Here is a 112,872-nt window from a genome sequence, read left to right on the forward strand (position 1 = left end):
TCGTAAAGGAAGCGAATCGTTTGTCCGAATTCCTCCAGCGCCGGCCCTCGCTGCAAGATAAGGGCTGAGACCTGCGCTTGGAAGTCCTCCATCGCCTGCCGCTCGCTCGGCATCGAGGGGCCGGGGCCGATGGCATTGACGCGGATGCGTGGCGCCAATGCCTGTGCAAGCGTCTGCGTCGCCGTCCATAGCGCGGATTTGGAGAGGGTATAGGAATAGAAGCTGGGCCTCAGCGCCCAAACCCGCTGGTCGATGATATTGACGATCAGCCCCGATGCCTCAGCGGGGATCTGCTGCGCGAAGGTCGCCGCAAGGATAGAGGGCGCACGCACATGTAGGTCGAAATGCAATGCCCAGGTGGCGGCATTGAAACTACGCGCTGAATCATGCTGGAAGACCGACGCATTGTTGACGAGCAGATCGAGCGGCCCGAGCGCTTCCGACGCCTTCGCGACCAAGGCGTCCGTTTCGCCGAGATCGGTGAGGTCGGCTTGCAGGGCGGTCGCCCGATATCCCTTCCGCCGCAATTCCGCCACCAGCTCTTCAGCCTCACCGATGGAGCCGTTCGCGTGGATCGCAACGGAAAAGCCATTTGCAGCAAGGTCTTCGGCGATTGCCCGGCCTATTCTTTTAGCAGCCCCTGTTATAAGGGCCGAGCGAAGTCTTTTGTGGTTCAAAATCTTGCCTTCTGATCCCGCGAGTCTGTCTGCAGACTATATAGGGGCCGACGGAGATTATATAAATAGGCCGTTGCGGTTGCGTCCGAGAGCCGGATATTCTATGTATTATTTAAGAATGCGATTTCTTAAAATAAGTATTTTCAGTTTAACACTTCAGTAGGGTTAATGAAGTGTATGTTGCGCCAAAGCAACATCGAATTTCAGCCATGCGGCAGCCACAATGATATCACAATTTGGCTCTTTCAAATCCGCATTTGAGTTCCAATTTCAGTCTCGATCCGGAAGGGACATCTGGCAATATCCCGCCAATGCTTCACTGATAGACAGATGACAAGCGGCGCGGGACTGAAAGGAGACTAAGTATGCGTGTACTCATTGCTGGCCTCATGGCCTCCGTTTTTGCAATTGCGGGCGTCTCGGCAGCTCAGGCGGCCGATGCCGTCGACCAGGTTCCGGAAGCACCGGTCGCCCAGGACGCTCCAGTCAAGCCTGCAGGCAACTGGGAAGGCTTTTACCTCGGCGGCGCCGGCACCTACAACATGGGTGACTTCGGTTCCGACCGTCACACCTACGGTTTCGGCGGCCAGGTCTTCACCGGCTACAACTGGCAGCAGGGCCAGATCGTTTACGGCGTTGAATCCGATCTCGGCTACAGCGGCGACGACGTCTCCTCTGGCGGCGTCAAGAACAAGTATGGCTGGAACGGCTCCGTCCGTGGCCGCGTCGGCTACGACATGAACCCCTTCCTGCTCTACGGCACGGCCGGTCTTGCCATCGGCGACGTCAAGGTTTCCGACGACACCTCGGACGAAAGCAAGACGAACTTCGGCTATACGGTCGGCGCCGGCGTCGAAGCCTTCGTGACCAACAACATCACGACGCGCTTGGAATATCGCTACACCGACTACCAGAGCAAGGACTATGACCTCGACTCCGGCAGCTTCTCGCGCGGTTACGACGAGAACAGCGTCAAGCTTGGTATCGGCGTCAAGTTCTAAGCCGGACAATCTGTCCAAGCATGAAAAAGCCGGGCACGTCGCCCGGCTTTTTTCGTTGCCCGCTCGTTGTTACCAGACGCTCACCCCTGGGACTTGAGCTCGCTATGGGCAGGGAATTTCTTGTCGAACTGCCGCAGCCAGTCGGTGAGCGGCGCATGATCGGCTTCCCACTGGTCCTTGAAGCGCAGCTCGAGATAATCGAGCGTCGCCGCCAGCGCGAAATGCCCGCCACTAAGCTTTTTGCCGAGCTTCGGCGGATTGGCGCTGAGGTGAGCGAGCCCGCTCGTCGCCTTTTTCCATTGCCGGTCGATCCACGGCTGGTGAACCTTTTCCTCGTCGCGGAAGCGCCGCTCGTAGACGATCGCCAGCAGGCAATCGCAGATGCCGTCGCAGAGCGCCTCGAGGATTTCCGCATCCGTGCGCTTGCTCTTCTTGGAAGGGTAGAGCCCGCCCTTCGTCAGCCGGTCGAAATAATGCATGATCGCCACGCTATCGTATATCGAGACCTCGTCATCAGTCAGAAGCGTCGGGATCTTGCCGAGCGGATTGTTGTCCACCAAGATCGCCGGTGCGGTATTGGTGTCGACCCGAATGGCGTTCAACTCCAGGCCCAGAAAATGCGCGGCCATCCGCACCTTGTTGGAATAGGGCGAGGCGGGCGAACAAAGGAGCTTCATGGGGGACACCTGATGAGATTGTGGAGCTGCGGCGCGGACTATTCCGCAAGCAGCTTAACTGGTCAATCGTCCTTGACCGCCTTGTTCTCGCCGCGCAGCCAGAAGGCGCGGTGCGAGGCGAAACGGTCCTGCGCCAGATGGTCCTTCAATGCGGGCAGCAATTGGTGCAACTCGTCCTTCAGCGTAAAGGGCGGGTTGACGATGACGAGGCCTGAGCCCGTCAATCCCGTAATGCCGCGGTCGCTGCGAACCGCGAGTTCGGCGCAGAGCATTTTCGGGATGTCGAGCGCCTGCAACGTCTCGTGGAATTCCTTGATCGGCGCGCCCTTCTTCAGCGGATACCACAGGCAATAGGTGCCGCCGGGAAAGCGCCGATAGGCCTTTTCCAGCCCCTCGGCCAGGCGCTGATATTCATCCTCTTCCTCGAAGGGTGGATCGACGAGCACGATGCCGCGCTTCTCTTTCGGCGGCAGATGCGCGCCGAGCGCCAGCCAGCCGTCAAGCTCGGTGATGCGGGCGTGGTGATCGCCCTCGAACAGCCGGTGCAGCCTGACGTAGTCCTCGGGATGCAGTTCCATCGCCGACAGCCGGTCCTGCGGCCGGAACAGCATACGCGCAAGTTTCGGCGATCCGGGATAGAAGCGGATGCCGCCCTCAGGATTGAGTTCGCGGATTGCCGAGAGGTAGGGCTCCAGCAGTTCAGAGACCTGAGGACCGAGGTCTGCCTCCATTAGCTTGCCGATGCCATCGAGCCATTCGCCGGTTTTCTGCGCTTCTTCGGAGGAAAGGTCGTAGAGCCCGATGCCGGCATGCGTGTCGAGCACGCGGAATCCGCCATCCTTTTTCTGCATGTAGCGGATCAGCCGCGTCAGCACGGCATGTTTCAACACATCGGCAAAGTTGCCCGCGTGATAGATGTGGCGGTAGTTCATTTTTGCTGATGTCCGTATGAATTCGCGTCATGGGGAATTTTTGTGGCTTTTGGCCGTGCAAGCCTTGGAATATACAAATGCCATGAACATTGCGACCCCCATCCACGCCAAATCATCGAAGCCGGACAACAGGGTGGGCCACACCGCCTGTCCGCATGACTGTCCCTCCACCTGCGCGCTGGAGGTCGATATATCAGAGGATGGCCGCATCGGCCGTGTGCGCGGCGCCAATGACCATTCCTACACGTCAGGCGTCATTTGTGCCAAGGTCGCCCGTTACGCCGAGCGGCTCTACCATCCCGACCGCCTGATGCATCCTCTACGCCGCGCTGGCGCCAAGGGGGCAGGGCAGTGGCAGCAGATTTCCTGGGACGATGCGCTGGATGAGATCGCCGAAGCCTTTGTGAAGGCCGAGGCAAGGGACGGCAGCGAGGCGATCTGGCCCTATTTCTACGCCGGTACCATGGGCTGGGTGCAGCGCGATTCCATCGATCGCCTGCGTCATGCCAAGCGTTACTCCGGCTTCTTCTCCTCGATCTGCACCAACCCCGCTTGGACCGGCTTCGCCATGGCGACCGGCACGCTGCGCGGTCCCGATCCGCGCGAGATGGGCCGCACCGATTGCGTCGTCATCTGGGGCACCAACGCGGTCTCGACGCAGGTCAACGTGATGACCCACGCCATCAAGTCGCGCAAGGAGCGCGGCGCGAAGATCGTCGTCATCGACATCTACGACAATCCGACGATGAAGCAGGCCGACATGGCGTTGATCGTCAGGCCCGGAACCGACGCCGCACTCGCCTGCGCCGTCATGCACATCGCCTTCCGCGACGGTTACGCCGATCGTGAATATATGATGAGATATGCCGATGATCCCCAGGGTCTCGAGGCGCATCTGAAAACCAAGACGCCGCAATGGGCCGCTGCCATCACCGGCCTTTCGGTCGAAGAGATCGAAGCCTTCGCCAGCCTCGTCGGCACGATGAAGAAAACCTTCTTCCGCCTGGGCTACGGCTTCACTCGCCAGCGCAACGGCGCGGTCGCCATGCATGCGGCCGCCTCGATCGCCACCGTTCTCGGTTCCTGGCAATATGAAGGCGGCGGTGCCTTCCATTCGAACAGCGACATCTTCCGCATGAACAGCGCCGAACTGACCGGCCGGTCGATGAAGGATGTCGATATCCGCATGCTCGACCAGTCGCAGATCGGCCGCGTGCTGACCGGCGATGCCGTGGCGCTGCGCCATCGCGGCCCGGTGACGGCAATGCTGATCCAGAACACCAATCCCGCAAACATCGCCCCCGAGCAGCGTCTCGTCAGACGCGGCTTCGCCCGCAATGACCTTTTTGTCGCCGTCCACGAGCAGTTCATGACGGAAACGGCCGATATTGCCGATATCGTCATTCCCGCGACGATGTTCGTCGAGCACGACGACATCTACCGGGCTGGCGGCCAGAACCATATCCTGTTGGGGCCGAAGCTGGTCGAGCCGCCGCCGAGCGTGCGCACCAATCTCTTCGTCATCGAGGAACTGGCAAAACGCCTCGGTGTCGCCGATCGCCCCGGCTTCGGCTTCACCGCCCGCGAAATGGTCGACCGCATCCTCGAAACGAGTGGCCTGCCGGATTACGACCATTTCCTCGAACACAAATGGTTCGATCGCCAGCCCGCGTTCGAGGAGGCGCATTATCTGAACGGCTTTGCCCATCCGGATGGCAAGTTCCATTTCCGCCCGGACTGGATCAATCAGCCGGCGCCGAACAAGCCGCCGGTTTCTATCGGCGCGCTCGGACCGCATGCCGTGCTTCCTGCCTTCCCCGATCAGGTCGATGTCATCGAAGCCGCCGATCCCGAGCATCCCTTCCGGCTCGCCACGTCGCCGGCGCGCAACTTCCTGAATTCGAGCTTCTCCGAGACCAAAACCTCTCGCCAGAAGGAAGGCCGCCCCGAGGTGATGATCAATCCGGCCGACGCCGAAGCCAACGGCATCGCCCATGGCGATCTTGTCCGCATCGGCAATAGCCGCGGCGATCTGCGCATCCACGCCCGCGTCACCACCGAAGTGAAATCCGGCGTGCTGATCGCCGAAGGCCTCTGGCCGAACAAGGCGCATGTCGACGGCGAGGGCATCAACGTCTTGACCGGCGCCGACCCTGTCGCGCCCTATGGTGGGGCGGCCGTGCACGACAACAAGGTCTGGCTTCGCAGGGACGCAGCATGATGCAGCCGAAATCACGGGTGAAGATCGTCAGCGAGGAAACACTGTCGAATGGCTGGACGCGGCTGAGCAGCTACCTGCTCGACTATATCGACCGCAAGGGCGCAACCCAACGGCTGAAGCGGGAGATCTATCACCGCACGCCCGCCGCCTGCATCCTGCTTTATGATCCCAAGCGCGATCTCGTCGTTCTCGTCCGCCAGTTCCGCCTTGCCGTCCATCTCAACGGCGATCCCGCCTGGATGATCGAGGTACCGGCCGGCCTTCTCGACGATGACCATCCCGAAGCGGCGATCCGTCGCGAGGCGATGGAGGAGACCGGCTATCGCCTGCGCGATGCGCGCCTCCTGTTCAAATCCTATACCTCACCGGGTGCCATCACCGAAGTCGTCCACTTCTTCGCAGCCCTCATCGACACCGCCGACCGCGTGGCGGAAGGCGGCGGCCTGGACGAGGAACACGAGGATATCGAGGTCCTCGAAATCCCGCTCGACGAGGCTGCGGCGATGGTCGAAACCGGCGGGATCTTCGACGCCAAGACGATCATGCTTCTGCAATGGGCGCTGTTGAACAAGGGCAAACTTCGATAGTGGGTAAGGTGTTCGAGACCTGATTCGTCAAGTTGCCTCGGGCGGATCGAGATGATCCGCGACCGTCTTAGTTTTCTCCGCGAACTCGCATCATCTGCCGAAAGGCGCGCCGCTTGAGTGCAGGCATCGCGTTGATGATGCGCATCACGCCGCGCATGACAGCGAGCTGAAGTCTGCCGACAACCGGCCGATGGGCCAGATCGCCGGCATCCATCTGCTTTTTCGATTCTTGGACTGCTTCGGTACTGTAGCGAAGCATCTCGACTTCGTAGGCATGTATGGCTTCGACGAGCGGCTTTCGTCCCTGGTCCGCTTCGACCAGCATGCGTCCAAGCAGAGCGGCATCGCGAAGCGCTGTATTGGCGCCCGCGCCTCGTCCGGGTGTCATCGTATGGACGGCGTCACCGAGCAGAGTGACATTCGAACTCGCCCAAGGCGTCAGCGGGACCGAGGTCCTTACCTTGATATCGCGGATCGTCGACGGTTCCGTCATGCGGATGAGAGCACGCAAATGCGGATGCCAGTCCCGAGCGAGCTCCAGGCCCAGCTCTCTCAATTGTTCGCCGCTCAGGCCGGCCGGATCCCGCGGGCAATTCTGCCGAGCGCCCCATATGCCCCAGCCGATGCTGTCCTCGTCGAATGCCTCGACGAAATCCGGCCAACGATCAGCGACACCAGGGTCACTTCGGCTGTCGGCGAACTCGAGCGAGTGAATGATTGCGCCGAAGCCCATCGGTGCCATAATCAGCGACATGCCTTTGAACATTTTGTCCGACAGCAGAGCTTTCGTCTCGACTGTCATAGGAATTTTGCCCCCGAGCGATACGATTCCCGTGTCTTCCAGTCGCGCTTCCGGCAAGCGTTGCCTGCGTACTGCGGAGCTGGTGCCGTCAGCGCCCACCAGCACATCTCCCGTCGCGAGGCTTCCATCCTGAAAGCTGGCGGTGACCGACCCGTCGGCGTTATTTGAGTAACCTTGAAGCGCCTTCCCGAAGAAGACGTCATCTTCAAGTCCCCTGAGCAGAACCCGCCTCAGCGTCTTTCGAATAACATTCCTTTCATCGTCGAGAGCGTTCGGGCCTGCATCATCGACATCGAAGCTCAGCACCTCGCCCAGCTGTTCAGTGAGCATGTTGAAATAGCGCGGCGACCTGGCGCAGGTGGCGACATAGAGATCGTAGAGTTCGCCGGGGATACAGGCTTTCAGCGCTCGGCTTCCAGCCGGGCTGATGCCGACGCGATAACCACCGCTGTCGGTGTTCGGCGCAAGGTCGCGCTCATAGACCGCCATGCAAACCCCAGCCTGCTTAAGCAGATGTGCGAGTGCTAGACCGCCAGTCCCGGCGCCGATAATCAAAACCTTCATGGTGCTAATCCTGGTCGAGTTTGGGGTCGATGGAGAACTTGGCGGCGATCTGCCTCAGCCACTCCTCTGTCCAGGTGATGCGCTGGGCGCTTAGGTCCCCGACAATGCTGTTGACCCAGGACAATTCGGCTGCGTGAAGCACTCGGAGATATTCCATCTCGAGAAGGAAGAGCCTTGGAACGGCCTGCGCTTCCTGCAGGACTTCGTCGATCCGGCGAAGTTCTGACTCGATGGCTTTTGCTCTGAGCTCAAGCTGGCTCGCCACATCGCTCGGCGTAAGCAGAGGAAGAAATGACATCGCTGCGGGGAATTCCGGATATTCCTGCGTTAAGGTCGACAATATCGCCCGCATCCATTCCAGCGCGATTTCGCGGCCCTTCGCGGTTATCTCGTACACGGTCCGCTCGGGACGCTTGTCATCCCGGACTGTTTTCTGCGGGGTGATCAAACCCTCGCGTTCGAGCCGCTGGATTGTTTGATAAAGGCTCGCCCTCTGCGTGACATTGATCACCTCGTCTTTGCCGCGCTCCTTGATGAGTCGCTGCATTCGGTACGGATGCAGCGGTTCTTCCATGAGCATTGCAAGGACGGCGAGCGCGATTGGAGAGCGTTTGATCATTTTCATAGTCATAGTATTACTAGTTAGTTTATGACTAGTCAATGCGGTGACCAAGCGTTGGCTCCTGGACAGGCGCCGGCTGGATCTATGGCCGTGAATCCGAGGGGCGAGCGCATCCAACCATTTCCAAAGCGCAAGTTTCCGCTTTAAGATGATACGGCGCGAAATTTCATACGACTGTCACGAAGCGGTTCTATCCGCTGCGGTTTGTCAATCATCGGATCCGGTCAGGAGAAAGCCTATGTGGCTCAGCAATTTCACCCTCGTTCTCCCAAACGAGGTGGTGAGTGAAGGTTCCGTGCGTGTTGAGGATGGCGCCATCGCCGAGATCAGGCCGGAGCCGGTGGCCGGTGCTGCCATTGATGGCGGCGGGCGGCTGCTGATGCCCGGATTCGTCGACCTGCACGGCGACATGATCGAGCGCGAGATCGCCCCACGGCCGAACGCGACGATGCCGATCGATTTTGGCATCCACGAACTCGACAAGAAACTTGCCGCCGCCGGTGTCACGACGGCGTTTGCCGCCGTCTCCTTTGCGACCGAGAGCGTCTACGGGCATGTCCGCTCGCTGGAGACGACATCAGCGGTGATCGAGGGCATCAACCGCCTGCGTGACGATCTGCTAATCGACCACCGCGTCCACGCCCGTTACGAAATCACCAATGTCGGGGCAGCTCCCGCGCTCGAGCGCCTGCTGGATGCCGATCAGATCGACATGGTCTCCCTGACCGACCACACGCCGGGCCAGGGCCAATACAACAACCTGCAAAGCTACATCCTCAGCATTTCCGAGCGGCGCGCCATCTCCGAGGAAATGGCGGCGGAGATCGTCGCCAAGCGCATCGCCATGCGCAACAATCCTGACATCGGGGCCAAGCTGAAGGAGATCGTCGCGCTGTCGCTGAAGCACAAGCTGTCGCTTGCCTCACATGACGATGACAGCGTCGAAAAAGTCGCCGAGATGCACGATCTTGGCGTCACCATCAGCGAGTTTCCGGTCACCGCACCTGCGGCCGAGGAGGCGCGCCGCCGCGGTCTCTGGACGCTGATGGGGGCGCCGAACGCGCTGCGCGGCCAGTCGATGTCGGGCAATCTCAGTGCGTTGGATGCCGCAAGGGCCGGCCTGCTGAGCGTCATCGCCGCCGACTATCATCCGGCTGCCTTCGTGCCTGGCATTTTCAAGCTTGCCGACATGGTGGAAGGCGGCCTGCCGGCAGCCGTTGCCATGGCGACCGGCAATGCGGCCCGTTCCGCCGGCTTGTCGGATCGCGGCGAGATCGCCATCGGCCAGCGTGCAGATCTTGTCGTGGTCGAGCCGGGCGATATCAATCGCATCCGCGCCACGTTCCGCGCCGGTCGCTTCGTCTACAGCGACGGCACCCTGCATCCGTTAAGGGCTTTGGCAGCTTAATGCACGTCGCCCAAAAGTGCGCAGCGGTTTTGGGATAACGACACGCATAAATCAAAGACCTAAAGCGCGCCGCATGCTTCCATCCGATGCGCTTTAGGCGCGGTCGCCGATGAGCGAAATCAGCTGAGCTTTGGGTGCTGCGGTCGATGCCTCAGCGCCGACGGCTTTGCCGCCTTCCATCGTAACCCGGCCTTCGGCAAACAGCCGCAAGGCTTGCGGATAGATCTGGTGTTCGATCGTGAGCACGCGCGCGGCAAGGCTTTCGGCGGTGTCGCCGGAAAGAACCGGCACGGCCGCCTGGCCGATCACCGGCCCCTCATCCATGCCTTCGGTGACGAAATGCACCGTGCAGCCGGCGATCCGCATACCGGCGTCGATCGCTCGCTGATGTGTATGCAGGCCCGGAAACAAGGGCAGCAGGGAAGGGTGGATATTGAGCATCCGGCCTTCGTAGCGCTGGATGAATGTCGCCGTCAGCAGCCGCATGTAGCCTGCCAGGCAGAGAATGTCGGGTTTAAGCTCGTCGAGCGCCGAAAAGATCGCCGCCTCATGCGCATCCTTGCTGGCGTAGTCCTTGCGGGGAAAAGCAAAGGTGGAAATGCCCTCGGCTGCCGCTTTGGCAAGCCCGCCGGCATCCGCCTTGTCGGAGATCACCCCGACGATCTCAGCGGGGTAGTCGGCTGCCTTCGCCGCCGCAACCAGCGCCATCATGTTGGAGCCGCTGCCTGATATGAAGACGACGGCGCGTTTGCGCGGTGAGCTCATATGGCAAGCGTACCCTTATACACCGTGCCGGCAGCGCCTTCGTCGCGGGCGATCATGCGGCCGAGCGTGATAACCGTCTCGCCCTCGGCTTCGAGTGCCGCGGAAACCGCCGCGACATTCTCACCGGCGACGACGGCGATCATGCCGACGCCGCAGTTGAAGGTGCGCAGCATTTCCCTGGATTCGACGCCGCCAGTCTTGGCGAGCCACGAAAACACCGGCGGAACCTTGACGGCGTCAAGATCGATCTCGGCCGCCAGGTGCTTCGGCAGGACGCGTGGAATGTTTTCCGGGAAGCCGCCGCCGGTGATGTGCGCCAGCGCCTTGATGGCGCCGGTCTCGCGGATCGCCTTCAGAAGCGGCTTCACATAGATGCGGGTCGGTTCGAGCAGGGCTTCGCCGAGCAGCCGGCCTTCAGCAAAAGGTGCGGCTGCGCTCCAGTCGAGGCCGGACAGTTCCACGATCTTGCGCACCAGCGAAAAGCCGTTGGAATGGACGCCGGAGGAGGCAAGGCCGAGGATCACGTCGCCCTCGGCAATATCGCCTGACGGCAGGAGCTTGCCGCGTTCGGCAGCACCCACGGCAAAGCCGGCGAGGTCGTAGTCGCCCGAGGAATACATGCCCGGCATCTCGGCCGTCTCGCCGCCGATCAGCGCGCAGCCGGCCTCGCGGCAGCCGGCGGCAATGCCGCCGACGATGGCCGCGCCCTGGTCGGGGTCGAGCTTGCCGGTCGCGAAATAATCGAGGAAGAACAGCGGCTCGGCGCCCTGCACCACGAGATCGTTGACGCACATGGCGACCAGGTCGATGCCGACGGTGTCGTGATAGTCGGCATCGATCGCGATCTTCAGCTTGGTGCCGACGCCGTCATTGGCGGCGACGAGAACCGGATCGGTAAAGCCTGCGGCCTTGAGGTCGAAAAGTCCGCCGAAGCCGCCGATCTCGCCGTCGGCGCCGGGACGGCGCGTCGAGCGCACCGCCGGCTTGATCTTCTCGACGAGGAGGTTTCCGGCATCGATGTCGACGCCTGCGTCGCTATATGTCAGGCCGTTTTTCCCAGACTGGCTCATGCTGGTCTCCGATGGCTATTTCAGGCGGCAAACGTGCCGCGTCATCTGCCGGTCGCAATTGCATGACAGGGGCTTTTATGCAAGCGTTGCATGGCAAAAGCCCCCAATTTCCCGCGTCTTCCTCCGGCCTGTCGGGGATTTGGCGCGACAGGGTTGACCATCTTTGCGCCTGCATCCTATGTGCTGAATGGCCGCTCCGGTTCGGATGCGGCGTTTGGCGGCGGCGAGTGATCAGCGGGGAAGCGATGCCACAGCATGTCAGCGGCAACAGTCTCAAGCGTCAGATTTTCTTCTGGCTGGTAGTGCTCGTCTTCTTCATCGTCTTCCTTTATGTCTTCAGCTCGATCCTGCTGCCCTTCATCGCCGGCATGGCGATTGCCTATTTCCTTGATCCGGTGGCTGACCGGCTTGAACGCCTGGGTCTGAGCCGCATGATGGCGACCATCGGCATTCTCGTCGCCTTCGTCATCGTCTTCACGCTGGCGCTGATGATCCTCATTCCGGTGCTCATCAGCCAGTTCAACGATTTCGCTCAGCGTCTGCCTGGTTATATCAGCCAATTACAGCAGTTCATCACGCAGGCGCAGAATTCGCTGCTGCCGGACTGGGTCGAGAACCAGATGGGCACGATCAAGGACAATCTCTCCGGCATCCTGTCGGAGGGCATGGGCTTCCTAACCGGGCTCTTCGCGCAGATCTGGAATTCCGGCAAGGCGATCGTTGACGTCTTATCGCTGCTCGTGGTCACCCCCGTCGTCGCCTTCTATATCCTGCTCGATTGGGACCGTATGGTTGCCAAGGTCGACCAGTGGATCCCGCGCGATTATGTCGGCGATGTCCGCCAGATCGCCAAGGAGATCGACCAGGCGATCGCCGGTTTCATTCGCGGCCAGGGCTCGCTCTGCCTCATCCTCGGCATCTATTATGCCGTCGGCCTTTCTCTTGTCGGGCTGAATTTCGGGCTGCTGATCGGCCTCTTCGCCGGCATGATCAGCTTCATTCCCTATGTCGGCTCGATGGTCGGTCTCGTGCTCGCTATCGGTGTGGCGCTTGTGCAATTCTGGCCCGATTATCCCTGGATCGGCCTGGTGCTCGTCGTCTTCTTCAGCGGTCAGTTCCTGGAAGGCAACATTCTGCAGCCGAAGCTCGTCGGCTCCAGCGTCGGCCTGCATCCGGTCTGGCTGATGTTTGCGCTGTTTGCCTTCGGTGCGCTCTTCGGTTTCGTCGGGCTTCTGGTCGCCGTGCCGGCCGCCGCCGCCGTCGGCGTCCTTGTTCGTTTCGCGCTTTCACGCTACCTTCAGAGTGATCTTTATTTTGGCGGGTCGCTCAGTGGCCGCGCCCGGAAGACGAAATCAGTTCCCAATGAATGACGTGAAAAACGCTGATCCGAAGCGCAAGGCTGGAGAGCAGCTGTCGCTGGTCTTTTCGCACGATGCCGCAAGCGGGCGCGACGACCTCCTGATCTCGGAGCGTCTTGCCGCCGCCGTTTCGATCGTCGATGCCTGGCCGGCATGGCCATCGCCGGTCGTCGTGCTCGCCGGCCCCGTCGGCTCGGGAAAATCGCATCTCGCCCGCATCTGGCGGGAATTGAGCGGCGCCGTCGACATCCATCCCGAGCTTGGCTCGGACGCCGCGGTTGCCGCCGCCGCCGGCCCGGTGCTGTTTGAGGACGCCGATCGCCTCGGCTTCGACGACAATGCGCTCTTCCATGTCATCAACAGCGTGCGCGAAAACGGCACCAGCCTGTTGATCACCAGCCGCCTCTGGCCGATGTCGTGGCCAGTTCTGCTGCCCGATCTGCGCTCGCGCCTGAAAGCGGCAACCGTCGTCGAGATCGGCGAACCCGATGAGGCGCTGTTGTCGCAGGTGATCGTCAAGCTCTTCGCCGACCGGCAGCTTTATATAGATGACAAACTCGTGCTCTATATCGTGAATCGGATGGAGCGGTCGCTGAACGCGGCCCAGACGATCGTCGAAAGGCTTGACCGGCTGGCCCTGTCGCGGGGCACGAAAGTCACCCGGTCTCTTGCTGCCGAAGTATTGAATGAATTGGGAAATTCGGAACCGGCCGATTGACTGTCACAGTTCCGTCGTCAAACTGATATAATTGCCTTTGGCGATTGAAAACGGGGTAAGCGGACCATGGATAGCGCAGTCGCAGAGCATCAGGAACTCACTCCGGAAATCAACGACAACACTCCCCCGCTGGAAGAGCTGCTCAAGAGCCCCGAGCGCTTCATCAACCGAGAATTCTCCTGGCTGCAGTTCAACCGCCGTGTCCTGGAAGAAACGCTGAATACCGAGCATCCGCTGCTCGAGCGTGTCCGCTTCCTGTCGATCTCGGCCGCTAACCTCGACGAATTCTTCATGGTGCGTGTCGCCGGCCTCGAGGGCCAGGTACGCCAGAACATCGCCATCCGCAGTCCCGACGGCAAGACGCCGGCCGAGCAGCTCGATTCGATCCTGCAGGAGATCGACCATTTGCAGATGGAGCAGCAGGCCTCGCTCGCCGTCCTGCAACAATATCTCGCCAAGGAAGACATCCTGATCGTGCGTCCCGGCGCCTTGAGCGATGCCGACCGCCAGTGGCTGGCCGCCGAATTCGAACAGGCGATCTTCCCTGTTTTGACGCCGTTGTCGATCGATCCCGCCCATCCGTTCCCCTTCATTCCGAATCTCGGCTTCTCGATCGGTCTGCAGCTCGTCAGCAAGAATGGCCGCGAGCCGATGACGGCGCTGCTGCGCCTGCCGGTGGCACTCGACCGCTTCGTCCGCCTGCCGGATGATGGAAACACGATCCGCTACATCACGTTGGAAGATGTCGCCAACATCTTCATCCACCGGCTCTACCCGGGTTACGAGGTGCAGGGCTCCGGTACGTTCCGCGTCATCCGCGACAGCGATATCGAAGTCGAGGAAGAGGCCGAGGATCTCGTCCGCTTCTTCGAAACGGCGCTGAAGCGCCGCCGCCGCGGTAAGGTCATCCGCATCGAGACCGACTCGGAAATGCCGGCCTCGCTACGTCAGTTCGTCGTTCAGGCGCTGAATATCCCTGATAATCGCGTCGCCGTTCTGCCGGGCCTTCTGGCGTTGAACACCCTGTCCGAGATTACCAAGGCGCCGCGCGAAGATCTCAGGTTTGCCCCCTACAATGCGCGATTTCCCGAGCGCGTCCGCGAACATGCCGGCGACTGCTTCGCTGCCATCCGCGAAAAGGACATGGTCGTCCATCACCCCTACGAATCTTTCGACGTGGTGGTCCAGTTTCTTCTCCAGGCTGCGCGCGATCCTGACGTCCTGGCGATAAAGCAGACGCTTTACCGCACCTCCAACGACAGCCCGATCGTCCGCGCGCTGATCGACGCCGCCGAAGCCGGCAAGTCGGTGACGGCGCTGGTCGAGCTCAAGGCCCGCTTCGACGAAGAGGCGAACATCCGCTGGGCGCGCGATCTCGAGCGCGCCGGCGTGCAGGTCGTCTTCGGCTTCATCGAACTCAAGACCCACGCCAAGATGTCGATGGTCGTTCGGCGCGAGGAAGGCAAGCTGCGAACCTATTGCCACCTCGGAACCGGCAACTACCACCCGATCACCGCGAAGATCTATACGGACCTGTCCTATTTCACCTGCAATCCCGTTATCGCCCACGACATGGCGAACATCTTCAACTTCATTACCGGCTACGGCGAACCGGAGCAGGGCATGCAGCTCGCGATCTCGCCCTATACGATGCGCCCGCGCATCCTGCGCCACATCGAGGAAGAGATTCAGCATGCCAGGAACGGCTCCCCGGCCGCGATCTGGATGAAGATGAATTCGCTTGTCGACCCCGACATCATCGACGCGCTCTATCGCGCCAGCCATGCCGGCGTCGAGATCGACCTCGTCGTGCGCGGCATCTGCTGCCTGCGTCCGCAGGTGCCCGGCCTTTCGGAAAAGATCCGCGTCAAGTCGATCGTCGGCCGCTTCCTCGAGCACAGCCGCATCTTCTGCTTCGGCAACGGCCACGGTCTGCCGTCCGACAAGGCGCTGGTTTATATCGGCTCGGCCGACATGATGCCGAGAAACCTCGATCGCCGCGTCGAAACCATGGTTCCGCTGACGAATCCGACCGTTCACGAGCAGGTCTTGTCACAGATTATGCTCGGCAACGTGATTGACAATCAACAAAGCTACGAGATATTGCCCGACGGTACGTCGCGACGCATGGAAGTGCGCAGGGGCGAAGAACCGTTCAATGCGCAGCAGTATTTCATGACCAATCCGAGCCTGTCGGGCCGTGGTGAAGCTCTGAAGTCCAGTGCGCCGAAGCTGATCGCCGGCCTGCTCGAAGGCCGCAACAACAAGTAATACTGGACCTAAATGGTTGAATCTGAAGCCCAGGGGCGCCTTCCGGGGATCGCCCCGGTCTCCGTCGTCGATATTGGATCGAATTCGATTCGTCTTGTCGTCTACGAAGGCATGTCCCGTTCGCCAACCGTCCTCTTCAACGAAAAGGTCCTCTGTGGCCTCGGCAAAGGCGTCGCTCTTACCGGCAAGATGGACGAAGAGAGCGTCAGCCGGGCTCTGACGGCGCTGCACCGTTTCAAGGCTTTGTCCGACCAGGCCCGCGCTGCCACCATGTATGTGCTGGCGACGGCAGCCGCGCGCGAGGCGAGCAACGGTCCTGATTTCATCCATCAGGCGGAAACCATCCTTAACCGCAAGGTCCGCGTGCTCTCCGGTGAGGAGGAGGCGAAATTCGCCTCGCTCGGCATCATCAGCGGTTTCTACAATCCTGACGGTATTGCCGGCGACCTCGGCGGCGGCTCGCTGGAACTGATTGATATCAAGGGTAAGGAGTTCGGCAAGGGCATCACGTTGCCGCTCGGCGGTCTGCGCCTGTCGGAATATGCCGGCGGTTCGCTCTCCAAGGCCCAGACTTTTGCCCGCAAGCAGTTGAAGACGGCAAAGCTGCTGTCGAAAGGCGAGGGGCGTACCTTCTACGCCGTCGGCGGCACCTGGCGAAACATCGCCAAGCTGCACATGGAAATCACCCATTATCCGCTGCACATGATGCAGGGTTATGAGGTGTCGTTCGAAGGAATGATGCAGTTCCTCGACCAGGTGGTGACCGCGCGCGACTCGAGGGAGCCGGCACTGCAGGCCGTTTCCAAGCACCGCCGTTCGCTGCTGCCGTTCGGCGCCGTCGCCATGAAGGAAGTGCTGAGTGCGATGAAGCCGTCGCTGATTTCCTTCTCGGCGCAGGGTGTGCGCGAGGGATATCTTTATTCGCTGCTGTCGGAGGCCGAGCGCCGCGCCGATCCGCTGCTTGCCGCCGCCGGAGAACTGGCGATTCTGCGTGCCCGTTCGCCGGAGCATGCCCGCGAGCTGGCGGAATGGACCGGCCGCATGATGCCCCTTTTCGGCATCCAGGAAACCGAAGAGGAAAGCCGCTACCGCCAAGCCGCCTGTCTGCTTGCCGATATCAGCTGGCGCGCCCATCCTGACTATCGCGGCCTGCAGGCGCTGAACGTCATCGCCCACTCTTCCTTCGTCGGCATCAGTCATCCCGGTCGCGCCTTTATCGCGCTTTCCAACTATTACCGTTTCGAAGGCCTGCATGACGATGGCGCCACCGGTCCGCTGGCGCAAATTGCCACGCCACAGCTCATCGAGCGCGCCAAGCTGCTCGGCGGCATGCTGCGCGTCGTCTACCTCTTCTCGGCCTCGATGCCTGGTATCGTCAAGAACCTGACCTTCCGCAAATCCTCGAGCCCGGACCTCGACCTCGAATTCGTCGTGCCGCCCGAGTACCGCGATTTCGCCGGCGAGCGCCTGGACGGCCGCCTGCAGCAGCTGTCAAGGCTCACGAACAAGCGTCTGGCGTTTCGGTTCGAATAGGCCTGTGCCACGGCACGTCGTCAGACACGCAACCTAAGCAGCCAAAAATGCAAAGGGCGGCGCCTTCGCGCCGCCCTTTGCATTTCATACCAGAATTCCGAATTACTTCGCGTTCAGGAACTCGCCGACTTCGAGCAGGCTGAACTCGTTATTGTCGGCCTTGTCGACGGCACGGCCGGCCGAGAAGGGCAGGTTGTTGTCGTTGCCGATGATGATATGTGTGGCGTCGACGCGGTCGACGTTTTCGATCGTCACGAACGGCATGTCGTAGACGCCGTCCTTGCTGCCGGCCTTCTTCTTGTTGTCGGGGTCCTGGATGTTCAAGAGGTCGATATAGCCGATCTTGCGGACCGCCTTGCCGACATTGGCATCGTTGAACTCGATCTTGTAGACGCGCTTCAGCACGGCCGGAGCTTCGAAGCAATCCGGCTTCGGCTGCTTCGGGTCGGCGCAGGCCTTGTCCGTCGTGCCGGCGCCGTTATCGCGCTCGATGACGAGAGCGGTGGTGTCGTCGAGCATGTTGAAATCACCGATCGACACACCCTTGTCCTCGAACGGATAGAGCCAGCTGCGGCCGGTCCACTTCTTGGAAGCGACATCGAACTCGATGACGCGGATGGCGGTGTGGCCATCGACGGTTTCCATCGTGCCGTCATCCTTGTAGATGGCGCCTTCGAGCAGGCCGTAGAGCTTGGCGCCGTCCTTCGACATTGCGAGGCCTTCGAAGCCGCCGGAGCGCTTCAGGTTGAAGACCGGCATCTTGGCGGCCGGGTTGGCCGGAACCGAGAGAAGCGGATTGTCGGGCGAAAGCACCGGCTTGCCGTCGAGCGTCGTCGGAATGACGTCGGTGAGGCGGCCAGCGGTGTCGAACTTCAGGATGTAGGGACCGAATTCGTCGCCGAGCCAGAAGCCGTCTGCAACCGGCTGGATCGATTCGATGTCAAAGTCGGCGCCTGTGAGATAACGCGTGTCGGTGCCTTCAAGCACGATCGGGAACGGGGCGATCTTGTTGGGATCGGAGAGGAAGAGGTTCTTGACGACCTCAGCCTTGTTGCCGGCCCAGTCGAACTTCATCTGGTGCAGGAAAAGCATCGAGTCCGACGAGTTGGACTTCGATCCGAAGCCGTTGTCGGAGAGCGTCCAAAAGGTGCCGTCGGTCATCGTCTTGACGCCCGAGAAACCCTGGATCGGCTGGCCGTCGAAGGGAAGTTTCAGATCGGTGACGCGGGCGCCGTCCTTGCCGGGAACGGTGCCGAGCGCTTCGGTGCGCTTGCGGTCCGGCGTCGTAAACTTGCCGGAATGCTTGAGGAATTCGGGGGTATCGGCCGGTGCCGGAACCATGGTGTTGGCAGGCAGGATCGCCTGGCCGGCGAGCTTGGCCGGGAACTGCTGCTGGTCGGCCGAAGCGGAGGTCGCGGCCAGGATGAAAAGCGATACGGAAGCAAAAAGGACGTTCTTCATAATATCCCCGTGGAACGGATTGCAAAGGCTTTCCGCTTAGCAGGGCTTTAATGTCAGCGAATTGACGGTTGGGTGAAGCTTTGGTGACGTACTTACAGCGCCGCGCGTCTCCTCAGACGCGCAAAGGACGCCGTAACACTTTCAATCCTCGCATTGTGCTTTCCGAAAATCGATTCCGATTTTCGGGCCGATGCGGCAGAGCCCTTGCTCAGCCGTGCAGAATGACCGCCGGCGTCTTTAGTACGGTGACCGCGCGCGAGGAAAGCGCCATGACGCCGAGCGCCTGGCCGCGCCCCTTCACGGCATGGGTGCCGAGATCCTCGCAGGATATGTCGTCGGGAAAGTTCATGCGCCTGGCAAGCTCGGTGGAGATCAGCACCGGTCGGTTCAGGCTGCGGCAGAGCGTTTCCAATCGGGCCGTGGTGTTCACCGTGTCGCCGAAATAGCTGATCTTGTGATGGTCGACGCCGATTTCGGCGGTGATGATCTCGCCGCCGTGAAGGGCGGCGCGCAGCTTCGGCACCTGCCCGTAACTCTTCCGCCAGCCCGCGGCATTGGCTTCGATATCGGCAAGGATATCGAAGATGCAGCGCACGCAACGCGCATCCTTGACACCGCGGGCGAGCGGCCAGGTGATGATCGCCGCATCGCCGACATAGTCGTTGATCATGCCTTTGTGGCGCCTGACGGGCTCGGCAAAGGTCGCAAACAGCGAGCTCAGCAGCTGCTGCGCCCGGAGGTCGCCGTGCTTTTCGGCAAAGGCCGTCGAATCGACGAGATCGATGAACAGGAAGACACGTTCTTCCCTAACCGGATTGCGGTAGCGGCTGACGAGCATGCTAAGGAAAACGTCGCGGCCGAGCAGCTCTCGCACGCGCAAGACGAAGATCATCAACGCGCAGACCGCCAGCGCATAGAGGAAGACCTCGAACGGCATGATGACGAGATCGAGGAGCGACGGCGGCTTCAGCATGCCGACGGACCAAAGCAGCAGGCCGGCGCAGGCAAAGCCGATGCTCATCAAGATCTCGTAGATCACCAGCTCGGTGATGATGAAGGCGAAAGTCGGCAGCTTCTGGATGCGCCGGTAGAGCGTGCGCAGCAGCACTTTGCGCTCGAAGGCCAGGATCGGCATGCCGATGAAGAGCGCGAAGATCGCCCCGATAACGGGCGTCTGATTGGAGTAGAACATCAGATCATAGATGACGCCGCTGGCCGCAAGGACGATCGCGATCAGGATCCAATTCTGCGTCGGAGATATTTCCCGCATGCCGCCTCTTCGTCATGATGTTTCCGCCGGCCATTGTTTCAGGCCGGAAAAAACCGTCAAGCGAATTCGAATCTACAGCGTCCTTGGCGTGTCTTTTCAGATGCGCTCGCACACTGCAGCGCTTTGAATTGCTGCATAATTTTATCCTTAAATCGATGCCGATTTAAGGAATGATGTAGCAGCCTCAGAGGCTGACGGTTTCGACCTTCCGGTCGACGAAGCGCAGGGCGATCTCACCCTGGATCAACTGCAGTGCCGGCTCGCCGAAAAGATCACGCCGCCAACCGTGCAGGGCAGCGACTTCGGCCTTTTCGCCTTCGGCGGCGATCCTGTCGAGATCCTCGCTGTTGGCGATCACCTTCGGCGCCACGCCGTGTTTTTCCGAAATCAGCTTCAGCAGCACCTTCAACAATTCAACGGCAGCAGCGGCCCCTTCGGGCGCCTGCGCTTGGCGTGGCGCATGCGGCATATCGGCCTTCGGAAGAGCGAGCGCCGTGTTGACGGCCTCGATGACTGCTGCGCCGGAAGTCGAGCGCTCCCAACCCTTCGGAATAGTGCGCAGACGGCCGAGCGCCTCGGTATCCTTGGGCTGCTGCTGGGCGATCTCGTAGATCGCATCATCCTTCAGCACCCGCGACCGCGGCACGTTGCGGGCCCGCGCCTCGCGTTCGCGCCAGGCGGCGACATATTTCAGGATCGCCAGCTCCTGCGGCTTGCGCAGACGCATCTTCAGCCGCTGCCAGGCATCGTCGGGATGCATGTCGTAGGTTTCGCGCGACTCGAGAATGTCCATTTCCTCGGAGAGCCAGGAGCTGCGGCCTTCGCGATCGAGTTCCGCCTTCAGCGACAGGTAGACGTCGCGCAGGTGGGTAACGTCAGCCAGCGCATAATCCAGCTGTTTGTCCGAGAGCGGCCGGCGGCTCCAGTCGGTGAAGCGCGACGACTTGTCGATATGGACGTTCTTGATGCGGCTGACCAACTGGTCATAGGAGACGCTGTCGCCGAAGCCGCAGACCATGGCGGCGACCTGCGTGTCGAAGATCGGATGCGGAATGAGATTGCCGCGATTGAAGATGATTTCGATGTCCTGGCGCGCCGCGTGAAAGACCTTCAGCACCTTCGGATCGGCCATCAGCTCGAAGAAGGGGGCGAGATCGATGCCCTTGGCCAGCGGATCGACGAGAACCTCCGTCGTCGGGCTTGCCATCTGGATCAGGCAGAGCTCCGGCCAGAAGGTCGTTTCGCGCAGGAATTCGGTGTCGATGGTGATGAAGTCGGACTTGGCCAGCTCTTTGCAGGCGGCCGCCAAATCGGCGGTGGTTTCGATCATATCATTTCATTCGCAAGGAAAAGGTCGGTTAAACCTTCCTTCTCCTTTCGGTTCGATATGTCAATACAACAGCATACGCTTCGAGCATTGCTGGCGAAGAATCACGTCCAAACTGAGGCAAGGCGCGAACGCAGGCGTGAAGCACAGCCGCAACCGCGGCGAAAGCGCACTGCCTCAGCTTACCCTGAGATAGCTCGTCATCCCCGTCTTCTGATGCTCGATGATATGGCAATGCAGCAGCCAGTCGCCGGGATTGTCGGCGACGAAGGCAAGCTGCACCTTCTCGTCTGGCTGAATGAGATAGGTATCGGAGACCAGCGGTATCACCTCCCGCGTCGAGGAGGAGATCACCGTGAAGCTCATCCCGTGCAGATGGATCGGATGGGCATGCGGCGTGGTATTTTCCAGATTGAAGACATAGCTCTTGCCAAGCTTCAATTCCGCAAGCGGCGCCGTCGGATCGGGCGTATCGCCTGGCCACGGCACCTTGTTGATTGCCCAGAAACTGTAGCCGAGCGTGCCGCAGATACTTTCGACGGCGGCATTCTCGGCGGTGGCGCTCAGTATCAACGGGATCTGCTCGGCGGCGGAAAGATCGGCCTTCGGGACGGGATTCTCGACAAGCGGCCCGAGATCGCCGATATCGCGCTTCAGCGATGATCCGACCGCGCGCAGGCTGGCGATCACCTTCGGCGCCGTGCCGCGGATATCCTCGAGCGTCGCGACCGCACCTTCACCATCCGGCATGCGCACGGCAAGATCGAGCCGTTGACCCGGTCCGATCTGCAGGAGGTCGAGGGAAAAACGCTTCGGCACCGGATTGCCGTCGATCGCAATCACTGTCGCATCGGCGCCTTCCATCTTCAGCGAGAAGATCCGCGTCACGTCGGTGACCGCGATGCGCAGCCGCACCAGCCCGCCGGCCGGCGCGTCATATCGCGGCTCCTGATGCCAGTTGGCGGTGCGCACCGTGCCGTAGGTACCGGTCTTGGCAGCGTCGCGCGGCCGGAAGGGAGTGATGAAGTGCCCGTCGCCGCCGAGCCGCCAGTCACGCAGGTTCAGCACCACCTCGGCATCGAACTCCGGATCGGTCGGGTCTTCGACGACGATGACGCCGGTCATGCCGTGCCCCATCTGCGTCAGCGTGTTGCAATGCGGATGATACCAGAAGGTGCCGGCATCGGGTGGCGTGAAGGCATAGTCGAAGCTGTCGCCGGTATAGATGTAGGGCTGAGTCATGAACGGCACGCCGTCCATGCGATTATCGATGCGAAGCCCGTGCCAGTGGATCGTCGTCGGCTCGTCGAGCTCGTTTTTCAGCCGCGCCGCATAGGGGCGCCCTTTTGTCATCCTGAGAACCGGCGGCATGCCGTCATGGCCCCAGCTCATGATATCCTTGGTCGGTCCCGCCTCGGTCAGCATGGCTTCGGTCTTCACCGCCGCCAGCAACTGCGGCTCGGGAGCCGCTTCGGCAAATCCGAATTTACCGGCAATGCCGATGCCGACACCATAGGCGCCCGCGACAGCGGATGCCTTCAAGAGGTTGCGGCGGGTCAGGAGAGGCATGCGGAGGCTCCACAATGAGAATGTCGATCCTTTTAAAGTTGACCAGCATCTTCAGCAATACGGGAAGCGCGGCCAAACTGCCGCAGCATACCGGTCGCAGCCTCGCCATAAACGCGTGTCAAACGCCCGGCCGCTTGCGCCAAGCCTTGACAAATCGGAGCGTCCATGCGCTTTTCCGCCCGATTTTCTTGTCGGCGCTTGAGGGTCTTGGAACCCTTGCTGCCGTCTTAAGCCACATCCAGGATTTGAGATCATGCATCGCTACCGCAGCCACACATGCGCCGCCCTCCGCAAGACGGATGTCGGCTCGACCGTCCGTATTTCCGGCTGGGTCCATCGTGTCCGAGATCATGGCGGCGTTCTCTTCATCGACCTTCGCGACCATTACGGCATCACCCAGGTGGTCGCCGATCCGGACAGCCCGGCCTTCAAGATGGCTGAGACCGTGCGTGGAGAATGGGTCATCCGTATCGATGGCCTCGTCAAGGCCCGCACTGAAGACACCGTCAACAAGACCATGGCGACCGGCGAGATCGAGCTCTACGCGCAGGAGATCGAAGTTCTCTCCGCCGCCAAGGAATTGCCGCTGCCGATCTTCGGCGAGCCCGACTATCCGGAAGACGTTCGCCTTAAGTACCGCTTCCTCGATCTTCGCCGCGAGACGCTGCACAAGAACATCGTCAAGCGCACGCAGGTGATCTCCGCCATGCGCCGCGAAATGGGCAATGTCGGCTTCACCGAATATACGACGCCAATCCTGACGGCCTCCTCGCCGGAAGGCGCGCGTGACTTCCTCGTGCCGAGCCGCATCCATCCCGGCACTTTCTACGCGCTGCCGCAGGCGCCGCAGCAGTACAAGCAGCTTCTGATGGTTGCCGGTTTCGACCGCTACTTCCAGATCGCCCCGTGCTTTCGCGATGAAGATCCGCGCGCCGATCGCCTGCCGGGCGAATTCTACCAGCTCGACCTCGAAATGAGTTTCGTCGAGCAGGAAGACGTCTGGAACACCATGGGTCCGCTGATGACCTCGATCTTCGAGGAATTCGCCGAAGGCAAGCCGGTTACCAAGGAATGGCCGCGCATTCCGTATGACGAAGCGATCCGCAAATATGGCTCAGACAAGCCCGATCTGCGCAACCCGATCGTCATGCAGGCCGTGACCGAACATTTCGCCGGCTCCGGCTTCAAGGTTTTCGCAGGCATGATCGCCTCTAACCCGAAGGTCGAGATCTGGGCTATTCCGGCCAAGACCGGCGGTTCCAGAGCGTTCTGCGATCGCATGAATGCCTGGGCGCAGTCGACCGGTCAGCCTGGCCTCGGCTACATCTTCTGGCGCAAGGAAGGTGACAAGCTCGAGGGCGCCGGCCCGCTTGCAAAGAACATCGGCGAGGAGCGCACCGACGCGATCCGTACCCAGCTCGGCCTCGATGACGGTGACGCCTGCTTCTTCGTTGCTGGCGATCCGGCCAAGTTCTACAAGTTTGCCGGTGAAGCCCGCACCAAGGCCGGCGAAGAGCTGAATCTTGTCGATCGCGACCGTTTCGAACTCTGCTGGATCGTCGACTTCCCGTTCTTCGAATGGAGCGAGGAAGAAAAGAAGGTCGATTTCGCACACAACCCGTTCTCCATGCCGCAGGGCGGCCTCGACGCGCTTCAGAACCAGGATCCGCTGACCATCAAGGCGTTCCAGTATGACGCCGTCTGCAACGGCTTCGAAATCGCCTCGGGCTCGATCCGTAACCAGTCGCCGGAAACCATGGTCGCCGCCTTCGAGAAGGTCGGCCTCAGCCAGCAGGACGTCGAGGATCGTTTCGGCGGCCTCTACCGTGCCTTCCAGTACGGCGCCCCGCCGCATGGCGGTGCTGCCTTCGGTATCGACCGTATCGTCATGCTGCTCGTCGGCGCGAAGAACCTGCGCGAAATCTCGCTCTTCCCGATGAACCAGCAGGCCCAGGACCTGCTGATGGGCGCGCCGAGCCCGGCAAGCCCGACACAGTTGCGCGAGCTCTCGATCCGGCCGATCCCGCCGGTCAAGAAGGACTGAGATCGTCTGATCCCGAATGCAAAAGCCCGGCAAATCGCCGGGCTTTTCGTTTGGTTCGATCGCTCACAATGCCGCGTAGATCGCCTCGCGAAGATCGACCGTGAACTTGCCCCACATGCCCTCCAGCGTCGTGTTCGTCAGCGCAACGACGGTCAACCCGTTGACCGGGTCGATGAACCAGCTATGGCCGTAGACGCCGCCGCATTTCAGCGTGCCGTTGGGGAAGGGGACGCCTGCCTCAACCGGATTGGTGATAACAGACCAGCCGAAGCCAAAGCCGGAGCCGGGTTCATGCTGCTGGCGGCGCCCGCCGGCCTGGTCCGTCATCATCATCTGTACGGTTTTGCTCGAGAGCAGCGGTGCGCCACCCCTACGGATGGTTTCGAGTACGGCGAGCACGTCGCCCGCCGTTCCCGCCATGCCGGCGCCGCCCGAATGATACGAGGCGGGGTCGAAGATGCGGTTCGGCGCGAAGCGGATGGGACCCATCTCCGACATTACCAGCGCATTCTCGCCCATCAGCGTCGGTTCCGGTGAAGCGTTCATATAGGCCGCTGCCAGCCGGCTGCGGTCGCGAACCGAAAACGCGGTATCGGCAAGGCCAAGCGGTTTCGTCACCAGATCGGCGACTGCCTCGCCCAGCGGCACGCCCGTTTCCGCCTCGATGACGCCGCCGAGAACATCCATGGCGACGGAATATTGCCAGTCGCTGCCCGGCGCGAAATGCAGCGGTACGCTAGCGATCCGTCGCAGGTTCTCGGCCAGTGGCAGTCCCGGTTCGGCAAGGCCGTCGGAAACGCCGGCGCTGATATACGGGCCGCCGTCCTCTTCGGAGAAGCTATAGCCGAGGCCTGATGTATGGGTCAGCAGGTGGCGGATGAGAATGGTTGCTTCGCTGCCATCAGGCAGCCTCGGCCGGAAGTCCGGCAGCCATCTCGTCACCGCGTCGTCGAGCCCGATTTTTGCCTGCTCGACGAGCCGCATCACGGCGATGGTGACGATCGGCTTGGTGATCGAGGCAAGCCTGAAGATCGTGTCCTCGCGCATCGCCAGACCGCTTTCGCGGTCGGCAAGGCCGGCGGCGCGGCGATGCACGATCTCTCCGTCGCGGGCGACGAGCACCACCGTTCCCACAAGCCGCCTTTCGTCGAGCGCGCTTGTGATTGCCGCATCGACCGCCGCGGCAAGGGATGAATTCCTGTCGGCATCTGCCATTTCGAGGGGAAGACTCATCAGATTAAGCCTTCTATAATCACAATGACCGTTCCTGAATATAGAAAGCCGCCTCGAATTTCTAGAGTGATCATTGTGAAAAATAGTACTGACATGAAAAATCCTGCCGCCCGCCGCCGCGGCCGCCCACCGGCTTTCGACCGGGAGACCGTTCTCTCGGCGGCGCGCGAGACCTTCTGGGCGCATGGATATGAGGGCGCCTCGATCGCCGATCTCACTGCCGCCATGGGCATCACGCCGCAAAGCCTCTATGCCGCCTTCAACTCGAAGGCCGATCTCTATCGAGCGGCGCTGGAGCAATACCGAACGCTGGGCTCCGACACGTTTTCCTCTCTCGGCGAGCCGATCGACACCGTGTCCGCCTTCGAGCGCATATTGCGGGGCTCGGCCGCCATTTTCTCGGCTCCGGAGCATCCGAAAGGCTGCATGATCTCGACGGCCGTGCTGAACTGCGCCAGCGAGAACGACGTGATCGCCGACCATGTTGCGGCGATGCGTCGTCGGTCGCTGGACGCTTTCACGGCAAGGATCGAGCGTGGCATCCGCGAGGGTGATATCAAGGCCGGGACGAACCCCCGCGCGCTGGCACGGTTCCTCGGTGCCATCATCCAGGGCATGTCGGTGCAGGCGAGGGACGGCGCATCGCTAGAGGAATTGCTTGATATCGCAGTCCTCGCCATCGCCGAGGTCGCCCGTCATCGCGCCTGAAAACGAAAAGGCCCGGCAGTTCACTACTGCCGGGCCTTTCGTCGCAAGATCGAAGTGATCAGTCGTTGGCAGTGACCTTGACGCCAAGCACTTGCGGCAGCGTGTTCGGAGCGCCCATGGCGGCGCCCACGATCGTCGGGAACGGCACCGGCTTCTCAGGAGCGGCCTTGACGGTCAGGCTCTTCGGATCGTCGAGGAAGGTGTTGACGGCAGCCGAAACGGCGTTCTGCAGTTCCGGGATATTGAGCTGTGCCAGCATGATCGGCGTCATCGCCTTCAGCGAATCCGCCATCTGCTTGCCCGACATGTTCTGCTGCGAGCCGGCATAATCCAGCGCGCGCTTGGTAATCGAGGCATCTTCGAAGCGCACCTGCGCCGCCTCGAAGGACAGCTGCTGCATCAGGCCGAGCATGGCAAGGCCAAGCGCCTGCTGCGATTCTTCCTTGTTCGCACTGGCTTCGGATTGCTTCATCGCATCCTGCAGCGACTTCACGAAGGCCATCGTGTAGCCCGAGATCTTGAAGCCAAGGTTCAGCTTGCCGATGTTGGTGAAGTCGAAGGCGAATTCCGAAATGTCGATCGTGCCGGGGGCAAGTTCCCAGGCGCCCTTCATGGTGATGTCGCCCTGGATGTGCTGCAGGGCCAGCTTCTCGATCGCGTCCTTGCTCTGCGGATCCTCGGCTTTGCTGAGATCGGCCTTCAAGCTTTTGAAGGCGCCGTCGAAATCGAAGCCGGATTCGTCTTCGCGCAGTGTCAGATTGACGTCGCTTTGCAGCAACGAGAACACTTCCGCGCCGTCCTTGACCACCTTCAGCGGGCCGGTATGGGCGGTTTCGTAGAGCATCATGGTATCGAGCGTGTCGCCGCCCGCCGTTGCCGGGATCGAGATACCGCCAAGCGTCAGCTCCTGCGCCGTTACCGTGACGCCGTCTTTCGTGGTGTTGATATCGGGGAAGGCGGCCTCTTCTATGTAATAGCCGCCATCCTCGTCTTCTTCGACGCCGGAAAGGGTGACTTCGCCGACAGCCAGGCTTTCGCCGCCGGCCGATTTGACGCTGACATTCTTCAGCGTCGCGGTCGTGCCGTCGATATCGACGGCGTCAGCCGAAATCGTTCCGCCCTGTACGGCATAGGCGGCATTGAGCTTCTTCAGCAGATCGGCGCCGTCGAGGGCGAAAGCCGAACCGGCGAGCGAGAAAAAGGCGGCGCCCGACAGCATCAGCCGCGTTGTCCGGGAAAAGTTCATGGGGTGTTTCCTCTGGTGGCGTGGTGGCGGTTGGAAATCTGCAGTTACGCTACTACGGATTAGGCCCGCTTTATATTTGCGGATCTCTAAATTTCTGTTGAGAGGAACGGCAAACGAAGTCCAAATTGCGGCGGAACGTTTGTCTCATCCTTTGATGTCAGTCCCAAGACTTCATCCACAGCCGTAATGGCCCGGATTCCTTGCCCGCCGGCCTCTTCTGAGCTAGTCAGGACCTATGGGACAAGAGATTTTGCCGCCTTCAGGCGGAGACGACGATCACATCCAACCGGTCGACCTCAAGGCGGCGCTCGAGCAGCGTTACCTTGCCTATGCGCTGTCGACCATCATGCACCGCGCTCTGCCTGATGTGCGTGACGGGCTGAAGCCTGTCCATCGCCGCATCGTCTATGCGATGAACGAGATGGGGCTGAGGCCGAACTCGGCCTTCAGAAAATGCGCCAAGATCGTTGGCGAGGTGATGGGTAACTACCATCCGCACGGCGACCAGTCGATCTACGACGCGCTTGCCCGTCTCGCCCAGGATTTCTCGCAGCGCTACACGCTGGTCAACGGCCAGGGCAATTTCGGCAATATCGACGGCGACAGCCCCGCCGCCATGCGTTACACCGAATCGAAGATGACGGCGGTCTCCGAACTGCTGCTCGAAGGCATCGATCAGGATGCCGTCGATTTCCGCGACACTTACGACGAATCGAATTCCGAGCCGGTCGTCCTTCCGGGCGCCTTCCCGAACCTGCTCGCCAACGGCTCATCCGGCATCGCCGTCGGCATGGCGACCTCGATCCCGTCGCACAATGCCCACGAGCTTTGCGACGCTGCCCTGCATCTGATCAAGCATCCCGATGCGACCGTCGAAAAGCTGGTCGAATTCATTCCCGGCCCGGATTTCCCCACAGGCGGCATCATCATCGATAGCCGCGACAGCATTATCGAGAGCTACCGCACGGGGCGCGGCGGTTTCCGCGTGCGGGCGAAATGGCAGACGGAAGATCTCGGCCGTGGCGGCTACCAGATCGTCATCACCGAAATTCCCTTCCAGGTGCAGAAATCGCGGCTGATCGAGAAGATCGCCGAACTGCTGATCGCCCGCAAGCTGCCGCTGCTGGAAGATATCCGCGACGAATCGGCCGAGGACATTCGTGTCGTGCTTGTGCCGAAGACCCGAAGCGTCGATCCGACGATCCTGATGGAATCGATGTTCAAGCTGACGGAACTCGAAAGCCGCTTCCCGCTCAACATGAACGTGCTCTCCATGGGCCGCATCCCGCGGGTCATGGCGCTGAACGAGGTCCTGAGGGAGTGGCTGGACCACCGCCGCGAAGTTCTGCAGCGCCGCTCGCGCTTCCGCCTTGCAGCGATCGACAGGCGCCTCGAAATCCTCAGCGGCCTGCTGATCGCCTACCTCAACATCGATGAGGTCATCCGCATCATCCGCGAGGAGGACGAGCCGAAGCCGGTCATGATGGCGCGCTGGGATCTCACCGACAATCAGGTCGAGGCGATCCTCAATATGCGGTTGCGCGCCTTGCGCAAGCTGGAAGAGTTCGAGATCCGCAAGGAATTCGACGAACTCACCAAGGAAAAGGGCGAGATCGAGGCGTTGCTTTCTTCCGACGACAAGCAATGGCAGACGGTCGCCTGGGAAATCGGTGAGGTGAAGAAGAAATTCGCCAAGGCGACCGAGATCGGCCGCCGCCGCACCCAGTTTGCCGACGCACCCGAGACCGACGAAGAAGCAATCCAGCAGGCGATGATCGAGAAGGAACCGATCACGGTCGTCATTTCCGAAAAGGGCTGGATCCGCGCATTGAAGGGCCATATCGCCGATACGGCGACGCTGACCTTCAAGGAAGGCGACGGCTTGAAGATCGCCTTCCCGGCGCAGACGACGGACAAGATCCTGATCGTCACCACCGGCGGCAAGGCGTTCACGCTCGGCGGCGACAAGCTGCCGGGTGGCCGCGGTCACGGCGAGCCGCTGCGCATCATCGTCGATATGGATAACGACCAGGCGGTGCTGACCGCTTTCGTCCATGATCCCTCACGCAAGCAGCTGATCGTCTCGACCGCCGGCAACGGCTTCGTCGTTCCGGAGGCCGAGCTGGTCGCCAATACGCGCAAGGGCAAGCAGATCATGAACGTCGGACTGCCCGAGGAAACGCAGCTGCTCGTGCCCGTCAGCGGCGACCATGTCGCCGTCGTCGGCGAAAACCGCAAGCTGCTGGTCTTCCCGTTGGCGCAGGTGCCGGAAATGTCCCGCGGCAAGGGCGTGCGTCTGCAGCGTTACAAGGATGGCGGTATTTCCGACGTCCGCTGCTTCGCCATATCAGATGGCCTCGTCTGGGAAGACAGCGCCGGCCGCACCTTCACGAAGAACAAGGACGAGCTTGCCGAGTGGCTGGCCGACCGAGCCACCGCCGGCCGCACCGTGCCGAAGGGCTTCCCGCGCAGCGGCAAATTCGCCGGCTAGAACAGGATGATTTTAGGCCTCTTCGGCCTAAAATCTGAATCCTTCTAATATAAATAATAAGAGCATGATGTCGTCCGAAAACCGCTCACACTTTTCGGCATCATGCTCTAAGGGCACGACAGCGCCGCGCGTCTTTTCAGACGTATAAAAGGCGCTGTAACCCGCTGAATGGCTGGATAATTTTATCCTTCAACCGATTCCGCTTGAAGGAATGATTCAGTATATTCCGAGCCCGACTCTTGGCGGGCGCGACAATTCCTCTATCTCAATCCTGTTAGCAAAAATATGAGCAGGCCGGCTCCGGAGGCGGACGGAATGGCCGCAGGCCGCGCACGGGAGGAGTGTGCGCGCCATTACCGGAGGAAAATCGATGCCCGCCAGCACCATCAAACTGCATGTCAGCCAAACCTATAGGGTGCCGCCCGCCGTCGTCTACGACGCCTGGCTCAACCCCGAAATCGCCCGCCGCTTCCTGTTTGCGACCGATGACGGTCACGTCATCCGCGCCGATATCGATCCGCATGTCGGCGGCCGTTTCTTCGTCGTCGACCGCCGCCCGACTGGCGACGCCTTCCACCAGGGCGTCTTCCTGGAATTGAAGCGCCCGCAACGCATGGTCTTCAGTTTCTCCGTCGAGGAGCACGACCACAATTGCGATCGTGTCGAAATAAATATTGAGCCTCTCGGCGGCGGCAGCCGTCTGACGTTGACCCACGAAATGTGCGCCGAATGGGCCGAACACGAGGAAAAGACCCGGCAAGGCTGGGCGCATGTGGTCGAAGGGCTTGGCAGGGAACTGGAGCAGGAGCAGTTCAAGGCTACGGGTTGAGCGGTATGCTGAAATCTCGAAGGAAGCGGGTCGCACCTTCTTCGTCGATCTCACCGGCGGCTACGGCAAGAACGAAAGCGTAGAGATTGGCATCGGTCGTTTCGATCTCGTAGCCATTTTCGAGAAGGAACACACCGGCGGTTACAACCGCGATCCGCTTGTTACCGTCAACGAATGCGTGGTTGCGGGCAAGACCGAAAAGACATGCGGCGGCGAGTTCGATGACGTTGTCGCAGCCGTAATTTGCCTTGTGCATCGGCCGGCCGAGAGCAGATTCCAGCGCGCCTTCGTCACGCAGTCCTGTGAGGCCGCCGAAGCGCTCGATCTGCATTTTCTGCAGGCTCTCCACCAACGGTCTCGTCAGGAATTTGAAGGCCATTATTCGGCCAGCTTTTTCAAGGCGACCTTATACTTGTCCATGAAATATCGCGCCGCCTCGAGCTGACGAGACAAATCTTCATCGGCCGGCTTCAAAGTGATGCCACCGTTTTCCATCTGCAATTCCAGTGAATCGCCGGTCGTCAATCCAAGACGGTCGAGGGTTTCCTTAGGGATGATAATACCCTCGGAATTGCCGATCTTGCGGATCGTGACGTTCATCGCTTCATCCTCTGTGTGGTAACGGAGTTATAACATGAGGCCGAGCAGGCGACAACGTCCTAGCCTGCCATTTGCCTGATGCTTTTCCTCCGCACCATCCAGGCGGAATGCGCCGCGATCGCCGCCACCAGGATGCCGCCGCCGACCAGTGTCATCTTCGTCGGCGTTTCGGCAAAGATCAGCCAGACCCAGATCGGTGCGAGCACGGTTTCGAGCAGGTAGAACATGCCGACTTCAGGCGCCGAGAGGTAACGCGGCCCGGTCGCCAGGCACCAGAAGGCAAGCGGCATCATCACCGCGCCGTTGAAGAGGATCCAGGCGGGATGCTCGATCGAAAAACCGCCTGTCGGTATGACCGAGATCAGGCCGACCGCCGCCGGCAATACCGTCGAAAGCAGCGAGACGAAACCCATCTCCCGGCGGGAGGCGCGGCTGATGGTGATGGCGGCGGCAATGATGAAGGCGGTCAGCAGCGCCATGATATCGCCGAAGAGATGGCCGCCCGAAAGCCCATCCCGCACGATCAGACCGACGCCGAAGATCATCGCCGCCATGGCGATCAGCGTTGCTAGCGCCGGCCGCTCCTTGAGGAAAATCCACGAAAGAAGGGCGGCGAACATCGGATTGAATGCGATGATGAAAACGACATTGGCCGTCGACGTGTTGAAAACGGCAAGAAGGAAGACCACCGTCGTCAACCCGTAGAGCAGGCCGGTTGCGAGGCCCGGCCAGCCCGGCACGAGCACTGGCCATCGCCCGTTGGCGATCCTGAGCACTGTGGCGACCAGAAGCGTCACGCCAAGGGTCGCGATGCTTCTCGCGGCAAGGATCGACCACAGCTCGCCGTCGGCGAGCCGCATGAGGGGGATATCCACGGAAAGCGCCAGCCCGCCGATCGCCGTCAGCAGCAGGCCCTTCCGATGGTCGGAAAGAGCGGTGGGGAACATTCAGTCGTGGGTGCTCTCGGGCATGGACGAGGGATCGAAGCGTTCCCAGCCGCGCGGGGTCAGATGCTCCTGCGGCTGGAAGCGCGTCTTGTAGTCCATTTTCCGCGACCCTTGAACCCAGTAGCCGAGGTAGACATGCGGCAATCCCAGCGCTTTCGTGCGCCTGACATGGTCGAGAATCATGAAAGTGCCGAGCGAACGCCGCTCAAGCGCCGGATTGAAATAGGAATAAACCATCGACAGGCCGTCGCTCATCGTGTCGGTGAGGGCGGCGGCCAGCAACTCGCCTTTCGGACGCTGCTCCAATCCGGAGCCTTCCTCGCGGCGGCGGTATTCGATGATTCTCGTATTCACATGTGTGTCTTCCACCATGATTGCATAGTCGAGCACGGTCATGTCGGACATGCCGCCCTGCTGGTGGCGAAAATCGAGATAGCGTCGGAAGAGCGAATATTGCTCGCTGGAAGGCTGGGCTGCGAATTCGGTGGCGATGACGTCGGAATTGGCGCCAAGCACCCGCTTCATCGATTTGGTCGGCTCGAATTCCTGGGCGAGAATTCTGACAGAAACGCAGGCGCGACAGGATTCGCAGGCCGGACGATAGGCGATGTTTTGTGAGCGGCGGAAACCGCCCTGCGTCAGGATGTCGTTCATCTCGGCGGCGCGCGGGCCGACCAGATGGGTGAACACCTTGCGCTCCATCTCGTGCGGCAAGTACGGACACGCAGCCGGGGCCGTCAGATAAAACTGCGGGGATGGCGTCGTCTGCGTATTCATTTGTCGCGGAAATTTCCCTGTCGAGACCGTGCCGTTTCCTGACAGCATGACCTAAGAATAAAAAACGTCAACAGCGGGGCGCTTTTCGCCCTTCATATCAGTCTTCTAATTCTAGATATGGAGCGCCGGCGCCCTCCGGCAAAGAGAAGGCGGAGACTTTATTTCGTCTCCGCCCCGAGATCGCAGTTAGGGTTTCAGCCAAAGTCTCAGCCAAAGTCTCAGGCGGTGCGCACCGTCGCCGTGCCCACCAGCAGGTCGTGGACGAGACGGCTGCGTTCGATAAACAGGCCGGCAAGCAGGATGAGCGGCGTCAGCACCGAGTTGAGGATCCAGAACAGTGCCAGATGCACGATCGCCGTCATGAAATCCATCGGCCGCCCATCGACGCGCACGATCGCGATTCCCATGGCGCGCATGCCCAGCGAGGCCTGGCTTGGCCCGCCCACAGTCAGGCCGAAGTAAATGCCGGCGACGATGACGAAGAGGGCAGGGTAGAGAAAGAAGCCCAGCCCCAGCGTGACGATCGACAGGAAGAACAGCACGATCGCCGCGGGAATGCAGAGCAGCGCCACGATGACATAGTCGAGAATGAAGGCGAAGACCCGGCGGCTCAACACGCCGCTATAGGCGCGCCAGTCCTCCGGTGCGGCATAAAGCGGATTGGGGTTGTAGCTCATCTCAATCTCCTCAGGAAAAGCGATGCCGCTGATATGGTATCGGCAGGGCAAAATGCAATAATCTGCCCCAGATGCGGATGGTTTTAGGCCGGATCGGCCTAAAACCATCCGCATCTAAATCAAAGAAATGGAGCATGATGTCGTCCGAAAACCGCCGACACTTTTCGGCATCATGCACTACAGCGCCGCGCGTCTTTTGAGACGCGCAAAGGACGCTGTAGCACTTTGAGTTGCTGCATAATTTTATCCTTAAATCGATTCCGATTTAAGGAATTATGCAGTCACCGCTTTGCGAGAATTTTCGCCACTTCGACCGCGAAATAGGTGAGGACACCGTCGCATCCCGCCCGCTTGAACGACAGCAGCGTTTCGAGCATTGCCCGCTCGCCATCGATCCAGCCATTCATCGCCGCCGCCTTGATCTGCGTATATTCGCCGGAAACCTGGTAGGCGAAGGTCGGCAGGCCGAAGGCCTCCTTCATCCGCCAGCAGATGTCGAGATAGGGCAGGCCGGGCTTGACCATCAGCATGTCGGCGCCCTCCTCGACGTCGAGGGCCGCGTCGCGGATTGCCTCGGTGCCGTTGGCTGGGTCGATATAATAGGTCTTCTTGTCGCCTTTCAGCAGCCCGCCTGTCGAGATCGCCTCGCGATAGGGGCCGTAGAAGGCGGAGGCGAATTTCGTCGCATAACTCATGATGCCGACGCTCTGGTGGCCGGCCGCATCGAGCGCCATGCGGATCGCGCCGATGCGCCCGTCCATCATCTCCGAAGGCGCGATGATGTCGGCGCCGGCATCCGCCTGCATGACGGCGGCGCGTGCCACCTGGTCGACGGTCTCGTCGTTGACGATCTCGCCGCCTCTAAGGATGCCGTCATGGCCGTGGCTGGTGAAGGGATCGAGCGCGACGTCGGTAATGACGCCGATATGAGGCACCGCCTTCTTGATCGCCGCCGTCGTCTGATTGATCAGGTTGTTGGCCTCGAGGCTGTTCGAGCCGGTCTCGTCACGCAGTTCCATCTCGATATTCGGAAAGGTGGCAAGGGCCGGAATGCCGAGGCCGGCCGCTTCGCGCGCGGCTTCGACGGCCTTGTCGATGCTCATGCGGTTGACGCCCGGCATGGCCGGGATCGGGTCGATGATGCCGGAACCCGGCACGATGAAGATCGGCCAGATCAGGTCGTCGACCGTCAGCCGGTTCTCCTGCACCAGCCGGCGCGTCCAATCCGCCTTGCGGTTGCGCCGCATGCGGCGATGACCGGTGATGTCGTCGACGAGATGCGTCCTGTCCTGCATGATATCTGTCCTTGGCCCATTCCATTTATCGGAGCGCTCATTATCATGGCACCTGGAAAATCCAAACCGGACGATTGGCCGCGGCGGAAAAACCTCTGGCGCATAACCCGAAAATCGGAATGGATTTTCGGGTTATGCGCCAACTCAATGTTATAGAGCGTCCCTGGCGCGTCTTGTCAGACGCTCGGACGCCCTTGTGAAGATGCAACCCCAAACCGATGTCTGCGCTATGGAAACCGAATCCCCGACGATACCGAAACGCACACTGGCGGATATCCTCTTCATTCTCTTCCTGAGGCTGGTTGCCGTATCCTGCTTCTGGTTCGGCCTGCAATATTGGGCGATGCTCGTCGGCTATTCGCTGGTCGGCGCCGGCCGCTTCGATCTTTTGAGCCTGCCGTGGAAGGTGGCGAGCACCAGCCTCGCCGTGCTCTTCCCCGTCGCCTCCCTTGGCCTCTGGCTCACCGTCTCCTGGGGACCGGTCATCTGGGTGCTGGCCGCCGGCGGGCAGATCCTCATGTATGGCCTGCTGCCGGATATTTTCGGCCCCAACAAGCTGATCATCCTGCTGCATCTCATGGTCGCCGCCGTCTACTGGATTTTCCGCCTGCTGCTATGGCTGGAAAAGCGCCGGCACCGCCGCCAGGTAAGTGTTGATTTACCCTGAGACAACGTGGGGTTACCGGTAAGGCTCCGTTAAGCCTGCGGTTTAAGTCGAATTTTATATGTATTCGATAGGGTCTCACTCAAGGCGGGAAGAAAACACACCGCCAAACAAACAGTGAGGCAGTCAATATGAACACGAAAATTAAGCCGCAGGCGGTATCGACCTTCCGTGACCAGCAGGACCACGACATCCGTGATCTTTACATGGAATCCCTTCATCTCGTTGAACGTCTGCACCGTCGTCTTCTCGACGTCATCAAGGACGAATTCGACCGTCAGGGTCGCAGCGACGTCAACGCCATCCAGGCGCTGCTCCTTTTCAACATCGGCAATTCCGAGCTGACCGCCGGTGAGCTGCGCTCGCGTGGCTACTATCTCGGCTCCAACGTTTCTTACAACGTCAAGAAGCTGGTCGATCTCGGTTTCATCAACCACCAGCGCTCGCGCATCGACCGCCGCTCGGTCCGCATCAGCCTGACCGAAACCGGCCAGGACATCGCCGAAACGGTGGCCAAGCTCTACGAACGCCACATCGCCTCGATCGACAAGGTCGGCGGCATCGGCACCGACGAGTTCACGCAGATGAACAAGCTGCTCCAGCGTCTGGACCGTTTCTGGAACGACCAGATCCTGTACCGCCTCTAAGACCCCTGACCTCCTTCCAGGGTTGCAGAAAATCGGACGTGTTCCCTGCACGTCCGATTTGCCGTTTGATCCGCGTGGCATCTTTGCAACGCATGGCAGGCAAGCGCAAAGCCCGGTATTCAAGCCGTTTTTTAGCCGTTATTAACCGGCACGCTTTACCCCGTCATATGGTTCGTTGTGTCGTGTTTCCGGTAGCCGGCAGTCCTTCTACCCACCCGGCAACACGAATTGGCCATATTGGTGTGGCAGCGGAAGGCTTAACAACCGGCGCTTTCAATGGACCGATCAGGAATGCTCAGGCTGTCACATCGCAATCTTGTGATGGGGCAAGCGGAATTTTTTGATGCGCCGGACAACGAATGGACTGGGATCTGCGTTAAAGCGCAGTGATATCGCAAAGAGCCGCGGCATCTCTTTATCGCCGCAGTCAGTGGTTGGGACTATGTCGAAGAAAAACGGAATTGAAGCTCTCTCGCGCCGCGCTTTCCTTGCGTCCGCGGCAACGGTTGGCGCCAGCGCGATTGCCGCGCCGGCATTCGCGCAATCGGCGCTCGATACGCTGATCAATGCGCCGCGCCGCGGCAACTGGGACGACCAGTTTGACGCCAAGGCGGCTTCGCGCACGGCGACCGCCATGGTTTCCAACACGCCGATCCTCGGCCCGCAGTCGGTTGCGAGCGCGCAGCAGGCGATCATGCAGTATCAGCAGATCGCCGCAGCCGGCGGCTGGCCTGAGGTCAATCCCGGTGACCAGCGCCTGCAGCTCGGCGTCAGCTCTCCCGCCGTCCAGGCGCTGCGCCAGCGTCTTGCGATCACTGGCGATCTGCCGCGCGAGGCCGGCCTGTCCAACGCCTTCGATTCCTATGTCGACGGCGCCGTCAAGCGCTTCCAGGCGCGTCATGGCCTGCCGGCCGATGGCGTTCTCGGCGAATTCACGCTGAAGGCGATGAACATCCCCGCCGATGTCCGCCTGCAGCAGTTGAACACCAATATCGTCCGTCTGCAGACCTTCCCCGAAGACTTGGGCCGCCGTCACCTGATGGTCAATATTCCGGCCGCCTACGTGGAGGCTGTCGAAGATGGCAGTGTCGCGACACGTCACACCGCGGTTGTCGGCCGCTTGAGCCGCCCGACGCATCTCGTCAATTCGAAGATTTACGAGGTCATCCTCAATCCTTACTGGACGGCGCCGCGCTCGATCGTCGAGAAGGACATCATGCCGCTGATGCGCAAGGATCCGACCTATCTCGAAAAGAATGCCATTCGTCTGCTCGACGGCAAGGGCAACGAAGTCGCGCCCGAGACCATCGACTGGAACGGCGAGGCGCCGAACCTGATGTTCCGTCAGGACCCCGGCAAGACCAACGCCATGGCGTCGACGAAGATCAACTTCTACAACAAGAACGGCGAGTACATGCACGACACGCCGCAGCAGGGCCTGTTCAACAAGCTGATGCGCTTTGAATCGTCGGGCTGCGTCCGCGTTCAGAACGTGCGCGACTTGTCGAACTGGCTCTTGCGCGAGACCCCCGGCTGGAACCGCCAGCAGATGGAGCAGGTGATCGCAACCGGCGTCAACACGCCGGTCAAGCTCGCCACGGAAGTTCCGGTCTATTTCGTCTACATCTCTGCCTGGGGCATGCCCGACGGCATCGTCCAGTTCCGCGACGACATCTATCAGATGGACGGCAATGCCGAGCTGGCGCTCGACACCACGGCGGGCATGGAACAGCCGGTCCAGTAAGCGGCGACCTCTGCATCGCAATTTGAAAACCGCGCTTTTTCCGGCGCGGTTTTTTTATGTCGGAGAAGCGGTTCCTGCTGCATAATTCTTTAAATCGGCATCGATTTAAGGACAAAATTATGCAGCACTTCAAAGTGCTACAGCGTCCTTTGCGCGTCTGAAAGACGCGCGGCGCTGTAGTATGGTCGCCAAGGATCGGCGCGGCGCGATCGCAAAAGAGCGTGAGCGCGCGCTTTGCTCAGCAAATGTCGTTCTTCGTATTGCCCTCGCCACAGCGGAAGGCTAATACCTCAGCGCATTCCAGTTGAGGAGCCCGCCCATGACCAATGCTTCCACCGAATCCTTCTTCAATCGCTCGCTTGCGGACGTCGATCCGGATATTTTCAGCGCGATCGGAAAGGAACTCGGTCGCCAACGGCACGAGATCGAACTGATCGCTTCTGAGAACATCGTCTCCCGCGCCGTGCTGGAAGCCCAGGGCTCCATCATGACCAACAAATATGCCGAGGGTTATCCCGGCAAGCGTTATTACGGCGGCTGCCAGTTCGTCGATATCGCCGAGGAACTGGCGATCGAGCGCGCCAAGAAGCTGTTCGGCGTCAATTTCGCCAACGTCCAGCCGAATTCCGGTTCGCAGATGAACCAGGCCGTGTTCCTGGCGCTGCTGCAGCCGGGTGACACCTTCATGGGTCTCGACCTGAATTCGGGCGGCCACCTCACGCATGGTTCGCCGGTCAACATGTCCGGCAAGTGGTTCAACGTCGTCTCCTACGGCGTGCGCGAAGGCGACAACCTGCTCGACATGGATGAAGTCGAGCGCAAGGCCAAGGAAACCAAACCGAAGCTCATCATCGCCGGCGGCACTGCCTATTCCCGCATCTGGGACTGGAAGCGCTTCCGCGAGATCGCCGATTCGGTTGGCGCCTACCTCATGGTCGACATGGCCCATATTGCCGGCCTCGTTGCCGGTGGTGTTCATCCGTCGCCATTCCCGCATTGCCATGTCGCGACGACGACGACCCACAAGTCACTACGCGGGCCGCGCGGCGGCGTCATCCTCACCAATGACGAGGATCTGGCGAAGAAGTTCAATTCGGCTGTCTTCCCCGGTCTGCAGGGTGGCCCGCTGATGCACATCATCGCCGCCAAGGCTGTGGCCTTCGGCGAGGCGCTGCAGCCTGAATTCAAGGATTATGCCGCCCAGGTCGTCAAGAACGCCAAGGCGCTGGCCGAAACGCTGATATCGGGCGGCCTCGATGTCGTCTCCGGCGGCACCGACAACCACCTGATGCTGGTCGACCTTCGCAAGAAGAATGCCACCGGCAAGCGCGCCGAGGCAGCGCTTGGCCGCGCCTATGTTACCTGCAACAAGAACGGCATTCCCTTCGATCCGGAAAAGCCCTTCGTCACCTCGGGCGTGCGCCTCGGCGCACCGGCCGGCACGACCCGCGGCTTCAAGGAAGCCGAATTCCGCGAGATCGGCAATCTCATCGTCGAGGTCCTCGACGGCCTGAAGGTCGCCAATTCCGATGAAGGCAACGCTGCCGTTGAAGCCGCTGTGCGCGGCAAGGTGGTCAACCTCACCGACCGCTTCCCCATGTATGATTACTTGGGATAAGGAGTAGGGATGCGCTGCCCCTATTGCGGTTCGGAAGATACCCAGGTCAAGGATTCGCGCCCGGCGGAGGACAACACGTCCATCCGCCGCCGGCGCATCTGTCCCGATTGCGGCGGCCGCTTCACCACGTTCGAGCGTGTGCAACTGCGCGAGCTGATGGTCATCAAGAAGACCGGCCGCAAAGTGCCCTTCGACCGCGACAAGCTGGTGCGCTCTTTCGAGGTGGCGTTGCGCAAACGGCCCGTCGAGCGCGATCGCATCGAGCGCGCCGTCTCCGGTATCGTCCGCCGGCTTGAAAGCTCCGGCGAGACCGAGATCTCCTCCGAGCAGATCGGCCTGCAGGTGCTGGAAGCCATGAAGAGCCTCGATGATGTCGGCTTCGTGCGCTACGCCTCGGTCTATCGGGATTTCTCGCTTGCCGAGGATTTCGAGAAGGTCATTTCCGAAATCAACGCCAAGATCGCCCGCGACCCGCTGGACAGGTGAGCCATGAGCATCACGCCGCATGACGAACGTTTCATGGCGGCGGCGATCCGTCTGTCGCGCTGGCATCTCGGCCGCACCGCCACCAATCCTTCCGTCGGCTGTCTGATCGTCAAGGACGACGTCATCGTCGGCCGTGCGGTGACGGCGCTCAGTGGCCGCCCGCATGCCGAGACGCAGGCGCTCGCTGAAGCCGGCGCGCTCGCCCGCGGCGCCACTGCCTATGTGACGCTCGAACCCTGCTCGCATCACGGTAAGACGCCGCCCTGCGCCGAGGCGCTGATCGCCTATGGCGTTGCCCGCGTCGTCATCGGCGTCACCGATCCCGATCCGCGGGTCTCCGGCCGCGGCATCGCCATACTGCGCGAAGCTGGTATAGAGGTGGATGCCGGCGTGCTGGAGGCGGAGGGCCGGCAGTCGCTCGCCGCCTATCTCACCCGCCAGACGAAGAACCGGCCCTATGTGACTCTCAAACTTGCCGTTTCCGCCGATGGCATGATCGGCCGCGAGGGGGCAGGGCAGGTGGCGATAACAGGCCCGGAGGCCCGCGCCCAGGTGCAGGCGCTGCGCGCCGAAACCGATGCCATCCTGGTCGGCATCGGTACCGCGATTGCCGATGATCCGCTGCTGACTGTGCGTTCGCCAGGTCTTGAATCGCAATCGCCGATCCGCATCGTCCTCGATCCTTCCCTGGCATTGCCGCTGACCAGCAAGCTCGTCGGGACGGCGCGGGAGGTGCCGGTCATCGTGGTGGCGAGTGAGGAAGGATCATTGTCGCAGATAGAGGGGGATATCGCATCCACAGAGATGGACTCCCGCCGCGAAGCCCTCGAAGCCGCCGGCGTCGAGGCGGTCCATTGCAATCCCTATCATCCGGAAGTCCTGCTGTCGGCACTCGCGACGCGCGGTATTTCCTCGCTTCTGGTCGAGGGCGGTGCAAAGACGGCGCGGCTTTTCCTCGAGGCTGGCCTCGTCGATCGCATCCAGCTTTATCAGGCGCCTGTTGTGATCGGCGAGGGTGGTATTGAATCCCCGCTTGATGCAACCGACATACCATCGGGTTTTGCCCATACGGGCACGCTGATGTTCGGCGGCGATCGCCTGGACGAATACGAAAGAGGGCTTTGATGTTCACCGGAATAGTCACCGATGTCGGCACGGTCGAATCCGTTTCCCCGCTGAAGGAAGGTATCCGGCTGCGGGTCGCGACCGCCTATGATCCCTCAACCATCGATATGGGCGCCTCGATCTCTCACGCCGGCATCTGCCTGACTGTCACCGGACTTCCGACCGAGGGCAGCAACGGCCGCTGGTTCGAGGTCGAGGCCTGGGAAGAGGCGCTGCGACTGACGACGATCGGCACTTGGCAGGAGGGCAGCCGCATCAATCTCGAACGGTCGCTGAAGATCGGCGATGAACTCGGCGGCCACATCGTTTCCGGCCATGTCGACGGCAAGGCGGAAATCCTCTCGGTGACAGCAGAGGGCGACGCCACGCGCTACCGCCTGCGCGCGCCCGAACATCTGGCGAAATTCGTCGCCCCCAAGGGTTCGATTGCACTCGACGGTACTTCGTTGACGGTCAATGCCGTCGACGGCACGGATTTCGACGTCCTGCTCATCCGCCACACGCTCGAGGTCACCACCTGGGGCGACCGCAAGGCCGGCGATTTCGTCAATTTTGAAGTCGACACCATGGCGCGTTACGCCGCCCGGCTGGCCGAATTTCCCAGCGCATAACCCCGAAAATCGGAATCGATTTTCGGAAAGGATTATGCGCAGATCCAAAGTGATAGAGCGTCCTTAGCGCGTCCTGTCGGACGCGCGGCGCTCTACCGCGAAAACTGAATAATCTCGCCGTTGTACTGGGTGCGCGCCGTCTCGCGAAAGCCGAGCTTGGCTGCGACCCGCAGCGAGGCCTGGTTCTCGGGACTGATGATGCAGCTCATCGCTTTTCCCGGGAAATGCGTTTCCGCCCAGCCGATCAGGACGGTCAGCGCCTCGGTGGCATAACCGCGGCCGTGCGCCGAGGGCATCAGCGCCCAGCCGACCTCCATCGTCCCCTCGATCGAGGGTTCCATCTCGCGCCGGGCTTCCAGGAAACCCGCTTCGCCGATGAACCGGCCGCTGTCCTTTTCGACGATCGCCAGAAAGCCGAAGCCCATATGATGCCACATGCCGGCAACGCGTAGCATGCGGCTCCAGCTCTGCTCGCGCGTCGATGGCACGCCGGTGATGAAGCGCACGACATCCTCGTCCGCCCATAGTGCCGCGTGCGCGTCGAAATCGTCGAGGCGGTGAGGGCGAAGCGTCAGCCGCGCCGTTTCGAGGGTTGGAATGTCGGTCACATCGGGTCCTTGTGAAAAAAACACGTCCTCAGGCGCCGGGCTCGCCGTCCCAATAGTCGAGATCGCCTTCCGGCCGTCCGATATGACGGAAGCGCTTGGTTTCTGCATTGTCTCTGTTCGTCTTGGCCCAGTTCGTCTTGGCAAGGAACTTTCCGGAATCGGGATATTCGACGATCTCGGTCTTGGCCATCGTCGACATGCCGAGATAGACGAGTGTGGCCGTGCCGGTATTGATGATCTGGTGCGCCGTTTCAGGCCCGCCGGCCGGCGCACCGAGCACGTCGCCCGCCTTGATCGCATGGCGCGCATCACCGAAGCGGTATTCGCCGGCGCCCGCGATCACATAGAAGAGCTCGTCTTCGACATGGTGGTTGTGGAAAGGGCAGCCCGATTTGCCGGGAGGTACCTCGTTGTAGCTGACGCCGAGGCCGGCCAGGCCAAGAAGCGCACCGAAAGAGGTGTCGGTGCTTTCATAGAGCTCGCCCTGTTTCCAGTGGTCGAGCTTGAGATCGGCGGTATTGATCACCGCCTTCGATTCCGTTGCCATGACGTCCTCCTGTTTCAGCAAGAGAAGCCGTCATCCCAGGAAAATTCAATGCTTATCTCTGATATCCCCAGCATGGGCGGAGAGGAGACCGCCGCCCATGCTTTGAGCGCCGTGCGTCGAATAGGACGCGTTAAGGACGCTCTATCACTTCAACCCACGCATACCCCCCGAAGATCGTTCCGATTTTCGGGGTAACGCGCTGAAGCCGTTAACGAATGTAGAAAGTCACGCTTCCGTCGGCTGCCTGCTCGGCATTGACGACATTGCGAATATTGACACCCTCATTGTTGAGGCGGTGGGCAAGCGACCTGTTGGCGTCGATCGATGCCTGAATGCCGCGGATAGCCTCGCCGGAGCGTTGCGGTGCCGAGTGTGGACCGCTCGTCTCGTCGTCGAAGTTGCGCCAGTTGTAAACCTCCTGGACATTAAAATCATTGCCCTGGAAGTTCCTGAGCGTCTGCTCGATGCCTTGAGGGGTGTTCATCTCAAGGCTGTCGGCCCGGCTGACGCCGGCGAAGGCCATGGAGGAGAGGGCTGCAGCGATAGTGATGGTGACAACGCGGTTCATGATGGTATCCTTTCATCTGCTTTGACGGTCGACTGTCGTTGCAGGGGATCGTCTTCGTCACGACATGGAATTGGCGCTCTCCCTTCCGCGATTCAATGGGTTAAGCCACTGAAAATACGTTAAGAATTGTTCATGAAAACTGCCTTCGAATTGCCGCTTTCGAGGCATCGCGGAAAGTCGGTTTTGGAAGCTTGCCCAGCTGTGCATCTGTGGTGCTGCTATCCCCTTGCAGATATTTCCTCTTTCGCATTGCGGCATAGGGCGAAATTGCTTGCCATTCGGACGAAGGCATGTTTTGACCGCGGGCTGCCGAGTGGGAAAATGTCCCGCCAACCGAAGGTGAACCATGCCGAGAGAGACCGCTCCCCATATTTTGATCGTTGAGGCCCGCTTCTACGACGACATGGCCGACGCCCTGCTCGAAGGCGCGACCTTCGCATTGACAGAGGCCGGCGCCACCTTCGAGGTCGTCACCGTCCCCGGCGCACTGGAAATTCCGGCGGCGATTGCCATGTCGCTCGATGGAGACGACAATGGCGGAACGCATTATGACGGCTATGTCGCCCTCGGCATGGTCATTCGCGGCGAGACCTATCACTTCGATATCGTGTCGAATGAATCCTCGCGCGCCTTGATGGATCTCGCGGTCAGCGAGTCCCTTGCCATCGGCAACGGCATCCTGACCGTCGAAAACGACGAACAGGCATGGGCGCGCGCGCGCCGCTCGGATAAGGACAAGGGCGGATTTGCCGCTCGTGCAGCTCTGACCATGATCGAGCTGAAGCAGAAACTGGGTGCATAACGAATGAACGACGACAAGACGGAACGGCCGGTCAAGACTGCAAACCAGCGGGGCGCTGCCCGTCTTGCTGCCGTTCAGGCACTTTATCAGATGGATGTCGGCGGCACCGGCGTTCTGGAAATCGTCGCCGAATACGAGGCGCACCGTCTTGGCCAGGAACTCGACGGCGCGACCTATCTGAAGGCCGATGCCGCCTGGTTCCGTTCCATCGTCTCCGGCGTCGTGCGCGATCAGGTCCGCCTCGATCCGCTGATTGCCGCAGCCCTGCAGGATGATTGGGCCTTGTCGCGCCTCGACAGCACCGTGCGCGCCATCCTGCGCGCCGGCGTCTTCGAGATCACCGATCGCAAGGACGTTCCGGTGGCGGTCATCGTCACCGAATATGTCGAGATCGCCCAGGCCTTCTTCGATGACGACGAGCCGAAGCTCGTCAACGCCGTGCTCGACCGCATCGCAAAGCAGGTCCGCGGCGAAGCGAAGAAATAAGTCTTTAGCCGCCAAATAATCCCCCCGCTTCTTTCTTCGCACTGCAATGGTTTTCGCCCGTTGCGGTCTTGACGCCACGTGATCGACCACGCAATCTCCGCAACGCTTAGCTGTGGCATTTCTGTGGAGAGGAAGGCGATTCGGCGGCGTATCTGCCGGAGAAGGAGTGATCTCCGGCCTTTGGGAGGAAAGAGCGAAATGACGATTCTTTTATGCGTAATCGCATGCGGTCTGCTCTCGGTGGTTTATGCCGCCTGGGCAACCCGGTCGGTGCTTGCCGCCGATCAGGGCAATGGCCGCATGCAGGAGATCGCGGGCTATATCCGCGAAGGCGCTCAAGCCTATCTGACGCGCCAGTACAAAACCATTGCCATTGTCGGCGTTGTTGTTTTCATCCTAGCCTGGCTGCTTCTTTCCGCCGAGGCCGCGATCGGCTTCCTGATCGGCGCCGTGCTTTCCGGTGCTGCCGGTTTCATCGGCATGCACGTCTCCGTCCGCGCCAATGTGCGCACCGCCCAGGCGGCTTCCGTCAGCCTTTCCGCCGGCCTCGACATCGCCTTCAAGTCGGGTGCGATCACCGGCATGCTGGTGGCTGGCCTGGCGCTGCTCGGCGTCTCCATCTACTATACGGTATTGACCGTCGGGCTCGGCCATGAGAGCGGCTCGCGCGAAGTCATCGATGCGCTGGTGGCGCTCGGCTTCGGCGCTTCGCTGATCTCGATCTTCGCCCGTCTGGGCGGCGGCATCTTCACCAAGGGCGCTGATGTCGGTGGCGATCTCGTCGGCAAGGTGGAAGCCGGCATTCCCGAAGACGATCCGCGCAACCCGGCAACGATTGCCGATAACGTCGGCGACAATGTCGGCGACTGCGCCGGCATGGCCGCCGACCTTTTCGAGACCTATGCGGTCTCTGTCGTCGCCACCATGGTTCTTGCAGCGATCTTCTTTGCCGGCGCGCCGATCCTCGAGTCTGCGATGGTCTATCCGCTGGCTATCTGCGGCGCCTGCATCATCACTTCGATCATCGGCACCTTCTTCGTCAAGCTCGGCTCGAACGGCTCGATCATGGGCGCTCTCTACAAGGGCCTCATCGTCACCGGCCTGCTGTCGATCGTCGGCCTTGGTGCTGCCACCTCGCTGACCATTGGCTGGGGATCGATCGGCTCCGTCGGAGGCGCCGATATTTCGGGCGCGCACCTCTTCTTCTGCGGCATCGTCGGCCTCGTCGTCACTGCGCTGATCGTGGTGATCACCGAATATTATACCGGCACGGGCAAGCGTCCGGTCGTCTCGATCGCCCAGGCCTCGGTCACCGGTCACGGCACCAATGTCATCCAGGGCCTGGCCGTCTCACTGGAATCGACGGCGCTGCCGGCGATCGTCATCGTCGGCGGCATTCTCGCCACCTACCAGCTCGGCGGCCTGTTCGGCACCGGCATTGCGGTCACGGCGATGCTCGGCATCGCCGGAATGATCGTCGCGCTCGACGCGTTCGGACCGGTGACGGACAATGCCGGCGGTATCGCCGAAATGGCGCATCTGCCGCCGGAGGTGCGCAAATCCACTGATGCGCTCGATGCCGTCGGCAATACCACCAAAGCCGTCACCAAGGGTTACGCCATCGGCTCCGCCGGTCTCGGCGCCCTGGTTCTCTTCGCGGCCTACTCGTACGACCTCAAATATTTTGCGGCGAATGGCGACAAGTTCCCTTATTTCGCCGGCATCGGCGAAATATCCTTCGATCTTTCCAACCCTTACGTGGTGGCGGGATTGATCTTCGGAGGTCTCATTCCCTACCTCTTCGGTGGCATCGCCATGACCGCCGTCGGCCGTGCGGCCGGCGCGATCGTCGAGGAAGTGCGCCGTCAGTTCAAGGAAAAGCCCGGCATCATGCAGGGCACGGAAAAGCCGGATTACGGCAGGGCGGTCGACCTTCTGACCAAGGCTGCCATTCGCGAAATGATCGTGCCGTCGCTGCTGCCGGTGCTGGCGCCGATCGTCGTCTATTTCGGCGTGCTTCTCATCTCCGGTTCCAAGGCCTCCGCTTTTGCCGCCCTCGGCGCATCGCTGCTCGGCGTCATCATCAACGGTCTCTTCGTCGCTATCTCGATGACATCGGGCGGCGGCGCCTGGGACAATGCCAAGAAGAGCTTCGAAGATGGTTTCGTCGACAAGGACGGCGTGCGTCATATGAAGGGTTCGGATGCGCACAAGGCCTCCGTCACCGGCGATACCGTCGGCGATCCTTACAAGGATACCGCCGGCCCTGCCGTCAACCCGGCGATCAAGATCACCAACATCGTCGCGCTGCTGTTGCTCGCCGTTCTCGCTGGATGAACAACGCCGCCGGCTTGGCGTGGTACATTTCACGCCGAAGCAGAGACCATTACAGCGCCGCGCGTCTTTCTAGACGCGCAAAGGACGCTGTAACACTTTGAATGGCTGCATGATTTTATTCTTAAATCGATTCCGATTTAAGGAATCATGCAGTAAAAAACCCGCCGGAGCGATCCGGCGGGTTTTTCGTATGAGGCGTGTCCGATCAGCGCAGGCTGCTTGGGTTCTGCGGCGTGCCGCCGGCGCCACCGCCGAACAGGCTGCGGGCAGCACTCGCGGCGCTGCCGCCGGAAAGCATCTGTTGCAGGAAGGTGAGTTCCTTGCCGCCGGTCGGCGTGACGCGTCCGATCGTGTCGAACACCTTGCCGTCCTGCAGCGCATAGTTGGCGCGGCGGCTGACGACGCCGTCCTTGTCGAAATAGATCGCCAGAACGCTCTGATCGACGACCTTCAGTTTCTGGAAGGCGACCGCACGTGTGCGCCGCTGCGAGATGTAATAGAAGACTTCGCCGTCGAAGGTCGCTGTCGTCGACGGGGTGCCCAGCGAAAGCAGCACCTGCTCGCGGCTCGAGCCTTCCGGAACGAGGTTCAGCGACTGCTGGTCGGCGACGTAGCCGCCATTGAGCACAGTGCTGGTCTGGCAACCGGAAAGAGCGGTGGTGGAGGCGATTATGAAGGCAATGGCCGCGCTGCTGAAGAATTTCACGTCAGACTTGAAATACCGTTTATTCAACGACATCTACTCCCTTGAGTGTCGATAGCAGCCATTTGGGGCCTTGCACGCTTTCCTCCTGCAAAACCATTGTGGCCATTCCGGGTCGAATTTCCCGAATTCGCTTCGCTGACGCATCGAAGGCGTCGTCCCGAAACAGGCCATGATCGGCATTGCAATTCGCGCCTGCTTCGGTAAACCAGCTTTCGAAATCATGCAACAAGGCCAGACGCCAGCCGGCATGAAGAATGAGGCATTTCCGGAAAAAACAATGATCTTCGGGCTCTTCCGCAAGAAAAACAACAACCAGGCGATCGTCGACAGGCAATATGCGGCCCTGACGGCGGCCGCGCGCATGCCCGAAATTTATGAGCGGCTCAATGTGCCGGATACGGTCATGGGCCGTTTCGAGATGCTGTCGATTGCCATGATTCTGTTTTTTCGCCGCACACGGGCTTCCGCCACCAGCGGCCAGGAGATCGCCCAGGAGATCGTTGACGCTTTCTTCCAGGATATCGACTATTCGATCCGCGAACTCGGCATCGGCGACAACAGCGTGCCGAAGCGCATGAAGAAGCTCGCCGGCATGTTTTACGGCCGGCTTGAAGCCTATTCGAAGGCGATGGACGCAGGCGATGCCGAAGCGCTCGCTCTCGCTCTTCAGCGCAATATCTACCCTGAAATCTCGGCGCCTGCCGATATGACCGGCCTCGCCGGGTGGATGATGGCCGCAGAATCGCATCTGTCCGCCGTCCCCGAAGAGGTGATCACCACCGGTTCGGTAACGCTCCCGGCGGTTGCCTGAAGGAGGAAACGATGAAGAACGATCGGGACGATGTTCCCTTCTCCTATCAAGTCAAGGTCGGCCATATCTCGGCCAACCCCGTCGAGGTTCATGTCGAGGCTGACACCAGCGAACTGAAGGCGCTTGCCGAGACCTGGAATGTCGTCTCCGTCGACGATCTCCGCGCCGATCTGCAGATTGCCCGCTGGAAGCGCGACGGCGTGCGCATCAAGGGCCGCGTGCAGGCGAAGATCGTGCAGTCCTGCGTTGTGACGTTGGAACCGGTCGAATCCGCCATCGACGAGAGCTTCGAGCAGATATTCGTGCCGGAGGGTTCCAAGCTTGCCCGCCAGGCCGGCAATGACGCCGGCGAGATGCTGCTCGATCCCGACGGTCCTGATCTGCCTGAGACCTTTGTCGGCGATACGATCGACGCCGGCGAGGTGGTTGCCGAATTCGCCGCTCTCGCGATCGATCCCTATCCGCGCAAAGAGGGCATTGAGTTCGACGGCCATATCGAGGATAGCGGCGAGGACGACAAAAAGCCCTCGGCTTTCGCAGCCCTCAAGGACTGGAAAAAGGACTGAAGCTCCTCTGGCATTTGACACAATTCAGTTGTAAGCGACGCCAAAACCGGTATTTTGGCCGAAATTTCGCCCTCGGCGAAAAGAAGGATCAGGGACGCGTGATCAGAATATCTCTCGACCTCATGGGTGGCGACTTTGGTCCCCAAGTTGTCATCCCCGGCGCCGCCAAGGCGCTGGATCGGCATCCGGATATTTCCTTCGTTCTCTATGGTCTCAAGGAACAGTGCGATCCGGTTCTCGCCAAGTTTCCGAAACTCAAGGAAAAATCGCTCTTTCACGATTGCGAGCTCGCCGTCGCGATGGATGAGAAGCCGAGCCAGGCGCTGCGCCGTGGCCGCTATATCTCCACCATGTGGCGTTCGATCGAGGCGGTGAAGACGGGTGACGCCGACGTCGCCGTCTCGGCCGGCAATACCGGCGCACTGATGGCGATGGCGAAATTCTGTCTGCGCACCATGGCCAATATCGAGCGTCCGGCGATTGCCGCGATCTGGCCGACGCTGAAGGGTGAGAGCATCGTGCTCGATGTTGGCGCGACGATCGGCGCCGACGCGCAGCAGTTGATGGATTTTGCACTGATGGGTGGCGCCATGGCGCGTGCGCTTTTCGAGGTCGAACGTCCGACGGTCGGCCTTCTCAACGTCGGCGTCGAGGAGATGAAGGGCCAGGAGGAGGTCAAGGAGGCCGGCCGGCTGTTGCGCGAGGCGAACATCGATTCGCTCGAATATTCCGGCTTCGTCGAGGGCAACGACCTTGGCAAGGGCACGGTCGACGTCGTCGTCACCGAAGGATTTTCCGGCAATATCGCCCTGAAGACCGCCGAAGGCACCGCCAAGCAGATCGGCGAATATCTGCGTGCCGCCATGTCGCGCACGCTGCTGGCCCGTATCGGCTACCTGTTCGCCAAAAGCGCCTTCGACATGCTTCGCGAGAAGCTCGATCCGAGCAAGGTCAATGGCGGCGTGTTTCTCGGCTTGAACGGCATCGTCATCAAGAGCCATGGCGGGGCGAATGCCGAAGGCATCGCCGCGGCCATTGAAGTCGGCTACGACATGGCCAAGAACGGCCTCAATCAGAAAATAGAAAACGATCTTAAGAAATATCATGCCAAGCGGCTGCCCCCGATGGGCCCGGAAGCGGCATGAGCGATGGGGTTCAATCAAAGATGATCCGTTCAGTGGTTCGCGGGTTCGGAGCCGCGCTTCCGAAGCGCGTGATGACCAATCGTGACATGGAGGCCATCGTCGACACATCAGACGAATGGATCGTCCAGCGCACCGGCATCCGCCAGCGTTATGTCGCCGGCGATGACGAAACGACGGCGTCGCTCGGCGAGGCCGCCGCGCGCGCAGCTCTTGCCAATGGCGGCCTGACGCCTGCCGATATCGATCTTGTCATCTGCGCCACCTCGACGCCGGACAACACGTTTCCGGCAACGTCGGTCAACATCCAGCACCGCCTCGGCATGAGCCATGGCTTCGCCTTCGACGTCCAGGCCGTCTGCACCGGTTTCGTCTATGCGGTCACCACAGCGGATGCCTATATCCGCGGTGGGCTTGCCAAGCGCGTTCTCGTCATCGGCGCGGAAACTTTTTCGCGCATTCTCGACTGGAACGACCGCACCACCTGCGTGCTTTTCGGCGACGGCGCCGGCGCGATCATACTCGAAGCGACCGAAGGCGAGGGCACCGTTGCTGATCGCGGCGTGCTGACCGCACATCTGCGTTCCGACGGCTCGCACAAGGAAAAGCTCTATGTCGATGGCGGACCGTCGACGACGGGCACTGTCGGCAAGCTGCGCATGGAAGGTCGCGAGGTCTTCAAATACGCCGTCGGCATGATCACCGACGTCATCCAGGCGGCGTTCGATTCGACCGGCACCACCGCCGATGACCTCGACTGGCTGGTGCCGCATCAGGCCAATCGCCGCATCATCGACGGTTCGGCGAAGAAGCTGAACATCGACGCCGCGAAGGTGGTCATCACTGTCGACCTGCATGGCAATACGTCGGCCGCCTCGATCCCGTTGGCACTTGCGACCGCTGCCGGCGACGGCCGCATCAAGAAGGGCGACCTGGTGATGCTCGAAGCGATGGGCGGCGGCTTTACCTGGGGTGCGGTTCTGCTGCGCTGGTAGGCACGAATCCTAAAAAACTGGCGGCGAACAAGAGCTTGACCGTAAGGCGCAAGACAAATACTCTTCGTGCGATTTCACAAAATATTTTGTATGGGCGGGGAAACCATGACCGGAAAAACAGTGACGCGAGCAGACCTGGCGGAATCCGTTTTCCGAAAGGTTGGGCTGTCCCGGACCGAATCTGCCGAACTGGTCGAAACCGTCATCGACGAGATCTGCAACGCCATCGTGCGTGGTGAAACCGTCAAGCTTTCCTCCTTTGCCACCTTCCAGGTGCGCGACAAGAACGAGCGAATCGGCCGCAATCCGAAGACCGGTGAGGAGGTTCCGATTTCCCCCCGCCGAGTCATGACCTTCAAGGCGTCGAACGTGCTGAAGACGCGCATCCTCAAGGCGCATGTTGCTCGCAAGATCAAGCTGAAGCCGCTGAATCCGGCTCCCTGATATCGGCATCCCGTTTCGGAACGGCGTTTTTTTCTCTCTCGCACTGTCCAACCCTGTGCGCAACGTCGAGACATGACTTGAATTGTCGGCGCCAAACCGTTGAAATATGATGAGTCGCCGTTGGATCGAGCCGCGAGGTCGCGTAGCAGTATGACGTTGGACAAGAGCCCCGATGCCTTTCGCACCATCAGCGAAGTCGCAGACGATCTTGATCTGCCGCAGCATGTGCTGCGCTTCTGGGAGACGCGTTTTCCCCAGATAAAGCCGATGAAGCGCGGCGGTGGCCGTCGCTACTATCGGCCGGAAGATGTGGATCTCCTCAAGGGCATCCGGCATTTGCTCTATGATCACGGCTATACGATCAAGGGTGTGCAGAAGCTTCTGAAGACCAACGGCAACAAGTTCGTCATATCAGTCGGCCATGGCGACCTCGCCAGCGTCGAGGCGCTTGCGTCGGGCGTGCAGGACACGGGTGCCGGCGAACCGCGCGTCGGCATGGCCGACGAAGACCAGATTGTCGGCCGCGCTAAGCCGCCGATCACCCGCCGGTTCTTCAATTTTGTCGCTGGAGACGACGAGCAGGAAGTCTCGATCGGCAAGTCGAGCGTCGGCAAGGAAGACAGGGCCCTGCTGCAGGAGGCGCTCTACGACCTCCTGGAATGCAAGCGCCTGCTCGATCAGGTGCGCTAAAATCGGAATCGATTTTCGGAAAGCGCGATGCGAGGATTGAAAGTGTTACAGCGTCCTTTGCGCATCTGAAAAGACGCGCGGCGCTGCTGTAACAGGGAAGTTCAGGCTTCGGTAAGCTGTTTCATCGCCTGTTCGAGTTCGCTGAGCTGGAAGGGTTTTTGCAGCACGGGCAACGTGCTTGGGCTGCTGCCATCAGGTGCGGTGCCATATCCCGTCGCATAGAGATAGGGTTTACCGCGTTCGTCGAGCAGCTTTGCGACCGGCAGCGAACTCTGCCCGGCAAGCGAGACGTCGAGGATTGCAGCGTCGAACTCAGTATCCCTGGCGGTTGCCAACGCCCGCTCCAGATCGGGGGCGCTGGCGCAGACCCGGTAACCCAGATCGGCAAGCATGTCCTCGAGCAGCATGGCAATCAGCGCGTCGTCTTCGACGATGAATATGTCTTTCATGATCCAGTCCACCCATTTCCCCTTGCCGGGCATGGAGATTTATGTGGACTGCTTGCACGGCTCGTCAAGACGTTGTGCCCGGCACTGCAAGAAACAGCATATTGCCCGGTGAAATTTGATGTGCAAAAGCTGGGGTGCCGTCTCCGCAACGGCTACTGCATAATTCCTTAGATCGGAATCGATCTATGGATAAAATTATGCAGCAATCCAAAGTGTTACAGCGTCCATTGCGCGTCTGAAAAAACGGGTGGCGCTGTAAGAAGGGGTGTCGAATGGATTTGCTGAGTGCCACGGATTGGCTGCGTCACAGGCCGGGTTTTACCTATCCGCTGGCCGTTGCCTTCGTTGGCCTGACCTTTCTTCTGAGGCTTGCCGCCAGCGACACTCTATCCGGCTTTCCCTTCCTGAGCTTCCTTCCGGCGATATTGCTGGCGAGTTTCATAGGCGGGGCCGGGCCAGGCCTCGTCGCGGCCATTCTTGCCGCTTTCATCGTTCAGCAGTTTTTCGTCGAGCCGCACAACATCTTCTGGCCGGTCAGCGCCGGCCAATGGGTCGGCCTTTCCACTTATCTCATCAATGCCGCAATCATTGTCGGCCTGATGGAGATGATCATTATCGCACATGAGCGGCAGAGCCGCCTTCGCAGTGAGCTCAATAGCTTCAACACGCGCCTCGAAGAGACAGTCGTCCAGCGCACTGCCGAGCTCAGGCACGAGATGGAAGAGAATGCCGCCGCTCAGGCGCAGGTCCGCCAGTTGCAGAAAATGGAGACGATCGGCCAACTGACCGGCGGCGTCGCTCATGACTTCAACAACATGTTGGCGATCATCATCGGCAACCTCGACCTCGCCCAGCGGCGCCTGAGCGGCAGCGAGGATCCCCGCCTGCTATACTCCATCCAAAATGCCAAAGACGGCGCGCAAAGGGCGGCGGTACTGACCGCGCGTCTTCTCGCTTTCTCGCGCCAGCAGCCGCTCGCCCCGGAGGTGATCGATCTTAACAAGCTGGTCGGCGGCATGTCTGAGCTATTGCGGCGCACGCTCGGTGAGCAGATCCGGATCGAGACCGTGCTTGCCGGCGGTCTCTGGCCGAGCTTTGCCGATTTGAGCCAGCTCGAGAATGCCATCCTGAACCTTGCCGTCAATGCTCGCGACGCTATGCCGGGCGGTGGAAATCTGACGGTCGAGACCGCCAATACCGAACTCGACGAGCGATATTCGCGCATGCATTCGGAGGTCGAGGCAGGCCAATATGTGATGGTCAGCATCACTGACACTGGCACCGGCATGTCGCCGGACGTGATCGATCGAGCCTTCGACCCCTTCTATACGACCAAGGGACCGGGCAAAGGCACCGGCCTCGGCCTTAGCCAGGTTTACGGCTACATCAAGCAGAGCGGCGGCCACATCAAGATCTATTCAGAGATCGACAGGGGCACGACGGTGAAGATCTATCTTCCACGTCATGTCGGCGTGACGGACGCCCGGCTGGGCGCCGCCGGCGCCCAGCCGATTCCTCAGGGCAGCGTCAATGATACGATCCTGGTGGTGGAGGACGACGAGCACGTCCGCACCATGACCGCCGAAAGCCTGCATGAACTCGGTTACACCGTATTGCAGGCGGCAAGCGGCATAGAGGCGCTTCTGTTGCTCGAAGAAAATCCGGCAGTCGACTTGATCTTCACCGATATCGTCATGCCCCAGATGAGCGGACGCCAGCTTGCCGACGTCGTCCAGCAAAAATGGCCGACGATCCGGATCCTTTACACCACCGGTTACACCCGCAATGCCATCGTCCACAATGGTGTGCTCGATCACGGCGTTTCCCTGCTCGCCAAGCCCTTCAGCCTGGAGCAGCTCGCTCATAAGATCCGCGAACTTCTGAATGTACCGGCGAGGGCGGGAGACGAGCGGACGTGAAGCCGGAATACGGCCGCACGTCCACAAATCCCGATCGCGTTATTCCAGGACCTGGATGATGCGATGGCTCTTCGGCTCGACGATCACGCGCCGCTCATTGACGACGGTATAGCCGTAGCCGTCCATGTCAGGCACGGTGTGCACTTCGACGGTATCGGGCAGCGTCGTGCCGACCACGATATCGCCGTCATAGATGACGGACGGCGTGTTTTGCTCCATCACATAGGTGCGCACCTCGCCGGGCAATACGACGGAGCCGGTCGGTGCGGGATCTGTGACGATGACGGTGCTCTGCGCGAAGGCGGCGGAGCTGATGGTCAGTATGGCGGCCGCAGCCAGCATGGTCTTGCGCATGGGATGTTCTCCTTTTCCTACCCCAGACATCAAGGCAACGCTGGCCATGCGGCATAGTTCCCCACGGGCTTTTCGCCCCAGCGGAAGGCAGGCGCAATCAGAGCAGTTAAGTTGTTACTAAATTAATTTCCCCATCATACGGTTGAGTTGTCCGAATAACGTTCAGTACGAGTTGGTCCGGCGACATCAGCGGCCGGTTCTTTACTCTTCGTTAACCATGTTGGCGATTTATGTCGGATGAACGGCCGGGTGGTCGTTGATTCGAAGGTCCGTCGCGTTTCGGTTTGCGAATGGATATCTGAAAAGGCGATTGCGGCGGCTCGAGACATGCGCTTGCGGAAGACGATATCGCTGGTGGCCGTGGCTGGCATGATGGCCGGCTGCACATCGACGGGCGGTGTGCGCCAGCCTTCCGGGCCGGAAACTGTGGCGCCGGAAAAAGCGCTGGTCCTGCCGCCGCCGGGCGGTCCGTCGATCGTCAGTGTTGTCGAGCGCAAGCGTGGAAACGGCGTCGAGCAGACGATCTCTCTGTTTACGTCATCCTCCGTGCCCGGTCAGAATTTCCTGAAGGTCCAGTTCTTCGGCGCTTCCGGGGCTAATCCCGGCACCGGCAACGCGGGCTTCAGCATGATCAACGAGAGTGGCATTGCTCGCGAGGTGGCCCGTTCGGCCCCTAGCGTGCCGATGGCAACGTCGGCGACCTTCCTGCAGAACGCCTATGGCCCCTTCGGTTATGCCTCCGGCCGCAGCCGTGTCGGCGACACCTGCGTCTATGCCTGGCAGCAGATCCGCTCGAGCACTGCTGCCAATACCCAGGCGCGCAATTTCGGCATGATCCAGCTGCGCCTGCGTCTTTGCGATGCGAGGGCGAGCGAGCGCCAACTGCTCGGCATCGTCTATGGCTACACCATATCAGGCACCTTCGACGGCGCGGTCTGGAACCCTTACGGCAATCCGCCGCCTGCCGATGGCGCGCTCGGGCGCACCGGCGAGCCGATCTATCCCGACGAGGGCGGCTATCGCGCCAGCCCGATGCCGATCGGCTACGAGCCGGCGCCGGCCATAGTCAGCCGGCCTCGGGCAGCTGCCGTTCGCAGCGCCTCGACCCCGCAACCGGCTCAAGGTGTCGCACTGGTGCCCGCGCCCATCGGCCCGCGCGTGCCGCTGCCAGGTGAGACGCTGCAGACGAGCGCAAAGCCGGATGCGGCCGCCGCGCCAATCGAACAATCGGTAAGGGCGATCGGCGTCACCGTGCCTTCGCCGGACTGCATAGGCGACGCGGCCATGACGGCCGCCTGCCGGAGATAATGAGCATGCCCGCGGGCGCCAGTTGGTGCCTCGGTTGAGCAATTTCGAAGGAACGTCAATGCGCAAAGCCCGCAGTGTCATCATATGGGCCGTAGTTTCGCTTTGCATGATCGTGCTGATCACGCTGCCGGTCAACCTGCAGACCCAGCTCATCACCAGCATCACTGTGGTGACTGTGATGGCGCTGATCAAGGTGCTGAAGGGCGAGGGGACGTGGCGCCTGGTGGCGCTCGCCTTCGGCACGTCGATCGTACTGCGCTATGTTTACTGGCGCACGACCAATACGCTGCCGCCTCTGAACCAGCCTGAGAATTTCATTCCCGGCCTGCTGCTCTACCTTGCCGAGATGTATAGCGTTGCGATGCTGGCGCTCAGCCTCTTCATCGTCGCGACGCCGCTGCCGTCGCGCCCCTCGCGTGCCGCCAAGAATGAGCGTTTTCCTCATGTCGACGTCTTCGTACCGTCCTACAACGAGGATGCCGGCCTGTTGGGAAACACGCTGGCCGCCGCCAAGGCCATGGATTATCCGGCCGACAAGCTGCATGTCTGGCTGCTCGACGACGGCGGCACCTTGCAGAAGCGCAATTCCGGCAAGCTGCTCGAAGCACAGGCTGCTGCTGCCCGCCATATCGAGTTGAAGCAGCTCTGCGACGATCTTGACGTCAAATACCTCACGCGCGACCGCAACGAGCACGCCAAGGCCGGCAACCTCAACAACGGCATGAAACATTCGACCGGCGAACTCATCGCCGTCTTCGATGCGGACCACGCGCCGGCCCGCGATTTCCTGCTCGAGACCGTCGGTTACTTCGAAGACGATCCGAAGCTCTTCCTCGTCCAGACCCCGCACTTCTTCATCAATCCTGATCCGCTGGAGCGCAACCTGCGCACCTTCGACAAGATGCCGAGCGAGAACGAGATGTTCTACGGCATCATCCAGCGCGGCCTCGATAAGTGGAACGCCGCCTTCTTCTGTGGCTCGGCCGCAGTTCTGAGCCGCAAGGCACTCGAATCCCAGAACGGCTTCAGCGGCATCAGCATCACTGAGGATTGCGAGACGGCGCTGGCGCTCCATGGCAGCGGTTGGAACAGCATCTATGTCGACAAGCCGTTGATCGCCGGCTTGCAGCCGGCCACCTTTGCAAGCTTCATCGGCCAGCGCAGCCGCTGGGCGCAGGGCATGATGCAGATCCTGCGCTTCCGCTTCCCGCTTCTAAAACGCGGCCTGACGATCCCGCAGCGCTTCTGCTACATGTCCTCCACGCTTTTCTGGCTCTTCCCGTTCCCGCGCACGATCTTCCTGTTTGCGCCGCTCTTCTACCTGTTCTTCGATCTGGAAATCTTCACCGCCTCGGGCGGCGAGTTCCTTGCCTATACGCTTGCCTATATGCTGGTGAATCTGATGATGCAGAACTACCTCTACGGGTCGTTCCGCTGGCCCTGGATTTCCGAGCTCTACGAATATGTCCAGACCGTGCATCTGCTGCCGGCTGTCGTCTCCGTCATGCTCAATCCGAGGAAGCCGACCTTCAAGGTCACCGCCAAGGACGAATCAATCGCCGTCAGCCGTCTGTCGGAGATCAGCCGGCCGTTCTTCGTCATCTTTGCGGTGCAGATCGTCGCGCTCGTCATCACCATCTACAAGATCTATGCCGAGCCTTATAAGGCCGACGTCACGCTCGTCGTCGGCGGTTGGAATGTCATCAACCTGATCATGGCCGGCTGCGCACTTGGTGTCGTGTCGGAGCGCGGCGAGCGCGCTTCGTCCCGCCGCGTCCGCGTCAACCGGCGCTGCGAATTCGGCGCCAACGGCAAGTGGTACACAGCCTCGATCGAAGACGTCTCCGTCCACGGCGCAAGGCTTCACATCTTCAACAAGCATCTCGACGAGATGCTGGTCGGCGCCGTCGGCGAAATCCGTTTTCAGCCCTATAGCGGCGCGGATCTGGAAACTCTGCCGCTCATCGTCCGCAACATCGAGCCGTCGGGCGACATCAGCAATGTCGGCTGCCAGTACGTCCCGAAAAGCGCGCTCGACCATCGCCTCATCGCCGATCTGATGTTTGCCAATTCCGATCAATGGACTCAGTTCCAGGCTTCGCGCCGCCACAATCCGGGCCTGATCCGCGGCACCATCTGGTTTCTCGGCATGTCGTTCTATCAGACGAGCCGAGGCCTCGTTTACTTCTTCCGCAGCATGCGGCCGGAGCGGGAGGCCCAGCAGCAGGCGGCAAAGGTCAACGCCGGATGAGAAGGATCGCCGCCGCTTCGCTTCTCCTGCTGAATGCCTCCGCCTTCGCCCAGGCGCAGACAGCGCCCTTCGACATGTCCGGCGAGCGGCCGCCCGGTGCGTCCATTACTCCGAGATTGACGCCGTCCACGTCGCCCGCAGCCATTGCGCCGGTTCCCGTCACGCCTCCAGTTTCCGTCATACCCGCACCTGCAACCCCGGCTGCTCCTGCTCCCGTTCCTCCGCCGATCGCCGCCCAGCCGCAGGCGGTTGTGCCCGCGCCCCAGCCAGCCGCGGTGGCAAACCCCGCTGCGCCGCCGCGCCCCGGCGATGTCCGTCGCTTTGTCGTGCCCTTTTCCAAACTCGGCCTCGGAGGTGAATACGACCGTCGGTCATGGTCCGTCTATCTGACGCCGGAGCAGGCGGCGGCCAAGGCAAGCTTCACCTTCGCCTACCAGAATTCGATCGTCGTTGCGCCTGAGGCCTCGGCGCTGACCGTCTATCTCAACAACCGCCCGATCGGCCAACAACGCGTCGGCTCGCCGGATGGCCCGTCGACCGTCACGTTCGAGGTTCCGCCCGGTCTGCTGCAGCCCGGCGCCAACCTCGTCACCTTCGAGGCCGATCAGCGCCACCGCACCGATTGCAGCATCCAATCGACTTATGAGCTGTGGTCGAACATCGATCCGGCCGGAACCTATCTGAGCTTTGCCGGCAGGGATGCTGCCCAGCTAGCGAGCGCCGACGCAATCCGCGCCATCGGCGTCGACGGAGCCGGCAAGACCGAGTTCGATATCGTCGTCCCGGCGTTGGAGCAGCCGGGAACCACCAAGCCTCTGCTACGGCTGGCGCAGGGCCTTTCGGTGCTGAGCAGCATGCCGAACCAGATTTTTGCCTTCAGCACCGAGTCACTTCCGGCCGCCGGGCCTGGTAAGCTCAGCGTTCTCGTCGGTACCGCGGCGGAACTGCGGCCGCTCTTTCCCGGCCTGCCGCCCGGCGCCGAAAGTGCTGCACTCGCCGCTTTCGTCACCGACCCGCGCAGTGGCTCGCCGGTCCTTCTGATCAGCGGCCCCTCCTGGCAAGCGGTCTCCTCGGCGATCGATACCATCGTCTCGCCTACGGACAGGTCCTCGGATGTCCGCCGCGACGTGCTGACCACCGAACGCTGGAGCGCGCCGAACGCGCCGCTGGTCTTTTCCGACACGAACATCGCCTTGTCTCAGCTCGGCGTGAAGACCACCGAATTCTCCGGCCGGCGGCTCCGTACCAGCTTCAATATCGCCGTGCCCGCGGATTTTTATGCCAATGCCTATGGCGAGGCGAAGGTGCTGCTCGACGCCGCCTATACCGATAACGTGCTGCCCGGCAGCCACATCGATATTTACGTCAACGACAACATCGCCTCCACCGTGCCGATCACCACGACATCAGGCGGCATTCTCCGTCATCTGCCGATCCGCGTGACGATGCGGCACTTCAAGCCCGGCCTCAATTCGGTGGCGATCGAAGCGATCCTGATGACCAAGGACGATGCCGTCTGCGCGCCGGGCTCGACCGCCGGCGCGACCCCGCGCTTTGCCCTGTTCGATACCTCCGAGCTGCAGATTCCGGATTTCGCCCGCGTCGGTCAGCGTCCGAATCTTGCGGCAATGGCCGGCACCGCCTATCCCTACGGTCGGGCCACGGACTCGACGCCGCTCTTCATTGACCGGGTCGACGCCGACACGCTTTCGGCCGCCGCCACGCTGCTCGGCCAGATGGCGATCACGGCCGGCCATCCGATCGCTGTCGAAACCGTCGCCTCGCCGAATACGATCGGCGATCGCGATGCCATCTTCATCGGCTCCATCTCGCAGATGCCGACAACCGCACTGTCGCAGACCAACATCTCCACGGCGAGCCAAGCCTCGTGGCGTTCTGTGGTGGATGCGCAGGTGGGCGTCGTCGATACCGGCACGGCGTTCGAGGAGTGGAACTCCAAGGTCAGCGGTGGTGTTTTGCGCAGCCGGATCACGGCTTTCCGCGAGTGGCTGTCACGCAATTTCGATATCTCCCGCAGTTCGCTGCAATTCGTGCCCGGCGCCGACGAGATCTTTACCCCGCCCAACGCCGCCACGCTGCTGGTTGCCCAAGGCTCCAGCCCCACAGGAGCCGGTGCCTGGACGGTGGTGACGGCGCCGTCGGCGAAGGATTTGCGCGAGGGGCTCGAGGCTTTGACCGAGCAGTTGAACTGGCCGCAGATATCGGGCCATATCACCACCTATTCGAGCAAAACAGGCAAGATCGACGCGGTACCCGTCACCCGCTTCGATTTCGTGCCGTCCACTCCCTGGTCGATCGCCAATTACCGCCTGATCGCCGCCAATTGGCTGTCGACCAATATCCTCTCCTATGCCTTCCTGCTGGTCGTCTTCCTGCTGCTGATCGGCATCACTACGTCGAGCATGCTCAAAAAGCTGGGCCGGTCCAAATGAGGCGGTGGCGCGCGCTCCTGCTGGCGGCAACCGTCGCGCTCGCCCCTGCGGGACCGCCCGCGGCCGCGCAGCAGGCGATGATCAATGCCGGCGCATGGTCCGCCTACAAGGCAAAGTTTCTCGATGCGACCGGCCGCATCGTCGATAACGGCAACGGCAATATCAGCCACAGCGAAGGGCAGGGCTATGGCATGCTGCTCGCCTATCTCTCGGCAAGCCCCGCCGATTTCGAACAGATCTGGTATTTTACCCGTACCGAGTTGCTGCTGCGTGACGATGGCCTGGCCGTCTGGAAATGGGATCCGCACGTCAAGCCGCACGTCACCGACACCAACAATGCCTCGGATGGCGACATGCTGATCGCCTATGCGCTGGCGCTTGCCGGCGTGGCGTGGAAACGCAACGACTATATCCTCGCCGCCTCCCGCATGGCGCAGGCGCTGCTTGCCGAAACCGTCGTGCACTCGGCCGGCCGGACGCTCCTGTTGCCGGGGAGTGAGGGTTTTGCCGCCACCGACCGTGACGACGGTCCCGTCGTCAACCCGTCCTATTGGATTTACGAGGCTATTCCGGTGATGGCTGCGCTCGCTCCATCGGATGCCTGGCAGAAACTGACGGACGATGGCGTGACGCTGTTGAAGACGATGCAGTTCGGCCCGCGCAAGCTCCCCGCCGAATGGGTGAGTCTGCGCGGCCAGCCGCAGCCAGCTGAGGGTTTCGACGCCGAGTTTGCCTATAACGCCATCCGCATCCCGCTCTATCTCGTCCGCGGCGGCGTCACCGACAAGGGGCTGCTGACCCACCTGCGCGAGGGGATGTCGCAAGACGGCGTTCCCGCCACCATCGATCTGACCACCGGCCAGCCGAAGGCCGTGTTGCCGGACCCGGGTTATCGAATTGTTAACGATGTTCTGGCCTGTGTAGTCGATGGGACCAAGCTGCCGGGCTCGGCCCTGCAATTTGCGCCCGCACTCTATTATCCGTCCACGCTTCAGCTGCTGGGACTGGCCTATATCGGGGAGAAGCATCCGGAGTGTCTGTGAAGTCTTCTCTCGTGGCGATTTCAGCAGCAGTCGTGGTGGCGACCCTCGTCACCGGACTGAAGGATCGTGCCGCTCTGCAGGAAAGATTCGGCCTTGGGTCTGCCGGCAAGCCGGCGCCGGAACTGATGATGATGGGCCGCATCAAGCCGACCGATGCTTCCGCCGGCAATCCTGAATTCAATGCGCAGCTGGTGGCCGACAAGATCGAGGCGATCACATCCCCGTCGTCGCCGGCACCTGATACACCCGAGCCGAATGCCGCAGCACCGCAACCGGCGGCACCGCAATCCGCGGCACCTCAGACGGCTGCTCAGCGGGCACCGGTCGCGCCCCCCATCGTTTCCGCGCCGCCAGCACTGCAACAGGCGGCCGCGCCTGCGCAGCCTGCCGTCGATGAAAGTGCGCTTCGTTATTTCGCCAGCCGCGGCGACAAGGTGCGCCTGCAAGCCGAAATCTCCCGCCTTCAGGCGCTCTACCCCAACTGGGTTCCGCCGGCCGATCCGCTCGCCGTGCCGCAGAATGGCGACAAACAGCTCGAGGCCATGTGGCAGCTTTATTCGGATGGCCGTTATGCGGAGCTGCGCAAGGCAGTCGCTGACCGCCAGGCAGCCGATGCCGGATGGCAGCCGCCGGCCGATCTGCTCGACCGGCTCGACGTCGCCGAGGCCCGTGCCCGGCTCGTCAATGCGTCGGACCTCAAGCAATATGCGACGGTCGTCGATATCGCCGCCGCAACACCGAGCCTGCTCACCTGTAGCGAGGTCGATGTTCTCTGGCGCGTCGCCGAAGCCTTCATCCAGACCGAGAGGGCGCAGCGTGGCCAGGACGCCTATACCTATATCCTGAAGAACTGCACCAATCCCGCCGAGCGGCAGGCGACGGTCGAAAAGGCCTCGACGCTGCTTGCCTACCAGCCGATGCAGGCACTGCTCACGCTGGAGAGGCCTGCGGCCGACGGCAGCAAGGAATTCGATGCGATCCGCGATAACCTCGCCCGACGCTTCATGGCCGAGGGCAATGACGATACGAAGCTTGTTATCGCGGCCGATTATGTCGCCCGCCTCGAAAAACTCGCCGAGACTGAGGGGCTTGCCTCCGATGCGCTGCTGCTCGGCTGGTACCAGCTTCGCCGCAACAACGATGCCGATGCCGAGAAGTGGTTCCGCGCCGCCCGAGCCAAGCAAGATTCGGCGGCCGCTTCGCAGGGGCTGGCGCTGGCGCTGATTGCCCGCAAGGCGCCTGAGGAAGCCGAGGACGTGATGTTCCGTTGGCGCGCCGATTCCGAGGATGCGACATCAACCTATCTCGCCGCCACCGCCAACCTGATGGCGTTGCAGCCGCCGGCCGATCTGGCCGAAGACGTGCTGCACCGCATCGCTACCGAGGTCATCGCCCGGAAATACGTGCCGACGGCGCAGCAGTTCGGCTGGTATGCCCGCTCCCTTAACCAGTTCCAGACCGCTGCACGGTGGTTCGAGACGGCGCTTGCCTGGAAACCCGATGACGAGCCGTCCGCCTATGGCCTTGTCATCACCCGCGAGCAACTGAGCGACCGCAAGGGCGTGCTCGACCTCCAGCGCGCCTGGGCCGGCCGGTCGAGCCGGATCACCAATCTCGAAGACACCTCCTCCCTGTCGCCGAATGCCGTCCCGCCGCCGCTGGAGAAAGGGGCGCTTGCCGTACAGCAACCGGCTCAGCCGACGCAGCGTCCCCCGACCGAGCCACTTCCGGCCGAACGCCGCGTCACCCTGCAGCCGGGGTCGGAAGTGGTCGTTCGCGCGGCGAGGCCGGCGATGGAGACGGTGACTGTCCCGCGTGGTCCGCGCCAGACGCGCGGCTGCTCGACGACAATCGATGCGGGGCAGCTTGAGCCGGCCGACGCGCTGTCGCGCGGCTGGTGCCTGATGGATATCAACCGGCCGATGGAGGCAATCTCGGCCTTTGAGGCGGCATTGCAGAGCCCGACCCGCAAGGTCCGCGAAGACGCAGCCTACGGCCAGAGCCTTGCTTATCTCCGCGCCGGCCTCTCGGGCAATGCCGCCGTCGCAGCCACGAAGGCACCGCAGAACCGCCAGCGTGCCGCCGAGCTTCAGGTGGCGATCCTCGCCGACCGTGCGCTTTCAGCCTTCGACGCCGGGCGTTACCGCGAAACCCTCATCTATCTCGATCAGCGCGCCCAGCTGCAACAGGAACGCATCGATCTGATGGTTCTGCGCGGCTACTGCTACCTCAATCTCAAAATGTACGGCGATGCGACCCGCATCTTCGAAGCCGCTGCCGCGACTGGCAGCCGCGATGCTGTCCGCGGTCTGGCCGACGTTAGAAACGTCACGCATCCCGACGTCAACGACTGACGTTGACGCCGCCGCCGCTCTCCGCTACTCGCCTGCGCAGGGGGCCGCCCCGGCCCATGCTGCCCAAGGAAACGCCCGTGCCCGCTCTCCATGACATCCTCGACAGGTCCTACGATGCCTTCCTTTTCGACATGGACGGAACGCTGCTGAATTCCATTGCCGTCGTCGAACGCGTCTGGAGCGAATGGGCAAGACGCCACGGCTTCGAGCCGGAGGTCTTCCTGAAGACGATCCATGGCATCCGCGCCTCGGACGTTATCCGCGGGCTCGGCCTACCCGGCGTCGATCCGGCCCATGAGGCGGATCTGCTGCTCGCCGAGGAAATGGAGGATGTCTCCGGCATCGTCGAGATCCCCGGCGCCGTCCGCTTCCTCTCCGCCATCGCTGAGGGCAGGTGGGCAATCGTCACTTCGGCGCCGATCGAGCTCGCCAGGCGCCGCATGGCCGCCGCCGGCATCCCAATGCCGAAGGTCATCGTCAGCGGCCAAGAGGTTAAATCGGGCAAGCCCAGCCCCGAAGGTTATTTGCTCGGCGCAAGCCGCCTCGGCGTCGATCCCACGAAATGCCTGGTCTTCGAAGATGCCGTCGCCGGTATTCTTGCCGGCGAAGCCGCCGGCGCCGGCGTTACCGTCATCACCGAAACCCACGCCACACCCTTCGAAACACCGCATTTTTCGATCGCCAACTACCAGGCATGGCAGCCCCGCCAGACCGCCGAAGGCCGGCTGAAGCTCGCCGCGATCTGACCATTCCGGCAAACCGCTTCCTTTTTGTTGGAGGCGAGGTTTTTCCGCTTGCATTGCACGCGCTGAAAAACTAAACGAAGCAAGCCGTTTCGGCAGGTCGGGGCGTAGCGCAGCCCGGTAGCGCACTTGACTGGGGGTCAAGGGGTCGCTGGTTCGAGTCCAGTCGCCCCGACCATTTATCCCCTTGAAATCCCAGTCAGCATGTCACTTTCTTCGTCCCGTTGGCGGCGGAAAACGGAACGAGACATAGGCAGAAATGCTGAAACGGGAGCCGAAACCCGGAAAAGTCCCGAACGAAAATGTCAATTGTTCGTGTTGCAGGCGAGCTGTGGCGCCGCCATTGCAAACGGCGGCGGGCCTTCGACCGCCTTCAGTGCGGTTTCTGAGCGATCGCGATCATCGATTTCGCCAGGAGTGGGATCCTCCCGACATATTCGAAGTCGACGTCTTCGAATCCTGTTTCGACCAGCAGCGTGCTGAGTGTTTCGGGAGACCAGAATTTGATATGGCCATGATCCTTCAGAGGCATAAAATGGTCGTCCATCTTTCCGCTCACAGCCAGAGCCAGATTTTTCCAGTAGCCGTGGAAAGGCGTCGATACGACCGCGATGCCGCCGGGCCTCACCAGATCGTAAATGGTTGCCGAAAAAGCCTTGGGATCATAGACATGCTCCACCACCTCGAGGCTGATGACCGCATCGAAGGTCCCGTATCGGCTGGAAAGATCTTCGTAACCGGAACCGATTTCCAGCGGAAGATCAGGGTGGGCCGTTCTCGCTTTCGCGATGCCGTCCTGAGAGGGATCGACACCGACGACGTCATAGCCTTTTTGCGCAAGCACGGCGGCAGCACCGCCGGTGCCACAACCGAGGTCGAAGACTGCCGTTTCATTTGCCTCCTGGAAACTGTTCTCGAGAACATCGACAACGGCCGGCAAAATATAGGAATGGGCGGTCGCCGGCTTGGCGTGTACATAGGTAGTCGCGTCTAGTTCGATAGACATTTTACCTCCTGAAAATCTGAAGAAGTGAGCCGCGACCGCAATGGTACGCCGGACTTTGACGGGAGTGTGGTGTCGTTGTGGTATTAAGGTGATTAACGCCGAAGGCGTTCACGGGTGCTAAGGGAGGGCCCGCCGTTTTGCTGTACCGACTGCGCGCGACATCCTCCAACACGCCCGACGACCGATCCATGCAAGATCCCGAACCTGATTGACAGGGTACCAAGAAGATGCTGAAAACGGGCCGCATTCGGGTTTGCCGCATTCTGGTGGCCTAAGGGGCCTCTGCATCGGCTCCGGCTGCTTGGACCATTTAAAATAAATAAGGCGATGAAATGCTCTTTGAGAGTGCATCGCAAATAAATCCTTTAGTTCTTTTTGGTACTCCCCCAGTTGGGGGAGGCGGTATTTGTTGCCTTTTGTTAAGGCTATACCCAGTTTGGAAGTTAACAACCTAATTTTGGATTGAAAAAAACCTGCCACCTCTTCGCATTCTCGCGAATATGTGTAGATTAACATTATCCCTGTCACAGATAGCCTAGTTGAGCGCATGGCGGATATGAAGCACAATGTAACTTGCAGGCAGAGCCTCGCCAGCGCGTTCCAGGCTCTGTCGGACGAGGCCGTCAAAGCCGGCTGGTCGGAAGGCGATGTCGCCCTCGCGCTTGCCGAACTCGCCGAGGAGCGGGTGATTGAGATTACCGCAAAGGTGATTATGGAAGGCTCCATCCATCCCCAGCTGGTCGCCGCCGGCGGCCGCAACGGCTAGCTGGTCTTACACCAGCAATCCTGCCGTTTTCGCTGCCGTGATGAAGGAAGTCTGTGCTGTGCGCGGGCTGCACAGTCCGTCGAGCGCATCCAGGCAGTGCTGGCGCGCAACGCGATAATCGCGCCCACGCTTGCTCGGCCACCGTTTCAGATATTCGACGGCCTCCCAGACGGTGGAAACGATCAGGCTGCTGTTGGGAGAAACGACCCGGACGGGGGAGGGAAAGCGTTTTTCACTCACATCTGCACTCATTGATTCCTGCTACAAAACGCGGCCGTAACGCGCGGAACAAAATTTTGTTCCAAATTTTATTCCCCATGAATTTGCGCAGTTGCTAAAGTTCAGGCCGTCGCGCATAATAGCTTTATGACGGTTGCGGAGGGCTGCCGGCGATCCAAGCGTGGATGCGTTTGCCCTCGGAGGATTGGGGCATGATGTTACGGTCATCAATTCATCCGCATGATTTACCGTTATTTTCGGAAGATCTCGATCTGCTTTCGCAGGTGCTCGACAAGGTCTGCGACGAACGCGGTCTCGTCAAAACGACGCCGGAGGCCGAGCGGATTGGTGCGGTCATCATTCAGCTCTACAGGCAGGGCGTGAAGGACGGCGGCAAACTCGCGGATCTTGCAAAAACCTATCTCTAGTTCTGCTCGATCGAGACACCGTTCTTACCGATGCTCATCTCGATCCCCTGCGGCTTGCTTTCCTCGTGGAAGATATAGGCGCCGAGGCCGATGACGGCGACGACAAGAACGCCGATGATGACGTAGAGACCATTGCTGCGGTTCAAGAGACTGCCCCCGATATGTTATAGGCCCCGATATGTTATGGGACAGCAAAACGCTCGGGCGACCGATTGGTTCCGTCAGTCGTCGTTGGCGGCGTTGAGGTTTTCCGGCCGGATGCCGTCATCGCTGGAGGTGCGTGCGCGTAATCGGATGCCGGGGCCGCCTTCATCCTGATTGCCGCTTGACAGGAAGATGATGCCGTTCGCCTCGAGCGTGCTGCGCACATCAAACAGCGCGTGCGGCTCACCCGCGAATTCGCCGTTTTCCAGCGCTCTCACGGTCTCGACCGGCAGGCCGCTGGCGGCGGCGAGCTCTTCGATGCTCATTCCGATCATGGCGCGCGCGCCGCGTATCTGCGTTGCTGTTATCATGGTGGAAAATCTAGCGCATTTCCAGCGCTTCTCAAGTGGCGGCGTTGTACGTTGACCGGTTTCGTGACCACGGCACGCGCTTTTCAAACTTCTCTCAATTTTACACCAAATAGATCGTCATGCATGCGCTCGACCGCGATCCCCATTCCTCCCATCAGGGCGGCGCGGTTCCCAAAGCGGCTGATCTCGATGCGCGGCGGATAGGGCGTACAACGCGGCAGGAAACCGCGGATGGCGTTTACGAGTTCCGGTCTTGCGCCGATGCTGCCACCGGTGATCACCAATTCAGGATCGAGTGCCGCTCCGATTGCAGCAATGGCGACTGCGACCAGCCTTGCCGTCTCTTCGATTGCGGCCACGGCGCTTGTATCTCCTGCATTAAACGCGGCGAAGAGATCGGCCACGGTGGATGCGTTACGCCCGCCGAAACCGACATAGCGGCGCAACATGGCGACGCTGCCGACCGCACTCTCAAAGGTTCCAAGCGTAAATCCGCCAGGATCAAACGCATCTCCGCCGATCGGAAGATAGGCGATTTCGCCGGCCGCCCCGCGCGCGCCGCGCAACAGAGTTCCGTTGGCGATGATGCCCATGCCGACGCCCGTGCCGAGAGCAACGAAAGCAAAATTGCTGGTTTCGACACCGTGTCCCCGCCATCTCTCCCCTTGGGCGGCCAGGTTGACGTCATTTTCAACGATCACGGGTAGACCCATTCTGTCGCTGAAGACTTGCCGCAGATTTATTGCGTCGATGCCGGGGATGCTTGGCGCTACGTTAATATGTCCGGTGGCCGGATCGAGCACACCGGGACTGCCCAGAACGACGAGACGGAGTTTGTCGGCAGTCGTCCCGGCCGCAAATGCGAGTTCCACGATAAGATCGCTGAACTGATTGACGAGATGCATTCCGCCGCGCGGATCGGTGGATACTTTGGTTTCTGCAACCACGTTCCCTAACAGATCGCAGATAGCCGCAGCAATCTTGGTGCTCCCGAGATCGATGGAGACGGCCAGTCCCGCCCGGGCATTGATTTCATAGGTGATCGCATTCCGGCCCGGGCGACCATCAGTCTGCCCGACTGGTTTCAGCCATCCGTCATCCTCAAGGTCGCGCACGACATCGGAAATCGTCTGTTTTGACAAGCCGGTTAGCTTGGCAATATCGGCGCGAGAGATCGATCCATTCGCGAACACGGTTCGAATGACGGCATTGGTTGAAATTTTTCGTGCGATCGGAGTCTGTGCGACAGAAGATGTCATTGCCATCCGGCTAGCTCAGTCCAATTAGTTCGGAGCGCATACTTAATGGGGCGATATTGGGTTCACAACTATCGAGACTAACCGGAATTCAATACATTGAAGCAGGCAATTTGTCTATGTCCTTGACAAATGGGAAACCAGCTGTAGGCTTTGGACTAACGTGCGATGAAAATGCGCGATGAAATAAAGAGGGTCGAGTAGAAGTATGCGCCATACGTATCGTCTGGTTAGCCGTGCGCTCGTCAAGATCGCCCGAAGAAGAATCAGGCTAGGCTTAGCTAGCTCTTTCCTCTTTCGCGTTCCGCCGACTCCTTAAACCTGGCTGCCGGGGATTTGCTCATGATGAAGCCCTCGACTGATGGACAGCTTTCCGCCGAGCAACCTTTTTTACTGCCGACAATAGCACTACGCCTTCAGGCGGACGTTCATCCAGATGGGTACGCTGATCTCGCCTTGTGGGGAGCAGGCTGCTCTGGGCGTGTGAGATTTTCTCCAATCAAGGGTCCTTGTACCGACGAGACAGGGCCTTTCCGTGCCTCGGAGAAACCAGGAAATGCTTCAACCCAATCCCTCGATCCGCATAGCAAAGGCTACGGAGCCATCGCGCTCGAATTCGGAAAAGCCAAGGTGACGGTAGAAACCCTTGGCGCGTTCGTTGTTTGGGTCGACCCCGAGATGCACGCCGCCGACCCCGTAATTTCGAAGCGCCTGAAGCTCCGTGCCGATCATCCTGCGTCCCCAACCGCTTGCCTGAAGTCCGGGAAGGATGTTGATGTGAAGATGCGCCGGATACTGGTCTTGAAGCCACGCCGTTCCGCTGCGCGGATTTTGAATTCGTTCCATCACGTCGGCGTCGCGCGGACGGCTGGGTGCCAGTCCCGCAATCTGCTGGCGGACGAACGGCCACCAATTTGTCTGCAAGTCTCTGTCGAACCCGCCGGTGTCCGGTACCCCTACAACGTAGCCGACCGACCGGCCGTCTTGAACGAGAACAAAGGCAAAGTCTTTGGCGAACTTGAGGTAGGGTACCGACCAGATGTAGCCGGGCAGATGCGGGTCGCTATAAAGCGCGCTGGCATCATGACCGCCATTCGCGGTTTTCAGGCAGATGTCGAAAAAGGCGTCGATATCCGCTTCAATCACGGGGCGGATGAAGCAGCTGGTGTCCATCACTTTGCCACCTCCTGCGTGGCGCTTTGTCATTTTAGGTCGCGAGAGGTGCGGATGCACTGACGATTACCTCAGATTCGCCAGCCAGGCAAAGCTCTGGGGGAAGAAAACGTTCGGCCGGTGCTTGGCGCAAGGCCTGAGCGGAGAGTGGAGAATAAACCAGATGAGGTGGAGCAGATGAAGAGAACTGTGAAATCGATCAGCATACTGCCGGCATACGGATTGAAAGCAGCTGTCGCGCTTGCTGGCGCGGCGCTTTTGAGTTTTGGCCTTTCGGCAGCCGCGCGCGCTGACGACCTGGCCGTGTGGGATGACCAAACCTATGAAGGCCAGAGTGCTGTTATAGAGCAGCTTAACAAGGAGTTCGAAGCTGCCCATCCCGGCGTCACAATCAAACGCACCGCCCGCACCTTTGACGACATGAAGCTGACGCTGAAGCTTGCGGTTTCGGCGGGTGACGGCCCTGTCATCACGAAGGTCAACCAGGGCGCCGGCGACATGGGGGCGATGGTCAAGCAAGGATTGCTCCTGCCGGTTGACGACTACATCAAGAAATACAGCTGGGACAAGCGCCAGTCGGATTCCGTGCTTGCTCGAGACCGCTGGGAGGATGGAAAGTTCGGGGTCGGCAAGACCTACGGCATATCAGGGCTCGGCGAGATCGTTGGTCTCTTTTACAATAAAAAGATCCTCGACGATGCGGGAGTAGCGCTGCCGCAAACCTTCGAGGAGCTTCTCGCCGATCTCGACAAGCTGAAGGAAAAAGGCGTTGCGCCCTTCATGATGGGCTCGGCAAAGGAGCATCTGGCCCTGCACATGATCGGCGCCATCGACCAAGCGCATATCGACGCGAGCAATCGCGCCGAACTTGACGATCTGATCTACGGCCGGGGCGGCTCCTGGAACACCAAGGGAAACATCGAATCCGCCAAACTCGTGCAGCAGTGGGCACAGGGCGGCTATTTTTTCCCCGGTTTCGAGGGCATCTCGGGTGACGACGCCGTCCAGCTTTTCATTTCCGGGCAGGGTGCGTTCCTGATCTCCGGGACCTGGTATTTCGGTGACATGCAACACAATCCGGATATCGGGTTCATGGCCATTCCTGCCCCGAAAGGCATTTCCAAACCTTTGAGTGTCGGAGGCGTGGATCTTGCCTGGGCGATAACGAGCCTTGCCAAAACCAAGGCAACGCAGGACCTGGCAGGGGACTATATCGACTATATGGTTTCGGATAAGGCTGCTGAAACCTGGGCCGCTGCCGGCTATCTTCCGGCAACTTCGCTGGCGGCCGACGCCAAGCCAAAGCTCACGCCGCTCCTCAGCTCCGGCATCGAAATGTGGAAGACACTCAACGCAAACGACGCTCTCGGCCATTACCCCGATTGGTCGAGCCCAACGATGCTGAAGACAATAGACGACAACACGCCGCTTCTTCTGTCCGGCAATATCACGCCCGAAGCCTTTGTCGACGCCATGGACAAGGATTATCAGGCGTACCTGAAGGATAAGAAATAAAGATTGGCGCTGGTCACGACCGTCCCCTGCGGTCGTGACCTGAGTGTCGTCGATCCAAATAAATGAGCACTGCGATCGGCTTGCTGCGCGATGATCACAGCTTTGGCTTTATGGAGTACTGGATGAAACGCTCCGCACTTGATGGCTCGCAACATACCAATTTTATCTATCTATTGCCTGGATTGCTGTTCTACGCGGCTTTTGTCTTTGGACCGATCCTCGCGGCTTTGGGTTTGAGCCTGACCAGCTGGGACGGCTTGAGCATGCCCAAGTGGGTTGGTTTGGGCAATTACGCCGATCTCTTTTCTGACAGTCGTTTTTATATTGCCTTGCGTAACAATGCCGAGCTTATGATCTTCTACTGTGTCCTGCCGCTCGTGCTCGGCATAGCTCTTGCTGCTTGCGTCTGGAACCTGAAGCAACGCGAGCAACTCGCCCTGCGCACGTTCTTGTTCCTGCCTTACATCATGCCGACTGCCGTGTTGGGCATCATCTGGGCATGGCTCTACAATCCTGCCTTTGGCCCGTTCAATCAGTTCCTGAGAGCAGTAGGGCTGGGCGCCTTCGCACTCCCGTGGCTGGGAGATTTCAATTTTGTCCTTCCCGCGGTCGGGATCGTTGCCACTTGGTATTTCTTCGGTTTTTGCATGGTCATTTTCCTCACAGGAATTCAGCGCATCGACCCGTCTCTTTTCGACGCTGCCAAGGTCGATGGCGCTTCGGCGCGAAAAACCTTTTTCTGGATAACGCTACCGCTTCTATTGCCTGAGATAAGGGTGGTTTTGCTTCTGACGGTCATCGCGTCGATCAAAAGCTTCGACCTGATTTTCACGATGACCCGGGGCGGACCCGCCAACGCTACGCTCGTGCCGAATATCTACATGTATCAGCTCGGCTTCGAGCTTAATCGGTTCGGCGCCGCAGCGGCCATCGCCATTGTCGGCGCGGTACTCACATTCGTCATCAACTATGCAATTCACCGATTTGTGGGATCGCAGCATAAAGGATTGGCTTGATGAGCCGTTCGTATACCATTTCCGCCGGTCCGCTATTCCTCCGCATTGTCCTCTGGCTTCTTGCTTTCGTCACGATCATCCCCTTCCTGCTCCTGCTTCTAACCTCAATAAAGAGCAAGGCTGACGTTCTGCAGGGTGCATTCGCGTTGCCGGCATATCCACATTTCGAAAATTACGTCGATGCCTGGAATGCCGGACATTTCAATATCTACTTTTGGAATTCGATCATCGTTGTCATACCGGTCGTTGCTGCAAGCGTCTTTTTGGGCCTGCTGACCGGTTTTGCCTTCGCATACCTGTCATTTCCGCTCCGGCGTACGCTGTTCGCTATCCTGACGCTCGGCATGATGGTGCCGGCGGAAGCCTTCATCATCCCACTTTATTATGAAATGCGATATCTTGGGCTGATCAATACCTATGCGGCTCTGATTGTGCCGCAGATCGCCATGTCGATCCCATTCTCGACGATCTTCCTCGCCAGCGCGATGCAGCAACTGCCGGAAGAGGTTCTTGAAGCGGCGGTTCTCGATGGCGCCGGACGCTTCTATATCCTGCGCAAGATCGTTATCCCGCTTATGGTGCCGGCAATGTCGACACTGGCGCTGTTCCTGTTCATATGGACTTGGAACGAGTTTCTGATTCCCTTTATTCTGGTCAACGACGACGCCTATCGGACGCTGCCCCTCGGCATGCTGTTTTTCCAAGGTCGGTACACCGTCAATACGCCGGTTTTGACCGCCGGTGCGGTGATCGTCATTGCCCCGCTCATCCTGACCTATCTGGTTTTCCAGCGGCGGTTCATTGCCGGCCTGACGGCAGGAGCGACGAAATAGACAGCCGATGCGGTCGGCGGCAAGACCTCACGCCGCGCCCCTCACTCTTCGCTCGCGCTTGTGGCGCACTTCCAGCGCCGCGCAGCCCCAGACCGTGCCGAGCAGCAGATAGACATGGCGCCAGTGGTCGATATCGATGACGTTGCCGATTGTCGCATGGCCGAGAACCGAGATCCAGGCGATCATCAGGAAGGGTTGCCACGGCCGGTCGAGCAGCAGGTTTCTGAAGCCGAGAGCCAACGTCCAGGCAAGCATGCCGACATAGCTGACGAAGCCGAGCCAGCCATAGGTGGTCAGTGATTTCAGCCAGATATTGTGCTCGTCCTCGGGAAACATCGTGCCGAATACCAGCGGGCCGATGCCGAACGGGCGCTCCATCATCATGGTGAAGCCGATCCGGTGGCGCTCGAAGCGCCCGAGATGCTCGCCGTCATACTGCTGCACCAGCTGGGCGCGCGCCGAAAACAGTTCGGCGACCTTCGGGATCTGCAGTGCTACCAAGAGCGAGGCGACCAACATAATGATCGCCGCCAGCGACAGGACCAGGACTCGCAAGCGAAAGGCGCCGCTGCGCTCCTTCAGCAGCATGATGAAGATCAGCAGCGCCACGCCAAGCGCGAAAAGCCCCCAGGCGGCACGGGAAAAGGAGAGGAAGATGCCGAGCGCAAGCACGAGCAGGGCGGCGGCCTTCAGCGGCGATTTCCTCAGGTCACCGGCCAGGATGCCGTGGATGAGATAAAGCGATGGCGGCACCAGGAAGGGGCCGAACACGTTAGGGTCCTGGAAAGCGCCCTTGGCGCGGTCGTAGAGCGTGAAGACTTCGGCGCCTGGAAAGGCATGGAAATAGCCGAGTATGCCGAGCGCGGACGTGGCGACGGCGGCGAAGGCCCAGGCGTTGAAGATCAGCGGCAGCCGCTTGTGGCTGTCCTCGATGATTGCCGCGTAGAAGACCGCCGTCAGCGCCAGGAAGGTCGACACCGCGATATACATCGGCCCCGTCGCCAGGTCCTTCATCTGCGTCAGCGACAGCATGCCGCCGATATTGAAGGTAAGCAAAAGGGCGAGCAGCGGCGCCACGCCGCGCGAAATCCTGAGGCCAAGGATGAACCAGAGGCCGATCAGCCCCGCCATCCAGAGTTCATAGGGCGCCGGCTCGTCGATCACGAAACCGGAAAGGAAGACGCCGACGGCGACGAAGGCCGAGCCGATCAGGCGCAGCGTCATCCGCTGCGGTTGGGCGACACGGGGATATGTCGCCTCGATCGCGGTCAATAGGCGTTTTCCGTGTTGAGCAGCCGGATCGGCGTCAGGAACAGGATTTTGAGATCGAACCAGAGCGACCAGTTCTCGATGTAATAGAGGTCGTAGGCGGTGCGGAACTTGATCTTCTCGTCATTGTCCACTTCGCCGCGCCAGCCGTTGATCTGTGCCCAGCCGGTGACACCGGGCTTGACGCGGTGGCGGGCGAAATAACCCTCGACGACATCGCCGAAGGCGCGGTCGCGCGCCTGGGCGAGAACGGCGTGCGGACGTGGGCCGACCAGCGAGAGATCGCCTCTCAGCACGTTGAAAAGCTGTGGCAGTTCATCGATCGAGGTCTTGCGGATGAAGCGGCCGACGCGGGTGACGCGCGGATCGCCCTTGGTCACCGCGGCCTTGCCTGTGGGGTCGCCCATATTGGTGTACATCGAGCGGAACTTGAAGACGTTGATGATTTCATTGTTGAAGCCGTGGCGCTTCTGCATGAAGAAGACCGGGCCTTCCGACGTCGCCTTGATGGCGATCGCGGTCGCCACCATGATCGGCCACAGCAGTGCAAGTGCGACGATTGTGAAGAAGATGTCGAAGCCGCGCTTGGCGACGGAATCCCAGTCGCGGATCGGCTTCTTGAAAATATCGAGCATCGGCACCGAGCCGACATGCGAATAGGCGCGCGGCCGGAAGCGTAGCCGGTTGGCATGCGCGGCAAGGCGGATATCGACCGGCAGAACCCAGAGCTTCTTCAAAAGGTCGTAGATACGGGCCTCGGCCGACAGCGGCAGGGCGATGATCAGCATGTCAATGCGCGTCAGCCGTACGAATTCGACGAGTTCGGCGACAGTGCCGAGCTTCGGATAACCGGCGACCATGATCGGCGAGCGCTTCTCGCCGCGGTCGTCGAAGATACCGCAGATGCGGATGTCGTTGTCGGCCTGCTGTTCGAGGACGCGGATCAGGTCCTTGGCCGGCTCGCCGCCACCGACGATGACGGCGCGGCGTTCCATGAGGCCGTTGCGGGCCCAGTTGCGGATGCCATAAGCGACGAGGAAACGCTCGGCCGCAAGGAAAAGCGCGCCTGCGCCGAACCATGGAGTATAGGCTTCGACCATCGCCCATGTGGTGCCGCGAATGAGCGCGAACAGGCCGACGGTCAGGAGAAGCGCGATCGCCCACGAGACGACGATGCGCGGCATCAGCCGCAGCTTCGCTCGAAGTGCGGGAATGGTGTAGGTGTCGGCAAGCTGCAGACCGATGACGGTCAAGGCCGAAGCGATCGCCGCCATGCCGGCCCGCACCAGCAGGGAATCGTTGCCGTCGCCGGGCCAGAAATAGTGGACGACGAGGGCGATCGCGAAGAGCGCCAGGAATTCCAGCAGCCGCAATTGGCCGATTATGATGGCAGGCGAATTGGTTCCGTCGCGGAACTGTTCGGCGATCTGCCGGGCATAGGGGTTGATTTCGGTCGGGTCGGAAGGCTTCTCCTGACCCGTGTCGCCGCGCGCCTCGATGTCGGAGACCTGCTTGCGCAGTGCTTCCACGTCGAATTGATCGCCTTTTTCCAGCTTGTTCATGGGGCCCAGCTTGTTCATGGGGCATTGTCGCTCGTTGTCACGAAGCGAAATACCAGAAAGCCCCTAAGAAATATTTACGAGGCGACGGGCATTGCTTGGCCGGCAGCCGGGTTGACGAGCTCATGGTACAATTTCAGGACATCGCGTGCCATGACGGCGGAAGAAAACACCGCCTTCACCGCCTCGGGCTTCGGCATCGTCCTGTCGTGCCAATCGGGCGTGCTCAGCGTTTCCGCCATGACGCGGGCGAGATCGTCGGAATTGCCGGGCTCCACCAGGGCCGCGCTGTCGGCGCCGAGCACCTCGGGAATGCCGCCGACACGGCTTGCGATGATCGTCTTGCCGGCGCCCAGCCCCTCGAGCACGATATAGGGCATGGCTTCGGCGCGCGAGGGAACGACGAGGTTCTGCGCCATCGAGAAGGCTTCGTGGACCCGCATTGCCGGCAGCATCCCGATGCGTTTGCCAAGGCCGCGTTCGACCATCATCTCGCGGTAGCGGTCGCGATCCGGCCCGTCGCCGATCATCAGCGCCGACAGTGGCCTGCCGAGCAGCCGTTCGGTCTTGGCGAAGGCATCGACAAACAGATCGGGACCCTTGAGGTCCCGCAGCATTCCCACATAGATGAAATGCACGGCATCCGAGCGGGTCGGGATCGGCTCGAAATCGCGCTCGCCGATGCCGTTGTAGATCAGACTCGTCTTCGTCCGCGGCCGCCCGACCTTGCGCGCATAAGTATCGCGCTCATATTCGCAGATGAAGACCAGCGCATCGGTGAAATATTCCTGCAGGCGCTCCATCCTGAGGACGAACTGTCCGCTGAGCGAGGAGCGCGAATAATGCAGGCTTCCACCATGCGCTGTATAGAGGCGGGCTACGCGATACCTGTTCACCCGCAACGCTGAGCCGGCAAGTCGCGCGAGCACGCCGCCCTTGGCGCCGTGTCCGTGCAGCACATCCGGCCGCAAACTTTTGATTTTCTTGTATGTATCCCACATCGTCGCAATATCGGACGGGCTGATCGAACGCCGGATCGGAACGCGTGTCAGGCCGAGCGAGAGATAGGGACGGATATCGTCGAACAGGCTGTCCTCGTACTCGCCGCCGGTCGAGCTGTCGCAGAGGATGCCGATTTCATGGCCGGCCTTGCTGTGCTCCTCGACGAGATCGCGGACATGGCGGAAAATTCCGCCGACCGGCGACCTGAAGCAATGAAGGATGCGGAGCGGCTGCTGTTCTGCCATCGCTCAGAATAGCCGTTCGCGAACGTAGATCGTGTCACCTGCGATGATCGGCCCTGATATATTGATGCGGCCGGTCAGCACCTGTCCGTTGATCTTGCGGGTCACATCGACCATGCGCTGGTTGGCGCGGCTGGTGAAGCCGCCGGCAACCGCGATGGCATTCTGCACCGTCATGCCGGGAACATAGGCATACTGGCCGGGCTGGCCGACTTCACCCATGATGAAGACCGAACGGTAGCGATCGACATCGATGGTGACATCGGGATCGCGAAGATAGCCTTGCTGCAGTTTCTGGGCGATCTGTCCCGAGAGTTGCTGCAGGGTTCGGCCGCGAGCAGGGACCTGGCCGATGAGCGGGAAGGCGACATAGCCGGCCTGATCCACCGTATAGGTGTTGGTCAGGCTCTGCTGGTCGAAAACGGTGATGCGCAGTCGATCGCCGCTGTCCAGCGTATAGGGCTGAATGGTCGCCTCGTTGAAGGCCTTCGGCGCCGGCTTGTACGTCGTGCAGCCGCCCAATGCTGCCGTCATGGCTGCAAGGCTCAGGGCCAAAAGGATCTTGGGCTGGACGACAGACATCCGCTTGTGCTCACAAAAATGAACTCGGTGCAGTCGTTATCGATCCGTTAGGGTTAATGCCCGGTAAAGGGCGCTTGCAATTTCCCGGTTTCCTCCATCGATCGTCACTCATCTCTCGGCGAGATCGCCATTAACTGTTGAGTTACCATGGTCGTTTACGCTTACGGCACCTTTGTTGTGGAGTAAGAGCATGTCCGGCGTAGCTCGTGATCAGGATGTGGACATCGATCTCGGCCAGTTGGTCCGTGCGGTCTGGGCGCGCCGTCTGCGGATTTTGACAATCACCCTCGTGGGGGCGGGCGTCGCCTTTGCCGGCGCCAAAATCATGTCGCCGCAATATCGCAGCGAAACACGCATCCTCATCGAACCCCGTGCGCCGGCCTTCGCCAGCACGCAGCAGATCAATGATGCCAGCGCCGGTCCGCTGATGGATGAACTGAACATCGCCAGCCAGGTGCAGCTCCTGCAATCGGCCGATCTGCTCAAGAAGGTCATCAACGACCTGAAGCTTTATAACCTGCCGGAATTCGACGATGCTGCCAGCGGCTCGGCGATGAGCAGTATCCTGGTGAAGCTGCACCTGAAGAAGAACCCGCTGGAAAATCCGCCCGAAGAGCGCGTCATCGACGCCTTCGTCGAACGCTTGCAGGTCTATCAGGTCCCGGGTTCACGCGTCATCGGCATCAATTTCACCTCCAAGGACCCGAAGCTCGCCGCGGCCATTCCGAACGCCATGGCGAATGTCTACCTTTCGACCCAGAGCGGCGCCAAGCTCGATTCCAATTCCGAAGCGACCCGCTGGCTGGAGCCGGAGATCGAAGGCCTGCGCCGGAAGGTCAGCGAAGCCGAGAAGAAGGTCGCCGAATACCGCACGTCGCACGGGCTGTTGCAGACGAACGGCACGACCACTTTTCCGGCCCAGCAATTGAACGATATCTCCGCCGAGTTGACCCGCGTGCGGGGCGACAAGGCCAATGCCGAGGCGAGGGCGCAGGCGGTGCGAAACGCACTGTCTTCGGGTGAAGCCTTCGATACGCTGCCCGACATTATGTCCTCACAGGCGATCCAGCGGCTGAAGGGGACGGAATCCGGCCTGCAGTCGCAGATCTCCGATCTGCAGACCAGCCTCCTCAACAATCATCCGCGGCTGAAAAGCCTGCGCGCTCAGCTCTCCGATATCCGCACCCAGATCCGCCAGGAGACGCAGAAGATCCTGGCGAGCATCGAGAATGAGTCCAAGGTCGCGGATCTGAGGGCGAGCGAACTCGAGCGGCAGTCGGAAACGGTGCAGGCCACCAGCGCCCGCGCCGGTGAGGACGAGGTCGGTCTCAATGCGCTGGAGCGTGAGGCAAACGCCCAGCGCCAGCTGCTCGAAACCTATCTTGTGCGCTACCGCGAGGCCGCCTCCCGGGCCGACAGCAATTCGAGCCCAGCGGATGCCCGAATCGTTTCCAAGGCCGTTGAGCCGGTCGATCCCTATTTCCCGAAGGTGGTGCCGATCGTCGTCGTCGCTGCCGTCGCGACGCTGATCATGAGCGCCATCGTCATCATGCTGACCGAACTCTTCAGTGGCCGGGCGCTCCGTCCGACAGATGCGGCCCCGGAGGCAATCGAGGCAGAAGCGGTCGTCGAGGAGAAGCATGTGCCGCAGGCCGCGCCGATCGTCGCTGCCGCCAGAAAGCCCATCCAGCCGAGCATGCTTACCGTTGTCGCGGACGAAGAGGATACGATCGAGGACGCGGAGGCTGCCGAGGAGGCGCCAGAGGATGAGAATGAATTCTCCGTCGCCGCAGTTGCTGACTATCTCACCGGCAGCCGCGCGCCGCTGGCAATCGCAATATCTCCGACTGGTGACAATGGCTCGGCGGCGACGGTTTCGCTGACCCGCATGCTCGCCGACGCCGGCCACCGCGTCATCCTGATCGACATGACCGGTTCCGGCTACCCCACAGAACTGATGGCCGAAGACCAGGCCGCCCTCGGCGTCACCGATCTGCTTTGCGGCGAGGCCGCCTTCGGCGATACGATCCACGGCGACCGCTTTTCCGACGCCCATCTCATCCCTCAAGGCCAGAGCGACGTGCGCCGCGCCATGCGCGGTGTCGACCGGCTGTCGTTGCTGCTCGATGCGCTCGCCGCCGCCTACGACCTCGTGGTAGTCGAATGCGGTTCGGCCGATGTCGCCGGCGTCTCGCGGCTAACGCGCAGCCGCGACGTCGAGATCATCCTCTCGCTGCCCGAGGTCGAGGAGACCATCTTCGTTGCACTGATGACGGAATTCCAGGCCGCAGGCTATGAGCGCGTCGTGCTGATGTCGGGCGGCGAAGGGGCCGAGCAGACGCTCGGCCGGGCCGCCTAATGCATGTCGCCCAAAAGTGTACAGCGGTTTTGGGAAGACGACATGCATAAGAAAGAGCTAAAAACGCATCGCATGAATCAAATTCGATGCGACGCGCTTTTTGACGGTTAGCCGATCCGTGCCCGGATACCCTGGGTGAATTTATAGAGCTTTGGGCGCGCCTTGATATGCGCCTTGCCGCGGGTGACGATCCGGTGTGCGGCGCCGGCGACGATGCCGAACGGGGAAACCGGCAGCACCACGTCGTAGTGTGCGGTCTCGACCGGCGCCCAGGAGCGCTTGTAGGTCTGGTCGCCGAGACCGAAATCGAACAGCACGACACCCTTGCCATGCAGTCCCGAAATGGTGTGCCAATAGAGGAATTCGCCGGGGCTCGTATCCGGCACGAGTTCTTCATCGATCGCGCCGAACTGGCAGACGATGTGGTCGCCCTTGCGCGAAACCCCTGAAATCGCTGCGATCTTACCCTCATGCTCGCCCTTGAGCCGGAGTACATGCATCTGCAGCCCGAAGTACTGCTTGCTGTCATCCAGCTTGTCGAGCAGGCCGTGGAGGAAGGCCTGCGTTTCCCTGTCGGCAAAGACGTCGGGCAGGCCGAGGCTGGCGAAGCGGGCGCTCTTCAGGCGGAAGAAGATATCGAGCAGGCGGTGTTGTTCTTCCGATGTCCCGGGAATGAGATATTCGAAGCCGCCCGCCGCTTCGAGGCGCTTCGACTGAACACGGAATTTCTTGCGCCGGTTCTTGGCGTTCAGCTGCTTCAGCGTTTCCTCGAAAGTGGGAAGGAACGGCAGCTGGTAGGCATGATTCTGGTTCTGCACCATCGGCAGCCCCTTAAGCGGGCTCTCTCGCCCGCGCCATTCCAGCGGAATGTTCTGCAGCAGCAGTAGATCGGCCCGGCCCTTGAGTGCCTGCTGAAGCTGGCCAGCGAACTTGCCGGCATCGATGGTCCCGCCGCTTTCTGCAAAACCCTCGGAGAAAAGGCCTGTATTGATGTTGCTGTGACCGGCGGCGATGAACTTCGCGATCGCCAGCCCCCGAGACTTGACGATTTCGACCGGCAGAATGAAAGCGGTCTGGCCGGCGTGGATGCCTTTGAGGATCGCAAGCGGCCGGTGGAAAGCGCTCACCCAGGCGGCGCACCAGTCGTAGCTCTGATGGAGTGATTGGAGATTGTCGCGCTCCAGCGCCCGCCACTCATCCTCCAGCGGCTGCATCGTATCGAAGACTTCGATGTCGATTTCAGCCATGGCGAGTTTCATGCTCAGCTGGCGCAAGCGCGAAATGGCCGCTTCGGCCAAAGCGTTGTCGGACGGCTGTTCACGGACATCGAGCTTTTGCGTCTGCACGGTTTTCTCCGGTCAAGAATGCTGAACGGGAAGGTAGGTATGCCAGACGTATATTTGGTTTAACCGCATCCGATGGGCGAGGTTTTCCGCCGATCACGGTTATTCGGCCGTTAATGGCCCTACTTCCGCGGCGGCCCGGCCATCCATTTGATCAGCACCATCGCCGGCAATACCCAAAGCAGGCCGGTGAACAGGAAGTAGAGCAAGTGTCCCCACCAGGGCGCGTTGCCGAGCGTTGCCACCGCGATCGTATTCGCCACCAGCGCATAGACGAGCACGAGCACGATGATCAGGATGGTGCCGATGAATTTGCGGAGGCGGATGGGCATCGGCTATCTCTTGCAATGGATGGGTCGAACCGGCGCGACGGCATGCCGCAAAGGTTCGGGGCTTGTTTTGCATGAGCCGGTGGGGCAAATCAACTGCCGGATAGAAGGAGACATCATGGCCGTCGCAAACCCGACCACGGAACAGGCGATCCTGAGCGAAGTGCGCAGACAAAATCGTGACCGCCGCGCCTTGCGCCTCTGGCTCGGTTTCGTGCTTTTGGCGCTCTTCTGTCTCGTCCTCGTCGGCGGCGCCACGCGGCTGACCAATTCCGGCCTGTCGATCACCGAATGGAAGCCGATCCACGGCGTCATCCCGCCGCTGTCGGCTGCCGAATGGGAGGAGGAATTTCGCCTCTACCAGCGCATTCCCGAATTTCAGCAGCTGAACAACTCCATGACCGTCGATGAGTTCAAAGGTATCTTCTGGTGGGAATGGGCGCACCGGTTGATCGCTCGCGGCATCGGCGTGATCTTCGCGCTGCCGCTCATCTATTTCTGGCTGACCGGGCGGATCGAAAAGCGTCTGCGCTGGCCGCTCGTCGGCATCCTGGCGCTCGGCGGCCTGCAGGGTTTTATCGGTTGGTGGATGGTGTCTTCGGGCCTTTCCGTCCGCACCGACGTCAGCCAGTACAGGCTGGCAACGCATCTCGTCATGGCCTGCCTGATCTTTGCCGGCTGCATGTGGATCATGCGCGGCCTCTCCAGTCATTCCGATGATCCGGCGCCGGCCCGAAGCTCGCGCGGTTTTGCCGCCGCGATCGCCATTTTCGCGCTGTTCCAGATCTATCTCGGCGCGCTGGTGGCGGGCCTCGACGCCGGTTTTTCCTACAATACCTGGCCGCTGATGGATGGCGCCGTCATCCCCTCGGATCTGCTGATCCAGCAGCCCTTCTGGATCAATGCGTTCGAGAACCCGAAGACGGTGCAGTTCATCCATCGCATCGGCGCCTATACGCTCTTCGCACTGACGCTGGTCAACATGGTGATCGCCCTTCGCTCAGCACCTTGGACCACCCATGCACGCCGCGCCGTCCTGCTCTTCGCGCTGGTGACGCTGCAGGCAGCGATCGGCATCGCCACGCTACTGATGCAGGTGCCGCTTCACTGGGGCCTGCTGCACCAGGCCGGTGCGCTGGTGGTTTTCGGTTTCGCCGTCGCCAATTGGCGCGGCTTCTATGGCGAATATCCGCACGGGACGATGATCGCCGAACGCGATTGAAGCGAGCGGCCTTCTCGGGGGCGGATCTACCGCAACACCCCATCGAGCAGCGGCATGCCGATGATCGCGGCGGCGGCTATCAGGATGTAGCAGGCGATGCGGAAGGTCCGCTCCTCGGCAAGCCCGAACAGTTTCGAGCCGCCGTAGAGCCCGACCGCATAACTCGGCAGGATCACAGCGGTCAGCGCGAAGACGGCAGGCACGAACAGTCCGCCGATATAATAGCTGATGGCGCTGAAAACGGACGAGATCGAGAAATAGAGCACGACATTCGCCCTGACGCGCGTGAAGTCGCTCTTGCCGCCGAGCCAGTAGGCGACGACCGGCGGTCCGCCGAGCTGTGCGGCGCCGCTGAAAAGCCCGGCAATCAGGCCGATGCCGCTGCTGAGCGGTGCCGAAGGCGCACCGTGGTAACGCCATCCGGATGCGAGAAGTGCGAGAAGGGCGATGGCGATGATCGTGATGCTCCAGCGCAGCAGCATCGGGTCGAGCAAGGCCAGCATCGCCGTGCCGGCCGGCACGCCAAGGGCAGCACCCGCCGCCATGACGAAAACCTCGGGTCGGTTGGCGCCGCGCCAGGCGGGTGGGATCATCCCGAGCGTGGCAATGCCGTCGATGACGAGCAGGATCGGCGAGATCAGCTTCGGCCCGACGATCGCGCCGCCGAGTGGAATCAAGATCAATGCGGCGCCAAAACCCGAAAAGCCGCGGGCAAGCCCGGCGATGAAGGCAAACGCCATCAGCGCATAGATGCCATGATCGGGCAGGGCAGCGTCAAACCATGCGCTTACGCCAGCGATAAGCGCATCCAGCGTCATGACATCGGCTCCGTGATTCGGGATTGGCAGCAAGGAAGGTCCGCTCTCATAGCCCAATCGTCGCCGATGATCGAGGTGAAAGCGATGCAACGGCCGCCGAGGCAAGCGGCCGCGAGAAAGATCATGATGAAGAGATCGACACAAAGCCTGAGCGGCATCGACGTCGATGCCGCCCGCTCGCGTCTTACGAGGCGAGCATCAGGTCCATATTCTGGACGGCGGCGCCCGAGGCGCCCTTGCCAAGATTGTCGAGCAGCGCGACGAGGTTCACCTGCGAAGCGCCTGAGGTGCCGAAGACGAAGAGCTTCATCGTGTCCTTGCCTTCGAGCTCGACGGCGTTGACGCGGGGCAGGGCCTTGCTTTCGGCCAGCGGCACGACACTGACGATATCCTGGCCGGCATAATGGGCGACCAGTGCAGCATGAATGCTTTCCATCGTCGTGCCCTCAGCGAGATCGTCGAGATGCAGCGGCACCTGCACGATCATGCCCTGCGCGAACTTGCCGACCGACGGCGAGAAGATCGGCGCGCGGTCGAGCAGGCCGTGCACAGTCATTTCGGGCACGTGTTTGTGGGTGAGCGGCAGGCCGTAGAGGAAATGCGGCGCGGCGATCGCATCCGGGTGATCCGGGTTTTCCATCTGCGCGATCATCTGCTTGCCGCCGCCGGTATAGCCGGAGACCGCGTTGACCGTGACCGGATAGCCGTCCGGCAGAATGCCGGCGGCGCGCAGCGGGCGGACGAGGCCGATCGCTCCGGTGGGATAGCAGCCCGGATTGGCGACGAAGCGGGCGGCCTTGATCCTGCCAGCCTGCGCGCCGTCCATCTCGGCAAAGCCATAGGCCCAGCCGGGGTTGACGCGGAAGGCGGTCGAGGTATCGATGACGCGCACATTGTTGGTGGCCGAAACCATTTGCACCGCTTCCTTCGACGCATCGTCGGGCAGGCAGAGGATGGCGATATCGGCGCTGTTCAGCATGTCCTCGCGCATCGCGGCGTTGCGCCGCTCGGCTTCGGGTATGGACAGAAGCTCGACATCGCGGCGGCCGGCCATGCGCGTGCGGATCTGCAGACCCGTCGTGCCGTGTTCGCCGTCGATGAAGATTTTCGGTGCCATGTTAAACCTGCGCTTTCAATAGGTTCTGAAGGTTTCCGGATTCAGTTTGAGGATGATAGGTCAGCCTTGTGACACGGCGATGGCGCGTCGCTCGGCATGAAGACCCAGCATATACATCGCCACCGTTGCCCCCGCAATGGCGGTGATATCGGCATGGTCGTAGGGCGGCGACACCTCGACGACATCGGCGCCGCGGATATCGAGCTGGTGCAGACGCTGCAGCACCGAGAGGATCTTGGCGCTCGACGGCCCGCCGGCAACCGGCGTGCCGGTGCCCGGCGCAAAGGCCGGATCGAGGCAATCGATATCGAAAGTGAGATAGGCCGGCGCCCCGCGCGTGTGGGAGATGATTGCCGAGGCGATATCGCTGGCGCTCATCTCCTCGACCTGATGACCGTAGAGAATGTTGACGCCGCAATCCTCCGGCGCATGGGTGCGGATGCCAATCTGGATCGAGCGGTCGGGATCGATGATGCCCTCGCGAGCGGCCCGTGCCACGAACGAGCCATGGTCGATGCGGCGTTCCTCGTCGAACCAGGTGTCCTGGTGTGCGTCGAACTGCACGAGCGCCAGCGGTCCATGTTTTGCCACATGGGCTTTCAGTAGCGGCCAAGTGACGTAATGATCGCCGCCGAGCGTCAGGAGGAAGGCGCCACTGTCGAGGATGACATTCGCCTGTCGTTCGATAGCGGCTGGGGTGTCCTGATGATTGCCATAGTCGAGCAGGCAATCGCCGTAGTCGATCACGGCCATTTCGGCGAACAGATCACGGTTGAAGGGATATTGCGCATCATTGTCGAAGATCGCCGAGGCGCGCCGGATCGCTTGTGGCCCGAAACGTGTGCCCGGCCTGTTCGATGTCGCAGCATCGAAGGGAATGCCCCAGACGGCGACGTCGACGCCGGCGAGCTCCTTGGTGAAGCGGCGGCGCATGAAAGATAGTGCGCCGGCGAAGGTCGGATCGCTGGCGGCGGAGGTGAGGCTGGTCGCTGTGAAGGCGTGGTCAATCGATCTGTTCGCCAAGTCAGGCTCCTTTTTTCGGTCGCAAACCATAGTCGCGTTCGATGCGGACGCTGCATTGCATGATCGCCGTTGACGTGAGGTGTCGGGCGGCGGTTCTCTCGCAAAGGAATTGGCCGATCCCCTGCGCGCAGAAAGGGGTAGGCGAGGTGCAGACAGATTTCAAGCAATCGTTCGGACGACGGCCGCTCCTTATCGTCGAGCGACCGTCATTCGCTCGTCTGCCTATCGGGCCGGCTCCCGCAGGCACCACAATCCAGCCAGCGTCGTCAGCGCGGTCGCACAGACATAGGCCGCGAGCGGCCAGGCGTTGTCGCCGCCGAGGAGAATCACGAAGAAGGTTCCGGTAACGCCGACGATGATGCTCTCGACGCAGAAATAGAACGCGACCGCCGTTCCTGCCGTGTCGCCAAAGGCATCGAGCGCGCCGTTGGCGGTGACCGCTGTCGCCAGGACGATGCCGATCGCGATGATCCACATCGGCACGACGAAGCTGACGAGGGAAGGCTGCAGAAACAACTCTCCGAATGCAAGCAGCATAGCGCCGAAAAGCAGCACTGCCATGCCTCTCGCAAGGCTGCCCGCAATGCCCCAGCGCATGACGAAGTGTTTGGCAAAACGCGCCGTCACGATCATCACCAGCGCCACTGTGGCAAAGACGAAGCTGAAGGCGATGCCGGAGAAGCCGGCTTTATCGATCAAGATGCGGGGTGCTGTCGAGAAGAAGACGAAGAAGGCACCCATCGCCGCGCTGAAGCCTGCTGTATAAACCCAGAAGGCAAAGCTTGTAAGGATCGGGCGGAGAGCGACCTTCGCGGTGGTGGCGGGGCGGGTTTCATGCCACCGCATGCCGGCGTTGAAAAGGGCGGCAACCGAAAGGAGGCCGATGACCAGGAAGATGGCGCGCCAACCGAAGCGATCAGCGATCAAGGCTCCGGCGATCGGACCTAATGCAGGCACGAAGGAGAGGATGGAGCCGAGAAGGCCATAAATCGTGCTGCTTTCGGGACGCCCGGCGTAGACGTCACGCACTGTTGCGAAAGTTGCAACCAGCGTCGCCGACGCACCGATGGCCTGCACCAATCTCAGCACCATGAAGATCGGTGCAGACGAGGAGACGGCAAGCAGGAAGGATGACACGGCAAAGAGTGCCGCGCCTCCGAGCAGGACAGGCCGTCGTCCGAGGATATCGGAAATTGGGCCGAAGACGATCTGCCCGGCGCCGAGCACGAGCATGTAGAGGCTAAGGGTCAGTTGGATGGCGGCCGGCGAGGTACCGAGCGCCTCCGGCATGACCGGCACGATCGGCAGATAGATATCCATGGCAAGCGAAGCCAGGATGTCGAACGGTGCCATCAGCAGCAAGGCTGCCGGCAGGGAATAGGTCCAGTGCTGGATTTTGAGATAGAACATGGGAAAGAACCCGCTCAAATGATTTCATTCGGCGGCGATCTGTCTCTTCATCAGTATCGGGATTGGCCGGACAGACGCCGCAACAACAGGGCAGAGTTGTTGCGGCCTATTTATCTGCGGACTTGGTTGTTCCCATGATTCGACCCGTGAGTGCGGCTTCGCTCATTCCCGAAGCGCTTTGCCAAGCTTCTACCAGCAGAACCGGAATGCGACAATCGCATGCCGGCACGCTTCCGATTGGTTTAAACAGAGCAAAACAAAAAGGCCGGGTTGCCCCGGCCTTCGTAAATTCCGTCTGTCCGAAGCGATTAACGCTTGGAGAACTGGAACGAGCGGCGGGCCTTTGCCTTGCCGTACTTCTTGCGTTCGACGACGCGGCTGTCGCGGGTCAGGAAGCCGCCCTTCTTCAGCACCGCGCGCAGGCCCGGTTCGAAGTAGGTGAGCGCCTTGGACACGCCATGGCGAACGGCACCGGCCTGGCCGGAGAGGCCGCCGCCGGCAACGGTTGCGACGATGTCGAACTGGCCGTCACGGGCAGCCGCGACGATCGGCTGGCGCAGGATCATCTGCAGCACCGGACGTGCGAAATATTCCGCGAATTCCTTGCCGTTGACGATGATCTTGCCGGAGCCCGGCTTGACCCAGACGCGGGCGACGGCGTTCTTGCGCTTGCCGGTCGCGTAGGAGCGGCCGAGCGAATCGACCTTGCGGACGTGGGCCGGAGCAGCAGCTTCAGCCGTGCCGAGATCCTTCAGGGAGGAGAGGTCAGCCATTATCAGGCGCTCCTTACGTTCTTTTTGTTGAGCGCGGCAACATCGAGGGCGACCGGCTGCTGGGCTTCATGGGGATGGTTGGAGCCGGCGTAAACACGCAGGTTCTTCATCTGGCGACGGCCGAGCGGGCCACGCGGAACCATGCGTTCGACGGCCTTTTCGAGGACGCGCTCCGGGAAGCGACCTTCGATGATCTGGCGTGCGCTGCGTTCCTTGATGCCGCCGGCATAACCGGTGTGCCAGTAGTAGACCTTGTCGGAATACTTCTTGCCGGTGAAAACGACCTTTTCGGCATTGATGACGATGACGTTGTCGCCGTCGTCAACGTGAGGCGTGAAGGTTGCCTTGTGCTTGCCGCGCAGGCGCATAGCGATGATGGAAGCGAGACGGCCAACGACCAGCCCTTCGGCGTCGATGATCACCCACTTCTTCTCCACCTCTGCAGGCTTCTGGGAGAAGGTAGCCATAGTGAATACTCTCTTTTTGGGACCCTTGGCCCGAGGGCTTGAAGGGCGTTTCTTGTTGCTTGTATTGGCAGGCTCGAGGCATGCCAAAAAGAAAGCAGCCCGGATAGGCTGCGTTCTGGCGCGGTGTATAAAGGGAATACGACATGGGGTCAATATCGACTTTCCCGAGGTTTTGAAAAAAGCTAAAGTAAAAACAACTAGTTAGGTATACGGTATTATGATACCTCATATTTGTTGGCTCCCAGGCTGCTGCCCCTGACGTTTTTCACGTCGCCTCTGCCGGTTTGAAATAGCGTCCGACGGTCGAAAGCAGCTCTCAACCTTTGAACGCGCGCAGGCATTTCATCATTTCGCGAAGGCCGCGTGTCAGATGTTTGTCCCGGCGTAGAACCATGCCGAGGCGGCGCGTCAGCCGCGGGTTCAGCGATGATGTCGTTACGAGGCCGGCGCGGTCGCGCTTCAGCGCCAGCCCCGGCAGGATCGACCAGCCAAGTCCTACAGCCACCAGCTCCTTGATCGCCTCGATACTGCCAAACTCCATCGCAGGTCGGATCCTCGTATCCGGGGCGGCCAACCACGCGTCGATTGCGCGCCTGGTATTGCCGCCCTCATAGAGCAGCAGCGTCCTGTCGCGCATGAATGCGGCGTCCGGCCCGTCTTCGGGCATCAAGCTGCCCGCGGGGGCGACGGCCAGCAATTCCTCTTCGTAGAACGGTTCGATCTCGAAGTTCCGTCCCGATGCCGGCAGGGCAACGACGGCGATATCGAGGCTGTTGGCTTCCAGTTCGTGCAGAATGTCGTCGGCATCGCCGATGCGCACGGTGATTTCGAGCCCGGGCATGCGTTTTCTGGCGGCAGCAATGGCACGAGGAAGCAGATGGATCGACGCCGTGCCGCCGCTGCCGATGCGCACGCGGCCGCTCGCACCATCTCTGTACGGCACCATCGCTTCTTCCGTGGCGGCCGATGCCTGAAGCAGCCGCTTTGCATGCACGAGCAGGTCGAGGCCTGCAGCGGTCGGCTGCGCTCGCCGTCCGACGCGCTCAATCAGCCGGACGCCGAGGCGCTGTTCGAGCCCCTTGACCTGCAGGCTGACCGCCGGTTGCGTCAGCCCTTCCTTGTCGGCAGCAGCCGTAAAGCTTCCGAGATCGGCGACATTGACGAAGGTGGCAAGCTGATCAAGATTGAGAGGCATACCAAAGAAATCCTTATGAATATCATAATATCCATAAGCTTCTTTCGCGGCATCTTCCAGCGCATCTTTCATCCGTTGAAGAAAGGAAGAAGCGATGGCTCTGGAATTAGGCGAGATCTTCGAAACACCTCGCGATATCGTTCGGTCGAGACTTCGCCGGATGGCGCGATGGAGCCGGCGGCGGCTGCTGATGGTCGAACATCACCTCGAAAAGCGCCGCAGCCGTCGCACGCTTTCGGAACTCACCGACGACGAGCTTTGCGATGTCGGTCTGACTCGTGCGCAGGCGAGGGTCGAGACATCGAAGTCGTGGTTCTGGTCCTGATGGCAGCAGCCTCTGTGAGGAGTGCGGATCCTGCTCGAAATTGCCGGCGCCTTGTGGCAAAACGTCTGCCTGGAATCGAGCGCAGGGAGCAGCATCATGGCCGAAATCGTATCCTTCCCGGACGCCGCCAGAGCGGAGGAAGGCGGATTGCTGACCCGCTCGCTGCGCGACGGCGTGCTGTGGCTCGTGCTCGATAATCCACCGGCCAATGTGCTTTCGATCGCGCTTCTCGAAGCGCTGATGGAAGATCTGGAAATGGCCGGGGCGGAACCGGATGTGCGCGTCGTCGTCATCGCCTCGACCGGCAATGTCTTTTCCGCCGGGCATGATCTCAAGGAACTTACGGCCCATCGCGCCGATGAAGATCAGGGTGCCGGTTTCTTCGAAAAGACCTTTCGGCTCGCTGCCGATCTGATGCTGAAGATCACGCATCTGCCGAAGCCTGTCATCGCCGAGATCGATGGGCTTGCAACGGCTGCGGGCTGCCAGCTCGTTGCCTCCTGCGATCTGGCGATCTGCACCGATAGTTCGACATTCTGCACGCCGGGCGTCAACATCGGCCTGTTCTGTTCGACGCCGATGGTGGCCGTTTCTCGCGCTGCGCACCGCAAGCAGGCGATGGAGATGCTGCTGACCGGCGAGACGATAGACGCCTCGACCGCCAAGGATTTCGGCCTCGTCAACCGTATCGTGCCCAAGCAGTATCTGGCGCAGGTGGTTTCCAAATATGCGGCTGTGATCGCCAGCAAGTCACCGCTGGCTCTGAAGATTGGCAAGGAAGCCTTCAACCGGCAGCTCGAACTGCCGGCGGAGGCGGCATATGATTATACCGCCAGGGTGATGGTCGAGAACATGCTGACGCAGGATGCGCAGGAAGGGATCGCCGCTTTCCTCGGCAAGCGCAAGCCTGAATGGAAGGGCGAGTGATCACGCAAGCTTCAGAACCAGCCCGCCGATCGCGATGACGACGCCGGCGACGTAGCGCCAGATGCTGGCTTTTTCCTTGAAGACGGTGATCGAGATCACCAGCGCAAAGAGGATCGCTGTTTCGCGCAGGGCCGCGACGGTCGCGACCGGGGCTTTCGTCATCGCCCAGAGTGCGAGCCCATAGGAGGCGATCGAGCCTGCGCCGCCGATGAGGCCGCGCCACCAGTTGTGGCGAACGTGACGCGCCACGGCGACAGCGCCGCGCTGGGACGCTGCCCAGGAAAACAGCAGCACCGGCGGTAGCAGCGACATCCACAAGGTGTAGGAAACCGCATTGCCGGAGATACGCGCACCGATGCCGTCGACATAGGTGTAGCTGGCGATGACGCAGGCATTGGCAAGGGATAACATGACGGCACGGCTGCTGCCGTGCCGGGCCTCCAAAGCGAGTGTCAGCACGCCGGCTGAGATCGTCATCGTGCCGGCGAGGGCGCCGCCGGAAAGATTTTCCTTCAGGATGAAACCGCTTGTCGCGGCGATCAGGAGCGGCGCGCAGCCACGCATCAGCGGATAGACGAGGCCGATATCGCCGGCTCGGTAGGCGGCGGCGACCAGCTGAAAATAGGCAAATTGCAGGATAGCCGAGGCGCCGATGAACGGCCAGGCCGAGGCTTGCGGCAGCGGCAGGAATGGCAGGAACGGCAGTGCCGAAACAGCGCCGCCGGCAGAGATCAGCGCCGCATCCAGGGATTTATCGCTTCCCGCCTTGACGATGGCGTTCCATGTCGCGTGCAGCAGTGCGCCGAAGAGAACGAGCAGGATGACGTCGAGAGGCAAGGGAGTAAATCCGGAGGATGAGAGGAAGCGGAATACGCCTCGCCTTCGGCGTTTCAAATTCCTGAAAAGACAACTGGGATTTGCACGAAAATGTACGGCTGCGGTCGCTTATGCGTTCACATGTCGAATAGCATCCTTTCAGCATGTGAACAATGACGATCCATTGGAGCAATTTTTACGTGCGCGCGACATGCGTTCAATCCAGGCGATGCTTTCAACTATGAGATGTTTCTAATGGATGGGGGAACATATAGGGAAGCTATCACGAACAAAAAAAGAAAATATCTGCAGAAATGACGGAGCTGATTATTCTATGCTGCTGAAATATAGATATTATTCTATAGCTTTGACATAGGGGAAAATTAAAGCTTCTGATTGTGCAATCTTCAGGAAATCGCAGCGCGGAATTGAGCCCAAACCTTTCGCAACCGCGAAAGACGTGCAGTTTCGGCGGCGGTCACAACGGCGAAAACATCAAAGCTGATGATGCGGAATGAAGAGCATCCCGTCAAGGTTGTCGATGCTCTGGCAGTTCAGCACCTGGCAGCGCGGATTGTTTTTTGAGGGGATATGCGTCCATTCCGCATAATCGGTCGCGTCGCAATAATTGCTGTTGCGGACATAGCGATCGTAAAGCGGCAAGCCACGGGGAGACTGGTAGCGGTAGATGACGGCGCCCTGATTGTGGATGGCGGCGCGCACGCTGGCACAGCTCATGGTGAGCGGATTGTAGCGCGAGATCGCCAGCGCCGGCGATGCGGCGAGCAGGAGCATGAGGGCAAGAGCGATTTTTTTCATCGAATCATCCTCAGGGAGTATCCAATTCATATATACGGAAAAGATGCCCAGCCGGTTTCACGGAAACGCAAAAAAACGTGCGCGCCGTGGCGAAGGGCTTTCGGGAGTGGAGAAGCGGATATGAATCACGACGCCTACACGGATGATTACCTCGCCGGAATCCTGCATTCGGTAAAGACCATCGCGTTGACCGGCGCCTCGCCTAATCCGGCCCGGCCGAGCAACGGCGTCATGGGCTATCTGCTGTCGCGTGGCTACGAGGTCATTCCTGTCAATCCGGGGCAGGCGGGCAAACAGATCCAGGGCCGCACCGTCTATGCCCGGCTCGCCGACATTCCCGTGCCGATCGACATGGTCGACGTATTTCGCGCCTCCGAATATCTGGATGGGGTCGTCGAGGAGGCACTGGCGCTAAGGCCGCTGCCGAAGATCATCTGGTCTCAACTTGGTGTCCGCGACGATGCGGCTGCGGCAAAGGCGGAGGCCGCCGGCATCAATGTGGTGATGAACCGCTGCCCGGCGATCGAATATCCTCGTCTCATTGCCTGAGTTGCGGCCCGCGGAGACGGATTTTCCACGGAACGCCCATGGGTTGAAACGGATCGCGATTAACTTTCGTTCGTGAGAGGCTATGATCCTGCACGTCAGCAATAACGGGAGGACGACATGGCCAAGAATGATCCGGGATTCAACACGTTGGCGATCCACGCCGGCGCTCAGCCCGACCCGGCGACCGGCGCGCGGGTAACGCCGATCTACCAGACGACCGCTTTCGTCTTCAATGATTCCGATCATGCCGCCGCCCTTTTCGGCCTACAGGCCTTCGGCAACATCTACACCCGCATCATGAACCCGACGCAGGCCGTGCTCGAGGAGCGCGTCGCAGCGCTCGAGGGCGGCACGGCAGCGCTCGCCGTCGCCTCCGGCCATGCGGCGCAGGTGATCGTCTTCCACACCATCATGCGGCCCGGCGAGAATTTCATCGCTGCCCGCAGGCTCTACGGCGGCTCGATCAACCAGTTCGGCCATGCTTTCGAGAATTTCGGCTGGCAGGTGCGCTGGGCCGATTCCGCCGATCCGGCAAGCTTCGAAAGCCAGATCGACGACACGACGCGCGGCATCTTCATCGAAAGCCTGGCCAATCCCGGCGGCACCTTCGTCGATATCGCCGCCATTGCCGACGTCGCGCATCGCCACGGCCTGCCGCTGATCGTCGACAATACAATGGCAACACCCTATTTCATCCGTCCGATCGAACACGGCGCCGACATCGTCGTGCATTCACTGACGAAGTTTCTCGGCGGCCACGGCAACTCGATGGGCGGCCTCATCGTCGACGGCGGCACCTTCGACTGGTCGAAATCCGGCAATTACCCGATGCTGTCGAGCCCGCGGCCGGAATATAACGGCATGGTCCTGCACGCGACCTTCGGCAATTTCGCCTTTGCGATCGCTGCCCGCGTGCTCGGCCTGCGCGATCTCGGGCCGGCGATCTCGCCCTTCAACGCCTTCCTGATCCTGACCGGCATCGAGACGCTGCCGCTCAGGATGCAGCGCCACAGCGATAATGCGATCGCCGTCGCCAAATGGCTGAAGGCGCACAGCAAGATCGCCTGGGTGAATTATGCCGGTCTCGACGACGACCCGAACTACGCTCTACAGCAGCGCTACTCGCCGAAGGGCGCAGGCTCCGTCTTCACCTTTGGCGTAAAGGGCGGCTATGAGGCGGGCAAGACGCTGGTCGAGGGGCTGGAGCTGTTCTCCCATCTTGCCAATATCGGCGACACCCGTTCGCTCGTCATCCATCCGGCCTCGACGACGCACCGGCAGTTGACCGACGAGCAGCGGATCGCTGCCGGCGCCGGCCCCGACGTAGTACGCCTTTCCGTCGGCATCGAGGACGTCAAGGACATCATCGCCGATCTCGAACAGGCGCTCTCGAAGATCTGAGATCAGAGGGGATCCATAATGGCAAATTTCATCCCCTTCGGCATCGACGGCGTCGAACCCGAGTTCGGCGCCCCGGAGCCCGGCCGGATCATCTCCGGCGATCCGCATTTCCGTACCTGGAATCTGGAGGAGGCCGAAGGCGGCCTCTATTCCGGCATCTGGGAGGCGACACCGGGCAAGTGGCGGATCGTCTACGAGGAGTGGGAATATTTCAGCCTGCTGTCCGGCCATTCGATCGTGACGGAGGAGGGCGGCGAGCCTGTTCATCTGAAGGCGGGCGACCGGATGATCCTCAGGCCCGGCTTCAAGGGAACGTGGGAAGTCGTTGAAACGACTCGCAAGGATTATGTGATCAAGGTTTGAGCGGGTCAGCAAATCGACGTTGATGATTCCGGGCTTGTCCCGATTTGCGGCGATGATGGCCCGTCTTTCAGCGAATGGCTGCGCCTCTTTCCGGGATAGAACGCTTTTAACCATTCCCATTAATCGGGCCTACATCGTCAAATGCTAAACCTTATCTGCAGCGCATTGCGGACATGATGTCTCCTGCCGTCCCACAGACATGGCCTTGCAATTAATCTTTTCGGAATTTGCATGTCGTCGAATCTTGCAGGTCGGCTCGTTCGGACCCAGACGTCTTCCATCATCGCGACAACCGTCTGCTTCCTTGTCGTCGCCCTCGTCCTGACCGGCCTGATGGCACATGTCGTCGTCACGATGACCCGGTCGGCCAACGAGATCGATGATGCCAGGGCCAGTCGCGCCGCCCGCGCGGCAATCGGTGCATTTGTAGCTCGCCTCGGCGCGACAACGACTGATAACGCCGTATGGGACGATGCCTATCGCGCGATCTCATCTCCCACCGCCGCGGATTGGGCCTATGAGAATTGGGGCAAAACCAGCGAGGATTACGCGCTTTATGACGGCGCGATCGTGACCGGCCCTGACCGGTCTTCGGTCGTCTCGGCCTATGCCAAAGGCAAGCCCTTCCAGCCGGGCACGTTTTTCGGGGAGGCCTTTTATCAGCAGATTAATGTGGCTTCAGATCCGGCGAAGGCGCCGGTGGTCAATTTCATCAAGACCGAAAGCGGTATAGCGCTGATCGCGTCGCAGGCGATCCAGCCGTTCGAGGCCGCTGCCGAGCTTCCGAAGTTCAGCGTGCTGAGTTTTTACAAGGAATTTACGTCGGAGGTTCTCGACACTCTCTCCAACGAACATGAACTCGAGGGGCTGAGCCTCGAGACGGCGCCCAAGCCGGGATCTCTGAACACGCCGATCACCGACATGAAGGGAGCCGTCATCGGCTATCTCGTTTGGCCCAGCAAAGCGCCCGGAAGCGCCGTGTTTCATCAGGTCTATCCTTATCTCGCAGCTTCTACCGTCATCCTTTCGCTATTCTTGATCGGCGTTCTGTTGGTCGGCGCATCCGAGGCGAGGCGCCTGCGCCAACTGGCGCAAACAGCGCTTTTCGAAGCGGGCCATGATAGCCTGAGCGGCCTGTTGAACAGGCATGGGCTTCTCAACCTGCTGGAAGAGCTGGATAATTCGGGCTCTTCGCCACCCCGGCTCTATCTCGTCGACCTTGATGGCTTCAAGGCCGTCAACGATGCCTGGGGGCATGCGGTGGGGGACGATTTGATCCGGTTGGTTTCGAAGGCGCTGACGGCCTGCCACCCCGAAATCATTGCCGTGGCGCGGCTCGGGGGCGACGAATTTGCGCTGGTGCACATCGGTTCTGCCACGTGCGGAGAGATGGAAAAGACGATTTTGGCGCTGTTTGCCGAGCCCTTCAAAATCGACGGACGAACGATCGAAGTTGGCGCAAGCATCGGAGCTGCTGCTCGCAACGGCGACGTCCCGCCCTTGGAGCTTCTCCGCAGAGCTGACATGGCCCTGTATCGGGCCAAGGCAAATGGCAGAGGCCAGGCAATCGAATACGATCCCGAGCTGGACCGGGAACGCCAACGGGTCGCCGAACTGGAAGGCCAGTTGAAGAACGCCATCAGCAGCGGCGCAATCGAAGCCGTTTTCCAACCTCTCGTCTCTGCTTCGACCGGCGCTGTCACCGGTCTTGAAGCACTGGCGCGCTGGCGAACTGCAACCGGAAACATCAGCCCGGAGATTTTCATCCCTCTTGCCGAGAGGTGCGGCCTCATCGATGCGCTTGGCGTTCATATGCTGAGAACATCGATCGAGCATGCCAAGAGCTGGCCCGATCTGGCATTGTCGGTGAACGTTTCGCCGATCCAGCTCTGCAATCCGGAATTTGCCGCAGAAGTGATCTCGGTCCTGCAGGAGCTTGATTTCAATCCAAACCGCCTGACATTGGAAATCACCGAAGGCGTTCTGATGACCAATCCGGATCAGGCCCGACGGTCGATAGACCAGCTCAAACGCGTCGGGATCAAGTTCGCGCTCGACGACTTTGGCTGCGGCTACGCAAGCATTGGCGCATTGCGGCAGTTCGGGTTTGATCGCATGAAGATCGATCGATCGCTCGTCTGGGCTCTCGACGAAGGCGCAAATGGCGCCGATGTTCTTCGGGCAACCATCTCGCTCGCGACCGCGCTGCAGATTCCCGTGACCGCGGAAGGTATCGAGACTACCCGCCAGGCGGCGATCTTGCGCGACGCCGGCTGCGATCAGCTTCAAGGATATCTGATTGGAAAACCTATGTCGGCATATGACATATCCAGCAAACTGGAAGAAGAGTCAGCCGCATGATGCCGCCAAGATCGTGGCATATGCCCGGTATTGATGGCTTATTGCCGGCGTTCCAGCAGAGCGGTGACCGCTGAACACGGCTCCCTTTCACTCGCTGCCGGATGTCCTGATCGTTAACCTGGACCGTTTGCCCCGCTGCAGCATTTCAAAAGCTCGAAAACGACATTTCCAGGCATGGTTGCGGCAATCCACCACAGCCATGCGTCAATCTATCTCAATGTTTTTGCTAAGGCTTTGTTAAATCCGCGATTCAATGGAATGGCCGCAGATGCAGCATTTGCTGCGCGGCCTCGCATTCGGTTTCGAGCGTCAAATTCCGTCATCAAACTGTAATAAAACGCGCCTAGCCCGCCTGTTGTGACGAGAGTTTCAGCGCCCAGACAATGGACACCCCCTCCATGGTGCTGGCCTCGTTGTTTTTCAAATCCACTAGGGACGCGCTTCATATGCTCACCAAGAAACTCCTTTCGGCCTGCCTCGGCGCGGGCCTGGTTGCCGCTCTGGCGGTTTCGGCGTCCGCCGCCGATATCACCGGCGCCGGCTCTACCTTCGTTTATCCCGTCCTCTCCAAATGGTCGGCGGACTACAACAAGCAGACCGGCGACAAGCTGAACTACCAATCGATCGGTTCGGGCGGCGGTATCGCCCAGATCAAGGCTGCAACGGTTGACTTCGGCGCTTCCGACGCACCGATGAAGCCGGAAGACCTGACGACAGGCGGCTTCGGCCAGTTCCCGCTCGTCGTCGGCGGCATCGTGCCTGTCATCAACGTAAAGGGCATCAAGTCGGGCGAACTGAAGCTCACCGGCAAGGTTCTCGCCGACATCTACCTCGGCAACGTCACCAAGTGGAACGACAAGGCCATTGCCGATCTGAACCCGGGCCTGAAGCTGCCCGACAGTCAGATCGCCGTTGTCCACCGTTCGGACGGTTCGGGCACCTCCTTCAATTGGACCAACTACCTCTCCAAGGTCAACGAAGACTGGAAGAGCAAGGTCGGCGAAGGGACCGCCGTCAACTGGCCGGTCGGCATCGGCGGCAAGGGCAATGAAGGCGTTGCCGCTTACGTCACCCGCGTCAAGGATTCGATCGGCTACGTCGAATACGCCTACGCCCTGCAGAATAAGCTGCCCTACGTTCTGATCCAGAACGCCGCAGGCCAGTATCCGAAGCCGAATGCGGAAAGCTTCTCGGCTGCTGCTGCCGGCGCCGAATGGACCAAGGCTCCGGACTTCTACCTGATCATGACCAATGCTCCGGGCGAAAAAGCCTGGCCGGTGACCGCCACGACCTGGGCGATCATGTACAAGGAGCCGAAGGATGCTGCGCGCTCCAAGGCTGCCTTCGCCTTCTTCAAGTGGGCACTCGAAAACGGCCAGAAGGAAGCCTCTGCCCTCGACTACGTTCCGCTTCCGGAAACTCTCGTGAAGCAGATCGAAGATTACTGGACAGCCTCGTTCAAGGGCTGATCCTGACGAAACTGCGGTCGGGGCGGGAGCTTGGCTTTCCGCCCTAGAACAGGATGATTTTAGGCCGACTTGGCCTAAAATCTGAATCCTGTTCTAAATTAAGGGGTTAGAGCATGATGTCACCGAAAACCGCTTACACTTTTCGGCATCATGCTCGAATGCCTTTGACACCCCCTCAAAGCAGCAGAGCGTACGGATATGAGCGAAGCAATGGCATCGCTGTCCGCCTCAACCGCGGGCGTGAAGCGCCGCGACGGCGCGACCGGCGATCGTATTTTCTATTGGATGGTTTTCGGCTGCGGCCTGTTTGTTCTGGCGGCTCTGCTTGCCGCCGCGATTTCCATGGCCTGGGGCGGGGCTCTCGCCTTCCGGACCTTTGGCTTCGGTTTCCTCTATGGGACTGAATGGGATCCGGTCGCGCAGCAATTCGCCGGGCTCGTGCCGATCTACGGCACGTTGGTAACCTCTGCGCTGGCGATGATCATCGGCGTCCCGATCAGCCTCGGCATCGCCGTCTTCGTCACCGAAGTGGCGCCGCGCTGGCTTCGCGGACCGATCGGCGGCGCGATCGAACTGCTCGCCGGCATTCCCAGCATCATCTACGGCATGTGGGGCCTCTTCACCTTCGCCCCCTTCATGTCGGACTACGTGCAGCCGGCGCTGATCGACTGGCTGGGACCGCTGCCGGTGATCGGCCTGCTCTTCACCGGCGCGCCGCTCGGCATCGGCATGCTGACGTCGGGTATCGTGCTGGCGATCATGATCATCCCCTATATCTCCTCGGTCATGCGCGACGTCTTCCTCGTCGTTCCCGCACCACTGAAGGAATCGGCCTATGCGCTTGGCTCGACCAAATGGGAAGTGGTCCGCGACATCGTCATCCCGCACACCCGCACCGCCGTCGTCGGCGGCATATTTCTCGGCCTCGGACGCGCGCTCGGCGAAACCATGGCGGTGACCTTCGTGCTCGGCAACACGCATAATATTGCGGTTTCTCTGATGGAGCCCGGCAATTCGATTGCCGCTGCCATCGCCAACGAATTCACCGAGGCCGATACCGACATCTACCTCTCGTCGTTGATCGCGCTGGGCTTCATCCTCTTCGTCGTGACATTCATCGTACTGGCTGCCGCGAAGATCATGCTTCTGCGCATTGCCAGGCAGAAGGGAGAATGAGCATGGCCGTTTCCAACTCCCTTTACCGCTACCGTCAGATGAAGAGCGCAATCGCGCTGACGCTGGCCACCGCCGCAACCGCGATCGGTCTGATCTTCCTCGTCTGGATCCTCTGGACGACGCTGATCAACGGCTTCTCTGCGCTGAGCCCGAAGCTGGTGACGGAAATGACGCCGCCGCCCGGCGAAGACGGCGGCCTCGCCAACGCCTTCATGGGCAGCCTGATGATCGTGGCACTTGCCGTTGTCATCGGCACGCCGATCGGTATCCTCGCCGGTACCTACCTTGCCGAATTCAGCCGCGGCAAGAAGATCGGCGATATCATCCGCTTCGTGAATGATATTCTGCTGTCGGCGCCGTCGATCATCATCGGCCTTTTCGTCTATGAGCTGGTCGTGCGCCAGACCGGGCATTTCTCCGGTTATGCCGGCGGCATCGCGCTTGCCTTCATCTTCCTGCCGGTCGTCGTGCGCACGACCGACGAGATGCTGCGGCTGGTGCCCGATGTCATGCGCGAGGCCGCCCTTTCGCTCGGTATTCCTCGCTGGAAGGTCACCGTCGCCGTGCTCTACCGCGCGGCGGGGGCCGGCATCCTGACCGGTGTGCTGCTCGCCATTGCCCGCATTTCGGGCGAAACCGCACCGCTGCTCTTCACGGCACTGAACAACCAGTATTGGAGCACCGACATGTCCGAGCCGATGGCCAACATTCCAGTGGTGATCTTCCAATACGCCATGAGCCCCTATGACGAATGGCATACGCTCGCCTGGGCAGGCGCCTTCGTCATGACGGCGATCGTCCTTCTCCTCAGCGTGGGCTCCCGCGCCATCCTCAACCGCAGGAATGCGAAATGATGCTTGAGAACAAAGCCTTCGAACCTCGCCCGGCCCACCTGGCCACAAGAGTCGACAAGATGGCGCTGACCGGCGTCAACTTCTACTACGGCGATGCCCACGCGATCCGCGACGTCACCCTGAGCTTTCCCGAGCGTCAGGTCTCGGCTCTCATCGGCCCGTCCGGCTGCGGCAAGTCCACGCTGCTGCGCATCCTCAATCGCATCTACATGCTCTACCCGAAGATGCGCGCCACCGGCTCCGTCACGCTCGACGGCCAGAACATTCTCGACCCTGGCTATTCGATGAACGAGCTGCGCGCCCGCGTCGGCATGGTCTTCCAGAAGCCGGTGCCGTTCCCGATGTCGATCTACGACAATATCGCCTACGGCATTCGCCACCACGAGCGCATCTCCAAGGCCGAGATGGACGTCCGCGTCGAGCAGGCGCTGCGCTCGGCAGCGCTCTGGGACGAGGTCAAGGACAAGCTGAAGGGCAGTGGGCTCGGCCTTTCCGGCGGTCAGCAGCAGCGTCTCTGCATCGCGCGCGCCGTGGCGCTTCGCCCCGAGGTGCTTCTCCTCGACGAGCCGACCTCCGCCCTCGACCCGATCTCGACCGCCAAGGTGGAAGAGCTGGTCGCCCAGCTGAAGGCGGAGTTCACTATCGTCATCGTCACCCACAACATGCAGCAGGCAAGCCGCATCTCGGACAACACCGCCTTCATGTATCTGGGCGAGTTGGTCGAATACGGCCCGACCGCTGAGATCTTCCAATCGCCGAAGGTCAAGCGCACGGAAGACTACATTACCGGACGTTACGGCTGATCCGCGCGCGGTGGATCATCTCTGCGAGGGCTGGATCACCACTGCAGATCCAGCCGGTCCAACCCGTGGAAATGGTAGACATCCTTGACCACCGGCGTCTTCGCCAGCCTCAGGCCGGCAAGGCGCTCGAACAGGATCGGCAGCACGACGTTAAGCTCCAGCCGCGCCAGCGGCGCGCCGATGCAGAAATGGATGCCGGCGCCGAAGGAGAGATTCGCCGCCTCGTTACGATCGGGCCGGAAGGTCAGTGGATCGGTGAATTTTGTCGGGTCCAGATTGGCTGCGGCGAGGATGAGGCTCACCTTGTCGCCGCGCTTGAAGGAGACGCAGTCGATTTCCGTCGGTTCCAGCACCCAGCGCTGGAAGATGTGGACCGGCGCGCAGATGCGCAGGGTTTCCTCGACGGTGCGCTCCGTCGTCGCCTCGTCCCGGAAGAGTTCCGCCGGATCGCAGCCGCTGTCGAGGATGGTGCGTACGGAATTGCCGATCTGGTGCACGGTCGCCTCGTGCCCGGCATTGAGCAGCACGATCGTCGTCGACACGAGCTCCTCCTCGGTCAGATACTGGCCCTTGTGCTCGGTATGGATCATGTGGGTCAGCAGGTCGTCGCGTGGTTCGGCGCGGCGTTCTGTGATGACCGTCTTGACGTAGTCGGAAAATTCCTTCGCCGCTTGTTCGGCCTCTTCCTCCTGCTCGCGCGTACGGCCGAACATGTACATGCGGACATAGGCGTGTGACCAGGTAAGCAGTTGCGGCCCCATCTCTTCGGGAATGCCGATCATGCGGGCGATCATCGTCACCGGGATGATGTCGGCAAAGGCCGAGAGCAGCTCGACCTCACGCTTCTCCGCGAAACTGTCGATCAGCCGATTGGCGAGTTCGGCAAGCTCCGGTTTCATCTTCTCGACATGGCGGGAAACGAAGGCGCGGTTGACGAGCGTGCGCAGCCGCGTGTGCTCCGGCGGTTCGAGTTCGAGCAGGGAATAACGTTCCGAGAGATCGAAACTGGCAAGATGCGGCATCGGCTCGGCAAGGCCGAGCTCCTCGCGGCTGGCGATATGCAGGATCTGCCGGCCGAAGCGGCGATCGCGCAGCAGGCCGTTCACATGGTCGTAGCCTGTGAAGAACCACTGCTTCTGCTCACTCCAGTAGAAGGTTGGGCAATGGGCGTGAAGTGCGGCATAGACGGCATTCGGGTTGCTGTAGAAGGCCGGGTTGCGGCCGTCCAGCGAGACATGACGGTTGGCGCGGTCGATCGAGAGAAAGGATGGGATCATCATGCCCCGAGGCTTAGCGGATTTGCCGAGCCTCGGAAAGATGCGGGGTGAGGGATCCCGGATTACCCCGCCCGTGACAGCGTACCCATGCGTCGTAGCGCCTCGACCTGGTCGTCGACCGTCGGCACGAGTTCGCCGGCGGTGCTGCTCGGCGTGGCCGGTGCCGGGGCTGCGGCCTCCGCTTCGCCGAAGGTGACCGTGCAGTTCCGGCCGGCAGCCTTCGCCGCATAGAGCGCCCGGTCGGCGGCTGAGATCAGTTTATCGATATTGGCTTCGATCGAGGAGGCAAGCGCGATGCCGATGCTGACCGTGACTGGAACGATCGCTTCGCCGGTGCTGACGGGCAGACGGCAGAATTCGGTGCGGATCGCTTCGGCGATCGCCTCGGCTTCCGTCTGGTCCGCGACCGCGGCGAAGGCGGCAAATTCCTCGCCGCCCATGCGGCCGAAGATGTTGTTTGGAATATACTGGCGGGCCATCCGCGCGAAGGCGGTAAGCACGGCATCACCGGACTGGTGGCCGAAACGGTCATTGACGCGCTTGAAATGGTCGAGATCGAAAAGCAACACCGCGACCTGGCGCTGGTCGTCATGGGCTTTTTCCCTGGTGGCGTCGAAATAGCCGAGCAGGCCGCGGCGGTTGAGCACGCCGGTCAGCGAATCGGTCAAGGTGAGCGCACGCAGGTGCCGTTCGGAGCGCTCCATGATCAGCCGGCAGGTGAACGCGAAGGCGATGGTGAGCAGGAAGGCGCTGGCCATGGCGGAGGCGCCGCCGAGATTGGTCGCCTCGATATCGCTCGGCAGAGTCAGCGCCATCATCAGCGCCGAGCCGAAGCACAGGCAGCCCTGGATGACGAACACGCCCATCAGCTTGACGCGGGTACGCTCGCGGCGCATGTCGCCGGCGGCGACCGCCATGGCAAGTGCCGTCGCACCCGTCGCTGAAGCAAGGTTATAGAGTACCACCCGGTTTGAATAATCGCTGTTGACCCAGGGCAGGAAGACCCCGGCGAGCCAGATGACCGGCGGCAGCAGCGCCCACCATTCGATCCGCTTGCGGTCAAGCGCCAGAAAACCCGCCACCCAGGCGCTCTGGCCGAGCAGGGCGATGGCATTGCCCGCCTCTATGGAAAGCACGCTGGGGATTTCGCCGCGTAGCGCGACCATCGCAAAGCCCATGCCGGTCAGGAGGAAGCCCAAGCCCCAATAGAGATAGGCCTCGTTCCTGACGTTATGGCGCCAGGCGACGAACAGCACCAAAGCGAGCGTCATGGCCTCTGAACACCAGATGGCGAGACCTGTAGCAATATTGAACACGGCAGCAACCCCTTGTCTGTCCGTTCGCATCCTTGCCGAGGAAGCTCGCCACTTCCTTAATGTCGCTGCGCTGCGGCATTGTTTCAGGCCGATATCTGCCGGTAGGCTTTCCGTTGGGTAAACGTGTATGAGCACGGTCGAATAGAGTAAGCCTTCCTTCATCCTGTCATGGAGAAAAGCCGGGGGAGATCATGCCGAGGACTCGTCGTTAAAAGGCTTTTGGCGGAAAGACGCTACCAGGAGCCGCCTTGCCCCACCTTCTTAACGTTATCCTCATGCGTGTCTTGAAGAGGAGGGCCGGGACACTCTATGTAGGGGTAAGACATTTTTCTTTGATTCCCGGCGCCGGCCGGCGAGACGTTGACAAAGGACGCACATGAGAAACCCAGTCGATACCGCAATGGCCCTCGTGCCGATGGTCGTGGAACAGACCAATCGCGGTGAACGCTCCTACGACATCTATTCCCGCCTGTTGAAGGAACGCATCATCTTTCTGACGGGTGCCGTCGAAGACCATATGGCGACGCTCGTCTGCGCCCAGCTGCTCTTCCTCGAGGCCGAAAACCCGAAGAAGGAAATCGCGCTCTACATCAATTCGCCCGGTGGCGTCGTCACCGCCGGCATGGCGATCTACGATACGATGCAGTTCATCAAGCCCGCGGTTTCGACGCTCTGCATCGGCCAGGCCGCATCCATGGGCTCGCTGCTGCTGGCTGCCGGCCACAAGGACATGCGCTTTGCCACGCCGAATTCCCGCATCATGGTGCATCAGCCCTCGGGCGGCTTCCAGGGGCAGGCCTCGGACATCGAGCGGCACGCCCGCGACATCCTCAAAATGAAGCGCCGCCTGAACGAGGTCTATGTCAAGCACACCGGCCGCACCTACGAAGAAGTTGAAAAGACGCTCGATCGTGACCATTTCATGGATGCGGACGAAGCCCAGAGCTGGGGCGTGATCGACAAGGTTCTGACGTCGCGCCTCGAAATGGAAGGCGAACAGGCCTAGTAATTAATAGGGATGGTGTTTTTGTCGCCACAGTTCTATCCCATTTGTGATTGAACAAGGGCTTTCATACGGCGACGAAGACGCTAATAGTAGCTATTAATGCTATGTTGAATTTTTATGACATAGCATTCGGCATTCGAAGGGGAATTCGTTGCCGCCGGGACCACGACATGATTGGTTGGCCCCGGTTCGTACCCCCTGAAGCCCTTCTCGGCAAAGGCTCCGGAAACGGAGTGCCGCCAGGAGCTGATAGAGTGGACCGCGATTTCGCCTTGAAATGCGGCGTGCTGGAAGGAAAATGATATGAGCAAGGTCAGCGGCAGCAACGGCGGCGACTCCAAGAACACTCTCTATTGTTCGTTCTGCGGAAAGAGCCAGCACGAAGTCCGGAAACTGATTGCCGGACCGACCGTCTTCATCTGCGATGAATGCGTCGAATTGTGCATGGACATCATCCGCGAGGAGAACAAGTCCTCGATGGTCAAGTCCCGCGACGGCGTTCCGACGCCCCAGGACATCATCAAGGTCCTCGACGAATACGTCATCGGCCAGCGGCAGGCGAAGAAGATCCTGTCAGTCGCTGTGCACAACCATTACAAGCGCCTGGCGCACGCCTCCAAAAACGGCGAAGTCGAGCTGGCGAAGTCGAACATCATGCTCGTCGGCCCGACCGGCTGCGGCAAGACCTATCTTGCCCAGACCCTCGCCCGCATCATCGACGTTCCCTTCACCATGGCTGATGCGACGACGTTGACAGAGGCCGGTTATGTCGGCGAGGATGTCGAAAACATCATCCTGAAGCTGCTGCAGTCGGCCGACTACAACGTCGAGCGTGCGCAGCGCGGCATCGTCTACATCGACGAAGTCGACAAGATTTCGCGCAAGTCCGACAACCCGTCGATCACCCGCGACGTCTCGGGCGAGGGCGTGCAGCAGGCGCTGCTGAAGATCATGGAAGGCACGGTCGCTTCCGTTCCGCCGCAGGGCGGCCGCAAGCACCCGCAGCAGGAATTCCTGCAGGTCGACACGACGAACATCCTGTTCATCTGCGGCGGCGCTTTTGCCGGCCTCGACAAGATCATCTCTGCCCGTGGCGAGAAGACCTCGATCGGCTTCGGCGCCTCTGTCAAGTCGCAGGATGACCGCCGCGTCGGCGAGGTCCTGCGCGAACTGGAGCCGGAAGACCTAGTCAAGTTCGGCCTCATCCCCGAGTTCATCGGCCGTCTGCCGGTTCTGGCGACGCTCGAGGACCTCGACGAGGATGCGCTGATCCAGATCCTGTCCGAGCCGAAGAATGCGCTGATCAAGCAGTATCAGCGGCTGTTCGAGATGGAAGACGTGGAACTGAACTTCCACGAGGACGCTCTGCGCGAAATCGCCCGCAAGGCGATCGTACGCAAGACCGGCGCTCGCGGCCTTCGCTCGATCATGGAGAAGATCCTGCTCGACACCATGTTCGAACTGCCGACGCTGGAAGGCGTGCGCGAGGTCGTCATCTCCGAGGAAGTGGTGCGCGGTTCGGCCCGTCCGCTTTACATCTATGCCGATCGCCAGGAAGAAAAGGCCAACGCTTCGGCGTGACCTTACGGCTTTCGTATGATTATTTTGGGGGCTTGCCATCGGCAGGCCCCTTTCTATTTGAAAAACCATGCGAAGCGCTGTTAGTATTTGCCGGTTGGAACCGAAATTACCTTTGCCGATGTTGCGCAAGGGGTAGTGTTTGGCAATGATGCAATGATTCCGTAAACCTCTTGCTGGCGTTTGCATTTTAGCCGGGTCGGAAGTGGTAAGCGCCGGTCCAGCCACGCGCTTCATAGTGTTGGTGTTCCGTTGTAATAAAGCTGTCACATCCGAGGGACGCGGGCGTTAGCGTGGCTTGAAAAGCGTAGTCAGAACCTCCACTTGTAGCAACAAGTGAGAGTGCCGGCCGGTCCCAAGCGGCCGTGCAGAGAGCCCGGCAACGGGACGATGGAAAGGACATAAAATGACGAAGAAAACGTCTGTAGCGAGCAGCACTGCCTACCCTGTTCTGCCCCTGCGCGACATCGTGGTTTTCCCGCATATGATCGTGCCGCTGTTCGTCGGACGGGAAAAGTCGATCCGTGCGCTCGAAGAGGTCATGGGTTCCGACAAGCAGATCATGCTGGTGACGCAGATCAACGCCAGCGACGACGATCCGGATCCTTCCGCGATCCACAATGTCGGCACCGTGGCGAACGTGTTGCAGCTCTTGAAGCTGCCCGACGGCACCGTGAAGGTTCTGGTGGAAGGTCGCGCCCGCGCCGAGATCGACACCTATACCAGCCGCGAGGATTTCTATGAGGCGCTCGGCCATGTGCTCGAGGAGCCGCATGACGATCCGGTCGAACTGGAAGCCCTGTCGCGTTCGGTCGTCTCCGAATTCGAGAGCTACGTGAAGCTCAACAAGAAGATTTCGCCCGAAGTGGTCGGCGCCGCCAGCCAGATCGACGACTATTCCAAGCTCGCCGATACGGTCGCTTCGCATCTGTCGATCAAGATCACCGAGAAGCAGGAGATGCTGGAGACCACCAGCGTCAAGCAGCGCCTCGAAAAGGCCCTCGGCTTCATGGAAGGCGAGATCTCGGTCCTGCAGGTCGAAAAGCGCATCCGCTCGCGCGTCAAGCGCCAGATGGAGAAGACCCAGCGCGAGTATTACCTGAATGAACAGATGAAGGCGATCCAGAAGGAACTCGGCGACGGCGAGGAAGGCCGCGACGAGATGAGCGAACTGGAAGAGCGCATCTCCAAGACCAAGCTGTCCAAGGAAGCCCGTGAAAAGGCCGATGCGGAGCTGAAGAAGCTGCGCCAGATGAGCCCGATGTCGGCGGAAGCCACCGTCGTGCGCAATTATCTGGACTGGCTGCTCGGCATTCCCTGGGGCAAGAAGTCGAAGATCAAGGCCGACCTCAACAATGCCGAGAAGATCCTCGAAGCCGATCACTTCGGTCTCGACAAGGTCAAGGAGCGCATCGTCGAATATCTGGCCGTGCAGGCCCGTGCCACCAAGATCAAGGGCCCGATCCTCTGCCTCGTCGGTCCTCCGGGTGTCGGCAAGACCTCGCTCGCCCAGTCGATCGCCAAGGCGACCGGCCGTGAGTATGTCCGCATGGCGCTTGGCGGCGTTCGTGACGAAGCCGAAATCCGCGGTCACCGCCGCACCTATATCGGCTCGATGCCCGGCAAGGTCATCCAGTCGATGAAGAAGGCGAAGAAGTCCAACCCGCTCTTCCTGCTCGACGAGATCGACAAGCTCGGCCAGGACTATCGCGGCGATCCGTCCTCGGCCCTGCTGGAAGTGCTCGATCCGGCGCAGAACATGACTTTCATGGACCACTATCTGGAAGTCGAATACGACCTGTCGGATGTGATGTTCATCACGACGGCGAATACGCTGAATATTCCAGCGCCCCTGATGGACCGCATGGAGATCATCCGTATCGCCGGCTACACCGAGGATGAAAAGCGCGAAATCGCCAAGCGGCACCTGCTGCCGAAGGCCATCAAGGAACATGCGTTGCAGCCGGAAGAATTCTCGGTCAGCGACGACGCCCTGATGGCGATCAGCCAGCAGTACACCCGTGAAGCCGGCGTCCGCAACTTCGAACGCGAACTGATGAAACTCGCCCGCAAGGCGGTCACTGAGATCATCAAGGGCAAGACGAAGGCCGTTCATGTGACGGCGGCCAACATCTCCGACTACCTGGGCGTCCCGCGCTTCCGCCATGGCGAAGCAGAGGGCGAGGATCAGGTCGGCGTCGTGACCGGTCTTGCCTGGACGGAAGTCGGTGGCGAGCTGCTGACCATCGAAGGTGTGATGATGCCGGGCAAGGGCCGCATGACGGTCACCGGCAATCTGAAGGAAGTCATGAAGGAATCGATCTCGGCAGCGGCCTCCTATGTCCGCTCGCGCGCTGTCGATTTCGGCATCGAGCCGCCGCGCTTCGACAAGAGCGACATCCACGTGCACGTGCCGGAAGGTGCAACGCCGAAGGATGGCCCCTCGGCCGGCGTCGCCATGGCAACAGCGATCGTCTCGATCATGACCGGCATCCCTGTGGACAGGCATGTCGCCATGACCGGTGAAATCACCCTTCGCGGCCGTGTGCTGCCGATCGGCGGTCTCAAGGAAAAGCTGCTCGCAGCGCTTCGCGGCGGCATCAAGAAGGTGCTGATTCCGGAGGAAAACGCCAAGGACCTGGCGGAGATTCCTGATAACGTGAAGAACAACATGGAGATCATCCCGGTATCCCGCATGGGCGAGGTGATCAAGCATGCGCTGATCCGGCGGCCGGAGCCGATTGAATGGGACGGCACGGTGGAAACGCCGGTCATCACATCGGTCGAAGGCCTCGATGAGACAGGCGCAACCATAGCGCATTGAGTGGCCTTTGCCACATTTATGCCCAATTGGCCCAAAACACGCAAAAAGGCTGGCGGAAACGCCAGCCTTTTTTGTGAAAACGTCATGTAGACGCTTGCTTTTCCTTGATTTGCAGGGCTTTTGGGTTTTCGGCGGGCCTGATGAAACCTATTCTGCGCCTAGCTTACTTTTGAGTCGTTTCATACCATTTAGAAAGGGGTGGAAACATGAACAAGAATGAACTCGTGTCCGCAGTAGCCGAAAAGGCAGGACTGACGAAGTCCGACGCGGCTTCCGCTGTTGACGCGGTTTTCGACGTTGTCCAGGCTGAACTCAAGAACAAGGGCGACATCCGCCTCGCGGGTTTCGGCAGCTTCACCGTTTCTCATCGTGCCGCAACGAAGGGCCGTAATCCGTCGACGGGCGCTGAAGTCGACATTCCGGCTCGCAACGTGCCAAAATTCACGCCCGGCAAGGGCCTGAAGGACGCCGTCAACGGCTGATCTGATATTATCCGTCAGCCGGAAACGAGACCGGTTGTGCAGGATTTGAGAGGGGTTCGGCTTTGCCGGACCCCTTTTGCTTCAGAGCATGATGCCGAAAAGTGTGAGCGGTTTTCGGACGACATCATGCTCTACTTTTTTGATCTGAGAGCACTCTTGCCGCCGCGCGGGCTTTGATCTACGACATTTCCGTTCTCAGGGCGGGGTGAAACTCCCCACCGGCGGTAAGGGTTTCGGCTCGAGCCCGCGAGCGCCTTCCCTTGTGTCCAAGCGGGGGAGGGGTCAGCAGATCCGGTGCGATTCCGGAGCCGAGGGTTAAAGTCCGGATGGAAGAGAATGAGTGTCGGTCGTGCGAAGGGCAGGGATCCGCCATGTCGCTCGTGTCCGTGCCTCATGCGTCCTGATTTATGTTGGTCCCTGTTCTGGATGAAAGACATGAATCAGACTTCCCTTGCAGTCTCGCCGTCCCGGGCCGTTGTCGGTGCACTCTGGATGGTGCTTGCCGGCATTGCTTTTTCGCTTCTCAACGTCGTCACCCAATGGCTGACGATGAAGCTTGCCTTTCCCTCGGCGTCGGCAGCCTTCTGGCAATATGGCTTCGCCTTCCTGTTTTCGCTGCCGTTCCTCAAGAGGCTCGGCCTTGCGGCGATGCGCACGCACTATCCCTGGCGTCACCTCGTGCGCGTCGCGCTTGCCGCGCTCGGTGTCGAGGCCTGGGTCGCCGGCCTTGCCGCCGTACCGATCTGGCAGGCGATCGCACTGGTGATGACCTCGCCCTTCTTCATCATTCTGGGCGCCCGGCTTTTCCTGGGTGAACGCGTCGGCCCGGCTCGCTGGGCAGCGACGGCAGCGGGTTTCACCGGAGCCATGATCATCCTGCAGCCATGGTCGGACGGCTTTGGCTGGGCGGCACTCTTGCCTGTGCTCTCGGCGCTGCT

General features: G+C 60.8%; 105 protein-coding genes, 1 tRNA gene and 1 riboswitch (2 of these 107 cut by a window edge). Of the genes, 58 read left to right on the forward strand and 48 right to left on the reverse strand.

Annotated features, from left to right (window positions below):
* On the reverse strand, positions 1 to 677 hold the 5' portion of the coding sequence (locus tag ELH03_RS06260) for an SDR family oxidoreductase (RefSeq protein WP_130766174.1). It extends 91 nt beyond the left edge of the window; only the first 677 of its 768 coding nucleotides appear in the window; its start codon is at positions 675 to 677; the stop codon falls past the left edge of the window.
* Between the two features lie 365 nt (positions 678 to 1,042).
* On the opposite strand from ELH03_RS06260, the gene ELH03_RS06265 reads away from it, so the two are divergent.
* Positions 1,043 to 1,678 carry an outer membrane protein gene (locus ELH03_RS06265; protein WP_018070534.1) on the forward strand — a complete coding sequence of 212 codons (636 nt, stop codon included), beginning with the start codon at positions 1,043 to 1,045 and terminating at the stop codon, positions 1,676 to 1,678.
* Between the two features lie 80 nt (positions 1,679 to 1,758).
* Here ELH03_RS06265 and ELH03_RS06270 read toward each other — a convergent pair whose 3' ends face one another.
* Positions 1,759 to 2,355 (reverse strand): glutathione S-transferase family protein, encoded by a 597-nt coding sequence (locus tag ELH03_RS06270; protein WP_128401272.1) that lies wholly within the window; start codon positions 2,353 to 2,355, stop codon positions 1,759 to 1,761.
* A gap of 62 nt (positions 2,356 to 2,417) precedes the next feature.
* Entirely contained in the window at positions 2,418 to 3,287 is an 870-nt protein-coding gene (locus ELH03_RS06275) for a 23S rRNA (adenine(2030)-N(6))-methyltransferase RlmJ (RefSeq protein ID WP_130766175.1), read from the reverse strand.
* A 16-nt stretch (positions 3,288 to 3,303) separates the two neighbouring features.
* Here ELH03_RS06275 and ELH03_RS06280 point away from each other — a divergent pair, with 16 nt between their 5' ends.
* Positions 3,304 to 5,508, forward strand: coding sequence for a molybdopterin-containing oxidoreductase family protein (locus ELH03_RS06280; RefSeq protein ID WP_130766176.1), 2,205 nt, complete (start codon positions 3,304 to 3,306; stop codon positions 5,506 to 5,508).
* A complete protein-coding gene (locus tag ELH03_RS06285) occupies positions 5,505 to 6,095 on the forward strand; it encodes an NUDIX domain-containing protein (protein WP_130766177.1) in 591 nt (196 codons plus the stop codon). The genes ELH03_RS06280 and ELH03_RS06285 overlap by 4 nt, the downstream gene beginning before the upstream one ends.
* A gap of 67 nt (positions 6,096 to 6,162) precedes the next feature.
* On the opposite strand, the gene ELH03_RS06290 is transcribed toward ELH03_RS06285, so the two are convergent.
* Positions 6,163 to 7,461, reverse strand: a complete 1,299-nt coding sequence (locus ELH03_RS06290; protein WP_130766178.1) for an FAD-dependent oxidoreductase — start codon at positions 7,459 to 7,461, stop codon at positions 6,163 to 6,165.
* Positions 7,462 to 7,465: 4 nt separating this feature from the next.
* A complete protein-coding gene (locus tag ELH03_RS06295; protein ID WP_197727718.1) occupies positions 7,466 to 8,086 on the reverse strand; it encodes a PadR family transcriptional regulator in 621 nt (206 codons plus the stop codon).
* Between the two features lie 235 nt (positions 8,087 to 8,321).
* Between ELH03_RS06295 and ELH03_RS06300 the strand changes: the two genes are divergently transcribed.
* Complete coding sequence (locus tag ELH03_RS06300) at positions 8,322 to 9,491, forward strand: alpha-D-ribose 1-methylphosphonate 5-triphosphate diphosphatase (RefSeq protein ID WP_128401277.1); 1,170 nt, start codon at positions 8,322 to 8,324, stop codon at positions 9,489 to 9,491.
* 93 nt (positions 9,492 to 9,584) lie between these two features.
* On the opposite strand, the gene purN is transcribed toward ELH03_RS06300, so the two are convergent.
* Together purN and purM are read right to left on the reverse strand one after the other, a co-directional pair.
* Positions 9,585 to 10,256, reverse strand: a complete 672-nt coding sequence (purN, locus tag ELH03_RS06305) for a phosphoribosylglycinamide formyltransferase (protein WP_128401278.1) — start codon at positions 10,254 to 10,256, stop codon at positions 9,585 to 9,587.
* Positions 10,253 to 11,326 carry a phosphoribosylformylglycinamidine cyclo-ligase gene (gene purM, locus ELH03_RS06310; protein ID WP_128401279.1) on the reverse strand — a complete coding sequence of 358 codons (1,074 nt, stop codon included), beginning with the start codon at positions 11,324 to 11,326 and terminating at the stop codon, positions 10,253 to 10,255. The genes purN and purM overlap by 4 nt, the downstream gene beginning before the upstream one ends.
* A 245-nt stretch (positions 11,327 to 11,571) precedes the next feature.
* Here purM and ELH03_RS06315 point away from each other — a divergent pair, with 245 nt between their 5' ends.
* The 4 genes from ELH03_RS06315 to ppx all read left to right on the forward strand — a co-directional run bounded on the left by ELH03_RS06315 (position 11,572) and on the right by ppx (position 17,206).
* Positions 11,572 to 12,696, forward strand: a complete 1,125-nt coding sequence (locus ELH03_RS06315; protein WP_115157632.1) for an AI-2E family transporter — start codon at positions 11,572 to 11,574, stop codon at positions 12,694 to 12,696.
* Positions 12,689 to 13,402: a DnaA regulatory inactivator HdaA gene (gene hdaA, locus ELH03_RS06320; RefSeq protein ID WP_128401280.1), complete on the forward strand. Its 714-nt coding sequence runs from the start codon at positions 12,689 to 12,691 to the stop codon at positions 13,400 to 13,402. Before ELH03_RS06315 ends, hdaA begins: the two co-directional genes overlap by 8 nt.
* 66 nt (positions 13,403 to 13,468) lie before the next feature.
* Positions 13,469 to 15,673, forward strand: coding sequence for an RNA degradosome polyphosphate kinase (locus ELH03_RS06325; RefSeq protein WP_128401281.1), 2,205 nt, complete (start codon positions 13,469 to 13,471; stop codon positions 15,671 to 15,673).
* Positions 15,674 to 15,685: 12 nt separating this feature from the next.
* Positions 15,686 to 17,206 carry an exopolyphosphatase gene (gene ppx, locus ELH03_RS06330; RefSeq protein ID WP_128401282.1) on the forward strand — a complete coding sequence of 507 codons (1,521 nt, stop codon included), beginning with the start codon at positions 15,686 to 15,688 and terminating at the stop codon, positions 17,204 to 17,206.
* A 102-nt stretch (positions 17,207 to 17,308) separates the two neighbouring features.
* Here the strand turns inward: ppx and ELH03_RS06335 are convergent, their stop codons facing one another.
* The 4 genes from ELH03_RS06335 to ELH03_RS06350 all read right to left on the reverse strand — a co-directional run bounded on the left by ELH03_RS06335 (position 17,309) and on the right by ELH03_RS06350 (position 22,833).
* A complete protein-coding gene (locus tag ELH03_RS06335; RefSeq protein ID WP_128411514.1) occupies positions 17,309 to 18,667 on the reverse strand; it encodes an esterase-like activity of phytase family protein in 1,359 nt (452 codons plus the stop codon).
* A gap of 208 nt (positions 18,668 to 18,875) precedes the next feature.
* Complete coding sequence (locus ELH03_RS06340) at positions 18,876 to 19,937, reverse strand: adenylate/guanylate cyclase domain-containing protein (RefSeq protein WP_130766179.1); 1,062 nt, start codon at positions 19,935 to 19,937, stop codon at positions 18,876 to 18,878.
* 184 nt (positions 19,938 to 20,121) lie between these two features.
* Positions 20,122 to 21,267, reverse strand: a complete 1,146-nt coding sequence (gene rnd / locus ELH03_RS06345) for a ribonuclease D (protein WP_128401285.1) — start codon at positions 21,265 to 21,267, stop codon at positions 20,122 to 20,124.
* A 174-nt stretch (positions 21,268 to 21,441) separates the two neighbouring features.
* On the reverse strand, positions 21,442 to 22,833 hold the full coding sequence (locus tag ELH03_RS06350) for a multicopper oxidase family protein (protein WP_130766180.1): 1,392 nt from the start codon (positions 22,831 to 22,833) through the stop codon (positions 21,442 to 21,444).
* 253 nt (positions 22,834 to 23,086) lie between these two features.
* On the opposite strand from ELH03_RS06350, the gene aspS reads away from it, so the two are divergent.
* Positions 23,087 to 24,877: an aspartate--tRNA ligase gene (aspS, locus tag ELH03_RS06360; RefSeq protein WP_130766181.1), complete on the forward strand. Its 1,791-nt coding sequence runs from the start codon at positions 23,087 to 23,089 to the stop codon at positions 24,875 to 24,877.
* Positions 24,878 to 24,940: 63 nt separating this feature from the next.
* Here aspS and ELH03_RS06365 read toward each other — a convergent pair whose 3' ends face one another.
* Entirely contained in the window at positions 24,941 to 26,110 is a 1,170-nt protein-coding gene (locus ELH03_RS06365; RefSeq protein ID WP_130766182.1) for a serine hydrolase domain-containing protein, read from the reverse strand.
* Positions 26,111 to 26,176: 66 nt separating this feature from the next.
* Between ELH03_RS06365 and ELH03_RS06370 the strand changes: the two genes are divergently transcribed.
* On the forward strand, positions 26,177 to 26,818 hold the full coding sequence (locus ELH03_RS06370; protein ID WP_130766183.1) for a TetR/AcrR family transcriptional regulator: 642 nt from the start codon (positions 26,177 to 26,179) through the stop codon (positions 26,816 to 26,818).
* Between the two features lie 58 nt (positions 26,819 to 26,876).
* Here the strand turns inward: ELH03_RS06370 and ELH03_RS06375 are convergent, their stop codons facing one another.
* Entirely contained in the window at positions 26,877 to 28,064 is a 1,188-nt protein-coding gene (locus ELH03_RS06375) for an aq_1923 C-terminal domain (RefSeq protein WP_128401290.1), read from the reverse strand.
* Positions 28,065 to 28,299: 235 nt separating this feature from the next.
* Between ELH03_RS06375 and parC the strand changes: the two genes are divergently transcribed.
* Both parC and ELH03_RS06385 read left to right on the forward strand, forming a co-directional pair.
* Positions 28,300 to 30,555, forward strand: a complete 2,256-nt coding sequence (gene parC / locus ELH03_RS06380) for a DNA topoisomerase IV subunit A (RefSeq protein ID WP_128401291.1) — start codon at positions 28,300 to 28,302, stop codon at positions 30,553 to 30,555.
* Between the two features lie 370 nt (positions 30,556 to 30,925).
* Positions 30,926 to 31,384 carry an SRPBCC family protein gene (locus ELH03_RS06385; protein ID WP_128401292.1) on the forward strand — a complete coding sequence of 153 codons (459 nt, stop codon included), beginning with the start codon at positions 30,926 to 30,928 and terminating at the stop codon, positions 31,382 to 31,384.
* Here the strand turns inward: ELH03_RS06385 and ELH03_RS06390 are convergent.
* The 6 genes from ELH03_RS06390 to hemB all read right to left on the reverse strand — a co-directional run bounded on the left by ELH03_RS06390 (position 31,374) and on the right by hemB (position 35,680).
* Positions 31,374 to 31,763 (reverse strand): type II toxin-antitoxin system death-on-curing family toxin, encoded by a 390-nt coding sequence (locus tag ELH03_RS06390; RefSeq protein ID WP_128401293.1) that lies wholly within the window; start codon positions 31,761 to 31,763, stop codon positions 31,374 to 31,376. The genes ELH03_RS06385 and ELH03_RS06390 overlap by 11 nt on opposite strands.
* Complete coding sequence (locus ELH03_RS06395) at positions 31,763 to 31,984, reverse strand: AbrB/MazE/SpoVT family DNA-binding domain-containing protein (RefSeq protein ID WP_128401294.1); 222 nt, start codon at positions 31,982 to 31,984, stop codon at positions 31,763 to 31,765. Before ELH03_RS06395 ends, ELH03_RS06390 begins: the two co-directional genes overlap by 1 nt.
* A 59-nt stretch (positions 31,985 to 32,043) precedes the next feature.
* Positions 32,044 to 32,931 carry a DMT family transporter gene (locus ELH03_RS06400; RefSeq protein WP_128401295.1) on the reverse strand — a complete coding sequence of 296 codons (888 nt, stop codon included), beginning with the start codon at positions 32,929 to 32,931 and terminating at the stop codon, positions 32,044 to 32,046.
* Positions 32,932 to 33,708: an arginyltransferase gene (locus ELH03_RS06405; protein WP_018241509.1), complete on the reverse strand. Its 777-nt coding sequence runs from the start codon at positions 33,706 to 33,708 to the stop codon at positions 32,932 to 32,934. It lies immediately after the preceding gene.
* A 218-nt stretch (positions 33,709 to 33,926) separates the two neighbouring features.
* The gene (locus tag ELH03_RS06410; RefSeq protein WP_003547150.1) at positions 33,927 to 34,385 is read right to left on the reverse strand and encodes an RDD family protein; all 459 of its coding nucleotides are present in this window, start codon (positions 34,383 to 34,385) and stop codon (positions 33,927 to 33,929) included.
* A gap of 281 nt (positions 34,386 to 34,666) precedes the next feature.
* Positions 34,667 to 35,680, reverse strand: a complete 1,014-nt coding sequence (hemB, locus tag ELH03_RS06415) for a porphobilinogen synthase (RefSeq protein ID WP_130658676.1) — start codon at positions 35,678 to 35,680, stop codon at positions 34,667 to 34,669.
* A gap of 229 nt (positions 35,681 to 35,909) precedes the next feature.
* Between hemB and ELH03_RS06420 the strand changes: the two genes are divergently transcribed.
* The 7 genes from ELH03_RS06420 to ELH03_RS06450 all read left to right on the forward strand — a co-directional run bounded on the left by ELH03_RS06420 (position 35,910) and on the right by ELH03_RS06450 (position 42,575).
* Complete coding sequence (locus ELH03_RS06420; RefSeq protein WP_128401297.1) at positions 35,910 to 36,347, forward strand: DUF6163 family protein; 438 nt, start codon at positions 35,910 to 35,912, stop codon at positions 36,345 to 36,347.
* A 128-nt stretch (positions 36,348 to 36,475) separates the two neighbouring features.
* Positions 36,476 to 36,991, forward strand: a complete 516-nt coding sequence (ldtR, locus tag ELH03_RS06425) for a transcriptional regulator LdtR (RefSeq protein ID WP_003547156.1) — start codon at positions 36,476 to 36,478, stop codon at positions 36,989 to 36,991.
* Positions 36,992 to 37,433: 442 nt separating this feature from the next.
* On the forward strand, positions 37,434 to 38,735 hold the full coding sequence (locus tag ELH03_RS06430) for a L,D-transpeptidase family protein (RefSeq protein ID WP_128401298.1): 1,302 nt from the start codon (positions 37,434 to 37,436) through the stop codon (positions 38,733 to 38,735).
* Positions 38,736 to 39,054: 319 nt separating this feature from the next.
* A complete protein-coding gene (gene glyA / locus ELH03_RS06435; RefSeq protein WP_128401299.1) occupies positions 39,055 to 40,353 on the forward strand; it encodes a serine hydroxymethyltransferase in 1,299 nt (432 codons plus the stop codon).
* 9 nt (positions 40,354 to 40,362) lie between these two features.
* Complete coding sequence (gene nrdR, locus ELH03_RS06440; RefSeq protein ID WP_003547190.1) at positions 40,363 to 40,839, forward strand: transcriptional regulator NrdR; 477 nt, start codon at positions 40,363 to 40,365, stop codon at positions 40,837 to 40,839.
* Positions 40,840 to 40,842: 3 nt separating this feature from the next.
* Positions 40,843 to 41,964, forward strand: a complete 1,122-nt coding sequence (gene ribD, locus ELH03_RS06445; protein WP_130766184.1) for a bifunctional diaminohydroxyphosphoribosylaminopyrimidine deaminase/5-amino-6-(5-phosphoribosylamino)uracil reductase RibD — start codon at positions 40,843 to 40,845, stop codon at positions 41,962 to 41,964.
* Positions 41,964 to 42,575, forward strand: a complete 612-nt coding sequence (locus ELH03_RS06450; protein ID WP_130766185.1) for a riboflavin synthase — start codon at positions 41,964 to 41,966, stop codon at positions 42,573 to 42,575. The genes ribD and ELH03_RS06450 overlap by 1 nt, the downstream gene beginning before the upstream one ends.
* Positions 42,576 to 42,667: 92 nt before the next feature.
* On the opposite strand, the gene ELH03_RS06455 is transcribed toward ELH03_RS06450, so the two are convergent.
* From ELH03_RS06455 to ELH03_RS06465, 3 genes are all read right to left on the reverse strand, one after another.
* Positions 42,668 to 43,183: a GNAT family N-acetyltransferase gene (locus tag ELH03_RS06455; protein ID WP_128411504.1), complete on the reverse strand. Its 516-nt coding sequence runs from the start codon at positions 43,181 to 43,183 to the stop codon at positions 42,668 to 42,670.
* Between the two features lie 28 nt (positions 43,184 to 43,211).
* Positions 43,212 to 43,730: a cupin domain-containing protein gene (locus ELH03_RS06460; protein WP_128401303.1), complete on the reverse strand. Its 519-nt coding sequence runs from the start codon at positions 43,728 to 43,730 to the stop codon at positions 43,212 to 43,214.
* A gap of 208 nt (positions 43,731 to 43,938) precedes the next feature.
* Positions 43,939 to 44,298 (reverse strand): hypothetical protein, encoded by a 360-nt coding sequence (locus ELH03_RS06465; protein WP_128401304.1) that lies wholly within the window; start codon positions 44,296 to 44,298, stop codon positions 43,939 to 43,941.
* A 346-nt stretch (positions 44,299 to 44,644) separates the two neighbouring features.
* Here ELH03_RS06465 and ribH point away from each other — a divergent pair, with 346 nt between their 5' ends.
* From ribH to ELH03_RS06480, 3 genes are all read left to right on the forward strand, one after another.
* Complete coding sequence (gene ribH / locus ELH03_RS06470; RefSeq protein ID WP_003558337.1) at positions 44,645 to 45,100, forward strand: 6,7-dimethyl-8-ribityllumazine synthase; 456 nt, start codon at positions 44,645 to 44,647, stop codon at positions 45,098 to 45,100.
* 3 nt (positions 45,101 to 45,103) lie between these two features.
* Entirely contained in the window at positions 45,104 to 45,586 is a 483-nt protein-coding gene (gene nusB / locus ELH03_RS06475) for a transcription antitermination factor NusB (protein WP_018241520.1), read from the forward strand.
* 198 nt (positions 45,587 to 45,784) lie between these two features.
* The gene (locus tag ELH03_RS06480) at positions 45,785 to 47,923 is read left to right on the forward strand and encodes a sodium-translocating pyrophosphatase (protein WP_130766186.1); all 2,139 of its coding nucleotides are present in this window, start codon (positions 45,785 to 45,787) and stop codon (positions 47,921 to 47,923) included.
* Positions 47,924 to 48,128: 205 nt separating this feature from the next.
* Here ELH03_RS06480 and ELH03_RS06490 read toward each other — a convergent pair whose 3' ends face one another.
* Positions 48,129 to 48,662, reverse strand: coding sequence for an outer membrane protein assembly factor BamE (locus ELH03_RS06490; RefSeq protein ID WP_003547220.1), 534 nt, complete (start codon positions 48,660 to 48,662; stop codon positions 48,129 to 48,131).
* A gap of 136 nt (positions 48,663 to 48,798) precedes the next feature.
* Between ELH03_RS06490 and ELH03_RS06495 the strand changes: the two genes are divergently transcribed.
* The 6 genes from ELH03_RS06495 to ELH03_RS06520 all read left to right on the forward strand — a co-directional run bounded on the left by ELH03_RS06495 (position 48,799) and on the right by ELH03_RS06520 (position 53,277).
* Complete coding sequence (locus ELH03_RS06495; protein ID WP_128401307.1) at positions 48,799 to 49,440, forward strand: ubiquinol-cytochrome C chaperone family protein; 642 nt, start codon at positions 48,799 to 48,801, stop codon at positions 49,438 to 49,440.
* A gap of 11 nt (positions 49,441 to 49,451) precedes the next feature.
* Positions 49,452 to 50,006, forward strand: a complete 555-nt coding sequence (locus tag ELH03_RS06500; protein ID WP_128401308.1) for a YceD family protein — start codon at positions 49,452 to 49,454, stop codon at positions 50,004 to 50,006.
* A gap of 98 nt (positions 50,007 to 50,104) precedes the next feature.
* Positions 50,105 to 51,151, forward strand: coding sequence for a phosphate acyltransferase PlsX (gene plsX, locus ELH03_RS06505; protein WP_020397442.1), 1,047 nt, complete (start codon positions 50,105 to 50,107; stop codon positions 51,149 to 51,151).
* A 20-nt stretch (positions 51,152 to 51,171) separates the two neighbouring features.
* Positions 51,172 to 52,143, forward strand: coding sequence for a beta-ketoacyl-ACP synthase III (locus tag ELH03_RS06510; protein WP_128401309.1), 972 nt, complete (start codon positions 51,172 to 51,174; stop codon positions 52,141 to 52,143).
* A 105-nt stretch (positions 52,144 to 52,248) separates the two neighbouring features.
* The gene (locus ELH03_RS06515; protein WP_018241528.1) at positions 52,249 to 52,587 is read left to right on the forward strand and encodes an integration host factor subunit alpha; all 339 of its coding nucleotides are present in this window, start codon (positions 52,249 to 52,251) and stop codon (positions 52,585 to 52,587) included.
* 150 nt (positions 52,588 to 52,737) lie between these two features.
* Positions 52,738 to 53,277, forward strand: a complete 540-nt coding sequence (locus ELH03_RS06520) for a MerR family transcriptional regulator (RefSeq protein WP_003558354.1) — start codon at positions 52,738 to 52,740, stop codon at positions 53,275 to 53,277.
* A gap of 101 nt (positions 53,278 to 53,378) precedes the next feature.
* Here the strand turns inward: ELH03_RS06520 and ELH03_RS06525 are convergent, their stop codons facing one another.
* Positions 53,379 to 53,726 (reverse strand): response regulator, encoded by a 348-nt coding sequence (locus ELH03_RS06525; RefSeq protein WP_128401310.1) that lies wholly within the window; start codon positions 53,724 to 53,726, stop codon positions 53,379 to 53,381.
* A gap of 272 nt (positions 53,727 to 53,998) precedes the next feature.
* Between ELH03_RS06525 and ELH03_RS06530 the strand changes: the two genes are divergently transcribed.
* The gene (locus ELH03_RS06530) at positions 53,999 to 55,645 is read left to right on the forward strand and encodes an ATP-binding protein (RefSeq protein ID WP_128401311.1); all 1,647 of its coding nucleotides are present in this window, start codon (positions 53,999 to 54,001) and stop codon (positions 55,643 to 55,645) included.
* A gap of 39 nt (positions 55,646 to 55,684) precedes the next feature.
* Here the strand turns inward: ELH03_RS06530 and ELH03_RS06535 are convergent, their stop codons facing one another.
* Positions 55,685 to 55,999: a DUF1236 domain-containing protein gene (locus ELH03_RS06535; RefSeq protein WP_128401312.1), complete on the reverse strand. Its 315-nt coding sequence runs from the start codon at positions 55,997 to 55,999 to the stop codon at positions 55,685 to 55,687.
* A gap of 327 nt (positions 56,000 to 56,326) precedes the next feature.
* On the opposite strand from ELH03_RS06535, the gene bcsN reads away from it, so the two are divergent.
* The 7 genes from bcsN (at position 56,327) to ELH03_RS06570 (ending at position 66,329) form a co-directional block, all read left to right on the forward strand.
* Complete coding sequence (gene bcsN / locus ELH03_RS06540; RefSeq protein ID WP_128401313.1) at positions 56,327 to 57,307, forward strand: cellulose biosynthesis protein BcsN; 981 nt, start codon at positions 56,327 to 56,329, stop codon at positions 57,305 to 57,307.
* 58 nt (positions 57,308 to 57,365) lie between these two features.
* Complete coding sequence (bcsA, locus tag ELH03_RS06545) at positions 57,366 to 59,558, forward strand: UDP-forming cellulose synthase catalytic subunit (protein ID WP_128401314.1); 2,193 nt, start codon at positions 57,366 to 57,368, stop codon at positions 59,556 to 59,558.
* On the forward strand, positions 59,555 to 62,011 hold the full coding sequence (locus ELH03_RS06550) for a cellulose biosynthesis cyclic di-GMP-binding regulatory protein BcsB (protein ID WP_128401315.1): 2,457 nt from the start codon (positions 59,555 to 59,557) through the stop codon (positions 62,009 to 62,011). The genes bcsA and ELH03_RS06550 overlap by 4 nt, the downstream gene beginning before the upstream one ends.
* A complete protein-coding gene (locus ELH03_RS06555) occupies positions 62,008 to 63,054 on the forward strand; it encodes a family 8 glycosyl hydrolase (protein ID WP_128401316.1) in 1,047 nt (348 codons plus the stop codon). The genes ELH03_RS06550 and ELH03_RS06555 overlap by 4 nt, the downstream gene beginning before the upstream one ends.
* Positions 63,051 to 65,408: a cellulose synthase gene (locus ELH03_RS06560; RefSeq protein ID WP_128401317.1), complete on the forward strand. Its 2,358-nt coding sequence runs from the start codon at positions 63,051 to 63,053 to the stop codon at positions 65,406 to 65,408. Before ELH03_RS06555 ends, ELH03_RS06560 begins: the two co-directional genes overlap by 4 nt.
* A gap of 77 nt (positions 65,409 to 65,485) precedes the next feature.
* Positions 65,486 to 66,154 (forward strand): HAD family hydrolase, encoded by a 669-nt coding sequence (locus ELH03_RS06565; protein WP_128401318.1) that lies wholly within the window; start codon positions 65,486 to 65,488, stop codon positions 66,152 to 66,154.
* A 98-nt stretch (positions 66,155 to 66,252) separates the two neighbouring features.
* Positions 66,253 to 66,329 (forward strand) — tRNA-Pro (locus ELH03_RS06570).
* 195 nt (positions 66,330 to 66,524) lie between these two features.
* Here the strand turns inward: ELH03_RS06570 and ELH03_RS06575 are convergent.
* On the reverse strand, positions 66,525 to 67,157 hold the full coding sequence (locus ELH03_RS06575; protein ID WP_128401319.1) for a class I SAM-dependent methyltransferase: 633 nt from the start codon (positions 67,155 to 67,157) through the stop codon (positions 66,525 to 66,527).
* Positions 67,158 to 67,704: 547 nt separating this feature from the next.
* Between ELH03_RS06575 and ELH03_RS06580 the strand changes: the two genes are divergently transcribed.
* Complete coding sequence (locus ELH03_RS06580) at positions 67,705 to 67,923, forward strand: hypothetical protein (RefSeq protein WP_128401320.1); 219 nt, start codon at positions 67,705 to 67,707, stop codon at positions 67,921 to 67,923.
* 6 nt (positions 67,924 to 67,929) lie between these two features.
* On the opposite strand, the gene ELH03_RS06585 is transcribed toward ELH03_RS06580, so the two are convergent.
* Positions 67,930 to 68,175, reverse strand: a complete 246-nt coding sequence (locus ELH03_RS06585; protein WP_197729983.1) for a DUF982 domain-containing protein — start codon at positions 68,173 to 68,175, stop codon at positions 67,930 to 67,932.
* Between the two features lie 179 nt (positions 68,176 to 68,354).
* Between ELH03_RS06585 and ELH03_RS06590 the strand changes: the two genes are divergently transcribed.
* The gene (locus ELH03_RS06590; RefSeq protein ID WP_018069423.1) at positions 68,355 to 68,570 is read left to right on the forward strand and encodes a hypothetical protein; all 216 of its coding nucleotides are present in this window, start codon (positions 68,355 to 68,357) and stop codon (positions 68,568 to 68,570) included.
* Here the strand turns inward: ELH03_RS06590 and ELH03_RS37295 are convergent.
* From ELH03_RS37295 to ELH03_RS06605, 4 genes are all read right to left on the reverse strand, one after another.
* Positions 68,567 to 68,716 carry a hypothetical protein gene (locus ELH03_RS37295; protein WP_012756918.1) on the reverse strand — a complete coding sequence of 50 codons (150 nt, stop codon included), beginning with the start codon at positions 68,714 to 68,716 and terminating at the stop codon, positions 68,567 to 68,569. The genes ELH03_RS06590 and ELH03_RS37295 overlap by 4 nt on opposite strands.
* Before the next feature lie 75 nt (positions 68,717 to 68,791).
* The gene (locus ELH03_RS06595; RefSeq protein ID WP_018483592.1) at positions 68,792 to 69,085 is read right to left on the reverse strand and encodes a helix-turn-helix domain-containing protein; all 294 of its coding nucleotides are present in this window, start codon (positions 69,083 to 69,085) and stop codon (positions 68,792 to 68,794) included.
* Between the two features lie 83 nt (positions 69,086 to 69,168).
* The gene (locus tag ELH03_RS06600; protein WP_128411501.1) at positions 69,169 to 70,350 is read right to left on the reverse strand and encodes an ROK family transcriptional regulator; all 1,182 of its coding nucleotides are present in this window, start codon (positions 70,348 to 70,350) and stop codon (positions 69,169 to 69,171) included.
* Positions 70,351 to 70,902: 552 nt separating this feature from the next.
* On the reverse strand, positions 70,903 to 71,514 hold the full coding sequence (locus ELH03_RS06605) for a GNAT family N-acetyltransferase (RefSeq protein WP_128411527.1): 612 nt from the start codon (positions 71,512 to 71,514) through the stop codon (positions 70,903 to 70,905).
* Positions 71,515 to 71,691: 177 nt separating this feature from the next.
* Here ELH03_RS06605 and ELH03_RS06610 point away from each other — a divergent pair, with 177 nt between their 5' ends.
* From ELH03_RS06610 to ELH03_RS06620, 3 genes are all read left to right on the forward strand, one after another.
* On the forward strand, positions 71,692 to 73,029 hold the full coding sequence (locus ELH03_RS06610; protein WP_128411500.1) for an extracellular solute-binding protein: 1,338 nt from the start codon (positions 71,692 to 71,694) through the stop codon (positions 73,027 to 73,029).
* Between the two features lie 122 nt (positions 73,030 to 73,151).
* Positions 73,152 to 74,045: a carbohydrate ABC transporter permease gene (locus ELH03_RS06615; protein WP_128401340.1), complete on the forward strand. Its 894-nt coding sequence runs from the start codon at positions 73,152 to 73,154 to the stop codon at positions 74,043 to 74,045.
* Positions 74,045 to 74,878, forward strand: coding sequence for a carbohydrate ABC transporter permease (locus tag ELH03_RS06620; protein WP_128411499.1), 834 nt, complete (start codon positions 74,045 to 74,047; stop codon positions 74,876 to 74,878). Before ELH03_RS06615 ends, ELH03_RS06620 begins: the two co-directional genes overlap by 1 nt.
* A 27-nt stretch (positions 74,879 to 74,905) precedes the next feature.
* Here ELH03_RS06620 and ELH03_RS06625 read toward each other — a convergent pair whose 3' ends face one another.
* From ELH03_RS06625 to ELH03_RS06640, 4 genes are all read right to left on the reverse strand, one after another.
* Positions 74,906 to 76,150, reverse strand: a complete 1,245-nt coding sequence (locus ELH03_RS06625) for an O-antigen ligase family protein (RefSeq protein ID WP_128411498.1) — start codon at positions 76,148 to 76,150, stop codon at positions 74,906 to 74,908.
* A complete protein-coding gene (locus ELH03_RS06630) occupies positions 76,147 to 77,709 on the reverse strand; it encodes an undecaprenyl-phosphate glucose phosphotransferase (protein WP_128401341.1) in 1,563 nt (520 codons plus the stop codon). Before ELH03_RS06630 ends, ELH03_RS06625 begins: the two co-directional genes overlap by 4 nt.
* Positions 77,710 to 77,783: 74 nt before the next feature.
* Entirely contained in the window at positions 77,784 to 78,953 is a 1,170-nt protein-coding gene (locus ELH03_RS06635; RefSeq protein ID WP_128401325.1) for a glycosyltransferase, read from the reverse strand.
* A gap of 3 nt (positions 78,954 to 78,956) precedes the next feature.
* The gene (locus ELH03_RS06640) at positions 78,957 to 79,532 is read right to left on the reverse strand and encodes a polysaccharide biosynthesis/export family protein (RefSeq protein ID WP_003558401.1); all 576 of its coding nucleotides are present in this window, start codon (positions 79,530 to 79,532) and stop codon (positions 78,957 to 78,959) included.
* Between the two features lie 190 nt (positions 79,533 to 79,722).
* On the opposite strand from ELH03_RS06640, the gene ELH03_RS06645 reads away from it, so the two are divergent.
* Positions 79,723 to 81,891, forward strand: a complete 2,169-nt coding sequence (locus tag ELH03_RS06645) for a GumC family protein (RefSeq protein ID WP_128411497.1) — start codon at positions 79,723 to 79,725, stop codon at positions 81,889 to 81,891.
* Positions 81,892 to 81,998: 107 nt separating this feature from the next.
* On the opposite strand, the gene ELH03_RS06650 is transcribed toward ELH03_RS06645, so the two are convergent.
* A complete protein-coding gene (locus tag ELH03_RS06650; protein ID WP_128411496.1) occupies positions 81,999 to 83,237 on the reverse strand; it encodes a GNAT family N-acetyltransferase in 1,239 nt (412 codons plus the stop codon).
* Positions 83,238 to 83,356: 119 nt separating this feature from the next.
* Positions 83,357 to 83,566, reverse strand: coding sequence for a DUF2842 domain-containing protein (locus ELH03_RS06655; RefSeq protein ID WP_128401328.1), 210 nt, complete (start codon positions 83,564 to 83,566; stop codon positions 83,357 to 83,359).
* Between the two features lie 115 nt (positions 83,567 to 83,681).
* On the opposite strand from ELH03_RS06655, the gene ELH03_RS06660 reads away from it, so the two are divergent.
* A complete protein-coding gene (locus tag ELH03_RS06660) occupies positions 83,682 to 84,785 on the forward strand; it encodes a COX15/CtaA family protein (RefSeq protein ID WP_128411495.1) in 1,104 nt (367 codons plus the stop codon).
* A 26-nt stretch (positions 84,786 to 84,811) separates the two neighbouring features.
* On the opposite strand, the gene ELH03_RS06665 is transcribed toward ELH03_RS06660, so the two are convergent.
* The 7 genes from ELH03_RS06665 to ELH03_RS06695 all read right to left on the reverse strand — a co-directional run bounded on the left by ELH03_RS06665 (position 84,812) and on the right by ELH03_RS06695 (position 91,660).
* Positions 84,812 to 85,603 carry a sulfite exporter TauE/SafE family protein gene (locus tag ELH03_RS06665; RefSeq protein ID WP_128401330.1) on the reverse strand — a complete coding sequence of 264 codons (792 nt, stop codon included), beginning with the start codon at positions 85,601 to 85,603 and terminating at the stop codon, positions 84,812 to 84,814.
* A 184-nt stretch (positions 85,604 to 85,787) separates the two neighbouring features.
* Positions 85,788 to 86,720, reverse strand: a complete 933-nt coding sequence (argC, locus tag ELH03_RS06670) for an N-acetyl-gamma-glutamyl-phosphate reductase (protein WP_128411743.1) — start codon at positions 86,718 to 86,720, stop codon at positions 85,788 to 85,790.
* A gap of 60 nt (positions 86,721 to 86,780) precedes the next feature.
* Complete coding sequence (gene speB / locus ELH03_RS06675; RefSeq protein ID WP_064649130.1) at positions 86,781 to 87,743, reverse strand: agmatinase; 963 nt, start codon at positions 87,741 to 87,743, stop codon at positions 86,781 to 86,783.
* Between the two features lie 222 nt (positions 87,744 to 87,965).
* Positions 87,966 to 89,153 carry a CmlA/FloR family chloramphenicol efflux MFS transporter gene (cml, locus tag ELH03_RS06680; RefSeq protein WP_130806661.1) on the reverse strand — a complete coding sequence of 396 codons (1,188 nt, stop codon included), beginning with the start codon at positions 89,151 to 89,153 and terminating at the stop codon, positions 87,966 to 87,968.
* Positions 89,154 to 89,461: 308 nt separating this feature from the next.
* On the reverse strand, positions 89,462 to 89,926 hold the full coding sequence (gene rpsI, locus ELH03_RS06685; protein ID WP_027685171.1) for a 30S ribosomal protein S9: 465 nt from the start codon (positions 89,924 to 89,926) through the stop codon (positions 89,462 to 89,464).
* Positions 89,927 to 89,928: 2 nt separating this feature from the next.
* Positions 89,929 to 90,393: a 50S ribosomal protein L13 gene (gene rplM / locus ELH03_RS06690; RefSeq protein ID WP_003558420.1), complete on the reverse strand. Its 465-nt coding sequence runs from the start codon at positions 90,391 to 90,393 to the stop codon at positions 89,929 to 89,931.
* Positions 90,394 to 90,709: 316 nt separating this feature from the next.
* Positions 90,710 to 91,660: a LysR family transcriptional regulator gene (locus ELH03_RS06695; protein ID WP_197727720.1), complete on the reverse strand. Its 951-nt coding sequence runs from the start codon at positions 91,658 to 91,660 to the stop codon at positions 90,710 to 90,712.
* 22 nt (positions 91,661 to 91,682) lie between these two features.
* Between ELH03_RS06695 and ELH03_RS06700 the strand changes: the two genes are divergently transcribed.
* Entirely contained in the window at positions 91,683 to 91,913 is a 231-nt protein-coding gene (locus tag ELH03_RS06700) for a DUF1127 domain-containing protein (RefSeq protein WP_130766189.1), read from the forward strand.
* 96 nt (positions 91,914 to 92,009) lie between these two features.
* Positions 92,010 to 92,840 (forward strand): enoyl-CoA hydratase, encoded by an 831-nt coding sequence (locus tag ELH03_RS06705; RefSeq protein ID WP_130766190.1) that lies wholly within the window; start codon positions 92,010 to 92,012, stop codon positions 92,838 to 92,840.
* On the opposite strand, the gene ELH03_RS06710 is transcribed toward ELH03_RS06705, so the two are convergent.
* Both ELH03_RS06710 and ELH03_RS06715 read right to left on the reverse strand, forming a co-directional pair.
* Positions 92,841 to 93,677 (reverse strand): EamA family transporter, encoded by an 837-nt coding sequence (locus ELH03_RS06710; RefSeq protein WP_128405510.1) that lies wholly within the window; start codon positions 93,675 to 93,677, stop codon positions 92,841 to 92,843. It lies immediately after the preceding gene.
* A 474-nt stretch (positions 93,678 to 94,151) separates the two neighbouring features.
* Complete coding sequence (locus ELH03_RS06715) at positions 94,152 to 94,475, reverse strand: hypothetical protein (RefSeq protein ID WP_130766191.1); 324 nt, start codon at positions 94,473 to 94,475, stop codon at positions 94,152 to 94,154.
* Between the two features lie 120 nt (positions 94,476 to 94,595).
* Between ELH03_RS06715 and ELH03_RS06720 the strand changes: the two genes are divergently transcribed.
* The 8 genes from ELH03_RS06720 to pstB all read left to right on the forward strand — a co-directional run bounded on the left by ELH03_RS06720 (position 94,596) and on the right by pstB (position 103,451).
* Positions 94,596 to 95,024, forward strand: a complete 429-nt coding sequence (locus tag ELH03_RS06720) for a CoA-binding protein (RefSeq protein ID WP_128405508.1) — start codon at positions 94,596 to 94,598, stop codon at positions 95,022 to 95,024.
* A gap of 117 nt (positions 95,025 to 95,141) precedes the next feature.
* Positions 95,142 to 96,425, forward strand: coding sequence for an O-acetylhomoserine aminocarboxypropyltransferase (locus tag ELH03_RS06725; protein ID WP_130766192.1), 1,284 nt, complete (start codon positions 95,142 to 95,144; stop codon positions 96,423 to 96,425).
* A gap of 18 nt (positions 96,426 to 96,443) precedes the next feature.
* Complete coding sequence (locus tag ELH03_RS06730; RefSeq protein ID WP_128404338.1) at positions 96,444 to 96,788, forward strand: cupin domain-containing protein; 345 nt, start codon at positions 96,444 to 96,446, stop codon at positions 96,786 to 96,788.
* Positions 96,789 to 97,019: 231 nt separating this feature from the next.
* On the forward strand, positions 97,020 to 99,149 hold the full coding sequence (locus tag ELH03_RS06735; protein WP_130766193.1) for a bifunctional diguanylate cyclase/phosphodiesterase: 2,130 nt from the start codon (positions 97,020 to 97,022) through the stop codon (positions 99,147 to 99,149).
* Positions 99,150 to 99,595: 446 nt separating this feature from the next.
* Positions 99,596 to 100,618: a phosphate ABC transporter substrate-binding protein PstS gene (gene pstS, locus ELH03_RS06740; protein ID WP_130766194.1), complete on the forward strand. Its 1,023-nt coding sequence runs from the start codon at positions 99,596 to 99,598 to the stop codon at positions 100,616 to 100,618.
* A 198-nt stretch (positions 100,619 to 100,816) separates the two neighbouring features.
* Positions 100,817 to 101,794: a phosphate ABC transporter permease subunit PstC gene (gene pstC / locus ELH03_RS06745; RefSeq protein ID WP_130766195.1), complete on the forward strand. Its 978-nt coding sequence runs from the start codon at positions 100,817 to 100,819 to the stop codon at positions 101,792 to 101,794.
* 2 nt (positions 101,795 to 101,796) lie between these two features.
* Complete coding sequence (gene pstA, locus ELH03_RS06750; protein WP_130766196.1) at positions 101,797 to 102,648, forward strand: phosphate ABC transporter permease PstA; 852 nt, start codon at positions 101,797 to 101,799, stop codon at positions 102,646 to 102,648.
* Positions 102,645 to 103,451 carry a phosphate ABC transporter ATP-binding protein PstB gene (gene pstB / locus ELH03_RS06755; RefSeq protein WP_197729984.1) on the forward strand — a complete coding sequence of 269 codons (807 nt, stop codon included), beginning with the start codon at positions 102,645 to 102,647 and terminating at the stop codon, positions 103,449 to 103,451. The genes pstA and pstB overlap by 4 nt, the downstream gene beginning before the upstream one ends.
* A 35-nt stretch (positions 103,452 to 103,486) precedes the next feature.
* Here the strand turns inward: pstB and ELH03_RS06760 are convergent, their stop codons facing one another.
* Positions 103,487 to 104,731 (reverse strand): cytochrome P450, encoded by a 1,245-nt coding sequence (locus ELH03_RS06760; RefSeq protein WP_130766197.1) that lies wholly within the window; start codon positions 104,729 to 104,731, stop codon positions 103,487 to 103,489.
* 59 nt (positions 104,732 to 104,790) lie between these two features.
* Entirely contained in the window at positions 104,791 to 106,206 is a 1,416-nt protein-coding gene (locus ELH03_RS06765; protein WP_197729751.1) for a sensor domain-containing diguanylate cyclase, read from the reverse strand.
* A gap of 214 nt (positions 106,207 to 106,420) precedes the next feature.
* Here ELH03_RS06765 and clpP point away from each other — a divergent pair, with 214 nt between their 5' ends.
* The 5 genes from clpP to ribN all read left to right on the forward strand — a co-directional run.
* Positions 106,421 to 107,050 carry an ATP-dependent Clp endopeptidase proteolytic subunit ClpP gene (clpP, locus tag ELH03_RS06770; protein ID WP_003547334.1) on the forward strand — a complete coding sequence of 210 codons (630 nt, stop codon included), beginning with the start codon at positions 106,421 to 106,423 and terminating at the stop codon, positions 107,048 to 107,050.
* A 303-nt stretch (positions 107,051 to 107,353) separates the two neighbouring features.
* A complete protein-coding gene (clpX, locus tag ELH03_RS06775) occupies positions 107,354 to 108,631 on the forward strand; it encodes an ATP-dependent Clp protease ATP-binding subunit ClpX (protein ID WP_003547337.1) in 1,278 nt (425 codons plus the stop codon).
* Between the two features lie 403 nt (positions 108,632 to 109,034).
* Positions 109,035 to 111,452, forward strand: coding sequence for an endopeptidase La (gene lon, locus ELH03_RS06780; RefSeq protein WP_003547341.1), 2,418 nt, complete (start codon positions 109,035 to 109,037; stop codon positions 111,450 to 111,452).
* Positions 111,453 to 111,658: 206 nt separating this feature from the next.
* Complete coding sequence (gene hupB, locus ELH03_RS06785) at positions 111,659 to 111,934, forward strand: DNA-binding protein HupB (protein ID WP_003558438.1); 276 nt, start codon at positions 111,659 to 111,661, stop codon at positions 111,932 to 111,934.
* Positions 111,935 to 112,121: 187 nt separating this feature from the next.
* Positions 112,122 to 112,276, forward strand: a riboswitch (FMN riboswitch).
* Positions 112,277 to 112,360: 84 nt separating this feature from the next.
* A protein-coding gene (gene ribN / locus ELH03_RS06790; protein WP_420655115.1) for a riboflavin transporter RibN crosses the window boundary here: on the forward strand, positions 112,361 to 112,872 show its 5' portion. It continues 397 nt past the right edge of the window; the window shows 512 of its 909 coding nt (coding positions 1–512); its start codon is at positions 112,361 to 112,363; its stop codon lies beyond the right edge, outside the window.

Source organism: Rhizobium beringeri (assembly GCF_004306515.1).
Lineage (GTDB): Bacteria > Pseudomonadota > Alphaproteobacteria > Rhizobiales > Rhizobiaceae > Rhizobium > Rhizobium beringeri.

Excerpts from the sequence above, each read along its gene's own strand:
- hemB (WP_130658676.1), bottom strand. The coding sequence starts at position 35,680 with ATGCAGGACAGGACGCATCTCGTCGACGACATCACCGGTCATCGCCGC.
- ELH03_RS06665 (WP_128401330.1), bottom strand. The coding sequence starts at position 85,603 with ATGACGCTGGATGCGCTTATCGCTGGCGTAAGCGCATGGTTTGACGCT.
- argC (WP_128411743.1), bottom strand. The coding sequence starts at position 86,720 with ATGGCACCGAAAATCTTCATCGACGGCGAACACGGCACGACGGGTCTG.
- ELH03_RS06555 (WP_128401316.1), top strand. The coding sequence starts at position 62,008 with ATGAGGCGGTGGCGCGCGCTCCTGCTGGCGGCAACCGTCGCGCTCGCC.
- ppx (WP_128401282.1), top strand. The coding sequence starts at position 15,686 with ATGGTTGAATCTGAAGCCCAGGGGCGCCTTCCGGGGATCGCCCCGGTC.
- ELH03_RS06295 (WP_197727718.1), bottom strand. The coding sequence starts at position 8,086 with ATGAAAATGATCAAACGCTCTCCAATCGCGCTCGCCGTCCTTGCAATG.
- ELH03_RS06280 (WP_130766176.1), top strand. The coding sequence starts at position 3,304 with ATGAATTCGCGTCATGGGGAATTTTTGTGGCTTTTGGCCGTGCAAGCC.
- ELH03_RS06760 (WP_130766197.1), bottom strand. The coding sequence starts at position 104,731 with ATGATGATCCCATCCTTTCTCTCGATCGACCGCGCCAACCGTCATGTC.
- ELH03_RS06390 (WP_128401293.1), bottom strand. The coding sequence starts at position 31,763 with ATGGCCTTCAAATTCCTGACGAGACCGTTGGTGGAGAGCCTGCAGAAA.
- ELH03_RS06730 (WP_128404338.1), top strand. The coding sequence starts at position 96,444 with ATGGCAAATTTCATCCCCTTCGGCATCGACGGCGTCGAACCCGAGTTC.
- clpX (WP_003547337.1), top strand. The coding sequence starts at position 107,354 with ATGAGCAAGGTCAGCGGCAGCAACGGCGGCGACTCCAAGAACACTCTC.
- ELH03_RS06385 (WP_128401292.1), top strand. The coding sequence starts at position 30,926 with ATGCCCGCCAGCACCATCAAACTGCATGTCAGCCAAACCTATAGGGTG.
- ELH03_RS06585 (WP_197729983.1), bottom strand. The coding sequence starts at position 68,175 with ATGAGTGCAGATGTGAGTGAAAAACGCTTTCCCTCCCCCGTCCGGGTC.
- parC (WP_128401291.1), top strand. The coding sequence starts at position 28,300 with ATGGGACAAGAGATTTTGCCGCCTTCAGGCGGAGACGACGATCACATC.
- ELH03_RS06400 (WP_128401295.1), bottom strand. The coding sequence starts at position 32,931 with ATGTTCCCCACCGCTCTTTCCGACCATCGGAAGGGCCTGCTGCTGACG.
- ribH (WP_003558337.1), top strand. The coding sequence starts at position 44,645 with ATGCCGAGAGAGACCGCTCCCCATATTTTGATCGTTGAGGCCCGCTTC.
- ELH03_RS06420 (WP_128401297.1), top strand. The coding sequence starts at position 35,910 with ATGGAAACCGAATCCCCGACGATACCGAAACGCACACTGGCGGATATC.
- ELH03_RS06695 (WP_197727720.1), bottom strand. The coding sequence starts at position 91,660 with ATGAAAGATGCGCTGGAAGATGCCGCGAAAGAAGCTTATGGATATTAT.
- aspS (WP_130766181.1), top strand. The coding sequence starts at position 23,087 with ATGCATCGCTACCGCAGCCACACATGCGCCGCCCTCCGCAAGACGGAT.
- bcsN (WP_128401313.1), top strand. The coding sequence starts at position 56,327 with ATGCGCTTGCGGAAGACGATATCGCTGGTGGCCGTGGCTGGCATGATG.
- ELH03_RS06575 (WP_128401319.1), bottom strand. The coding sequence starts at position 67,157 with ATGTCTATCGAACTAGACGCGACTACCTATGTACACGCCAAGCCGGCG.
- ELH03_RS06495 (WP_128401307.1), top strand. The coding sequence starts at position 48,799 with ATGATCGGCATTGCAATTCGCGCCTGCTTCGGTAAACCAGCTTTCGAA.
- ELH03_RS06395 (WP_128401294.1), bottom strand. The coding sequence starts at position 31,984 with ATGAACGTCACGATCCGCAAGATCGGCAATTCCGAGGGTATTATCATC.
- ELH03_RS06465 (WP_128401304.1), bottom strand. The coding sequence starts at position 44,298 with ATGAACCGCGTTGTCACCATCACTATCGCTGCAGCCCTCTCCTCCATG.
- ELH03_RS06535 (WP_128401312.1), bottom strand. The coding sequence starts at position 55,999 with ATGCGCAAGACCATGCTGGCTGCGGCCGCCATACTGACCATCAGCTCC.
- ELH03_RS06275 (WP_130766175.1), bottom strand. The coding sequence starts at position 3,287 with ATGAACTACCGCCACATCTATCACGCGGGCAACTTTGCCGATGTGTTG.
- ELH03_RS06365 (WP_130766182.1), bottom strand. The coding sequence starts at position 26,110 with ATGAGTCTTCCCCTCGAAATGGCAGATGCCGACAGGAATTCATCCCTT.
- glyA (WP_128401299.1), top strand. The coding sequence starts at position 39,055 with ATGACCAATGCTTCCACCGAATCCTTCTTCAATCGCTCGCTTGCGGAC.
- ELH03_RS06550 (WP_128401315.1), top strand. The coding sequence starts at position 59,555 with ATGAGAAGGATCGCCGCCGCTTCGCTTCTCCTGCTGAATGCCTCCGCC.
- ELH03_RS06655 (WP_128401328.1), bottom strand. The coding sequence starts at position 83,566 with ATGCCCATCCGCCTCCGCAAATTCATCGGCACCATCCTGATCATCGTG.
- ELH03_RS06315 (WP_115157632.1), top strand. The coding sequence starts at position 11,572 with ATGCCACAGCATGTCAGCGGCAACAGTCTCAAGCGTCAGATTTTCTTC.
- ELH03_RS06725 (WP_130766192.1), top strand. The coding sequence starts at position 95,142 with ATGGCCAAGAATGATCCGGGATTCAACACGTTGGCGATCCACGCCGGC.
- ELH03_RS06765 (WP_197729751.1), bottom strand. The coding sequence starts at position 106,206 with ATGAAGGAAGGCTTACTCTATTCGACCGTGCTCATACACGTTTACCCA.
- purM (WP_128401279.1), bottom strand. The coding sequence starts at position 11,326 with ATGAGCCAGTCTGGGAAAAACGGCCTGACATATAGCGACGCAGGCGTC.
- rplM (WP_003558420.1), bottom strand. The coding sequence starts at position 90,393 with ATGGCTACCTTCTCCCAGAAGCCTGCAGAGGTGGAGAAGAAGTGGGTG.
- ELH03_RS06530 (WP_128401311.1), top strand. The coding sequence starts at position 53,999 with ATGGATTTGCTGAGTGCCACGGATTGGCTGCGTCACAGGCCGGGTTTT.
- ELH03_RS06350 (WP_130766180.1), bottom strand. The coding sequence starts at position 22,833 with ATGCCTCTCCTGACCCGCCGCAACCTCTTGAAGGCATCCGCTGTCGCG.
- ELH03_RS06715 (WP_130766191.1), bottom strand. The coding sequence starts at position 94,475 with ATGAAAAAAATCGCTCTTGCCCTCATGCTCCTGCTCGCCGCATCGCCG.
- rpsI (WP_027685171.1), bottom strand. The coding sequence starts at position 89,926 with ATGGCTGACCTCTCCTCCCTGAAGGATCTCGGCACGGCTGAAGCTGCT.
- ribD (WP_130766184.1), top strand. The coding sequence starts at position 40,843 with ATGAGCATCACGCCGCATGACGAACGTTTCATGGCGGCGGCGATCCGT.
- ELH03_RS06450 (WP_130766185.1), top strand. The coding sequence starts at position 41,964 with ATGTTCACCGGAATAGTCACCGATGTCGGCACGGTCGAATCCGTTTCC.
- pstB (WP_197729984.1), top strand. The coding sequence starts at position 102,645 with ATGATGCTTGAGAACAAAGCCTTCGAACCTCGCCCGGCCCACCTGGCC.
- ELH03_RS06410 (WP_003547150.1), bottom strand. The coding sequence starts at position 34,385 with ATGAGCTACAACCCCAATCCGCTTTATGCCGCACCGGAGGACTGGCGC.
- clpP (WP_003547334.1), top strand. The coding sequence starts at position 106,421 with ATGAGAAACCCAGTCGATACCGCAATGGCCCTCGTGCCGATGGTCGTG.
- ELH03_RS06290 (WP_130766178.1), bottom strand. The coding sequence starts at position 7,461 with ATGAAGGTTTTGATTATCGGCGCCGGGACTGGCGGTCTAGCACTCGCA.
- ELH03_RS06430 (WP_128401298.1), top strand. The coding sequence starts at position 37,434 with ATGTCGAAGAAAAACGGAATTGAAGCTCTCTCGCGCCGCGCTTTCCTT.
- pstA (WP_130766196.1), top strand. The coding sequence starts at position 101,797 with ATGGCCGTTTCCAACTCCCTTTACCGCTACCGTCAGATGAAGAGCGCA.
- bcsA (WP_128401314.1), top strand. The coding sequence starts at position 57,366 with ATGCGCAAAGCCCGCAGTGTCATCATATGGGCCGTAGTTTCGCTTTGC.
- ELH03_RS06735 (WP_130766193.1), top strand. The coding sequence starts at position 97,020 with ATGTCGTCGAATCTTGCAGGTCGGCTCGTTCGGACCCAGACGTCTTCC.
- cml (WP_130806661.1), bottom strand. The coding sequence starts at position 89,153 with ATGTTCTATCTCAAAATCCAGCACTGGACCTATTCCCTGCCGGCAGCC.
- rnd (WP_128401285.1), bottom strand. The coding sequence starts at position 21,267 with ATGATCGAAACCACCGCCGATTTGGCGGCCGCCTGCAAAGAGCTGGCC.
- ELH03_RS06510 (WP_128401309.1), top strand. The coding sequence starts at position 51,172 with ATGATCCGTTCAGTGGTTCGCGGGTTCGGAGCCGCGCTTCCGAAGCGC.
- ELH03_RS06405 (WP_018241509.1), bottom strand. The coding sequence starts at position 33,708 with ATGAATACGCAGACGACGCCATCCCCGCAGTTTTATCTGACGGCCCCG.
- ELH03_RS06635 (WP_128401325.1), bottom strand. The coding sequence starts at position 78,953 with ATGGCAGAACAGCAGCCGCTCCGCATCCTTCATTGCTTCAGGTCGCCG.
- ELH03_RS06620 (WP_128411499.1), top strand. The coding sequence starts at position 74,045 with ATGAGCCGTTCGTATACCATTTCCGCCGGTCCGCTATTCCTCCGCATT.
- ELH03_RS06265 (WP_018070534.1), top strand. The coding sequence starts at position 1,043 with ATGCGTGTACTCATTGCTGGCCTCATGGCCTCCGTTTTTGCAATTGCG.
- ELH03_RS06645 (WP_128411497.1), top strand. The coding sequence starts at position 79,723 with ATGTCCGGCGTAGCTCGTGATCAGGATGTGGACATCGATCTCGGCCAG.
- ELH03_RS06590 (WP_018069423.1), top strand. The coding sequence starts at position 68,355 with ATGATGTTACGGTCATCAATTCATCCGCATGATTTACCGTTATTTTCG.
- ELH03_RS06515 (WP_018241528.1), top strand. The coding sequence starts at position 52,249 with ATGACCGGAAAAACAGTGACGCGAGCAGACCTGGCGGAATCCGTTTTC.
- ELH03_RS06700 (WP_130766189.1), top strand. The coding sequence starts at position 91,683 with ATGGCTCTGGAATTAGGCGAGATCTTCGAAACACCTCGCGATATCGTT.
- lon (WP_003547341.1), top strand. The coding sequence starts at position 109,035 with ATGACGAAGAAAACGTCTGTAGCGAGCAGCACTGCCTACCCTGTTCTG.
- purN (WP_128401278.1), bottom strand. The coding sequence starts at position 10,256 with ATGAGCTCACCGCGCAAACGCGCCGTCGTCTTCATATCAGGCAGCGGC.
- ldtR (WP_003547156.1), top strand. The coding sequence starts at position 36,476 with ATGAACACGAAAATTAAGCCGCAGGCGGTATCGACCTTCCGTGACCAG.
- ELH03_RS06720 (WP_128405508.1), top strand. The coding sequence starts at position 94,596 with ATGAATCACGACGCCTACACGGATGATTACCTCGCCGGAATCCTGCAT.
- ELH03_RS06325 (WP_128401281.1), top strand. The coding sequence starts at position 13,469 with ATGGATAGCGCAGTCGCAGAGCATCAGGAACTCACTCCGGAAATCAAC.
- ELH03_RS06480 (WP_130766186.1), top strand. The coding sequence starts at position 45,785 with ATGACGATTCTTTTATGCGTAATCGCATGCGGTCTGCTCTCGGTGGTT.
- ELH03_RS06300 (WP_128401277.1), top strand. The coding sequence starts at position 8,322 with ATGTGGCTCAGCAATTTCACCCTCGTTCTCCCAAACGAGGTGGTGAGT.
- ELH03_RS06490 (WP_003547220.1), bottom strand. The coding sequence starts at position 48,662 with ATGTCGTTGAATAAACGGTATTTCAAGTCTGACGTGAAATTCTTCAGC.
- ELH03_RS06580 (WP_128401320.1), top strand. The coding sequence starts at position 67,705 with ATGGCGGATATGAAGCACAATGTAACTTGCAGGCAGAGCCTCGCCAGC.
- ELH03_RS06630 (WP_128401341.1), bottom strand. The coding sequence starts at position 77,709 with ATGAACAAGCTGGAAAAAGGCGATCAATTCGACGTGGAAGCACTGCGC.
- nrdR (WP_003547190.1), top strand. The coding sequence starts at position 40,363 with ATGCGCTGCCCCTATTGCGGTTCGGAAGATACCCAGGTCAAGGATTCG.
- ELH03_RS06500 (WP_128401308.1), top strand. The coding sequence starts at position 49,452 with ATGAAGAACGATCGGGACGATGTTCCCTTCTCCTATCAAGTCAAGGTC.
- nusB (WP_018241520.1), top strand. The coding sequence starts at position 45,104 with ATGAACGACGACAAGACGGAACGGCCGGTCAAGACTGCAAACCAGCGG.
- hupB (WP_003558438.1), top strand. The coding sequence starts at position 111,659 with ATGAACAAGAATGAACTCGTGTCCGCAGTAGCCGAAAAGGCAGGACTG.
- ELH03_RS06660 (WP_128411495.1), top strand. The coding sequence starts at position 83,682 with ATGGCCGTCGCAAACCCGACCACGGAACAGGCGATCCTGAGCGAAGTG.
- ELH03_RS06460 (WP_128401303.1), bottom strand. The coding sequence starts at position 43,730 with ATGGCAACGGAATCGAAGGCGGTGATCAATACCGCCGATCTCAAGCTC.
- ELH03_RS06270 (WP_128401272.1), bottom strand. The coding sequence starts at position 2,355 with ATGAAGCTCCTTTGTTCGCCCGCCTCGCCCTATTCCAACAAGGTGCGG.
- ELH03_RS06640 (WP_003558401.1), bottom strand. The coding sequence starts at position 79,532 with ATGTCTGTCGTCCAGCCCAAGATCCTTTTGGCCCTGAGCCTTGCAGCC.
- hdaA (WP_128401280.1), top strand. The coding sequence starts at position 12,689 with ATGAATGACGTGAAAAACGCTGATCCGAAGCGCAAGGCTGGAGAGCAG.
- ELH03_RS06615 (WP_128401340.1), top strand. The coding sequence starts at position 73,152 with ATGAAACGCTCCGCACTTGATGGCTCGCAACATACCAATTTTATCTAT.
- ELH03_RS06595 (WP_018483592.1), bottom strand. The coding sequence starts at position 69,085 with ATGATAACAGCAACGCAGATACGCGGCGCGCGCGCCATGATCGGAATG.
- pstS (WP_130766194.1), top strand. The coding sequence starts at position 99,596 with ATGCTCACCAAGAAACTCCTTTCGGCCTGCCTCGGCGCGGGCCTGGTT.
- ELH03_RS06605 (WP_128411527.1), bottom strand. The coding sequence starts at position 71,514 with ATGGACACCAGCTGCTTCATCCGCCCCGTGATTGAAGCGGATATCGAC.
- ELH03_RS06705 (WP_130766190.1), top strand. The coding sequence starts at position 92,010 with ATGGCCGAAATCGTATCCTTCCCGGACGCCGCCAGAGCGGAGGAAGGC.
- ELH03_RS06600 (WP_128411501.1), bottom strand. The coding sequence starts at position 70,350 with ATGGCAATGACATCTTCTGTCGCACAGACTCCGATCGCACGAAAAATT.
- ELH03_RS06610 (WP_128411500.1), top strand. The coding sequence starts at position 71,692 with ATGAAGAGAACTGTGAAATCGATCAGCATACTGCCGGCATACGGATTG.
- ELH03_RS06285 (WP_130766177.1), top strand. The coding sequence starts at position 5,505 with ATGATGCAGCCGAAATCACGGGTGAAGATCGTCAGCGAGGAAACACTG.
- ELH03_RS06525 (WP_128401310.1), bottom strand. The coding sequence starts at position 53,726 with ATGAAAGACATATTCATCGTCGAAGACGACGCGCTGATTGCCATGCTG.
- ELH03_RS06520 (WP_003558354.1), top strand. The coding sequence starts at position 52,738 with ATGACGTTGGACAAGAGCCCCGATGCCTTTCGCACCATCAGCGAAGTC.
- ELH03_RS06340 (WP_130766179.1), bottom strand. The coding sequence starts at position 19,937 with ATGCGGGAAATATCTCCGACGCAGAATTGGATCCTGATCGCGATCGTC.
- ELH03_RS06335 (WP_128411514.1), bottom strand. The coding sequence starts at position 18,667 with ATGAAGAACGTCCTTTTTGCTTCCGTATCGCTTTTCATCCTGGCCGCG.
- ELH03_RS06375 (WP_128401290.1), bottom strand. The coding sequence starts at position 28,064 with ATGAACTTTTCCCGGACAACGCGGCTGATGCTGTCGGGCGCCGCCTTT.
- pstC (WP_130766195.1), top strand. The coding sequence starts at position 100,817 with ATGAGCGAAGCAATGGCATCGCTGTCCGCCTCAACCGCGGGCGTGAAG.